Here is a 111,482-nt window from a genome sequence, read left to right as displayed (position 1 = left end):
AGGGGCGGACGCGAAGGTGATCGAGGAGTTCGTCCGGTTCGTTCGTGAGGGCGGGCCCACCGACACCTCGCCGGTGGACGCGCGGACGGCGGTGGCCGCCGGTGACCTGGCCACCCGGTCGCTGCGGGACGGCGGTGCCCTCCTGCGCGTGCCCGAACTGGAGGAATCACTGCGGGCCTACTTCGACAACGGGCAGGTGGAGCCGGCATGAGCGGCCGTCAGGACGAGTTCGACCCGAGCGGCGTGAGCGGGCGCCAGGACCGGTTCGACCTGAGGGGAAGGGTGGCGCTGGTGACCGGCGCAGCCGGGGGCGTCGGCCGGGTGACGGCACGGCGGCTGGCGGCCTCGGGCGCGTCGGTGGCCGTCACCGACATCGACGAGTGCGGCGCGGTCGGCCTCGCCAGGGAGATCACCGCGGATGGCGGCAGGGCGATCGGCCTGCGGCTGGACGTCACGCACACCGAAAGCGTGGCGGCGGGGTTCGCCACGGCCGGGCAGCAGTTGGGCGCCCCCGTGGACGTGCTGGTCAACAACGCCATCGTGGCCTGCCCAGTGCCGCCCCGCTTCCACGAGGCTCCGCAACTCCTCTGGGACACCGACCTCGACGTGATCGTCAAAGGCGCGGTGCGCTGCGCGCAGGCGGCACTGCCCGCCATGATGGCCCGCGGTGACGGCGTGATCGTGAACGTCGTCTCGGTGAACGCCTTCGCCTTCTTCGGTCACCCCTCCTACAGCGCTGCCAAGGCGGCGATCGTCTCGCTGACCCGCTCGCTGGCCGTGGAGTACGGCGGGCACGGCATCCGGGTGAACGCCGTCAGCCCCGGGACCATCCGCACCCCGGCGTGGGACGAGCAGATCGCCAAGAACCCGGCCACCTTCGAGGCGCTCAAGCAGTGGTACCCGCTGGGGCGGGTCGGGGAGCCGGACGACGTCGCGACGTCGATCTGCTTCCTGGCCTCCGACAGCGCCGGCTGGATCACCGGGTCGGTCCTGACCGTCGACGGCGGCCTCACCGCGGGCAACGCCGTGATGGCCCGTTCCGTCGAAGGCAGCTGACCACCAGGCATACCCACGCGCGCGCCGGTGAGAGGGCCACGCCGGCGCGCGCTTCGCGCCCTCAGCCCGAACGGCCCGTCAGGAAAGGACGCAACACATGCGCGTCATGCATCTGGTGCAGTGCGGCCCCACGACCGGTGGAACGGTCAGCCACGTCGCCACCCAGGTGACCCACCAGATCGCCCGCGGATTGAAGGTCGGCGTGGTAGCCGGAAGCGACGGCGTCCTGACCGAGCACTGCCGCAGGGCGGGCGCCGACGTCTTCGTCGACCCGACCCTGCTGCCGGTGCCGGGGGAGTCCGACGACCCCGCCGCCCTCTTCGAAACGGGCGCCGCCTGGCGGCCGAACCTGATCCACGCCCACTTGATGCACGCCGGCTTCCGCGGCAAGGAGCTCTCCACCACGATCGGGACGCCGCTGCTGTACACGCAGCACATGTACAACCCGGTCGACCCGTTCCTCCAGGCCGCCGTGGCCACGGGCGCGGAAGTCCCGGTCATCGCCGTCGCCGAGTTCGCCCAGAGAGCCATCGGCAAGTTCCTCGGGGACGCGGGCCGCGTCCACTACGTGCCGAACGGCGTCGACGTCCCCACCGCGTCGAGCTTCAGGCTGGAGCCGGCCTCCGGACCGCAGGTGCTGTACTGCGGCCGCCTGTCGCCCGAGAAGGGCGTGGACGTCGCGATCCTCGCGTTCGAGCTCATGCTCGGCCACCTGCCTGGCGCGAAGCTGCACCTCGTGGGGACGGGGCCCGACGAGACCCTCCTCCGCAGGCTGGTCTCCGCCCTCGGGATCGCCGAGCACGTGCGCTTCTACGGCAGCGTGTCGGGCGCCCTGACCGCGGAGATCGGCGCGGACGTGCTCCTGGCGCCGTCACGGGGCGACGCGGCCAGCCTCGTCGTCCTGGAGGCGATGGCTTCCGGGATCCCGATCGTGTCGGCGGCGGTGGGCGGAATCCCGGAGCTGGTCCGGCACGAGACGGACGGTCTGCTGGTCGCTCCTGACGACCCGCACGCCCTGGCGGGAGCCGCGCTCAGCGTCCTGGCACGGGAGGACCGTGGCGCGGGCATGGCCGGCCGCGCGCGCGACCGGTACCAGGAGCTGTACACGGCCGCGCGGATGGTGGAAGGCACCTGCGCCGTCTACGAGACCGTCGCGCGGTGAGCGGGCACGGTGGCAGAGGGCGGTTGATCTGGCAGTCCGTCGCGCTGGTCGTCCTGCTGGCCTCGACCTGGCTGATCGTCGAGGCTTCCCTGCGCGATGCGAGCACCGCGATCGTGTCAGCAGGCCGGACCGGCTTCACCGTCCTGGGCCTGCTCGCGCTCACCTGGTGGTCGCCCGCCGGCGCCGCACCGGTCACGAAGGACACCAAGGAGGCGAGGTACCGGTGGTGGCAGGTCGTGCTGCTCGCGCTGACGGGTGTGACCGCGTACACGGTGCTCTCGACCGTCGCGATCAGCCTCGCCGGACCGGCGCTGCCCGCGCTGGCCCTCTCGCTCACCCCGGCCGTGGTCCTGATCGCCGAGAGCGTCCTGCTGCGCACCTGGCCCCCGCCGCGCACCATCGCCGGAACGGCCATCGCGGTCGCCGGCGCCGTGCTCTACATGATCCCCCGGCTGGCGGGCACGGTCGGCGCCGACGTCGCGCTCGGGTCGCTCGTCGCGCTCGCGGCGATGTTCTCCATGGCCTTCTACGGCTTGTACTTCAGCCGGACGAGCCGCGGCTACCAGGGGCCGATGGCGCCGCGCATCCTGCCGATCTTCGCCGTGGGGACGATCCCGCTCGGCGCGTGGGCGGCGGCGGACATCGCGGCGGGCGAGCGGGTCAGCTGGGCGGCGCTGGGCATGCTCGTCGTTCTCGGCGTCGTGGTCTACGTGCCCGCCTACCTCCTGCAGCACCGCATCCTGCTGACCGGCGGGCCGTCCTACTCCGCCCTACTCGGCCTCGCCGTGCCACCACTGGTGGGCGTCAGCTCGGCGTTGCTGCAGCTCGCCGGTGCGCCCGCGCCGACACAGCTCGCCGGCATGGGGCTCACGCTGGCCGGGATGGCTCTCGTCGTCCGGAGCAAGCTCGCACAGCCGAAGGAGAGCAGGCCCGGCCGTGTCACGCTGTCGAGGCCTTCAGACGCCTGATCTGCGAACACTGACGCGTGTCTGTAGCCGAGCGGTTCAGTCCCGCTTCGTGGAGAGCACGCGTCGTCCGCCGGTCCAGCCGATCACCTGGTACGCAGGACCGGTAGGCCGTCGGCCGCCAGGTCATCAGCCCCCCGCCAGGGGAGGCGGCAGCGTCAACGATGGCCTGCAGACCGGTCCATGCGCGGCCCTACTGGCCGCCGTCCGGTTTGCCGTGGTCGACGGGAAGCGATTGCGGTGATGTGCCCCACCTCAGGTCAGGGGCTGAGGTCAGCTTGAAGGAGATCACGCCGCCGTCCCGGATCAGCGAGCCGTCGACCCAGCTGCGGTCGTAGGGCTGTGCGTTGACGCCGGCTCCGGCGATGTAGCGGTGGCTGGTCGAGGCCTCCGGGGCCGCGATGATGAGCGGGCGGCGGCTGCCCTGACGATGGACGATCGCCGATGGGAACAGCGGAGCGGACAGCAGCATCTCGGCGCGGCCGGGGGTCTGGGGGAACAGTCCGAGGGCGCCCAGGACGTACCAGGCCGACATCGTGCCGAGGTCGTCGTTACCGGGCAGCCCGCTCGGCCCGGTCGTATAGACGGTGTCCAGGATCTGCCGAACTGTCTGCTGGGTCTTCCACGGCTGTCCGAGGGCGTTGTAGAGCCACGGGGCGTGGAGGCCGGGCTCGTTGGTGGAATCGTAACGGAGCGGATCTCCACCCCTCAGCGACCAGCTGCCGTCGGGCTTGTGGAAGAAATCGTCCAGGCGCGCCGCCGCACGTTCCCTTCCGCCCATCGCCTCGGCGAGCCCGGAGACGTCCTGCGGCACCAGCCAGGTGTAGGTCGCGCTGGTCCCCTGGGCGAACCCGGTGCCGGTCGCGGGGCTGAACGGGGTGACCCAGCCGCCGTCCAAGCGCCTGGCCTGTGCGTACCCGCCGCCCGGTGTGGCGGCGGGGTTGAAGGTGTTCCTCCAGTAGGAGGCACGCGCCGCGAACTCCCGCTGCAGGTCCTCACGACCGAGCAACTCGGCCCAGGAGGCCAGGGAGGAGTCGGCGATCGACTGCTCCAGGGTTTCGGCGGCTCCGCCCCAGCAGTGACAGACGTCCTGGGCCGAATAGTGTGATCCGAGGTACTGGGCGAGATTCGGGCGGGCCCCGACACATTGGCCAGGGCATCCGGCGTCGGAGAGCCCGTCGGGATGCGGCACCGTGGCCTGGCGGATCAGAGAGTCGAAGGCGCCCACGGCGTCGAAGTTGCGCACGCCCATCGCGTAGAACGTGGCCAGCGTGATGGCCGAGGGGTCACCCGTCATGACGTGTGTGGCGCCGTTGACGTGCACCCAGCGATCCCAGACGCCGCCGTTCTGGCCGGCGTAGTTGTACAGCGACTGCGCGAAGTCGCCGGCCACGCCGGGTTCGAGCAGGGCGAGCAGTTGGATCTGCGCGTGGTACTGGTCCCACCCGGAGAAGTTGCTGTACTGCGCATTCTGCCCTGTCCTGACTTGGTGCACCTTGCGGTCCATGCCGAGGTAGCTGCCGTCCACGTCGCTCATCAGGTTGGGCTGCAGCAACGAGTGGTAGAGCGCGGTGTAGAAGACGCTGCGCTGTGCCTCGCTGCCGCCACTGATCCTGACCGCCTTGAGCGCTTTGTCCCAGGCGTGGAACCCGGCGGTGGCCACCTTCTCCACGGTGGAGGAGCGGCGCAACTCCGCGTCGAGGTTGGCCTGGGCTCCGGCGACGCCGACGTAGGAGATGCCGACACGCATCCGTACGGTGGGGCCGGTGGAGGTGTCGAACCCGATCCAGCCGCCCGAGCCCCGGCCCGCCCGCGCGGCCCCGGTGGCGTACCCCTCGCCGCCGGTCGCGTCGGTGCCGCCCGGCGTGACCGTCGCGTCGTGCCACGTGCCGGTCTCGGTGATGGGCTTGTCGAAGTCGGCGGCGAAGTAGAGACGGTAGTAACTCTTGCGATTGTTCTCGCCGCCGTTGGCGCGCCGCCCGCAGAAGGAGCCCGTCAGCACCGAACCGGTGACCCGGCGCTGCGCGGCGTCGATGTGGATCTCCGCGTCCTCGCTGCCGTTGAGCGAGTTGGACGTACGGAACAGCAGCTTGGCCGGCTTGTCCGAGGGGAAGGCGAACTCGGCGACCCCGGCCCTTCGGGTGACCGCCAGATCGGTGGTCACCCCCGAGGCGAGCGTGACGGTGTACCGGCCGGGGGTCGCCTTCTCCTGGTCGTGGGAGAAGTCGCTCGCGTAGATCAGATCGCGGGTGTCGGCCGTGGGAGAGGTGGTGATCTCGCCGGTGAAGGGCATGATCGGCACGTCACCCGCCGCGCCGGGATGACAGCCGGTGCCGTTGACGTGGGTGAGGCTGAAACCGCGTACCCGGGTGGTGTTGTAGCTGTAGCCGCCGGCGGCGCCGGTGTTGGTCTGGTCGCCGGTCGTGCTGGTGGGACTCCAGGCGATCATTCCGAAAGGCAGGACGGACCCTGGCCAGGTGGTGCCGCCGCCCGCCGTCCCGATGAACGGGTCGACGTAGGAGGCCGGGTGCTCGACGGGGACGCCGTCAGCCAAGGGGCCGGCCTGAGCGGGGACCGTTGTGGCGGCGAACACGAGCACGAGGGCGCCGATCGGCGCCATGACCTTGCGGAACGATAAGCGCAAGACAGTACCTCTTCCTTGGTTGCGCGTGCCGAGATCAGCGCGCGTTGTGACCACGATGAGGGCACACGAGTGCCCCTGGTGAAACGGCAGGCAACCGGTACTGGACGGCCGAGCGACATTCATCGGATGTGACATTTCGTGATCGGCGAAGCCCGTCACGGCTTCAGCGTGATGTGCCCGACATGAGCTCCCGCAGATCAATCAGAAAGCGTCCAGAAAGCGGCCTCCCACCGGCTGCTGGATCTCGGTGAGAAATCCCTTCCGAAAGCGATGCACGGACAGGCTGCCGTGTCGAGGTAGGCAGGCTCCACGCGGTCACGGCCATCGCCTCATCAGGGGCCTATTGCGGCTGGAGCATCACCGAACAACTGCACGGATTGTCCGCAGGAAAGTTGCGGCTGAAGAACCCAAGGCTACCTCGCCTGCCCAATCGCGAAAAGGTACATCGCCGCAGTCGACAGTGGCGTGGCCGGATACTGGCGCGTTTCATGCTGGTGTTGGAAGCCGGCCCGCGGTGGGTGAGTGGTTGACCGCGACAGACGGGATACGGGGGAGCTCGTGGTGAAAGAAAGCAGTTCCACCTGAGCGCCGCAAAGCGGACGGCGCCGGAACCGTGCGAGCGCGTCCTGGACACCGAGCACACCGATGATCTGACCGTCCTGGCCAACCTCGCTTTCCGGAACTGACCGAGATGTTCTGCGCCGAGGCCAGGCTGACCGGCCTACGATGGCGTTGTTCTCCCACTTCATCCCGTGCGGGGTGAGGGAGGCGGTTCACATCATCGAAGGGCTGTTGCGCACCCGAAGGCGGCGGCGCACCGCTTCCTGGAGAGGCGCCGCGAGCTGATCCAGATGCGGCGGCGTGGAGCGCAACGAGGTGAACCACGCGCCGACGTCGACGCGGAAGTCGCCCAGGACGTCCTGTTCGGCTTCATCATCCTCCGCCTCGTCAGCGGCCACACCATCCTCCCGAGCGCGCGCAGGCGTTGGGTGAGTCCGACCAGGCCGAGCAGCTGTACGGCGGTCCTCGGGGTGGGTGACCGCGCAGAGCGGTCGCGCGCCCGCGACGGACTGGATCAGGCGAGCAGCCGGTCGACCAGCCCGTCGAGGTAGTCAGGGGTGAGCGGGCCCGCGTCGAACAGGACGCGCATGTAGATCGGCGCCAGGAGATGGTCCAGCACCTCCAGCGCGTCGGGAGGGTTCTCGCCTCGGTCGCGGGCGCGGTCGAGCATGGCCTGCAACTGCCTGGTGCGGTCGGCGAGGAGCTCGTCGCGCGCCTGAATGCCCTGTTGACCCTCGCCCGACAGCGCGATGGCGAGCCGCACCAACGCCAGGCCGTCGGGTCCGGTGACCTCGCGGGCCACGATGCCTGCGTAGGTGCGCAGGTCGCCGGCCAGGCTGCCGGTGTCAGGCATCGGCGCCTGCGCGTTGAGCCGGGTCAGCAGCACGTCGCTGAGCAGGGCTTGGAGGTTGCCCCACCGGCGGTAGAGGCTGGTGTCGGCCACGCCCGCGCGGGCCGCGACCTCGCCGATGGTGAAGTTGCCGTAGCCGCGCTCGCTGACCAGGTCGGTAACGGCCTGGTGCACTGCGGCGCGGACCCGCGCGCTGCGCCCGCCGGGCCGCCTGGCCCGCCCCTGCTCATCCACACCCCCACCTTAACGCAGTCGGGACTTGCGTTAGAGTCTCCTTTTAACGCAGTCGCTGACTGCTTTTAGGGGGGATGTGTGTGAAAGCGTTGCTCACCCTGACCTGCGCAGGTCAGTTCATGGTGCTGCTCGACAACACGATCGTCGGCGCTGCCCTGCCCGACATGCAGGAGCGGCTCCACACCGGGCTGACCGGCCTGCAGTGGATCGTCGACGCCTACGTGCTGCTGGTGGCCATGCTGCTGCTGTCGGGCGGCGTCTTCGCCGACCGGTTCGGCCGCAGGCGGGTGTTCCTGGCCGGGGTGGTGGTGTTCACGGCCGCGTCGGTGGTGTGTTCGCTCGCACCCTCGATCGGCTGGCTGATCGCCGGGCGGGTGCTGCAGGGCGTCGGGGCCGCGGCGCTGAGTCCCGCCTCGCTGGCGCTGCTCGCCGCCGCGTATCCCGCTCCGAGGGAGCGCGTCAGAGCGATCGGGTTGTGGGCCGGGTTCAGCGGCCTCGGCCTGGCCGCCGGACCGCTCGCGGGCGGAATCCTGGTGGAGTCCTTCGGCTGGCCCGCCATCTTCCTCGTCAACGTGCCCATCGGGGTGGTCCTGCTGCTGGCCGGGCTGCGCGTGCTGGGGGAGTCACGTAACCCGAGCGCGCCGCCGATCGACGTCCCCGGCACGGTCCTGTCCGTCGCAGGCGTGGGCGCTGTGACCTACGGCCTGATCGAGGGCGGCTCCCGAGGCTGGACCTCGCCGGTGATCCTGGGCAGCTTCGCCGCAGGGCTGGTGCTCCTGGCCGCGTTCGTCGTGGTCGAGGGTCGTGTGTCGACGCCGATGCTGCCGCTGCGGCTGTTCCGTCAGCGGCTGTTCACGGTGTCCAACACGGCGATGGTCGTGGTCGGGTTCGCGCTGATGGGGTCGTCGTTCTTCTTCTCCCAGTTCTTCGTCTACGTCCAGGGCACGTCGATCCTGGTCGCCGGGCTGCGGACCCTGCCCACCTCGCTGGCCATGGTGATCGTCAGCCCGTACGCGGGCCGGTTCGCGGCCAGGTACGGCTTCCGCGTCGTCGTCGGCGTCGGCCTGGCGCTGGCCGGGGTGGGGCTGCTGGCGCTGGGCTTCGTCCAGGCCGATACCGGCTACGGGAACGTGTGGTGGCGGCTGGCGGTCGTCGGCGTCGGGTTCGCTCTCACCATGTCGCCGCTGACCGGGGCCGCCATCCAGGCGGTCAGCCCGCAGGAGGGCGGCCTCGCCTCGGGCGTCAGCAGCACCACCCGGCAGATCGGCGCCGTGCTCGGCGTGGCACTGCTCGGGGCGGTCGTCCACACGCGGGAGTCCGGCGGCGCCTCCTTCGAATCCGGCCTCAACAGCGCCTTCCTCGCAGCGGGCGCCGTGACGCTGGCCTGCGCCGTGTTCACCGGCCTGTGGCTGACCACGGCGCGGACGCCGAGGGAAGTCGGGCCGAACGGTCAGGAGGCCAAGCAGTCAGTGAGCCACCGCTGACCTCGCCGGGCATGTGCGGCGCCTCCTTGCTCCGCTCCCCGAAGGAGGCGGTCAGCTGCGACGGCTCGGGCGGGATCCCGGCCTGCTCACACAACCGGGCCACCATTGGTCCGTCCCGATACGGGCAGTCCGCTCACGCCGTTGCGTGCCGCTCGTCTACGGCGAGTGCTCCAGCGAGGTTCCCTCCGCCAGCCTGCGCGCCAGCTCGACCCGCGAACGCACGTCCAGTTTGACGAAGATGCGGGCCAGGTGGGCCTCGACCGTCTTGGGGCTCAGGTAGAGCCGCTGGGCGATCTCGCGGTTGGTGAGGCCGGAACCGGCCAGCTCGGCGATCTGCTGTTCACGGCTGCTGAGCCCCGCCGGCTCCTGGGTCCGCCTGGTGAGGGTCGCCGCCATGCGCAGTTCCGTTCTGGCGAGTTGCCTCTCCAGCCAGGCGGCCGAACACTCGGTGTAGCGGGCCTTGGCCCGTGCCAGCTCTTCCCGCATCGCCGTGGCGTCACCGTTTCGGGAGTGCAGGGTCGCGAGGAGCTGACGGGCTCGGCCTTCGTCGATCGGTGCCTTCGCGTCGGCGAAGTAGGCGGCCGCCGCCGAGGCGTGCGGCAGGGCCTCCTCCAGCTCGCCGTACTGGAGCAGGACCTCGGCCCGCGCTTCGTGCGCCGCGCCGAGCTGATGGTCCAGCCCCGCGCCCTTGGCGTCGGCGAGGCCGAGGTCGGACAGGAGCAGGGCGCTGTGCAGGTCGTTGAACCGGGCCGCGGAGATCGCGTGCAGTGCCTGCCGGTAGATTCCCGCGCCGACCGCCGTCATCGGCGACCAGGGGCCGGCGGTGAGCTGGGCGAGGCAGGCGTCCACCCTGCCGGCGTGGAAGTTCACGGTGGCGAGGTTCAGCCGCGTCAGCTCCGACCACCATGCCGACCTGGGCAGCCCGTGAGCGATCAGCTCGTCGGCCGCGGCGAGGGCGGTTTGCGGGCCGTGCAGCCACAGCAGCGCGGGCAGCGCGGCGGCCCGCAGGGTCACGGTCAGTTCCTGGCTGTTGGGGAAGGCGGCGAGTTCGGCCGCTTCCTCGGCGGCGGCGACGGCCGCGCAAAGCCGTCCCTCGCGGGTGAGCAGCACGACCTCCACAATGCGCAGGAAGGGGAAGCCGTGATTGAGCCCCTGGTAGCCGACGAGCTCCAGCCCCTTGGCGAGGTGCCGGGCGGCTCGATCCCGTAGGTTGAGCTGTGCCTCGACCAGCGCCAGCGGCGCGAGCAGCCCGGCGTGCGGGCGCAGCTCCGAGTCGGTGGCGCTGTCCACGAGCCGAGCGGCCTGCTCGGCGTGGGTGTGGGCGTCGCCGGCTCGCGCCTGCTGTGCCGCGTTGAGCGCGAGCAGGCTGTGCGCCGCCGCGACCAGCACCTGATCGTCCAGCTCGCCGGCCTGGTCCAGGGCCGCCAGGCCGTACCGCCACGCCTCGGCGCTGTCGAGCCGCAGCGAGTCGATCGCAGCCAGCTCGGCCAGGATGGCCGCAGCCTGGGAGGACCGGCTCAGCGCCCTGGTCAGCAGATGCTTGGCCGCGTCCAGGTCGCCCATCAGGCGGGACAGGACGGAGGCGAATCCCGCGGCCTCCACGGATGTGGGGTCCGGGCCCAGCAGCACCTCCTCCAGGATCTCCCGGCTCTCGGCCAGCTCGCCCAGCGAGGCGACCGCCCGGGCGAGCGCCAGGAGCATGTCCATCCTCCGGGAGGTCAGGTCCTCCCGGGCGGGGAGGACGCGCAGCGCGGTGCGCAGCAGGCGGGACGCTGTGGCCGGCGCGAAGTCGAGCAGTCCCGCCGCGGCGTCGTGCAGGATGTCGGCTGCTCGCTCGTCGCCCTGCCGGGCCGACCGCTGGACGTGATGCGCGAGCAGGGTGACGGGCCCGCGGTGGGCGTCGAGGTAGGCGGCGGCGCGCTCGTGCGCCCGCGTGCGCCAGCCCATGCCCGCCTCGCGGTAGACGGCCGCGCGCAGCAGCGGGTGCCGGAAGGCGAAGAACGCGTCGGTGGGGATCACGGCGCCGTGGGCGCAGAGCCGGTCCAGGGCGTCGGCGGCGTCCTCCTCGCCGGTCTCGGCTATCCAGGCCACCAGGTCGAGGGAGGCCTGATCACCGGCGACGGCCAGTGCCTGAGCGACCTGCCGTAGCTCGCCGGGCAGGACGTTGAGCTCGGCCAGCAACAGCGCCTGCAGCGCCCGCGGCCCGCCGGCGGGGTATTCGCCGCCGGTCAGCCCGGCCAGGACGGGTTCGCTGGCGTCGGCGAGCGCGTTCAGGTAGAGCGGGTTGCCGGCGCTGGCCCGGTGCAGCAGCCGCCGCCGATGCGGGGCGGCGCCGGGGAAGAACTCCGCGAGGTCCTTCTCCTCCAACGGTTGCAGGTCCAGGAAAATGGCCTGGTCGTCCGCCTGCGGCAGGGCGGCGACCACGCCGATGGGCAGCGGCGCCGGCCGATGCGCCACCGCGACCAGCAGGCCGCCGCGCGGCGGCTTGCGCAGCAGGTACTCGGTGAGCTCCAAAGAGGGTTGGTCGGCCCAGTGCAGGTCGTCCAGGAGCAGGGCGATCGAGCCGGGCGCCGTTTCGAGTAAGCGGCTGATGCCGCGATACAGCCGGTAGCGGTCGATGCGCGCCTCGGACTCGCGGTCTCCTCGGGAGATCGACACGAGCGCCTCCAGCGCCGCCCTCGCCTCCGCGTCGCCCGGATCGGGCTGAGACCACGGGGTCAGCGCCTCGACGTAGACGGCGAACGGGAAGCACCTCTCGAACTCCGTGGCCCTGCCGGTCATGACGGTGAAGCCGCGTTCACCGGCGTGCCGCCCCAGCTCGGCCAGGAGCCGTGTCTTGCCGATGCCGGGGCTCCCGGTGATCGATACGGCGCGGAACCGCCCAGCTGCCACATCACCGACGGCGGCGGCGAGACGCCCCAGTTCGGCAGCGCGCCCGATCAGCTTGAGCGAAGGATCGTGCATGGTCACCATCCGAGATTCGGGATCTTGTCCCAACCTAGACGTGTCATGACGATCAAACTAGGCACGCATGCCGCGACGTTCCTCCGTGGTGGGGTCCGCCGGGCGGCCCGGCCCCCTCGCGGGGCCGAGCAATGGCGGTGGCCCGCCCGGTGCCAGGACCGGGCGGGCCACGAGACGGCTACTCAGCAGGGACGTTGGGGTGCTCGGTCCCGACCGGGCCGCAGAACCACCAGGAGAGGATCCTGGTGAGGTTGAACGAGTTCCCGTCCGCGGCGCTGATCGACCTGAGGTCGACCTGTCCGGACGGGTGGATCAGATCGGGAAAGATCTCCCGATAGTCCTCATCCTTCCAGGCGCGGATCTCGTTCATCGGCGTCACAGCTGGGCAGCCTGGGGCTGCCCGGGGAAGCAGCGCAGGAGCAGCGACAGCGCCACGAGGCACGGGAAGCTCGTGGTCTGCCCCTCGCCGCCGGAGGCGGAGCTGAGGTCGATGTCGCCCGCGGGGTGGGCCACCCCGGCCAGGCTCTCGCGGTGGTCCTCGTCCTTCCAGGCGCGGATCAGGTCGTGGTTCATGTGGGGGGGTTCCTTCCTGTGGGAGGGGAGTGTTACTCGGCCTTCTTGAACGTGCCGAAGATGACGGTGACGAAGGTGCAGGCGGGGGTGCTGGTGATCCACCAGGTGTTGCTCGCACCGGCGGCCGTGCTCAGGTCGATGTCGCCCGCCGGGTGGCTGATCCCGAGCAGGTCCTCGCGGTGATCCTCGTCCTTCCAGGCGCGGATCAGGTCGCGGTCCATGTTGGATTTCACTTCCTTTCGATGGGTCGTGCGGTTATGGGGGGTGCCGCGCCGTGGCGCGGCGTCACTTCCGGACGAGGCCGGGCAGCCGCTCGGCGGCGGTCGCGGTCTCTCCGGAGGTCAGGGGGCCGAACATGGCGGCGTAGTGGCCGCCGAGTTCGAGCAGCTCAGCGTGGGTGCCGCGCTCGGCGATGCGCCCGGCGTCGAGCACCACGATCTCGTCGGCGTTCTCGATGGCGGACAGGCGGTGGGAGATGACCAGCCGGGTCACCTGCAGCCGGTTGAGCGCCGCGTCCACCCTGCGCTCGGTGGCCGGATCCAGATGGCTGGTCGCCTCGTCGAGGATGAGCAGCCGGGGGCGGTGAACCAGGGCCCGGGCGAGCGCCACCCGCTGGCGCTGCCCGGCCGACAGGGCCATGCCGCCCTCGCCGACCCGTGTCGCGTAGCGCATGGGCATCCGCTGGACGTCGTCGTGCAGTCCGGCCACCTCGGCCGCGTACTCCACGTCGGCCTGCGAGGCGTCCCGGCTGCCCATGGTGATGTTGTCGGAGATGGACCCGTCGAACAGCGACAGGTGCTGGAGCACCGCGCCGCAGCTCGCCCGGAGCTCGTGCAGGTCGAGCTCGTCCAGGGGGACCCCGGACAGGCGGATCTCGCCGCTGTCGGGGCGCAGCAGGCCCAGGACCATCAGCGCCAGGGTGCTCTTGCCCGATCCGGTACGGCCGGCCACGCCGATCTTGCACCCCGGCCGCATCCTGAGCGAGATGTCCTGGAGCACGCGGGTGCTCTCCGGGTCGTAGCCGAACGTGACCTGGGACAGTTCCACGCCGATCGGCCCGCTGCCGGGGAGGCTCGTCCGGCCGACCGGCTCCTGCTCGGAGTCGAGCACGTCGTGCATGCGCTCCACCTGCGCCCTCACCGACTGCAGGGACTGGCCCGCCGTGGCGAGGGAGCCGAGCGGGGTCAGGACCGCCACCGCGACGGCGTTGGCGGCCAGCATCGCGCCCGCGGTCATCGTGCCGTCCAGCACGAGGCTCACGCCGAGCACCAGCATGGCCAGCGGCGACAGGACCCGCATCATGCTCAGCGCCGCCTCGACCACGGCCGAGGAGCGGCCCCGCCTGAGGCTGGCGACCTGGTGCCGTTCGAACAGGGTGCCCCAGTGACGCAGCGCCCGGGTCTCCGCGCCGTTCGCCTTCAGCGGCAGCACCGCGTCCAGCGTCTCGACCAGGTAGCCCTGCTCCTCCGACATGGCGTACAGCTCGCGCTTGGCCAGCCTGCCCTGCCCGCCGTACGTGACGACGATCAGGCCGACCTGGACCAGGCCGAGCAGGAGGGTCAGCGCCAGGTACGCGGGGGCCATCACGGCCAGGCCGACCAGGTAGAAGGTGAGCATCGAGGCGTCGAGCACGATCATGAAGAGCTGACCGGTCAGCACCTCGCGCGCGCTCATCACGCTGGCCAGCCGCATCAGGAGGTCGCCCCGGGACCGCTGGAGGAAGAACAGCAGGGGCAGCCGCAGGAGATGCGCCATGAAGCCGCGGGTGAGCGTGGCGTTGGCCCGGGTGCGCAGGGTGACCGCCACCCAGCCCCGCATCAGCGCCGCGCCGGCGTGCGTCACGGCGGTCACCGCGACCCCGAGGGCCAGCAGCGGCACGAGGCTCGCCTGGCGTTGCGGCAGCAGCGTGTCGACGACGTACGCGGTGGCGAGGGGCAGGGCGAGCCCGACGCCCTGCAGCGCGGCCGACGCCAGCAGGATGCCGGCCATCGGCACCCGGGTCCCCGGCACGGCCAGCACCTCACGCAGGTAGCGGGGGATCGGCCAGTCGCGGGCGCGGCCCGGCCGAGGCCGGAAGCCCGGCTCGGGGCGCAGGGTCAGGCAGATCCCGCTGTACTCCTCGGCGAACTCGGCGTGGGTCAGCCGCCGGCGTCCGCCGCTGGGATCGGCGATCCGGACCCACCGGCGGGTGCGCCGCTCCAGCACCACGAAGTGGCGACCCCGCCAGAACAGCATCAGCGGGCCGTCGGGGAGGTCCGCCGGTGCCACCTGCTCGACGTCCGCGGCCAGGCCGAGCCGGGCCGCCGCGTCCATGAGGCGGCCGACCGACAGGCCGTCCCGTCCCGCGGAGAGGAAGGTGCGGCACTCGGCCATCATGGTGTGACGTCCGAAGTAGCTGGCGATCATGGCCAGGCAGGCGATCCCGCACTCCGTCGCCGTGAGCTGCTGGCGCAGGGGGACACGCCGGGTGCGGCGGCGCACCATCGCGAGCATCGCCATGACGGCCAAGCGGATCCGGTTCACGTCGTCACCCGCTTCGGCGGCTCGAAGAGGAGCACGGAGGGGACGGTCTCGGGCGAGGCCAGCCGCAGCAGGCCGTAGCCGATCCCGGCCAGGCCCGTCATGAGCGACGGCGTCTCGATCTCTCCCGGCGTGCCGCACACCGGGCCGTCACGGTCGAGGGAGTCCACGGCACGCAGCAGCGCGCTCCGGGCTTGCGGGGCGAGGCGGGCCCCGCGCTCCTCGGCCAGCAGCAACAGGTCGGCGTTGCCGAAGACGCCGTGGCAGAGGCTGTGGCCGCGCAGCGACAGCCCGCCCCGTACGGTCGCCGCCAGCGCCAGGTCCAGGTCGGCGCGGAGGGCGGGGTCGTCGTGGAGGTCCAGCACGCCGGCCCTGGCCAGACCGATGCCGGGCGCGCCGTGGCACCAGGCGTACATGTGCGGGACGAACGTGTCGGCGCCGTCGCTCCGTTCCACCCGGTGGTCGGGCCAGTTGCGCAGTTGGGGGCTGTAGTCGGCGCGTTCGTAGGCGAACGCGCCGAGCCCCGCCTCGGTGAACCGGTCCTGGCCCGTCACCGCGCCGAGCCTGATCAGCGCCCAGCCGACCCCCGCGGCCCCGTGCGAGAAGCCCGACAGCGGCCGGCTCGCCCCGACGGCGGGCCAGGCCACGCCGTGTTCCTGGGACGCGGCGCGGTCCACCAGCCGCCGGCCGCACGCGATGGCGACGTCCAGCGCCCGGTCCGAACCGGTGTGGGCGTGGACGGCGAGCAGGGCGCCGATCGTGCCCGCGCTGCCGCCGAGGATGTCCAGCGGGTCCGGGACGTCCTCGTCCAGGAGCCCGCCGACGTGCTCGACGGCCTTCACCACGGACGGGACGGCGTCCGCGCCGGCGCAGGAGGCGACGTGGAGCAACCCGTAGGCCAGCCCCGGCATCCCGCTGAACCCGCCCAGGCCGAACAGTTGCCCGCGCTGCTCGGCCGGCATGAGCGGGTAGCGGTCGAGCAGCGGAGGGATCATCCAGAACGCCCGCCGCGCCAGGTCGACGAAGCGGCGCTCGCCGGTGACCGCGCCCAGCCTGGCAAGGAAGACCGCGATGCCGGTGTGGCCGCCGTAGAGGTCGGTCTTGAGCGGCGAGACCCGCCAGCCCGCCTCCCCGACCGGCTGCAGCCCCAGCCACGACACCCGCTCGCCGTCGCGGATCGCCAGCTCGGTCAGCCGGTCACCGATCCGTACGGCCTGCTCCAGGCAGCGTTCCGCAGTCTCCTGCGGGACCAGCCGGTAGGCGGGTTCCGCGCGGGAGGCCGTGCCTGTGACGGCGGGTCTCGTCGCCAGGGTCGCGCGGATGATCCATTCCTGCCGCGCCCGATCGGCCGCGCCCATGCCGGCGAGCTTGGCGTGGACCCGGTCGAGGGGGCTGGCCGGGAAGAAGCCGGGGATCCGCTCGCCGCGGCTGTCCCACAGGTCGCGGGAGCCCGGACGGCCGGTGAACAGCGGGATGTCGCCCGCCCACAGATCGGCCTGCTCGTAGGGCACCACCCGCAGCAGCGAGTCCTCGGCCGACGACGCCGACCAGAGGAAGTCCAGGTGCCGGTCCCGGTTCAGGGCGTCGCGCATCAGGTCGGGATGGGAGCCCTCGTCGAGGAGCGTGCCGTACACGTGGGTGGCGCGCAGCACGGCGCGCACCTCCACCTCGGCGAAGGCGGTGAGCGGGCCACCCGCCGCCGCGAACTCCTCGCGGTGGCGCAGGATCACGTCGTATCCGGTACGGAAGCCGAGCACGAGCTGGTCGACGTGGCGCGCCGGCTCGGCGGGGACACCGTCGAGCGTCGGCTTGTTGCTGCCGCCGCCGAGCGCCGTCCGCCGCCGCACCATCCGCATCGTGTCGGTACCGCCGTCCTCCAGCGTCGGCAGGGCGAAGGGGTACATCGCCCCCGCGTCGCCGCCCAGCCCGCCGAGGTCCAGCTCGCCGCCCTCGCCCGACAGGAGCATGGGAAGCACCCCCACCCGGGTGACCGACGAGTTCAGCGCGGTCAGCGCGGGGTCCTCGCCCTCCTCCAGCACGACGGGACGGGCGGGCTGCGGGTGGAACAGCGCCTCCAGGTCGATGAGGACCGGCTGGTCGCCGTGGGCGATGAGGTTCTCGAAGTGGAAGTCCGCCGCCTCGATGGTGTGCAACAGCGCCAGAAGCGCGCCGAGCCGCCGGTAGTAACCGTCCACCTCCTCCAGGGAGTGGCATGGGGCGGCGTCCACGAACGCGATCCAGCCGTACCCCTCGCGCTCCACGACCTCGGGGACGCGCAGGCCCATCCGCCCCGCCCGCTCGTCGAACCAGCGCAGCAGCGTTGCGAACCGGGCGTGCACGATGACGGAACGCGGCTTGTACACCAGCCGCGCGCCTGAGGCGAAGCCGAGGATCGCCACCGCCCGGCCGCCCTGATGGGTGTCGCCGTCGTTGAGTGTCAGCCCGGTGAGCGGGCCGGGATCGGCCGCGCCGAAGAGGGCGGCGACGACGGCCTCCCGGTCCGCGGCCCAGCGCCGCAGCAGCTCCCTCACCGCGGTCACGGTCTGGTCGGCCCGCTGCGAGAGCAGCCGTCCGAGCACCTGGTACTCGGTGAGCAGCGCGCGCCGCCCCTCGGGAGCGGTGAAGTACGCGACGAAGGACGCGAACCGCGCTTCGGGCGTGTCCCCGGTGAGCCGTCCCTCCACGCGCAGCACGTTGAGCTCCAGCACCAGCGTCCGCGTGGCCAGGCCGAGCAGCGCGACGTTCAGCGCGGCGGCGATGTCGGAGCGCAGCGCGTCGAAGTGCTCCCGGGGGATGTCCGGCTCCAGGCGCCGGAGCGCGTCCTCGGCGAACGGCTCGACGATCGCCGCCATGCCCTGCCGCCAGTCGGCCTCCGGCGCGGTCGGGCCACGGCGTTCGCTGGACAGCACGCGGTCGAGAGTCCTGCTCCAGTCAGGGACGGTGCCCACCCTGGCGCTCAACCGCTCGGGAGGCTCGGCCAGCAGCGCCAGCAGCGAGGCCTCGCTCCCGCAGCCGTCGGGTAACGCCGCCAGGCGAGCCGCGAACGCCGGTCCGTCGGCCAGGCCGTGGGCCCGCTTCCAGCGCTGCAGCCGCCTGTGCGCCAGGTCGCCGGCCTCGCTCGCCGCCTCGGGTGCTCCCGCCGCGGCGCGCTCCGTCAGGGTCAGCGCCCTGACCCACGCTGGCGGGCCCGCCGCGGGCGTCGCGGTGTCGATCGCCGCGACCGTGGTGTCCGACATGAACTACTCCCAAGCGCAGATCGAACGGATGCCGTCAGGTTCGTCCAGGCGGCGGCCCGGGAGCTTCAGGGAAATCCCTCAGGGGTACCCCACTCTTGATCCCTTAGTCCCCACCCGCTGTGTCTTGGAGAGTTCAGCGTGAGCATCGAGATCCGCAGCCTGACGAAGGTGTTCCAGGGGCAGGTACAGGCGCTGGCCGGAGTGGAGCTCAGTGCTTCCGGCGGCGTGTTCGGCCTCTTCGGCGCCGCCGGAGCCGGGAAGAGCACACTCCTGCGCATCCTCGCCGGGCTCGTCTGCCCGACCAGCGGGAAGGTCGAGCTCGACGGCAGGGAACTCGTGGGCCCCGCCGGCCGGGACCCGGGACAGCAGATGGTCGGGTACGTGCCGGAGGTTCCGGGGCAGTACCCCGACCTGACCGTGCCCGAGTACCTGAACTACGTCGGCATGTCCAGAGGCCTGACCGACCGGGCCCTCCGGCGGCGGCGCATCTCCGAGGTGTCGGAGCTCGTAGGACTGACCGAGGTCGCGCACAGGAGCATGGCGGACTTCACCGGCGAACTGCTCAGGCGGGTCGCCATCGCCACGGCACTGATCACCGACCCCCGCCTGCTGGTGATCGACGAACTGCCCGGCGGGCTGTCCCCGGAGGAACGGGCGAACCTGTGGGAGCTGACAGCCGCCCTGGGCGAGGAGCGGATGGTGATGGCCAGCTCCCGCACGATGGACGACGGTCTGCTGCGCGTCTGCGGCGGAATGGCGGTGCTGGCCGACGGCCGCGTCGCCCGCTACGGCATCGCCGACGACCGCCCGCTCTGACCTGTTCGCCGCTCGCCCCCACGACCACCAGGAGAGCTCTGCCGGGCGGACTTCGTCTTCTCTGCACGCGGGCCGGGGAGTTCGCGGGTCTGGTGGCGGGGTCGGCGAGGCGCTTGAGGGCGACGGCCTGTCCGGATTCGAGGGCGGCTTCGGTGGCGCCGTAGATGCCGCTGCCCAGGCCGGAGGGCAGCGGCGCCGCTGCCGATGTTGTTGATGGCGCCGTGTCCGCGCGCGGAACCCCTCGATGCGCTTTTCCCGCGCGCTCGCCTCGCCCGCCGCATGCCTCCGTACCAGCCGCTGAACGGATCGCTGCCCGCAACGCAAGGGAGATTCGAGTCGGGTGCCGTACGCAAGAGGGTGTTGCTCGGGTCAAGCTGAAAGAAGGGCCTGCATGTACGAGCTGAGAGTATCGGCGCCTGCCGGCGTCCAGGCCGGCGGCGTCCCCTCGGGCGGCGGGGCGCGATGAGGACCTCTGACACAGCCATCACGCTGCGCGCCATGCCTCGCTGGTACCTGACCTTGTTCACCAGCGACGCACTTGAGCGTTTCGGTTTCTACGGCCTGCAGGCGATCCTGGTGCTGTACGCGTCCGCACCCGTCTCGCGCGGCGGCCTCGGCCTGCCGGTCACCGACGCCGCGACGTTGTTCGGCGCCTGGATCGGGTTCATGTTCATGTTGTCGATCTTCGGCGGCTGGCTCGGTGACCGGTTGCTGGGCAACCGGCGGGCGCTGGTCGTCGGCTGTCTGGTCGGCGTGGCCGGCTACCTGTGCCTGGCCGTGCCCGCGGGCTGGGCCGCCGCGGTCGGCCTGCCGCTGGTGGCCGTCGGCAGCGCCGTGTACAAGCCGAACCACCAGGCCATGATCAACCTGATGTTCGGGGGGAGCCGCGGCCGCGAGGCGGGAATCTCGCTCATGTACATCGCGACGCAGGTCTCCGCGCTGGCGGCGCCGCTGCTGGTCGGCTACCTGGGAGAGCGCGTCAGCTGGAGTCTGGCGTTCCTGGTGGCCGCGCTGGTCATGCTGACCACCGCGATCCAGCTCAGGTTGGGCGCCGGCCAGTTCGGCGAGGTGGGGCACCGGCCGGTGCGGTCGCTGACGGCCGGTGAGCGCACCACCGTCGCGCGGCGGATCGGGCTGGCGGTTGCCGTGGTCGTGGCGGCGGTGCTCGCCCTGGGGCTGGCCGGCCTGCTCAGCGTGTCCATGGCGATCGGGCTGGTCGGCGTGTTCAGCGTGATCCTGCCGATCGTGTGCTACATCGTGGTCTACCGCAACCCGGGCCTCGGCGCGCTGGACCGGCGTCGGCTGCGCGCCTTCCTCGCCGTCTTCCTGGGTTCCACGCTCTTCTGGATGATCATCGCACACGCCGCGTCGCTGCTGAACCTCTTCGCCCGGGACCACGTGGACCGCCTGGTGCTCGGCATGGAGATCCCGGCGAGCTGGCTGCAGGCGGCGACGCCACTGTTCATCCTGCTGCTCGCGCCACTGATCGCCGTCGTGTTGCCGGCGCTCGGCGGCCGGAACCACGTCCCGGTGAAGCTCGCCATCGGGCTCATCCTCGTCGGCGCGGGCTTCCTGATCATGTCGCTGGCGACGGTGCTCGCCTCGTCGGGCGAAAAGGTGTCGCCCCTCTGGCTGGTCATCGTCTACCTCACCCACGCCTGCGGCGAGGTCATCGTCGCCGCGGTGATCATCTCGGCGGCCGCCGAGGTGCTCCCGCCGGGCTTCATGGGACGCACGCTCGGCCTGATGTGGCTGTTCGCCGGGCTCGGCGGCGGGCTGGGCAGCGGCGTGGTCCGGCTGGCCGAAGTGATCCCCGAGCCGCTGTACTACCTCGGCCTCGGCGGCGTGGCGGCGGTCTGCGGGCTCGCCTTCGCGCTCGGCCGCCGCCCCCTCGCCAACGGGCTGACGGCCGGTCTTCACACTCCCGCCCCGCACGCCTCGGGCGACGCCGTCAAGGAGGGCAGCCGATGAACGTGGCCGACATGGCGGACAGCCCGGTGGTGACCGGCATCGGGGTCGTGGCGCCGACCGGGATCGGGACCGAGACGCACTGGCAGGCCACGCTGGCCGGCAAGTCGGGGATCGGCAGGATCACCCGGTTCGACGCGACCGGCTACCCGGTGCGGCTGGCCGGGCAGGTGCCCGGCTTCGTCGCGGCGGAGCAACTCCCCGGCCGGCTGATCCCGCAGACCGACCACTGGACGCACATGGGTCTGGTGGCCGCCGAGGCGGCGCTGGCCGACGCCGGCGTGGTCCCCTCCGAGCTGCCCGAGTACGAGATGGCGGTGGTGACCGCGAGTTCGTCGGGCGGCACCGAGTTCGGCCAGCACGAGATGGAGCGGCTCTACCGCAAGGGCCCCTCCTGGGTGGGCGCCTACCAGTCGATCGCCTGGTTCTACGCCGCCACCACCGGTCAGGTGTCGATCCGGCACGGCATGCGCGGCCCCTGCGGAGTGCTGTGCTGCGAGCAGGCCGGCGGCCTGGACGCGCTCGGGCAGGCACGCAGGCTGGTCCGGCGGGGGTCCCGCATCGTGGTGACCGGCGGCACCGACGCCTCGTTGTGCCCCTACGGCCTGGTCGCGCAGCTGTCCAGCGGCAGGCTGTCCACTGTCGACGACCCGGGGCGCGCGTACCTGCCGTTCGACGAGGCGGCCTCCGGCTACCTGCCTGGCGAGGGCGGCGCCATGCTCATCGTGGAGAACGCCGAGAGCGCCAGGCGACGCGGCGCCGGCACGGTCTACGGCGCGATCGCCGGCTACGCGGCGGGCTTTGACCCGCCGCCGGGCTCCGACCGGCCGCCGGCCATGCGCCGCACGATCGAGCGCGCGCTGGCCGACGCGGGTACGGCGCCGTCCGAGGTGGACGTCGTGTTCGCGGACGCCTGCGGCACGCCGGGCGACGACCTCGCCGAGGCGCGGGCCATCACCGCGGTGTTCGGCCCGCGGGGCGTCCCGGTCACCGCGCCCAAGACGCTGACCGGCCGGCTTTACGGCGGCGGCGCCGCCCTCGACGTGGCGACGTCGCTACTGGCGCTGCGCGACGGCATCATCCCGGCCACCGTCGGCCCCTCCCGGCTCGCGCCGGGATGCGACATCGACCTCGTCCTCGGTCAGCCCCGCGACGGCGTGCTGCGTACCGCGCTCGTGCTGGCCCACGGGCATGGCGGGTTCACCGCCGCCCTCGTGCTCAAAAGGTGAAGGAAAGGAACATCATGGATCTCGGCTTGAGCGGTAAGCGGGCTCTCGTCACTGGAGGCACGCGCGGAGTGGGCCGCGGCATCGTACTGGCGCTCGCGAGGGCGGGCGTGGATGTGATCACCTGTTACCGGCAGGAGGGCGAGAACGCCGTCTCACTCGAGCACGAACTGAAGCGGATCGGCGGCCGCCACGGGGTCCTGCGCGCCGACCTCACCGATCCCACGCAGATCGCCGGTCTGCTCGAGCAGTGCGGCGAGCGGTTCGACGGCCGGCTGGACCTGGTGGTGAACAACGCCGCCGCGATCACCCACGTCCCCTACGCGAAGCTCGACCTCGCCGAGTGGCAGCGCATCGTCGACACCAACCTCACCGCTGTGCACCTGACGATCCAGCACGCGCTCCCCATGCTGGCCGAGGGCTCCTCGGTCATCGGCATCAGCTCGAAGTCGATCGAGGTCGGCATCCCGCTGCGGGCGCACTACACCGCCACCAAGGCCGCGCTGCACGGCCTGTTCCGGACCCTGGCGAGGGAACTGGGCCCGCAGGGCATCCGGTTCAACGTGCTGGCTCTCGGCATGATCCGCACTGAGGCGTTCGACACGATGCCGGAGGAACAGCGTACACAGATGATCGAGCGGTACTCCGGCAAGACCTGCCTGGGCCGCCTGGGCACTCCGGAAGAGGTCGCGGGTGCCGTGTTGTGGCTGGCCGGCGACCTTTCGCGGTACGTCACCGGCTCCGTCGTGGCGGTGGACGGGGGGATCTCATGAGCGAGACCTTGTTCCGCGTCATGCTCCGCCTGCAGATCAAACCGGGCATGGAGCAGGAGTTCGAGCGGGTGTGGCTGGAGGTCGGTGACTCCGTCACCACCCACCCGGCCAACCTCGGCCAGTGGCTCGCCCGCGATGGCGACGAGAAGGGGGTCTACCACATCATGAGCGACTGGGTGGACGAGCCGCGCTTCCGCGAGTTCGAGACCAGCGAACGGCACCTGGAGCACCGCAAGAAGCTCCACCCCTACCGCTCGGGTGGGTCCATGAGCACGATGCACATCGTCGCGCACCTGCCGGGGACGGCCGGTTGCGCGCCCGCGGAAGCGGCCACGCACGAGGCGTGGGAGGCGGCGCGATGACGGACCGCGGCGTGCGGGTGCTTCTCTATCACGCGACGACCGACGTCGCCGGCATCGAGGCGGCCTATCACGAGGCGAGCACCCGGCTGGCCGGGGTGCCCGGCCTGCTGTCCAACGAGTTGCTGCAGTCGGTCACCGACCGCGGCGCCTTCGTGGTGGTGAGCACCTGGCGCAGCCTGGCGGACTTCGAGGAATGGGAGAAGGGGCCGGACCACAAGCGGCAGACGGCGCCGCTGCGCCCCTTCAGGGACGGCACAATGCGCCGGCCGTTCGCCGTCTATCAGGTAACAGCGTCGTACTAGCCGGGAGACCGACTCGTGAAACCTGTTCCGAATGGGACCACGAAGACCGCGATGGATCTGTCGGACTGGCTGTCCTGCGCAGGCTGCGGGATGCTCGTCTACCGCAAGCGGTTCGATCGCCTGTCCAGGGTGTGCCCCGACTGCGGCCGCCACGCGCAACTGACCGCGGAGCAGCGGCTGGTGGGGCTGCTCGACGCGGGCTCCGGCACGCGGGTCGAGCCCGCTCCGTCGGTGCACGACCCGCTCGGCTTCGAGGATCTCCTCCCTTACACCGACCGGCTGGACTCGGCCCGCGCACGTACGGAGATGGACTGCGCGGTCCGCGTGGTGCGCGGCGCCGTGCGTGGCCGCGGAGTGGTGGTGGCCGTCATGGACTTCCGCTTCCTCGGCGGCAGCATGGGCGCCGCCGAGGGCGAGGCGATCGTGGCCGCGGCCGAGGAGGCGCTGAAGCACCGGCTGCCGCTGCTGATCGTCACCGCGTCGGGCGGCGCGCGCATGCAGGAGGGCGTCTTCTCCCTCCTGCAGATGGCCAGGACGAGCAACGCGATGGCGGCCCTCGACGAGGCGGGCCTGCTGACGATGACCCTGGTGACCGACCCCACCTACGGGGGGGTGGCCGCGTCCTACGCGACGCTCTCGGACGTGATCCTCGCCGAACCCGGCGCCAGGATGGGGTTCGCAGGGCCGCGGGTGATCGAGCAGACCATCCGGCAGCGGCTGCCGGAGGGCTTCCAGACCGCCGAGTTCCTGCTCGAGCACGGCTTGCTCGACGGAGTCGTGCCGCGCGGGGAACTGCCGCAGGTCCTGCAGTCGCTGCTCGCCCTGGGGGCACCGCCGGGCCCGGGCTGGGACCCGGCGGTGACCGATCCGGTGATCCGCTACCCAGAGCTGCTGCCCGAGCGGCCGGTCGCGCAGGTGGTCGGGCTGGCCCGCGAGCTGGGCCGGCCGACCACGCTCGACCACGTCGCCGCCTGGGGTGGGGAGTTCGTCGAGCTGCGTGGTGACCGGGCCGGCGCCGACTGCCCCGCCGTAGTGGGCGGGCTGGCCGACCTGGACGGCCTGCCGGTGATGCTGATCGGCCATCAGAAGGGCCACACCACCCAGGAGCTGGTACGGCGCGACTTCGGCATGCCGTCGCCCGCGGGCTACCGCAAGGCGGTGCGCCTGATGCGGCTGGCCGGGAAACTACGGGTGCCGGTGGTCACGCTCATCGACACCCCTGGAGCCCATCCCGGCCTGGAGGCCGAGCGGCACGGCCAGGCGCACGCGATCGCCGATTGCCTGCGGGTCATGGGCTCCCTCGACGTCCCCGTGGTCAGCGTGATCACGGGGGAGGGCGGCAGCGGCGGGGCGCTGGCCCTCGCGGTGGCCGACCGGCTGCTGCTGTGCGAGAACGCGATCTTCTCGGTGATCAGTCCGGAGGGCTGCGCGGCGATCCTCTGGCGCAGCGGGGAGGCCGCTCCGGAGGCGGCCGCGGCTCTCGGCGTCGACGCGGTGACGCTGCTCTCCAACGGCATCGTGGACGGGGTGGTGCCGGAGCCCGCGGGCGGTGCCCACCAGGCCCCTGCGGCGGCGAGCAAGCTCGTACGCGACGCGGTGGTGTGCGCGCTCAGGGAGCTGCGCGAGCAGGACGGTGCCGCGCTGCGGGAGGCTCGCCGGCGTCGGCTTCGCTGGTTCGGTACCTACAGGGAGAAGGTGGCCATATGACGGACGCGCAGCAGTCGAGCGCGTGGGACGGGGCACTGGCCGAACTAGGCGCCCGGGACGCGGTGGCGATCCTCTGCCGGGGGCTCGCCGACGCCGTCCAGGCGGCGCCGCGGCCGCCGAGCAGGGCATGCCTGCGGCTGGGCGGCGCGAGCATCGAGGTCGAATGGCCGCAGCTCGCGGACCCGGCCACGATGCCGGCCACGATGCCGGGCATGATGCCGCCGCCCGCCGAGGAGGCGGCCCAGGAGCCGACGGGCCACGTGGTGCGGGCCGAGCTGGTGGGCACCTTCTACCGGCAGCCCGAGCCGGGCGCGAAGCCGTTCGTGGAGGTCGGCGACATCGTCGAGCCGGACCAGCAGGTGGCCATCGTCGAGGCGATGAAGCTGATGAACCCGGTCGTCGTGGACGTCGGCGGCCGGGTGACGAAGATCCTCGTCGACGACGCCGAGGGCGTCGAGTACGACCAGCCGCTGATCGTGATCGACCAGGAAGCCGACGAATGACCGGGAACGCGCGTCGGCCGTCACGGCCGTTCGACACCGTGCTGGTCGCCAACCGCGGCGAGATCGCGCTGCGGATCGTGCGGACCTGCCGTGAGATGGGCATCCGGACCGTCGTGGTCCATTCGTCGGTGGACCGCGACTCGGCCGCCGTGCGGGCCGCGGACGTCGCGACGCAGATCGGTCCCGGTCCGGCGAAACGCAGCTACCTCTACCCGCCGGCGATCATCGAGGCCGCGCTGCGCACCGGCGCGCAGGCCGTGCACCCCGGGTACGGGTTCCTGTCCGAGGACCCCGACTTCGCGGAGATCTGCGCGGGTAACGGCCTGGTCTTCGTCGGCGCCCGGCCCGAGGTCATGGCCAAGCTCGGGGACAAGGCGCTGGCCAGGAGCATGATGGCGGACGCCGGCCTGCCGGTGCTGCCCGGCACGCCGGAGCCGGTGAGCACCACGGCCGACGTGCTCGACACCGGGCGGCGGATCGGCTTCCCGCTGATCATCAAGGCGGTGGCGGGTGGCGGCGGGCGCGGCATGGCGGTGGTGCGCCGGATGGAGGACCTGGCGGCTACTTTCCGCGCCACCAGCGCGGCTGCCCGGGCGGTGTTCGGCGACGGCCGGGTCTACCTCGAACGGTTGATGGAGCGGGCCAAGCACGTCGAGGTCCAGGTGCTCGCCGACGAGCACGGCACGGTCGTGGCGCTCGGCAACCGGGACTGCTCCGTGCAGCGGCGGCACCAGAAGCTGATCGAGGAGACGCCCGCTCCCGGCGTGTCCCCGGCGCTTGCCGACCGGCTCGCCGAGGCGGCGGTCGCCGGGGCGAAGGCGGCGGGCTTCACCGGTGCGGGGACGTTCGAGTTCCTGGTGGCGGGCGAGGAGTTCGCGTTCATCGAGGTGAACTCGCGTATCCAGGTGGAACACCCGGTGACGGAAGCGGTGACGGGCATCGACATCGTGCGCGAGCAGCTCTGCGTCGCAGCCGGCTGGCCACTGTCCTTCACGCAGGAGGAGGTCCGCCCGCGCGGCGTGGCGCTGGAATGCCGGATCAACGCCGAGGATCCGGCTCGCGACTTCGCGCCGAGCGCGGGCGGGCTGACGGAGTTCGTGCCGCCGGGCGGGCCGTTCCTGCGCGTGGACACCCATGCCTACGCGGGCTACCTGGTGCCGCCCGACTACGACTCGCTGCTGGCCAAGGTGATCGCCTGGGCGCCGGACCGTGACCAGGCCATCGCCAGAATGGAGCGGGCACTGGCGGAGTTCCGCATCGAGGGGCGCGGCATCCGCACGACCAAGGGGCTGCTCCTGGCCGTGCTGGCCGACCCCGCCTTCCGCGAGGGCACGCACACCACGTCGTTGCTGGCCGAGGGGATTTCTCCTGACGGGGTGCCGCATGGCGGCCGCGGTGCGCTCAGCGGCACCCCGTGAGGTGTGAGCCGGCGGACGCCGGAGCGGCGTGCGCTGGATCAGGACGTCACCGGTGCGGCTCCGGCTCCGGCTCCGACGGCCTGGTGGACCGAGCCATGGATCACGCCGCAGGGGCCGGCGGGCAGCCGCCGGCCGGCTGCCCGTACGCTGGGCAGGAAACGGTACTGAAGCAGGTCCGTTTCCCCTCCGGGCTCGGTCACCATGAGCTGGGCCTCCACGAGTTCGTCCAGTAGCGACTCCGTTTGGAGTTCGGAGAGCTGCAGCAGGCGCGCGGCCAGGCGCGGCGTGAACGCAGAGACGTCGAACCGGACGAGCCTGCGGAAGGCGCGCTGCACGTGCGGCGGCGCGAGCCGGTAACTCAGCTCCACGCTGGCGTAGAGGAACAGCTCGTGATGGTTGAGGGTGCCGTGCCTGTCGGTCGCGCCGTTCCCCCTGACCAGCTTGCTGAGCGGCCAGTGCTGCCTGAGCTGGAGCAGTGCGGCGGCCGCCTCCAGCGCGGCGGGCAGCCCGTCGCACAGGCGGACGATCTCGCGGGCGGCCGCCTCCTCCCGGGCGACGCGGTGCTTGCCGAGCACGTTGGTCAGCAGCCGCAGCCCCTGCTCGGCGTCGAGCTGGCCCACCTCGACGACCGCCGTGACCACAGGCGCGGAGAGCTGCCTGCGGGCGGTGACCAGGACGCCGCAGTCCGGGCTCGCGGGCACCAGCGGGAGGAGCTGGTCCGCCTGGACCACGTCGTCGAGGATCACCAGCAGGTGCCGGTCCGCGGTCCAGGTGCGAAAGAGCCGGGAGCGCTCGCTCAGCGTGGCCGGGATGCGGTCCTCGGGCACGTCCAGGGCGCGCAGGAACTCGGCGAGGACGTCGTGGGGGTCGGCCGGGTGGCCTTGGGCGTCCAGCAGGCGCACGTAGAGCTGGCCGTCGGGATAGGGGTCGTTGGCCCGGTGGCCGACGTGGGCGCACAGCGCGGACTTGCCTGAACCGGGCGGACCGGTGATGACGACCACGGGCGGTGCGTGGACCTGCCGCGCTGCCATGGCCGCGAGCACGGCGCGGACCTGGGGCTGCCGGCCCACGAGCGCTGTCCGCTGCGGCGGGAGCTGGCGTGGCGGCCGGCTGTGGCTCAGCCGGATCGGTGACCGGGGCCGCGGCAGAGCAAGGCTCTCGTCGGCTGCCAGCACGGCGCGGTGCAGTTGCTCCAGTTCGTTGGACGGGTCGAGGCCCAGTTCCTTGGCCAGGGTGCTCCGGGTGCGCTGGTAGATCTGGAGCGCCTCGGAGCGCCGGCCCGCGCGGTGCAGGGCCAGCATCAGCTTGGCCTGGAGCCCTTCATGAGTGGGCTGTTCGGCCGCCAGTCCCGTGAGCTCGCCGAGCAGCTCATGATGTCGGCCCAGGTGGAGGTCCGCCTCGATGCGGCGCTCGAGCGTGTTCCTGTTGATCTCCTCAAGCCGCAGGGCCTCCGCTCGCAGCACCGGCCCGTGGCCGACGTCGACCAGCGCGGGCCCGCGCCAGAGCCGCAGGGCGCGGGAGAGTGTCTCGGAGGCGGCGTTCATGTCGCCCGCCTCCAACTCCCGCCTGCCCTGGTCGGACAGCCGCTCGAAGCGCGTGGCGTCGAGCATGTCCGGGTCAAGGAACAGCGCGTACCCATAGGGGGACGTGCGTAACGCGGCCTCGGCCGGAGTGTCGCCTGCCCTGTCCATATCCGGTGGCGTGCCCAGCCGCAGCAGCTTTCTCAACTGGTAGATGTAGGTCTGGAGGGTGGTGGTGACGCTCGTCGGCGGGCTGTCCTCCCAGAGCTCCTCAATGATCTTGTCAGTTCGGACGACAATGCTGGTTTGCACGGCCAGCAAGCTGAGCACGGTGCGCAGCTTGGGGGCCGACGGCGTCAAGATAGCGCCCTGTCTGAGTACCTCCATGGGTCCAAGGAGGTTGATCTCCACCACGCGCACCGTCCCCTGCGTCCATTGGTTCACGTACGTGCAGGCTTTTCCTGACGTCGTTCCCCAACCGTCTGCTTGCCCGAGAATGTGGGCCGACGGCGACGTCTCAACTCACCCCGGCGTCGCCTTCGGCCGCACAATGGACGATCTCTCTCAAAAGGAAGCTAGCAGACGCGTGTTACGCGATCTCGAAAACCACTCGAAGATCGCTGGGATGCAGGCTATGGCGGTTCCTGACCATGATATTGCTGAATCCTGACAGCGGACATCAGGGTAAACCCTGAACTCTTCCCTGCCCGGCCATGCGCTTCAGTGTTGCAGCAGCGGGCATGCGTGCGCGCTGACATCCGTTACGACCTGCGAAGACTCTCGCACTCGCTGGAGATCCTTCCGTCGTGGGCGGGTGGGGGACACCCCTGGTCTTATGAGCCTAACCTTCGGCGATATTGACAGACTCGAAACTCGACTGGTCATGGATGCCGATTCCTGAGTGCGGAGTCAGTGCGATGCCCCTTATGCGGGACGGGCCAGCACCATGGCGCTCTGGAACCCGCCGAAACCGCTGCCGACGCTGAGTACGACGTCCATTGCATGGTCACGGGCGGTGATCGGCACATAGTCGAGATCGCATTCCGGATCGCGTTGCCGCAGATTGGCCGTCGGCGGTACGACCTGCCGTTCCAGCGCCAGCGCGCACGCCGCGATCTCGATGGAGCCGATCGCGCCGAGTGAGTGGCCGACCATCGACTTGATCGAGCTCACCGGGACCTCGTAGGCGCGCCGGCCCAGACTGCGCTTGAACGCCGCCGTCTCGTGCCGGTCGTTCTGCCGTGTGCCCGAGCCGTGCGCGTTGATGTAGTCGACGTCGGCCGGGTCGATCCTGGCCTGATCCATCGCCACCCGGATCGCTTCGGCCATCTCGCGCCCGTCGGGCTTGAGCCCGGTCATGTGGAAGGCGTTGCTGCGGCTGGCGAAGCCGGCGATGCGGGCGTACACCCGCGCGCCGCGGCGTCGCGCCGCCTCCGCCTCCTCCAGCACCATCACGGCGGAGCCCTCGCCGAGCACGAAGCCGTCCCTGGTCGCGTCGAACGGCCGCGAGGCGTGCTCGGGATCGTCGTTGTTCGGCGAGGTGGCCCGGATCGCGTCGAAGCACGCGGAGGTGATGGGGGACAGGGGCGCGTCCGTCGCCCCCGCGATCACGACGTCCGCCGCGTTCTCCTGGATGAGCACGGCCCCATGACCGACCGCGTCGAGCCCCGACGTGCACCCGGTCGAGATCAGCGCGGCCGGGCCCTCCGCACCCGCCTCCCACGCCACCTCGACGGCCAGCGTGCTGGGCACCATGTATCCGTACAGGTGCGGCACCCCGTAGCTGTGGTCCGCCAGCCAATGGCGGCCCTCGTCGGTCAGGACCTTGTACTCCTCCTCCAGGCCCATCGTGCAGCCCACGGCGCTGCCGATCGCGACGCCGATCCGGTCCGGCTCGAAGCCCCCCAGGTCGAGGCCGCTGTCGGCGACCGCCTCCCTCGTGCTGACCAAGGCGAACTGGGCGGCCCGGTCCATGCGCCGGATCTGCTGCGCCGACAGCCCCGCGGCCCTGGGGTCGAAGTCCACCTCGGCCGCGATCTGCGAGCGGAACCCGCTCGGGTCGAACAGCGAGATCCGCCGGGTGGCGGTGCGCCCGTCGGCCAGCAGGCGCCAGAACGCCTCCCGCCCGATGCCGCCGGGCGCGACCGCACCGACACCGGTGATCACCACCTCCCGGCTCAACTCGGCCCCCCGACCTGCGGGCCGGCCTCCTGGGGCGCCGGCAGCCGCTCGGTGTCCACGTGCCCGAGGTCGGGACGCGGAGCCAGCGGCGACAGGTGGAAGACCACGTGCGCCTCGCCCTCCCCGACGTTCACGAGGCGGTGACGCACGTTGATCGGCACGAGCAGGGAATCACCCGGCGAGAGCCGGACCGGCTCCCCGTCCAGGCTCATCTCCAGCTCGCCGGCGATCACGTGCAGGAACTCCTCCGAGTACGGGTGGTAGTGCTCGGCGACGAACTCGCCGCTCTTGAGATACAGCACGCCGCCGAACCCGGAGGTGCAGCTCGCCGTCTTCGGGCTGAGCGTGACCCGGATGTCCCCGCCACGGCGGCGATTGGGCGCCACGTCCGAAGCCTTCACCACGGCGGACTTCCCGGTCTTGGCGGCGCTCGCACCGGTCGTCTCGGCGGTCACTGGATCCTCCCCTCGTCAGAGGTCCACACGTAGAACGGGGTGGCCATCGCGTCCTTCGGCTCCTTCCAGTTCGGGTCGTACGGCGCCACCAGCTTGGCCAGCCGCGCGTTGATGTCCTCGTAGAGCGGGTGGCTGCGCGCCTTGTACAGGTTGGGAGAGATGTCCTCGTCCGCCTCGACGAGATGGAAGTAGAGGTCGTGGAAGTGGAAGAGGGTCCGCCGGCTCACACCCACCATGCGGGGCAGCTCCGAGGCGTCCGACTCGCCGAAGGTCTCGGCGATCGGCCGGGTGTTGTCGCCGCTCCTGAGCTTGGCGACGATGAGAGTCCTGTGCACGTTCTCGCCTCCTGCGAATGAGTTCGAAAGGCTGCCCCGATGGTGGCAGCGGGCAGTGGAACGATGCTCAAAGTCAGCTCCAGCCGTCACCAGCCGATCTGCTGATCGCCGCGGAGGAACACGCCCGTCGGCCCATCGTCGGGGAGGGTGGCCGCGTCGGCGACGTCCACGGCGGCCTCCTCCGGGGTCCGGTCGGCCGTGGGCACCATCCTGGTCCTCGTCTGTCCGGGATTGACGGCGTTGACCAGGACGCCGGTCCCCTTGGTGCAGGCGGCCAGCATGGCGGTCAGCCCGTTGACGGCGGTCTTCGACACCGAGTACGAGGGCGCCCCCGTCCACAGCCCGACGCTGAACGACCCGGTGCCGCTGGAGACGAAGACCACCCGTCCCCAGCCCCGGGAGACCATCCCCGGCACGAACGCCTGGGCCACCCGCCACCCGCCCAGGAGGTTGACCGCCAGCGTGCGTTCCACCCGTTCCAGCGGCACCGTCAACGGGTCGTCACCGGCGTCGAGCAGCACCCCCGCGTTGCACACGAGCACGTCCACGGGCCCGAGCCTGGCCGCCGCCCGTTCGACGGCCCTGTCATCGGTGACGTCGAGCGGATGGGAGCGGACGTCCGGACCGATCCGCGCGGCCGCCTCCGCGGCGGCGTCCTCGTCTCTCGCGGTCACGATGACACGGAGACCCCGGCGATGCAGCTCGGCGGCGGTCGCGTGCCCCAGCCCTCGGTTGGCCCCGGTGATCAGGGCGGTACGTGGTTCGCTCACCCACCCACCATGGCCGCCCCCGCTCGACGCGCGACGGTGCCGCGCTCCAGCGGCTCTCCAGGCCGCGGTGCCATCGTCGAGGCGGGAGGGCACGCCGGCGAACGGCCGCGGGCGCGCCCGCGAACAGCCAAGGAGGAGATGCCCCATGCGGGTGGTGTTCACGACCTGGGCCTGGCCCTCGCACCTGTACGCGCTGGTCCCGCTGGCCCGGGCCTGCCGTGCCGCCGGGCACGAGGTGCTCTTCGCCAGCCAGCCCGGCCTGACCCGCGACGTCCTGCGAGCCGACCTGCCGGCGGCGGTCGTGGGGACGGACGTCGACACGGCCGGCATGGTGCAGGAGTACCTGCTGCCGCTGCCCGGTGCCGCCGGGCCCGCGCCCAGGCGGGAGGGGAAGGGGCCCCGGGCCCTTCGGATGCTGATGGCGCACGCGGAGTCCATGACCGCCGACCTGATCCGCCTGATCACGGACTGGCGGGCCGATCTCGTGGTGTACGACCAGGTGACGCTGGCCGGCCCGGTCGCCGCCGCGGTCACCGGGGTTCCGGCCCTGCGCCAGCTCTACGGCTTCGACCTGCTGCAGCGGGCCTCCGGCGTGCTGCCGGACGCGCTGGCGCCGCTGGCGGACCGATTCGGCGCCGGGCCGGTGGACCCCTTCGGCGCGGTGACCCTGGACCCGGTGCCGGCGAGCGTGCAGGTGCCCGGCGCCCACAGGGTGCTGCCGATGCGGTACGTCCCATACAACGGCCCGGAGACCTCTCCCTGGCGACCACCCCGCCCGCGCAGCCGCCCCCGCGTGTGCGTGAGCTGGGGCCACACCATCGCCAAGGTGGACCCGTCCCGCTTCATCGCCGGCGGGATCGCCGCCGCCTTCGCCGGGACGGGCGTGGACGTGGTCCTCGCCGTCTCCGCCGCGCAGCGCGACCTGCTCGCCGGCCTGCCGGAGAACGTGCGCGTCGTGGTCGACATCCCGCTGCGGGACGTGCTGCGCGACTGCGACGCCTTCATCGGGCACGGCGGCGCCGGCGGCATCCTCACCGCGCTCGCCCACGGCCTGCCCATGTTGCTGGTGCCGCAGTTGCCGGACCACGCCGGCCACACCGGGCGGGCCGCGGCCGGCGGCGCGGCGTCGGTGCTCAGCCTGGCCGAGCTGACGCCGGCGGCGGTGCGGGAGGAGGCGGTGAGGCTGCTGGACGCCCCCGAGCCCCGCCGGGCCGCCGGCGAGCTGCGGGAGGAGATGCTCGGCCGGCCGGCGCCGGCCGAGGTGGCCGGGGCGCTGGCCGGGCTGCGTCCCTCCCTCGTCCGTCACTGATGCCGCCGGGTCGCCGGATCGCTCACGCGCCGGTGATCTGGCGGACGGCGCCCAGCTCCAGGTTCAGCAGCGCGTCCGGACCGAACGCGGTGAACCGGTGTTCCGCGCGGCGCATACTGCGCTCGGCGGCCTGCCGCAGCGAGGGATCGGTGCGCAGCCGGCTGTCCACCGCCTCGAACGCCTCCGCCGCGCCTTCCTCCGTACGCAGGTCGAACTTCCCGCTGAGGGCGAGGTCGAGGTACAGCACGTGCAGGTACAGCTCGGGCAGGCCGTACGGGTTCAGCTCGGCCTGCACGGCCTTGGCCCGGGTGTCCGGGATCGCGGTGAAGGGCTGGCGCGTGCGCGGGTAGGGCCCCTTCGCCGGGTAGGAGTCGAAGTTGCGGAAGGCCACCCTGCGGCCGTTGACGTACGCGATGCCGATTCTCCTGCGCAGGCAGAAATTGATCGTCTCCCGGATGGTGTCGATGATCGGCTCGCCCTTGTCGTTCAGCGAGGTGTTGCAGAGCATCGGCACGCCGGTGTGCCGGTGGAAGGCGGTCAGCAGCGCGTGCAGCGCCGGGTTCTGCTCGGCGTTGAGCGACTGCACCCGGGCGGAGTAGTCGAGGTGCGCGACCGCCGGGATCTGGCCACGGCGCTCCTCCCGGATCGTGAAGGTCTCCAGCATGTACGGCGAGGGCCTGCTGTCCTCGAACCACGACTCGAGGTGCTCCTCCAGCACCACGGGCGCGACCGGCCGCCACCACTCGCGCAGCTTGAACCCGTTGAGCGCGTCCTTGGCCGCCCGCGACGTCGGGTCGCCGAGCAGGCTGCGGTTGCCGAGCGCCCGCGGCCCGATCTCCGAGCGGCCGTGGAACCAGGCGATGGGCTCGGCGAGGATGTCCCGCACCGCCTGGTCGGGGTCCAGGTCGGAGACGTCGGCCACGTACTCGCCGAATTCCGCCAGGGCGCCGTCGAGGTCGTCGTCCTGGCGCCCGAGATAGGCGCCGGGGAAACGGAAGGTGAACCGCTCGCCGCCGGTCTTCTTGTGGAAGGCGGCCAGGCCGATGCCGACAGCCTGCCCGCCGTCGTCCACGCACGGCGGGGCGAGGAGACCGCGGAAGCCGTACTTGGCCATGAGGTGACTGTTGGTCGGGCAGTTCAGCGCGTAACCCCCGGCGAGCGCGAGGTGCGTCTCGGCCGGATCGAGGTCGTAGCGCTCCAGCGCGGCCTCGATGCTGCGCTCCATGACCATCACCGAGATCGCCTGGATCTCCTTCATGGCGGCACTGACGAAGCTCTCCTCCTCGGTGAAGTCGGGGTCGGTGCTCGCCGTCGCCCGTACCTGGGCCACGATCTCCTCGAACGCCCGCGGCGCCCCCTCCAGCGCGGCCAGGCCGGTGAAGTCGAACGTGTCGAGGATGCTCTCGCGGTCGCACCGCCCGGCCGCCGTGGTGGCCGTCGCGAGCGCCATCAGCGTGCCCTCGCGCATCTTGAACCGGTTCTTGGCGGTGCTGTAGAGCAGTCCGGGCGAGGCGACGGGGAAGGTCTCGACGACGCCGCGGCGGCTGACCGCGCCGCTGAACCAGTAGCGCTTGTACTGCTGGTCGAGCATGCGGTCGGGCCCGCCGTCCACGGCGAGCCCGAGGATGTCGCCGTCGAAGAACGTCTCGCTGTCCAGCAGCATCGCGCTGTAGAGGTGCGCGATGCTGTGGAAGGAGAGCTCCGGGTACTCCTCGACGAAGTGGTAGTCGTTCGTGGTGGCCAGCCCTGGAGTGCCCCACACCTCGGTCATGTCGTCGAGCGACAGTCCGAAGGCGCTGAGCAGGCCGTTCACGAACGAGTGCAGGTCCTCCATGGTCAGGAACGGCGTGCGATGGTGCTTCAGGCCGCTCATCCGCTCGAACTCCCAGTGACCGAGGAGCTGGATCTGCGATCCCTGCTTGTGCCACAGCGAGATGTTGTTGTCGTGCCGGTAGGACACCATCGCCAGCCGGTGCAGTCCCGGGGTGGTCAGGTAGCTCGAAAGGTAATAGCCGTCTCGCATCTTTTTCCTCCGGTGGTCACCAGGTGACGGGGACTTCGACGAAGCCGAGTTCGAACGGATTGTCGTGGTGCCTGAGCTCGCTGACGTCGACCGCGAGCCGCAGGGCGGGGAACCGCTCGATCAGCGCGGCGAACGCGGTTCGCAGCTCCAGCCTGGCCAGCGCCGCGCCCAGGCAGTAGTGCGGGCCGGAGCTGAAGGCGATCTGGTCCCTCGCGTCCCTGGTGATGTCGAGGCGCAGCGGGCCGGGGAAGACCGATTCGTCGACGTTGGCGGACTCCAGCACGGGCACCACGCCGGAGCCGGCCGGTATGGTGACCCCGCCGACCTCGATGTCCTCCGTGACGTACCGCAGCATCGACAGCGAGTGGCCGGCCACCTGGAAGCGGAGCAGTTCCTCCACCGCGTCGGGGATCCGCTCCGGTTCGGAGCGCAGCAGGGCGAGTTGGTCGGGGTGCTCCATGAGGAGCACCGCGCCGCTGCCGATCTGCGCCGCGGTCGTCTCGTGCCCGGCTATCAGCAACACGGTGCACCACACGTGCAGCTCGTGCGTGCTCAGCCGCCCGTCCTGGTCGTCGTGCACGCCGATCAGCTCGCTGATCAGGTCGTCGCCCGGGTTCGCCCGCTTGACCTCGATCAGCTCGCCGATGTACTGCCACGCCTCGCCCAGCCCGGTGCGGAAGCGCTCCTGGTCGGCCACCGGGACACCGAGCAGGCGGCAGATGACGCGCAAGGTCAGCGGCAAGGCGAACTCGGAGACGAGGTCCACCGGCGGCTCGCGCCACCGGTCCAGCAACTCCGTCACCACCTCCTTGACGTAGGGCCCGAGCCGCTCGATCCGCGCCGGGGTGAACGCCTTGGTCATCAGCCGCCGCATGCGGGTGTGCTCAGGTGGATCCCGGTCGATCTTCGGGTTCTGGAACATCTTGGTCGGCGCCGCCGCGGTCATGCGCGGCGCGCCGGGGCGCTCCCTGTTGCGGCTCAGGCGCCGGTCCGACAGCACCGCCCGGACGTCCGCGTAGCGCGTCACCAGCCAGACCGGATCGCCGCTCGGCATGACAGCCCGCACCACCGGCTCGTCCCGGAGCGTGGCGAGTTCCTCCGGCAGTTGTGCCCCGGGCGGCCAGTCGAACGGGAACTTGAGCGTCATCGGTGGTCTCCTGCTCTCCGAGGTGTCGTCATCCACGACGATGGGCGCGGCGGCTCAAGGCGTCCGCAAGCGGCGCTTGACTCTCGTCCTGGTTTCGCTCGGTGTTCGAGCGGCCGAGCACACGATGAGGCCGGCACATCGTCCACCAGGTGGTGAGAGGAAACGGAAATGACCAGCACAGCGGAACCGTCTCCCGCGGACAGGGTGCGCCGCCTGTCCAACTCGGTGCACGACGCCGCGATCGTGCGGGCAGCGGCGGAGCTCGGCCTGGCCGATGCGGTCGGCGACGGGCCCACACCGGTGGCCGAGATCGCCGCGCAGGTCGCGGCCGAGCCGAAGGCGCTGGCCCGCCTGCTGCGCGCGCTCGCCGCGTACGGCATCTTCGAGCAGGTGACCCCGGGCGTGTACCGGCACACGGACATGTCCCGCACGATGCGGAGGGACGCCCCTGGCGGCCTGATCCACACCCTGCTCACCCCGTCCGACTGGGGCTGGGTCATGTGGGGCAAGCTCGCCGAGGCGGTCCGCGCCGGAAAGTGTCTGTTCCCCGACGTCTTCGGCACCGACTTCTTCGGCTACCTCAAGGACCACCCCGAGGCGCAGGCGCGGATGTTCCGCGGGATGACGTCCTGGTCGGACCGGATGAACCCGAGTCTGGTGCGGGCGCTGCCCCTGGAGGAGGCCGGCACCGTCGCCGACATGGGCGCGGGGGAGGGGACGCTGCTGCGCACGATCCTGGAGCACGCCCCGCACCTGTCCGGAGTCTGGTTCGACACCGAGGCCACGCTGGCCGTGGTCGACGACGACCTGCTGTCCGGCCGGTTCTCCGACCGTTGTGCGCTGGTGACCGGCGACTACTTCCGCGAGGTACCCTTCAGCGCCGACCTGTACGTGTTCAAGCTGACGCTGCACATGTACGAAGACGACGACTGCGAGCAGATCCTGCGCAACGTGGCGGCCTCGGCGAAGCCGGGGGCGCGGATCGTCATCGCCGACCCGTTGCTGCAGGACCCGCCGCAGGGCAAGTTCGTGCCGTCGATGGACCTGCACATGCTGCTGGTCATGGGGGGTCGGGAGCGCACCGAGCAGGACTACGCCGCCCTGTTCGAGCGGGCCGGCCTGGAGTTCGCCGGGATCACGCCGACGGGGACCGACTTGTATCTGGCTGTGGGACGGGTTCCGGGCTGACCACCCTGGCCCGCTCGTTCAGGTAGGAGCCCAGCGCCGCGAGCACCACGCTCGCGGCGCACACCAGCAACGTGAACCTCACCGCCGAGCCGAACGCGGCCCCGTACGCCGCCTCGCCCAGCACCCGCATCCGCTCGGCCGTCTCGGCGGGCACGCCGGGCGGCACCACGATCGCGGCTCCCTCGCCGCGGGCGGCCGCCCCGGCCACCGCCTCGGCGAACGGGCCGCGGTACTCGGCGGGCAACGGCCCGGCCGCCTGACCCGCCGCCTCCCCGACGCCGCCGTCCAGCCGGGCCTGTAGCACCGTGCCCAGCACGGAGACCCCGATCAGCGTCCCGGTCTGGCGGATCGTGTTGAACACCCCGGAGGCGGCCCCCGCCAGGTCGGCGCCGACGTCCCGCATCGCCAGCGAGGTGATCGGCCCGAACGCCGCGGACTGTGACAGCCCGGCGACCGCCAGCGGCACCACGAGCAGGTGCCCGCCCACGCCCGGCCTGCAGAGCAGCGCGACGGTGACGAGGGCGGCAGCGTACACGGTGAGCCCGCCCAGCAGCACCCGCTCGCCGCCGAACCGTTCGACGAGGCGGCTCGTGACCGGGAACCCGAAAGTCATGCCCAGCGCCCACGGCGCCAACGTGAGCCCGGCCTGCCCGGCCGGCATGCCGAGAACCGTCTGCAGGTAGAGCGTCATGGTCAGGGAAAGCGTGATCACGCACATGGAGACGGTCGCCATGGAGGCGGTCATCAGCGTGAACGTCCGGTCGGCGAACAGCCTCGTCGGCACCAGCGGCTCCGACGCCCGGTGCTGGTGGATCACGAACCCGGCCAGGAACAGGCAGCCCACCCCGATGATCATCGGCACGGTCACGAACGACGCAACGGTGCCCCAGCCGTAGTGCCTGCCCTCCAGCAGGCCGAAGGTGATCGCGCCCAGCCCGGCGCCGGCCAGGGCCGCGCCCATCGCGTTCAGCCGCCTGGCCTGCCGGTTGTGTCCGGGCGGCACCAGCAGCAGGGTGAGCACCACGATCAACACGCCGATCGGCAGGTTCACGGCGAAGACCGAACGCCAGCCGGCGGTGGAGACCAGCAGGCCGCCGAGCGTCGGGCCCGCCACGCCGGCGAGTCCGGCGGTCACGCCCCACACCATGGCGGCCCGCCCCCGCCGCTCCGGCGGGAAGACGAGGGTCATCATCGTGAGCGTCTGCGGGATGATCAGGGCCGCGCCGACGCCCTGGAGCAGGCGGGCGGCGATGAGCTGCCACGGCGACTGGACGAACCCGCACAGCGCCGAGGCGACGGTGAACACCACCATCCCCGCCAGGAAGACGTTCCGCGGGCCCGCGATGTCCCCGAGCCGGCCGGCGGTGACGGTCAGCACGGCGAGGGCCAGCACGTAGCCGCCGACCACCCACAGCACCTCGCTGAGACTCGCGCCGAGGCCGGCCTGGATCTCCGGTACGGCGATGCTGACCGAGGTGGAGTTCAGGATCGTGATGAAGTATCCGAGGCAGGTGGTCGTCATCACCGCCCAGGGGTTGCCGCGCAGCCCGCGCAGCGCGGCCCCCCAACGGCTCGATCCGCGGGTGCCCATGGCGGTCAGGCCGCGAGGCCGGCTCGGCGGAGCGCCGTCGCGGCGGTCCGCAGGATCTGGACCCGCTCGGCCGTCGTGCCGCCGAAGGGTGAGATCACCAGCGTGGTGATGCCCTGCTCCGCGTACGCCCGCATCCGGGCGGCGATCCGGTCCGGGGTGCCGAGGAGCGAGATGCGGTCCACCAGGCCGGCCGGCACCGCCGCGGCGGCGGCGTGCGGGTCGCCCGCGGCCATGCGCTCGTGCACGGTGCCGGTCTCGCTGCCGTACCCCATACGCTCGAACAGCGAGAGGTAGACGTTGCGGCTGCGGCCGCCCATGCCGAGGAAGTGCGACAGGTAGCCGCGAATCGGCATGGCGGCCGCCTCGACGTCGGCGCCCAGCGCCATGGGGATTCCGCAGAGCACCTCGAACCCGTCGAGCGGCAGCCCGGCGCGCAGCCTGCCGGCGCGCAGCGACTCGATGGTCTTCGGCAGCTCGTCCGGCGGGGAGAACGCCCCCAGCCAGCCGTCGGCGATCTCACCGGCCAGCTCCAGCGCGCCGGGCGCGACGGCGGCGAGATAGATCGGGATGGGCTCGGCCACGGGCTCGCTGTACAGCCGCAACGGTGCCGCCGTGCACCCCTCGGGCGGCAGCCGGTAGTGCGCGCCGTTGTGGGTGACCGGCTCGCGGGCGAGTGTGCGGCGCACGACGTCGACGTACTCCCTGGTACGGCCGAGCGGCCGCCGGAAGGGGACGCCGTGCCAGCCCTCCGAGATGTCCGGGTTCGACACCCCGAGCCCCAGCCGGAATCGGCCTTTGGACACGAGGTCGAGCGTTGAGGCGGTCAGGGCGGTCATCGCCGGCGTGCGGCCGGGGATCTGGAAGACGCCGGAGGCCAGGCCGATTCGCGTGGTCGCGGCGGCCACGGCGCCGAGCACGGTCGCGCCGTCCGCGCGAAACCCCTCCGGGACCACCGCGACGTCGTACCCGAACCGTTCGGCCTCCCGCGCGACCTCGACCGCGTCGAGGTAGGAGAGATTGACACCGAGCTTCATGCCAAGGCCGTCCCTTCTGTGAGGCCCCCATCAGTGCGGCGGGCTGCGCCCGCACGCTCAGGTTCACAGGTTCGCCTCGAGGACCGAGCAGGCAGCGGCCGAGTGGTGGCCGATCGCGGTTGGACCGCCGCTCGAGCACCCTGCCGGATAAAGGAGAGCCTCAAAGTCCGGAAGGGGTTCACATGAGGACAGAGCTGAATCGCCGTAGCCTGCTCAGCCGCGGCGGGGCCCTCGCCCCGCTGGCCGGTCTCGGCCTGCTCGCGGGGACGACGGCCGCCGCCGCCGACAGCGGCACGAAGGAGAGCCGGCTCATCCCGCTGCTCGGCACCTGGGCGGTGCGGGTGACCTTCCAGTCCCCGAACATCCCCTCGGAGGCGGGCCTGTTCGCCTTCGTCGCCGACGGCATCTTCTTCGGATCGACGACCGGGGCGGGTCATCTCAGCCTCGGCTCGTGGCGCCCCACCTCCGAGGGTTTCGAGTACACCTTCCGCCATTTCATGTACGCCGACGACGACGGAAGCTGGATCGGCGAGGTGCGCGTGCAGCAGAGCGGCAGGTTCACCTCCGCCGGCTCGTGGCAGGCGTCGGGTACCGGCACCGCCTTCGACACGCAGGGCAACCAGCTCCAGGTGGTGCAGAGCGCGACCGCCGGGACCCGTTACTGACGCTGTTCGAGAACGGCCTGTTTCAGTCGGATTCGAGCCGACGTCGACGCCCGGCCGCGACGCTACACACTGAAGGGAGCCAACATGGAACTCGGACTCGCCGGCAAGGTCGTCCTGGTCACCGGCGGCAGCGGATCCATCGGAGCCGCCATGGCCGAGGCGTTCGCGGCAGAAGGTGCCCGCGTCGCGCTGACCTTCCGGAACAATGCCGGACGCGCGGAGGAGCTGGCGCGCGCCATCGGCGATCGAGGCGGCCAGGCATCGGTGGTGAAGTACGACCTCACCGACCCGGCTGCCATCCGCTCCGCGGTGGGCGCCGTGATTGACGAGTGGGGACGACTCGACGTCCTCGTGCTCAGCGCCTCCGCGCAGGACGGGACCCGTACGACCCCTGTGCCCTTCGAGGACGTTCCGCCCGAGGAGTGGTCGCCGCTGCTGCGAGCGGACGTCGAGGGCGCCTTCCACACCGTGCAGGCCGTCCTGCCGGCCATGCGGGGCCAGGGATGGGGCCGCATCATCCTCATCTCGGCGAACATCGTCACCCGCGGGGCCACCGGCGACGAGGCGTTCGTGTCGAGCAAGATGGCGTTGCACGGTCTCGGCCGCACGCTGGCCACCGAACTGGCCGCCGACGGGATCCTCGTCAACGTGGTGGCTCCCGGGGCCACGGTGAGCAGGGGTTTCCTGCGCCGCTTCCCGAAGGAGACGCAGGCGAGGTTCGCCGGCCTCGACGACACGCAGATCAAGCGGATGCTCAACCAGGACCGCCCTGTCGGCAAGGTGTCGACACCCGCGGACGTCGCCAACACCGTGCTGTTCCTGGGATCGGAGGCCAACGGGAACGTCAGCGGCCAGGTGATCTACGTGGCCGGGGGGCATTGATGCGCTCGCCGGCCGGTCGTTCAGGACACGAGCAGGAGAAGCGATGACAACAGCACCGCCGGCCTTCCCCCAGGCCCGCGTCTGTCCCCACCTCCCGCCCCCGGCGTATGCGGAGCTGCGGCAGGGCCCGGCGCTACGCCGGGTGACGACCCATGCCGGGCAGCTTGCCTGGCTGGTGACCAGATACGACCAGGCCCGGACGCTGCTGAAGGACCCGAGGCTGTCCTCCGACCGCAGGCGTCCGGGCTTCCCGGTCATCTCGGTGCAGGTGAAGCTGCTGACCGAGCGCAAGCGCCAGGCGCTGATCGGGATGGACCCGCCGGAGCACGACGTCCAGCGGCGGATGTTCCTGCCGGACTTCACGCTGAAGAAGGTGAGCGAGCGACGGGCCGACATCGAGCGCATCGTGCAGGAGTCCCTGGACGACATGATGGAGCACGGCCCGCCGGCCGACCTGTACCGGGACTTCGCCCTGCCCGTGCCCTTCCGGGTCATCTGCCGGCTGCTCGGCGCTCCCTGGGAGGACCGCGACTTCTTCCAGGACGCCATCCGCCGGCTGGTGCGGACCTTCGACACCGCGGAGGGCCGCCAGGCGGGCGCCGAACTGCTGGTCTACTTCGAGCACCTGGTCACCGAGTACAAGACGAGACCGGACGCCGCCGGCCTCATCGGACGGCTGGCCGGCAGCGGCCGGATCTCCGACGACGACCTCGCGCTGGCGGCCATGTCGCTGCTCATCGCCGGACACGAGACCACCGCGGCCATGATCGCCCTCGGCGCGGTCACCCTGATGGAGAACCCCGACCAGCTCGCCGCGATCCGGACCGACCCCGAGGCGATCAAGCCCGCCGTGGAGGAGCTGCTGCGCTTCCAGTCGATCGCCGACAGCGCGAACCTCCGGGTCGCCACCGCCGACATCGAGATCGACGGGGTGGTGATCAAGGCGGGGGAGGGCATCCTGGTTCCCGGCTCGCTCGCCAACCGGGACGCGGAGGTCTTCGAGGACCCGGACACGTTCGACGCCCGCCGCGACGCCGGCGGCCACATCGCCTTCGGCTACGGCCGCCACCAGTGCCTCGGCCAGAACCTCGCGCGGCTGGAGCTGCAGATCGCGCTGACGGCGTTGTGGCAGCGGATCCCGACGCTGCGCATGACCGTGCCCGCGGAGGAGCTGACCGCCCGCCCGCCGGGCGCGATCCAGGGCATCGACGCACTGCCGGTCACCTGGTGAGCACGGGGGAGGTGCCACGCGCGGAGGCGCTCCGCGCGGAGCGCCTCTGCCCGTCCGGAGCGGTGCGGGCCGGCCGCGCTTGCGGATGAACCAGTTCGATTGCCTGGAGTTAGGAATCAGATGCGCATTCTCCTGCTTGGCGGCACGGAATTCGTAGGCCGCGCCGTGACCGAGGCGGCGGTGGCCAGAGGCTGGGAGGTGACGGTGTTCCACCGGGGGCGGCACGCGCCGCCGCCCGGCGTACGGGTGCTCAACGGCGACCGGAACCTGCCCGACGGTATGACGTCCCTCACGGAAGGCGAGTGGGACCTGGCGGTGGACACCTGGTCCGGCCCGCCACGGGTTGTCCGCGACACGTTGCGGCTGCTGGAGGGCCGCATCGGCCACTACACCTACATCTCCAGCCGCGGGATCTACGACTTCCCCGTCCCCGCGCCGCTCACCGAGGAGCGGCCGGTGGTGGCCGGCTCGCCGGACGACGGCGCCACCGACTACCGGGACGCCAAGGCGGGCGGGGAGGTGGCCGCGGAGCGGGCGCTCGGCGACCGGGCCCTGCGCGTGCGGCCCGGGCTGATCTTCGGTCCCCGGGAGAACACCGGGCGGGTGCCGTGGTGGCTTCGCCGCGCCGCCCGCGGCGGCCTCCAGCTCGCGCCGGGGCCGCGGACCGCCTCCCTGCAGTACATCGACGTCCGCGACCTGGCCACCTGGATCCTGGACGCCGCCGGGCGTGGACTGCACGGCGCCTACAACCTGGTGTGCCCGCCGGACCACGCGACGATGGAGAGCTTCCTCACCGCCTGCGCCGAGGTCACCGGCGCCGGCGCCGAGCTGCGCTGGATCGACCCGGAGCCGATCCTGGCCGCGGGAGTGCGGCCGTGGGTCGGCCTGCCGGCGTGGCTTCCACCCGGCGAGATGTACGAGTTGCTACACCGGACCGACGTGTCCAAGGCGTTGGCCGCCGGGCTGCGCTGCCGCCCCGTCGAGGAGACGGTGGCAGACACCTGGGCCTGGCTGCGCGAGGTGGAGGGCGAGGTGTCCAGGGGCTCCCAGGGGGGCCACCGCGCGGGCCACGAGCTGGTCGGACTGGATCCGGACGTGGAGGCGAAACTCCTGGCCGGCTGAGCACGCCCGACCCGAAGAAGCTGCCGGCGGTCGATCCGCCGGCAGCTTCTTCGCGTCGGGCGTCGGCTCACTCGTCGTCGAGCAGCCGGATCGTCCCTGTCGGGCAGCGCCGGGCCGCCTCGCGGACGAGGTCCGCGAGCGCGGCCGGAGGCTCCGGCTCGTTCACCACGACGACGGTCTCGTCGTCGTGGCCGAACACCTGCGGCACCGCGACCACGCACAGGCCGCTGCCGCAGCAGGTGTCGCGGTCCACCGTCACGCGCATGCCGACCACTCCACGGGGATCCGGAGCAGCCCGCCGATGAGCGTGCCCTCGCTGCGTCCCAGCTCGTCCGCGGGGACGGCCAGCCGCAGGCCGTGGAACCGGCGCAGCAGTGTCTCCAGGACGATCTGCATCTCCAGGCGGGCCAGCGAGGCGCCGATGCAGAAGTGCGGCCCCACGCTGAAGGTCAGGTGGTAGTTGAAGGCCCGTCCGATGTCGAACTCGTGCGGACAGGAGAACACGTTCTCGTCCCAGTTGGCCGACTCGACGGCCGGGATGATGCTGGTCCCCTTCGGCACCGTGACCCCGCCGACCTCGATGTCCTCGGTGACGTAGCGCAGCATCGACAGTGAGCCGTTCAGCAGCTTCCAGCGCAGCACCTCCTCCACGGCGGACGGCACCAGGGACAGGTCCGCGCGCAGCCGGGCGAGCTGGTCGGGATGGGCCAGCACCTTCGCCACCATGTAGCCGATCTGGCTGGCCGTGGTCTCGTAACCGACCAGCAGCAGCAGGCGGCACCACCAGTGCAGCTCGTACTCGCTCAGGCGGGTGTCGTCGTCCTCGTGGACCTGCGTCAGCGCGCTGATCAGGTCGTCACCGGGACGTGCCCGCCTGGTCTCGATCAGCTGCCCCATGTAGGCACTGATCTCGGCCATCGCCGCGCCGATCTCCGGCCCGGAGTACTTGCCGGTGGACAGGAACCGGTCGGTCCAGCCGCGGAAGCGGTCCTGGTCCTCCGCCGGCACCCCCAGCAGGTCGCAGATGACGCGGATGGAGAGCGGGAACGCGACAGCCTCCGACACGTCCGCCGGGCACGGCCCCTTCTGCATCTTCGTCACGAGCTCGTCCACGAGCTCCTGCACCTTGGGGCGCAGGTTCTCCACCATCGTGGCCGTGAACGCCTTCATCACCAGCCGCCGGACCCGGGTGTGCTCGGGCGGGTCCGGATCCATCCTCTCGTCCTGGAACATCTTGTTGTTCGAGGTCATGCGGGCCGCGTCCGGGCGGTTGAGGTTGCGGCTGACCTTCAGGTTCGTCAGTACGGACCGCACGTCCTCGTACCGCGTCACCAGCATCGCCCGGTCGCCGCTCGGCAGCACCACGGGGATCACCGGCCGATCGCGCAGGTCCCGCAGCTCGGCGGGCACGTCGAGGGCCGACGGGCGCGGGAACGGATACGGGACGGGCTCATCGCTGCTCATCATGTCGCCTTCCACTTCCGTTCCGCTCATACCGGGCGGGCCTCGACGATGCTGTGGGGCGGCTCGGTCGGGTGGATCGCGACGACCTCGAAGCCCGACTCCCTCACGAGGCCCGTCCAGTCGGCGACGGTCCGCTCGCGGCCCCCGTTGGTCACCGCCATCGAGATGTCCATCAGCTTGATGTAGTGGGGGTCGTTGCCCTCGGGGACCACCCCGTCGACGATCAGTACGCGGGCGTCGGCGTCGGCGCCGATCGCCTGCCGGATCCGGCCGAGCACCTTGCGGCACTCGGCATCCGCCCAGTCGTGCATGACGGCCTTGAGCGTGTACGCGTTCGCGCCGGCCGGCACCTCGTCGAAGAAGCTGCCGCTGACCAGTTCGACCCGGTCGGCGACACCCTGCGCGGCCAGGACGGGCGGCGCCGACGCGATGGCGGTCTCCAGGTCGAACAGGATGCCGCGCGAAGCGGGGTAGCGCCGCAGGATCGCCGACAGGAACCGGCCCTGGCCGCCGCCGATGTCGGCGATTGTGGCGAACCGCCCGAAGTCGAAGGAGTCGGCGATCTTCGGCGCGCGGCTCTCGTTCAGCTCGGACATGGCCTTGTGGAAGGCCGCGGCGAACTCCGGGGCCTCCTGCTCCAGGTACTCGAAGAAGTTCTTGCCGGCCCGCAGCCTGCGGCCGTTCGGCTCGCCCGTGCGTACGGTGTCGATGGCGTAGCCCCAGCAGTTCCAGACGGTGGTCTCGCCGTAGAAGTAGGCAAGGTGCCTGAGCGAGCCCGGTACGTCGCTGCGCAGGTACTGAGCCTTCGGTGTGAGCTCGAAGTGCTTGTCCTCGCGTTCGGCGAAGACGCCGACGGACGCGGCGGCGCGCAGGAACCGGTACAGCGTCGGCGCGTGGGTGTCCGTCTCGGCGGCGAGGTCGTCGACGCCGCGGGGCCCGTCGGCGAGCAGGTCGGCGACGCCGAGGCGGGCGAGCACGTTCAACGTGCCCGCCACCCACTTGCCGGCCAGCATCATGAGCAGCTCCTGCTGCTCCTCACCAGGACCCTGCTCCAGGACACGGTCGGTCGAGGTCGTGGTCATCCCGAATCCTCCTTTGGGTGACAGGTCGCTTCGGCCGCCCCTGAGCCGGTCAGGGTCCTGCCGTTCCCGGCAGGCTCCCACCGGCGGTTCAAGGGCGGATGGAACCGGTATGGGGCGAGGACCGCGTCACGGCCGAGCGGTCCCCGAGGTCTTCTCGAGCCCCGGTGCGCATCCTGGGACGACGTTCACGATCCCGAGGAGTTGCCATGCCGTACACGGCGATCACTTACGACATCAAGAGCGGATACGAGGACGAGGTCGCCGAGGTGTTCAACAACTTCCGCCGGCCTGCGGGGAACGTGGTCCCTGGGGCCGACGGCGCCCAGGCGGGCCGCATCCTCGCCACGGCGGTGTTCATCCGGGACAGCACGCTGGTGCGGTTCATCGAGTACGAGGGCGACCTCGACGCGGTGATCCGGTTCATGGCCGTCCAGCCGGGGGTGGCGGAGGTGGAACGCAAGCTCGCCCCCTACCTGAACAAGCCACGCGACACCGGCACGGTCGAGGGTTTCCTGCGGACCTTCAACGCCAGCCGGCTGCGCTGCATCACCCAGTTCGCGGTACCCCGACACCAGGACGCCTCAGCCTCTGCGGCAGATCAGTAGGGTGTCGAAGTCTCCGAGCCGCTTCTCCTCCTGCGCGGTGAAGCCGGCCAGCGCGGCGTGCTGCCGAAGCTCCTCGACCGGGTACTCCGAGCCGCCCTCGGTGACCAGCAGCATGTCCAGGCTGATCACCAGGTTCTCCACCTGGGCCGGGCCCTCGTCCAGCATCCGGTCGTAGATCAGCAACGCGCCGCCGGGGCGGACCGCCGCGCCGGCCTTCTGCACCAGCAAACGGCGACTGTCGGCGTCGTAGTCGTGCAGTACGTGCCCCAGGACCACGACGTCGGCCTGCGGCAGCAGGTCCTGGAAGAAGTCGCCGCCGGTGAAGCGCACCCTGCCGGTCAGGCCGAGGCCGGCCATGTGATCGGTGAAGAACGGCTCCATCTGCGGGAGGTCGAACACGTTGCCGGTCAGCTCGGGGTGCGCCTTGACGATCTGGCCGGCGAGGTTGCCCCGGCAGCCGCCCACGTCGAGCAGCGTCGAGTGGCCGGAGAAGTCGAACGCCTCGATGAGCTGAGGCCCCAGGACCTGGGTCAGCGCGTCCATCATCTGGATGAAGCGGCCCAGCACCTGCGGGTCGCGCAGGACGTCCTGGAAGTTGCCGCGCGCCTGCGGCAGGCCGGTGCGCAGGGCGTCGGACAGCTTGCCCCACGCCGGATAGAGGTTGTCGTTGGCCCGGCGCATGAACCCGCCGATGTAGGTCGGCTGCTCGCGCACCAGGTACTGGTCGGCGCCGGGGGCGTTGCGGTAGCCGTCGCCCTGCCGTTCGAGCAGGCCGAGGGCGGTCAGGAGGAGCAGGAAGTCACGCAGGCCGCGGCCGTGCAGCCCGAGCCGCTCGCGGATCTCCTCCTCGGTCGCCGGGTTGTCGTGCAGCTCGGTGAACAGGTCGAGTTCCACCGCGGTGAGCAGGGCCTTGGACTCGCAGAAGGCGTTGCACAGCCGGATGAGCCCGGTAGGGGTGGTGACGTCCGGAGCGATGCCCGTCATTCGTGACTTCCTTTCTCGCACCCGTGGCCGACGGTCGTGCCGGGTCGCTGGCGACGCTTCCACCGGAGGGTGGAGACAGGCTCGAAGCCGGTTGGAGGCGTGGGCCGGGGCCGCCGGTTCTCGACCGGGGCTCGAGGGGCGGACCAGCCGGTGTCCGCACGATGAGCGGAGCCGTACGTCGCAGCGAGAGGAATGGTCTGGTGGATCAAGGGCTACGCGGCAAGCGTGTGCTGGTGACCGGGGGGACCAGGGGCATCGGCCGTGCCACTGTCCTCGCTTTCGCGCGGGCCGGCGCACATGTCCTGGCATGTCATCACACCGAGGGAGAGGAAGCCGACAGCCTCGTCAGGGAGTTGAAGGAGCTCGGCGACCGCAACCAGGTGGTGCGGGCGGACGTGACCGACTCCGCGGACACCCGGCGGCTGGCCGGCACCGTGGAGGCCGCGTTCGGCGGGCTCGATGCCCTGGTCAACAACGTCGGCGTGGACGGCGCCGCACCCTTCGCGGAGATCTCGGGCGAGGAGTGGCGGCGGCTGCTCGACCACAACGTGACCTCCGCCTACCTGGTCACACAGGCGATGCTCGGCCTGCTGGCCGAAGGCGCCTCGGTGATCAACATCGGGGCGTCGGCCGCGCTACGCGGGCGGGTCAACGGCGTGCACTACTCCGCCTCGAAGGCGGCGCTGATCGGGTTCACGCGCGGGCTGTGCAAGGAACTGGGCTCGCGCGGGATCAGGGTCAACCTCGTCGCGCCCGGTCTCACGGAGACAGAGCCGGGGGCGGGACTGCCGCCGCAGGTGGTGGAGCGCGTCGTCGCGATCACGGCACTGGGACGGCTCTGCCGGCCCAACGACGTGGCCGGCGCGGTGCTGTTCCTGGCCGGGGACACCTCCCGGTACATCAGCGGCGTGGCGCTGAACGTGGACGGCGGGATCTGAGCCGTCGCCGGCATGGGAGCGGCCGCGGGCGGCTGCGGGCTGTCGCAGGAGCGGACTGGAGGCTACATGGACATCGGAGTCGGTTTGCCGAGCACCGTTCCCGGGACGGACGGCCGCGAGCTGGTCGAGTTCGCCCGGCGGGCCGACCGGCTCGGCTTCAGCACGCTGGCCGTGCTGGATCGGCTGGTCTACGACAGCTACGACACCGTGGTGGCGCTGGCGGCCGCCGCGGCCGTGACCGAGCGCATCACGCTGGCTCCCACGATTCTGCTGGCCGCCTACCGGCCGAGCGCGGTGCTCCTGGCCAAGCAACTGGCCAGCGTGGACCGGCTGGCCGGCGGCCGGCTGGTGGTGGGCGTCGCCGCGGGCGGGCGGGAGGACGACTTCGTCGCGACCGGCGTGCCCTACGACGGGCGCGGGCGCCGGCTCGACGACCTGTTGGAGGAGATGGAGCGCGTGTGGTCGGGGGAGGGCGCGGTCCCCGGCGTCGGTCCGCACCCGGTCCGCGGGCGGATCCCGCTGTGGATCGGGGGTAATTCGGCCGCTTCCATGAGAAGGGCGGCCAGGTGCGGCATCGGCTGGATCTCTGGAAGCACCCCCCTGCACCGGTACGCGGAAGTGGCCGCCGAGGTACGGCAGGCCTGGGCGGACGCGGGCCGGACCAGCCCGCCGAAGCTGGGCGCCCTCGCCTACGTCGCCCCCGGAGCGGACCGTAACCGGGCCGGTGCCCGCTACCTGCTCGACTACTACGCCTACACCGGCGGCAAGGCCCGCTTCCTGGCCGACAGCCTGATCGCCGATGACGCCCGGCTGCGCGAGACGATCGACGGTTACGCCGCAGCGGGTTGCGACGAGCTCATGTTGATTCCCTGCACGTCCGATGCCGACCAGCTCGACCTGATCGCCAAAGTGGCCTTCGGTTGAGTCCCTTCGACTGAGTCCCTTCGACTGAGTCCTTTCGACGAGCCAAGGAGGATGCCATGCCGTACGCGGCCATCACCTACCGAGTCAAGCCCGGGCACGAGGAGGAGATAGCCGAGATCTTCGCCGGCTTCCAGCGGGTCGACAGCCCGGTGTTCACCGGCGACGACGGCGCCGCGGCCGGCCGGCTGCTCGGCACGGCCGTCTTCCTCAAGGACGACGTGCTGGTGCGGGTCATCCACTACGAGGGCGAGTTCGCCGCCATCGCCCGCCACATGGCCGGCCAGCGTGGGGTGCACCTGATCGAGCAGAGGCTCGCCCCCTACCTGCAGGAGCAGCGGGACACCAGTGACGAGGCCGGATTCAGCCGGTACTTCCGCGACGCCGTGATGCGCTGCATCTCGCAACTGTCCGTGCAGACCCATCCCGCGGCGAGGTGAACGTGCAGCCCACGTCGATCGCCGTGCTCGGGCTGGGCGGCATGGGGGCAGGGATGGCGCGTGCCCTGCTTGCCGCGGGTGCCGCCGTCACCGCGTACAACCGCACGCCGGACAAGGCCGTGCCGGTGGGCGAGGCGGGCGCCACGATCGCCGCCTCGGCGGCCGAGGCGGTAACCGGCGCCGAGGTCGTGCTGCTCAGCCTCGCCGACGAGGCAGCCGTGGAGCAGGTGCTGTTCGGCGAGCTCGACGGGCGGCTGCCGCCGGGCACGATCGTCGTGGACACCTCGACGGTCACGCCCACCTTCGCCGTGGCCGCCGCCAAGCGGCTGGCCGAGGCGGGGGTGCGGCGGGTCGAGGCCTGCGTGCTGGGCAACCCCGCCATGGCCGCCAAAGGGGAGTTGCGCGTCTTCGCCGCCGGTGAGGAGTCGGCCGTGGAGGACGCCCGCGAGGTGCTCCACGCGATCGGCCAGGACGTCCGCCGCCTCGGCCCGACGGGCAACGCGAGCGCGTTGAAGCTCGCGTTCAACCTGATGCTGGGCGTGCAGATCCTCGGGCTGGCGGAGGCGGTGCGGTTCGTCGAGACCATGGGCATCGATCGCGGCCTGCTGCTGGACGTCTTCGAAAGCAGCGGCTGGCGGTCGCCGGTGCTGTCGTTCCGCGCGCAGTTCATGCGGGCGCGGGCGTACCGGCCGGCGGCCTTCCGGTCCGCGCTCATGCACAAGGATCTCGCCCTGGCGAACCAGGAGGCGCTGGCACGCGGGACGGAGCTGCCGGTGACCGGTTGCGCCCTCGGCAGGTATGCCGATGTGCTGGCGAGCGGCCGCGGCGACGACGACGCGGCCACCGTGGCGGAGCCGCTCCCGGGCGGAGACGGATCGGCGCGATGATCACGGATCTGCTGTCCATAGCGGCGCTGGTGGGCAGCGGCATCGTGGCCGGGGTGCTGTTCGCGGTCGCGCTGAGCGTGCTGCCCGCGCTCTTCGCCATGCCGGCCGACCGCTACGTCTACACCCACCAGCTCGTCGGCCGCCGGTGGGATCCCACCATGCCGATCCTCGTGCTCTCGTCAATGATCATCGACGTCGTCCTCGCGGTGCTGACGAGAGCCGAGCCCGCCCTGCTCTTCGCCACGGCCGCCGTCCTGCTGCTCGGGGTCTCGGTGGTCTCGCACTTCTGCAACGTCCCGATCAACCGGGTGGTCAAGGCCCTCGATCCGGACGAGGTGCCGCCCGACTGGCGCGACCCCCGGCCGCTGTGGCGCCGATGGCATCTGCTGCGCACCGCGCTCGCCCTGCTGGGGGTGACGGTGAACGCCGTCGCCGTGGTGCTCGGCTGAGGCGTCGAGCACGAATCGAGAAGCTCTCCAGCCGGAGAGGTGAACCTGAAACTGTCCGAAGTGCCGTATTACGGCGCTGTTGACGGAATGGAGAGATCTGGAATGAACACCTTCGACCTGGACGAGCTGCGGGGCATCCTGCGCGGCATGGGAGGTGCCGACGAGGCGGCCCTCGACGGCGACATCGCGGAGACGGAGTTCGGCTACCTCGGCTACGACTCGCTGGCCCTGCTGGAGCTGTGCAACCAGTTGGAACGCCGCTACAGCATCCAGATCAGCGACGACGCGGTACTGAACATGCCGACGCCGGCCAAGGCGGTCGAGTACGTCAACTCGCTGCTGATGGCGGAGGAGAGGGCGTGACATGGCCGGGCACACCGACAACGAGATCGTCATTGCCGCGCCGATGCAACTCGTCTGGGACATGACGAACGACATCGAGTCGTGGACGGAGCTGTTCAGCGAGTACTCCGAGGCCAAGATCCTCTCGGATCGGGACGGCACGATCCTCTTCCGGCTCGCGCTGCACCCCGACGAGAACGGCAAGGTGTGGAGCTGGGTGTCGGCGCGGCGCCCGGACGAGGCCACCCGGACCGTCCGCTCGCAGCGGGTGGAGACCGGACCGTTCAAGTACATGTGGATCTACTGGGAGTACCTGCAGGAGGACGACGGCGTGCGCATGCGCTGGGTGCAGGACTTCGAGATGAAGGCGGAGGCGCCGATCGACGACGCGACGATGCAGGCGCGCCTCAACCGCAACACGCCCACCCAGATGCGCCTGATCAAGCAGAAGGTGGAAGCCGTCGCCGCGCGTCGCTAGGCGATGGTGCAGGAACGCGGCTCGGTGGCAGGCTGCCTGACTGGAGGGCTCATGCTGGAGATCGTCGTCTCGCTCGTCCTGCTGGCCAACGGCTTGGCCGCCGGGGTGCTGCTGGGCACCCAGATGGGCGGCTGGCCGCTGCTGGACAGCCTGCCACCGGACCGGTACGTGCACGCGCACGCGTTCTTCTCCACCCGTTTCGACCCGTTCATGCCCATCTGCCTGCTCATCACCACGCTCGGCGACCTCGCTCTCGGCCTGCTCGCCGGGAGTGCCACGGCTCGTGTGCTCTATCTGGCGGCGGCCTCGCTCTGCCTGGGCACGATCACGATCTCGCTGACCAGGAACGTGCCGGTGAACCGGTGGGTGCGAGCCCTGGACCCGGACAACCTGCCCGAGGACTTCGCCGAACGGGATCCGCGGCGGCGCTGGGGCACCTGGAACCGCGTCCGCACCGCCCTGACCGTTCTCGCCCTGCTCATCAACTGCGGCCTCGTCGGCCTGACCCTGTGAGCGCACGATCCAGGCGCCCGCGTCCGCGGTGACTCACTCCGCCTTGGCGGCCTCCAGGACGGGCACGCTTGCCGCCCGGCGCGCGGGCAGCGCCGAGGTCGCCAGCGTCGCCACCGCGGCACCCGCCGCGAGCGCCAGGTACAGCCACCACGGCGGGTCCGGGCGCAGGAACGAACTGCCGCTCGTCACGTGCAGCAGCGCCAGCGTGCCGATCCCGATCACGAGGCCGAGGATCGTGCCGAGGACCACCACGGTGGCCGCCTCCCAGCGGACGATCGAGCGGATCTGCCTCATGGTCGCGCCCACGGCGCCCAGCAGCCCGAACTCGCGGGTGCGTTCTACGACGCTCATCGTCACAGTGGTCGCCATCCCGAACAGCGCCAGCAGCAGCGCCATGCCGACGAAGCTGTACGTCGAGCGCAGGGCCCGGGTGAGCGACTGCGACGCCGCGGCCACGTAGGCGTCACGGTCGAGGACCCGCACCCCGGGCACCCCGGCCACGGCGCGCGCCAGAGCCTCCGGCGAGCCGCCCCGCACGAGCACCGCCAGGGCGGCGGCGTTGACGTCGAGCCGGTCCATCGTCGCCGGAGCCACCAGCGCCTGATCGGCGAACAGGTGGGACGGGTCGTGGTACGAGCCCGCGATGGTGAGCACGGTGCGGCCCTGCGCGCCGCGCACGATGATGTCCTCGCCGCGCCGGAGCCCCCGTTCCTTCATGACGGCCGACGACAGCGCGATCTCCCCTTCCCGCAGCGCGGGTGGCCGGCCGCCCAGTCGCAGCACGTCACGCAGCCCCGCCTGCTCGGCACCACTGACCAGGAAGCGGAACGGCTCGGCCGCCGCTCGCGTCGGCTTGGCCGGCACCAGCGTGACCTCGGTCCGTGTCAGGACGGCCGTTCTGGACACCCCCGGCGCGCCCGTGACCTTCGCCGCGACGTCGCGGCCCAGGGGCGCGGGCGCACCCTCGGCGGTCCTGGCGGTCGAGGTGATCGCGTGCTCGGCCGCCATCACCTCCCGTCCCGCCTCGCGGAACCGGTCGTTCACCGACATCGTGACCAGCGCCAAAGAGGCGACCAGCGCGACACCCAGCATCAGCGACGACGCGGCCGAGGAGACCCGGCGCGGGCTGCGCGTGATGGTGGCGTGCGCCAGCCGTCCGGTCTCCCCGCTGACCAGCGTCCCGATGCGGCCCACCAGCCCGCCCAGCGGCCCGACGAAGAACGGGGTGAGCACGGCCAGCCCGGTCACCGCCAGCATCGACGCGAAAAGGATCATCAGCGTGATGGCGAACGTACGATCCGAGCCGGGCGGATCGCTGACGCGGACCGTCACCGCCACCGCGCACAGGAAGCAGGCGCCGACGAAGATCACGGATGCGGACAGCAGGCGTGGCCAGCGCCGTTCCCGGGGTTCGGCGACCGTGCTGCGCAACGCCTCGATGGGCGAGACGCTCCCGGCGCGGTACGCCGCCCGCCACGCGGCGGCCTGGGTGACCAGGAGACCGACCACGACCGGGACGGCCAGCGCGACCAAGCCGACCTGGGGGGCGGAGGCGGACACGTCGAAGCCGTCCCGGGCGAACAGCCAGATGATCATCTCGGCGAGCGGGAAGCCCGCGGCCACGCCGCCCACCGCGGCGACCGCGCCCAGTACCAGCGCCTCCAGCCGGATCAGGCGGCCGATCTGCCGCGGTGTGGCGCCGATAGCGCTCAGCAGCGCCAGCCGGCGGGTGCGCTGCCGGACGAGGGTACCGAAGGTGTTGGCCACCACGAACAGCCCGACAAAGATCGCGACGGAGGCGAGCATGCCGACGACACCGGCGATCGAGGCGCCCTCACCGGAAGCGGCGGCGGTCTGCGCGTTCCGTACGGACTCCGCAGTGCGCACCGTGACGGCCTCGCCCAGGTCGCGGGCCAGCTCGCCACGCAGCCGATCGGCGGAGACGCCAGGTGCGGTTTTCAGCCAGACGCTCTGCCAACTGCCCGCGGGCAGCATCGCGGCGCGCTGCACGGTCTCGGGCGGGGCCAGCACCAGGTCACCGGCGGCCACCGCGCCGCGGCCCTGAACACTGACGATCCCGGCGATCCGCACCTGGCGCGTCTGGCGGGGCAGTGTCAGCGTCATGGTGTCGCCGACGCGCAGATCCCCGGCGAGAGACATGTGCCGGACGATCGCCACCTCGCCGTCCGCGGTGGGGGCGCGTCCCGCCTCCAAGCGGTAGGGGTTCAACTCCGGATCGGAGACCCAGGGACGCAGCAGCGTACGGCCCTCGGCCGCCGCCGTGATCGCCTGCCCGTCGGTCCGGGAGGCCGTCACCGCAGTCGTGGCGTCCCCGACTGCCGCCGCCACCCCGGGCCGGGAGGCGACCTGATCGAGCCGGATCCGGCCGTCGGGCGGCGCGAACGGGTCGCCCGGATCGACTGTGCCGCCCTGCACCAGCACGTCCGCGTGGACGTACTCGCTGGCGTCGCTGCCGGCCACCGCCTCCTGCGCGCGCAGTGCGAACTGCAGCGAGCCCGCAATGAGCGCGATCGATCCCAGCGCCGCCAGCAGGGTGGCGGTCAGCCGCAACCAGCCCTCGGCGAACGTCCGGCGCGCGATGAGCCACAGGGGGTTTCCCATGGCCTCAGCCCTCGATCTTGCGCATGCGGGCATGCACGGCGTCGATGGTGGGTCCGGCCAACTCGTCCACGATCGCCCCGTCGGCCAGGAACAGCACCCGGTCGGCGTACGCGGCGGCCACCGGATCGTGCGTCACCATGACCACTGTCTGCTGGTAGTCGTCGACCGCCGCACGCAGGAAGCCCAGTACCTCCGCGCCGGAACGGGAGTCCAGGTTTCCGGTGGGCTCGTCGGCGAACAGCACTTCCGGCCTGGTCAGCAGCGCCCGCGCCACGGCGACCCGCTGCTGCTGGCCGCCGGACATCTCCGTGGGACGATGGGCCAGCCGCCCGCGTAGCCCCAGCGTGTCCACGACCGTGTCGAACCACCCCTGATCCAGGTCACGGCCCGCCAGCCGTCCGGTGAGCCGGATGTTCTCCTCCGCGGTCAACATCGGCAGGAGGTTGAACGACTGGAAGACGAACCCCATCCGGTCGCGGCGCAACTCGGTGAGCCGGGTGCGCGACAGTCCGGTGATGTCGACCTCACCGACGACGATGCTGCCGGACGTCACGGTGTCCAGACCGGCCAGGCAGTGCATGAACGTCGACTTCCCCGACCCCGACGGCCCCATGATCGCGGTGAACTGGCCGCGGACGAAGGACACGGAGACTCCGCGCAACGCGCTCACCGCGCCATCGCCGGCACCGTAGGTCTTGACCACATCCGCCGCCGTCATGACCAGCTCGGAGACACGCTCGCCGGGCGGAGCCCCGATCATCGATGCCCTCCCGCGCGGGGGGAGAGCGCGTGCCGTGCGTTCATCCTGCGCGTGCGCCGGCGGGTCAGCCCGGGCATGAGGATCTCTCCTGGTCGACGACATATAGGTGCGTTCCGAGATAGTCTCACTCTGAGATTTTATCAGGCGGTAGTAGAATGGGCGCATGCTCCAAGACCTGCTCGAGCGCTTCCTGGCCGGCGACGGCGGCCCGGCCGCCGACCAGGTGGGGCTCGGCATGCTGCTGGCCGAGGTGCACAACCAGAGCCGGGAGCGGCTGAACCAGGCGCTGCGCCCGCTCGGCCTCAACGTCCGCGGATTCGCCATGCTGCTCGCGCTGCCGATGTACGGCCCGGTCAGCCAGCGGGAGCTGATGGACCGTACAGGCATCGAGAAATCCGCGATGGTCCGGCTCATCGACGAGCTTGAGGAGGGTGGGCTGGTCTCCCGCCAGCGGGCACCACAGGACCGGCGCGCGTACTGCATCGTGTTGACACCTCACGGCGAGCAAACCCTGGCGGAGGCGCGGCAGGCCACCGAACAGGTGGGGGGGCACCTCTTCGGCTGGCTCGCCGACCCCGAGCGCCGACAACTGGTCGATCTGCTGCGTGGCGTGGCCGAACGCGCCGCCCCATCCGGCCCGAGGCTCCTGGGCCGTGTTTCATGAGCCTTGAGCCGCACGCTGATCGCAACGACGGCTTCACCGGGTACGGCGGTCAAGTGTCCGAGAACACGAAGATCATGGTGTTGCGGCATGAGGTGGCGGTGCCGCGGCGCGACGCTCTGGCTGGCCGTACTCGACCATGGCCGCGCTGGAGACCGGCCGCGCCTCTCGGACCTGGTGCTGAATGCCCAACGGCCACGCCCCGACGACGATGAAGCCGCCGTCACCGCGACACAGGTCCTGGTCGCCCGTCTGATCGAAGCCGGCCGGTGGCGAGATGGTGACCCGGACATCCTCATCGCGCCCGACGTCGGCTACGACACCGCGCGCCTGACCGTCCTGCTGGACGGCCTGCCGGTGGAGGCGCCGGCCCGCCTACGCTCCGGACCACGGCCACCGCCACAACCGGTACGGCAAGGCCGCCGATCCTCCGGCGGGCCTGCATCTTCGTCCGGGGCGGCTATCGACGGATGACAGGCAGCCGATCGGCCACGGTGAGAAGCAGCGGATGTTTCGTCTGCTCGGTCAGGAACGCCTGGCAAGCACAGCAAGGCGGCTTGTACGGTCCGTACGCGAGAGCGGCCGCCGAGCAACCAGCCATGATCAACGACGAGGTCAGAGGCCGGCGAGGACCGAGAAAACCCCAGGTCGAACGCGGTGTTGAAGAGTAGGGCGGGCGGGACTTGAACCCACGACCCACGGATCATGAGTGGAATTGATCTTGTCGCCTGGTAGGTCGCCTGACCTGCGCCTCACGACAGATTCTCTCGTGTTGGGTCCCAGCCATTCCGCGTATATGCCGGATCTTGATCCCGTACTTGTACTGGTCGCTTCGTGGGTCTTGAGGTATCCGCCGGCCGTAACTGGCTTCGTTCGCTACGGATCAGGGTGCGCGGAACCTTCTATTTACAAGGTGCCCAAAGGGACTTCGTGGGTGTTCATAGGTGTCCGCCACCTCGCCTGACGGCATCCTCGTCGTTCGTCTCCGTACACCACAGTTTAAGATCGTCCGTTCGGGCGGCTCCCATACCTGGGCACAGGTCAGGTGGGGCGGGTGGCATCCTCCTGCCTTTCCGCCGCTGAGCGGTGCTTGACTGCTCGGTGGACCGGGGCTGAGGAACGAAGTCCCGGACCGTCGATCGCCCCCAGCCAGGAACGGCGGCCCCGCCACAGTCAGGCGATCGTGAGGGCGGTACTGTCCCTGCACCTCCCGACCGTACGCTGGCGTTCCCCTGGCTTGAGGTTCTTCCCGATCATCAGGGATGAGGAAGTCGGCAGGGAGCTGGTGAATCGGGTCCTGATAGTGGGCGCCGACGCGATATCCGGGACTACGACCCCTTGGCCAGGCGCCTCACCAGGAAGAACGCTAGGCCGTGGACACGCGCTCGGACGACGTCATCTCAGGCCGCATGGACCCAGCAGAGAAAGTGGCTTCCTACCAGTCGGTGAGGTCGACCAGGCGGACGCAGCAAGGATCGGGTTCAGCGTAGCGGTAGGTTTCGGTGATGAGGGATGGAAGCGCGGGCAAGAGAGCTGTGAGGGCTCCTGACGGGCGCGTGTCCACCGCGACAACGCCTTCCGGGACTTTGCTGGAGGCCAGGTAGAGCCGGAGTCTGTCTGCGGAGCGGAACAGGAATCCGAGCAGGAGCGGATCAAGCCGCTCCTCTCTCCAGGGCCATACGAGGGTACGCAGGATCGTGTAGACGTTGTCCTCGGGTGTGGGCGCGGAGAGATCGACCGACAGGGGATGATGCACCGTGATGAGGGGGATTCCCATCAAGTCGCTGACGTGGCGGCCTGGGTAGCGGTCGTTGTCTGTGCAGATCGTGCGGAGGATCCCGGCGATGTCCCGGCCGGTCAGGTAGTAGTCGTCGACGTTCAAGGGGATTTCGTAGCCGACCATCTGGTCTGGTTCGTCGACTGATCCGTTCGGGGGGCCGAGAACCACGCACACCGATGGTGCGGATGCCGGCGCCGGAAGGATTCCGCGGATGTGCACGGAGCCGGTGAGTGGGGTCTGCGTATGGTGAAGCAGCAGGGCGACAATGTCGGCCTGCTGCTCTGTGATGTCCTCGTCCAACACCCTTGTCTCCACTGGTTCATCAAGCTGGGGCATCTGTTGCCCTTCACGCCCTAGCAGTAGGCGATGATCACACCCCTCATCTCTTACCACCTTCTCCGACACCCGCGCGGCGTTGGCACTAGGGGGTGTCCCGTGGATCTTCGGCCTGCTCTACGGCGATGGAGGCGATTCGGCTCCGCTCGCTCAGGGGCAGGCCGTGGGCTTTGGCCCACTGGCGGATCTCGGCACTTTTGTCGCGGCTCATCGCACGCCGACCGCCACTCTGGACAGCGCTGACGAAATGCAACGTGCTCAGAGTGGACAAAGTGAGCGCTACACCGGTCATCTTGGCCGCCAACGCGAAAGCCCGAGCGACAGAGTCCTCGGCCATGCGGGCTGACCAGGAATCAAGCATTCCCTCGTCCTGCGGGGGCTCGAGGACCATGCCGACCTGACGCATTAAGCCGTTCAGCCGATCAGGATCACTGCCCCATCGCCTGTCCGGCTCCCGTGAGAGGAATCTCGTGATGATGGTGCCATCAACGGCATATTCGAATCTGTGCTCGGCGTAGTCGTTGCGACCGACGCTGACAACCTCGCCAGCCCGAGACAGCTGGTTCATCATCAGCACGGCTTGCCCGCCCCACGGCTCGATGGCCACGCTCCACTCGCCGACCTGTGCGACGCCGACGTACCTGACGTCCGCAGCGTCCTCGAAGTAGGCTCTGGCACGACCGCACAGCTCTTTGAAGCTCATCGTTTCCGCTGGCGTGACAGGTTCGAAGCAGCTCAGCACCTCGGCTGGGTCGAGCCGGTGGAGAAATGACACGCAGAAGGTGTCTCCGAGCAGGTCGTGCTCATCTCCTTGGTGCTCTTCCAGCCAGCGGAACTGGCTGAGGAGATCGGTCACCGTACCTCCCTTGATCGGCTGGCGACATGCTGGCAGTCTGCACCGACAAACCGCGGCCATATGTCCCACGCCCAAGGGGTTGCCACTTCGATCACGAGACGGGGTAACGAAGCCAGATCCTGATCGAGGCAACGTCGATGGTGCCCTGATAGATCCTCTCGCGTTTGTCGGTGCGTAAGGCCACCGCACGGTAATCCTTCAGCTTGTTGACGCACCGCTCGGCGGTGTTGCGCTCCTTGTACCACTCAGCATCGAAGCCGGGCGGTCGTCCACCCCTGCGACCTTGCCTGAGACGGTTGGCTCGCTGATCCTTCTTGATCGGGATGACGGCCTTGATGCCGCGCCGACGCAGGTAGGCGCGATTACCCCGGGACGAGTACGCCTTATCGGCCAACACCCGCCCAGGACGCGTACGGGGACGGCCCAGGCCGCGAGGCGCGATCCGCACCCGCTCCAACACCCGCCGGAAGTATGGACTGTCCCCATGCTGGCCAGGGCTGATGAGCGTCGCGATCGGACGGCAACGCCGGTCGGCGACCAGGTGAATCTTGGTGCTGAACCCGCCCCGCGAGCGGCCCAGCGCCTCTCGTCCCTTCACCGGTTTGTGATCTACAGCACCCCCTTTACCGGAAGTCGGCCGGCGGCGCCTGACGAGCTCCGGCGGCATGCTGGTGGAGCCAGGTGCCGTCCATCGACCAGCGACGATGGCGGTTATAGACCGTCTTCCAGTTCCCGTAGCAGGACGGTAGATCACGCCATGTGATGTTGGTTCGTGTCCGGAGGAACACCCCATTGATCACCGTCCGGTGATCCGCCCATCGGCCGCCCTGCCGTGGGTTGACCGGCAGCAGCGGCGCCAGCCGTTCCCACTCCTCATCGGTGAGATCGTGGCGCTTCAGACGCTCATCATCCACACGGATGATCTACATCAAAGCATTATCAAAGATCCACGGGACACGCCCTAGCGAACCCGAAGAGTCCAGACGTGCTGCCGATGATCGTGAGCTTTCAAGAGCGATGTTGATGCCGGCGCGGTTCCCCGCGCGAGACCGGCCCCCAGGCCGCAGCTCGCGCGGGGAGGGCCGCGCGGGCTGCGGCGGCGCAGCCGCCGCCTCGACGAACTCGGCGGCGTTTCCCGCCGCACCTTCTACCGCTGGCGGGAGATCGGCAAGGCGCCGGAAGGCATCCGCCTCCCGAACGGCGAACTCCGCATCAACCGCAGCGACCTCGAAGCCTGGCTCGAATCCCTCAGGAGCGCGGCATGACCACTTCGTACAAGGTCAAGTTCTGGGACATCCGCACCAACACCCGATCCGACGGCACCGGCAAGAAGCCTCGGATCGTCTGGCACACCGTCCGTTGGACGGTCGGCGACCGTGAGAAGTCCTCGACCTTCAAGACGAAGGGCCTGGCCGAGAGCTTCCTGTCCGACCTCCGGCAGGCGGCCAAGAAGGGCGAGGCGTTCGACGTGGAGACCGGCCTCCCGCTGTCGATGGCCAAGGCCAAGGACACTCGGACCTGGTACGCCTTCGCCGTCGCCTATGTCCACACCTGGTGGCCTCACGCGGCGGCCAAGTCCCGCGAGGGCATGACCGACACCCTCGCCACCGTCACCCGCGTGCTGGTCAACGACGCGCCAGGCCGGCCGTCCGATGAGATCATCCGGCGGGCGCTGCGCGAGTACTCCTTCCTCCCGGAGGACCGCAGGTCGCAACCATCACCGGAGATCGCTCGGACCGTGCGCTGGCTGGAGGCGTCGTCGCTCCCGTCAAGCGCTCTGGAGGAGACCAAGCAGGTGCGGGGCGTCCTGGAAGCCCTGTCCTTGCGCATGGACGGGAACGCGGCCGCCACCTCCACCTATCGCCGCAAGCGGGCCATCATCCATCACGCTCTGGAGTACGCCGTCGAGCTGGAGGAGCTTTCGGCAAATCCGCTGCACAAGGTCAAGTTCCGCAAGGCCAAGGTGAGCGGCGAGGTCGATCGGCGCTCGGTCGTCAACCCCGGACAGGCGCGGGAACTGCTGACGGCGGTGACCTACGTCGGGCGCTCGCGCGGTCCGATGCTGCGGGCACTGTTCGCCTGCATGTACTTCGGCGGCCTTCGACCGGGAGAGGCGGCAGGTCTCCGGCACGACAACTGCTTGCTCCCAAAGGAGGGGTGGGGCTTGCTCACCCTTCAGAAGACCCGCTCGGAGAGCATCAAGCGATAGGCACGACGAGCGGCGCCTGAAGCATCGCGACGTGAAGACGACCCGCGTCGTGCCCATCCCACCGGAACTGGTGGCCATCCTTCGCGAGCACATCGAACGGCACGGCGTGGCCGAGGACGGCCGGCTGTTCCGCACGCGAACCGGTGCCGTCTTCTCGGGCTCGACCATCTCCAAGGTCTGGAAGGAAGCGCGGGCCTTCGCCCTCACCCCCGACCAGGTCACCTCCCCGCTCGCTGCCCGGCCGTACGACCTGCGGCACGCGGCCGTGTCGCTCTGGCTCAACGCCGGCGTCCATGCCCCGGAGGCCGCCGAGCGTGCCGGGCACGGGGTAGATGTGCTGCTCAAGGTGTACGCCAAGTGCATCGACGGACAGCGTGAGGTCGCCAACGGCCGGATCTTGGAAGCCCTGTCGCGGTGATCGCGCGGAACGCAATGGACCCCGGACTCCATCCGGGGTCTTTTGCTGTGCGCGACCTGGGGAAACCGCCCCGAGATCCATTCCGTGTATGTTCCGCGACGGGTGGCACACGACTGCTCCCGGCTGCCTCTGACTGCCTGCCCGCGAACCCCGCCATCCTGCGAAACCCCTGCTCAGAGAGTGAATGCGGTAGTGAGGTGAGTAGGGCGGGCGGGACTCGAACCCACGGCCCACGGATCATGAGTCCGATGCTGTCGGCGTCTCCGCTGAAACGCCGGCAGAGGCCTCCGTCTCGGGCTGAGCAGATGGGCGGCGGGATTGCTGCTCGCGCAGGAGCGCCTGCGCGACGGCGGCGGCCGTGACGGCCTCTTCGCGTTGCTGCTGGGCGGCCTTCAGCGCGCTGGTGAGGCCAGCGAGTTCGCCCCGCAGCCGTTCGGCCTCGTCGAGCGACGCGGCTCTGGCTTGGTCAGCGAGGGTGCGGGCCTGCTCGGCCACGGCGGCCGTGGTGACCGCCTGTTCGCGCCGCTGACGTTCGGTGGCCAGCGCCTGGCGTAGCCGGTCGGCCTCCTCGGCGTGCGCCTCGGCGGTGCCGCGGGCTTGGTCGCGTTCCTGTTCAGCCTTCCGGGTCTGGGCTTCCTGTTCCTGCAGCTTGTGACGGAGGCCGCCGAGTTCGCGCTGCCGGTCGGCGGCCTCGTGCTCCAGTGCGGCGATGCGGGCGGTCGCGGCGGCGTGCAACTCGGTGAGCTCGGCGGTTCGCCGGCGAGCGACATCATGGTCCTGCTCGGCCCGGCGCTGCCGGTCGGCGGCTTCGGCGGCGAGCCGCTCGGCCTGAGCACGTGCGTTCTGGTGCTCGCCGACCTGGCGCCAAGCGTCCTGCTCGCGTTCCTCGGCACGGTCGCGGGCGGTCTCCGCCTGCTTCCGTGCCTGCTCGGCAGCGGCGATCCGCGTGGTGGCGGCGGTGGCCACGGTCGTCGCGCGCTGCTCGGCCGCCGCGGCGGCCGAGCGAGCCTCCTCAGCGGCCTGCTCGGCGGCCTCGATCTGGGCGAGTGCGCCGTTGTTCAGCTCGGCGAGCTGGGCGCGCAGCGCGTTCTGAGCGGCCTGCCATTGCTCGCCGGCGGTGAGCAGCGGGGCAAGGAGGTCCTGGACGCGGAGCAGGGCGTTGGCGACGGGGGCGGCGTGCGCGGTGGTACGTGCCCGGTAGGCCGCGGCGCGGCAGGCGTCGCTGCAGTACTTGGCCCGGCTGCTGCGTCCGGGCAGGGCCTTGGCGCAGCCGGGGCCGGCGCACCGCGGTTCCGGTTCCTCGCCGTTCATCCCGTTATCGCCAGTCTGTCCGGTCTCTGCCGGAATGCTCTCCACTGCAGTTTCCTGATCGTCGGCCACGGTCCGAAGACTAGCGTTCTCAGCGTTCGAACGCATCTGTTTCGTGCGTACGCGAACGGTTGAGTGTCGGAAGCCTGACCCGTGATAACCTTCCTTATCAGAGGTCAGGATGGGATTGGTGGGAAAGGGGAGAAAACGGACATGGGGTACGGCGGGCTGATCCAGCCGGCGGGGGAGCGGCCCCCGATTTCCGGGACACCGGAAAACCACGCCGCGCACACCGCGGCCGACTACGCGCTCAGCGACGAGACCCGGAAGTTGATCGCCGACGGCGTGCCGGCCAACACCCGCCGCGCCTACACCCGCCAGTGGGCCGCCTTCGCCGCCTGGTGCGCCGCCCACGAACGCCTCGCCCTGCCCGCCACCGAGCAGACCCTGGCCGAGTACACCGCCCAACTGTGCGCGGCCGGGCAGGCCCCGGCCAGCATCGAGCAGGCTCTGGCCGCCGTCCGCACCATGCACCGCCTGTCCGGCCACCCCGGCCGGCCCGGCACCGAGGCGGCCCGGCTGGCGCTGCGCGCCTACAAGCGCAGGCGCGCCGACGACGGCGGGCGGGCACAGCGCGAGGCGCCGCCCATCACCATCGACGCGCTGCGTGCGATGGTGAGCGCCTGCGACCTCACCACCGCCCGCGGGCTGCGCGACCGGGTGCTGCTCGTGCTCGGCCTGGCCCTGATGGGGCGGCGCAGCGAGCTCGTCGCCCTGACCCGCGACGACGTGCGCGAGGTCGCCGACGGCCTGGAGGTCACCATCCGCACGTCCAAGACCGACAAGGATTCCCGCGGCGAGACCATCGCCATCCCGCGCGGCTCTCACCCGCTCACCGACCCCGTCGCCGCATGGCGCGACTGGCTACAGGTACTGGACCAGGCCGGGCACACCTCCGGACGGCTGCTGCGCCGCCTCACCCGCCACGGCACCGTCGGCCCCTCGCTCGGCGCGGACGCGGTCAACGTCATCGTCCGCGACCTGGCCGTCCGCGCCGGGGTCCCGTCCGCCGACCGGGTCACCGCGCACAGCCTGCGTGCCGGCGGCGCCACGGTCGCCTATGCCGCCGGGGTCCCGGTCTCGGTCATCGCCAAGCACGGCCGCTGGGCCCCAGCCTCGCCCGTGGTGCTGCGCTACATCCGCGCCGTCGACCGCTGGCGCGACAACGCGATGCGCAACGTGGGCCTCTGACCAGCCAAAACAGCACGGCATCGGCAAGGCGCCGGGTGGAGGAGAGCACGTGCCGCAACCCTGTCGACCGCGGCAAGCCTCAGGAGATCCGTGCTCGTGGACGGCAGCGGTCTTCCGATCGGCTGGGTCTCGGCTGCGGCTGACCAAAACGATGCAACTGGCATGACCTGATCTTCTATCGGCCTCAGGAGAACACCCGCTACACCCACATCGACGCGTTGTTCGGTGAGGAGGCGGTCGACTGGCAGCTGATCGAGACGCATTGGAGTGACCTGCTGCGTACCGCGATCTCGATCCGGGAGAACCGGCTGTCGTCGTTGACGCTGCTGCGCCGGCTCGGCAACCACTTTCGTAAGAACCGCCTGTATCGCGCCTTCCGCGAACTCGGGCGCGCGATCCGCACCGTCACGCTTTTGCGCTGTTTGTCCGAACCGGGGTTGCGCGAGCAGATCACCCAGGTCACCAACCGCAACGAGGCCTTCCACGCCTTCGCCGACTGGCTGATGTTCGGCGGCAAGTTGATCGGCCACAACGATCCTGACCACGAGGAGAAGGTGGTGAAGTTCAATGAGCTGATCGCCGACTGCGTCATCTACTCCACCGCCTGCGACATCACCGACGCCGCCAACGACATCGCCGCCGAAGGTCGGCCGGTCGACCTGGACGATCTGAGCCACCGTCTCGCCCTACATCACGAACACCGTGCGCCGGTTCGGCAACTGGACGCTCGATCTGACCCCGCCGGATCAGAACCCGACCACCCGACTCGACCTCGAACCCCGTGTGCTGTTCGCGACCTGATCGCAGGAAGACATCGTTGGCAGGGTTGCAACGGCACTCTTTGTCCGCCACTGGAGCGTCGGTCCGGTGTCTCTCCGACCGGCGCCGTGATCATGAAATGTCGCACCAGGCACAATGAATGCACTGTTCTGTCAACAGTGATGAGACGGTTTGCGACCGCCGGCGGAAAGCGGGGTCAGGAAGGGCGGCCCAGCGGGTGGTGGACCCAGATGTTGGGTTCGACGTAGACGGCGTGCTGGTGGGTGAGGCTGGCCTGTACGGGCACCAGGGCGCCGGGCACGATCACCGGTCCGTCGGCGTCGAAGGGCAGGCCGGTCCATTCCCGCCATTGGGTCAGGGATCCGGCCACCGTCATGGAGGCGGGTGCGAGGCCGATGATGGTGCCGCCGGCGCGGACGTGGGTGCGCAGCCACGGGTCGGCGGGCAGCCCGTCCTCGGGGCGGGTGCGCGTTGCGTAGTCGGCCATCGGGGTGTGGGGTTCGTGGTGTTTGCGGGTGGGCCTGACTGGGGCGACGACGTGGGTGAGCCCGGCGGTGCGGGCGGCGTCCTTCAGGGCGGCCAAGACCCGGGCGGGCAGGCCGGTGCCGCGGTGGGTGGGTTGGACGGTGATGGCGAGCAGGCCGAGGGTGTCGGGTGGGGTGCCGGTCTGGGTGTCGGCGAAGGCCCAGGTGAGGATGTCGTCCCAGCCGCCATCGGGCAGCCGTCCGCGGCCGGGGAGCGCCAGTGCGAACGGCACGCCATGGCCACGGGCGATGACCTGGCCGTCGGCGCTGGTGGCCACGACCGAGAACTGCGGGAAGCGGTCCTGCAGGCGTGCGTGCAGACTCCAGCGGCCGGCCAGGTCGCCGGCCAGGAAGGCGGGCATCTGCGGCCCCTGGCCGGCGGCGCCCTCTCCGTACGTTCCTTCCCCGTGCGCGCCCTCCCCGTGGTCCTCCTTCCTCGGGGTTCCCTCTCCCGCGGCGGGGGCCAGATGCGGGCGTTCGGCCACGGTGGTGATCCGCACGTCGCGGCGGGACGAGACCGGGAGGTGCGCAGGGCCGCTCTGGCTCACCAGCCCGGACGAGGTCGCGATGATCGACGTGGGGAGGGCGGCGGTCGCGCTGGTCGGTGCGGCCTGCGGGGGCGGGGCGTCGCCGAACAGGTGGCGGGTGGCGGCGGGCAGGTCGATGATCCCGTTGAGGCAGCGTTCGGGCTTGCCGTGGGCCTGCTCGGTGGTGCAGGGGCGGGCGGCGGCCAGCAGCGCGTCGCGGACCGCGAGGGGATCGGCCGGGCGGCCGAGATGGCGCTGCAGGCTGACCAGCAGCGCGGCGGCGCCGGTGACCAGGGCGACCGAGATGCAGGTGCCCTTCTGGGCCTTGATGCCCCCATCGCCGGGGGTGGCGCCGTAGACGGCTTCGCCGAGCGCGACCAGGCCGTGCCCGGCGTAGGCGGGGCCGTGGTTGCTGAAGAAGAACATGGCGCCGTCGGCGCGGTGCGCGCCGACGGCGAGCACGCCAGGCAGGTTGGCCACGGCGATGCTGTGCTTGCCGTAGTCGTTGCCGGCCGGGGCGGTGACCAGCACCCCCGCCTCGATCGCGGCGGCTACGGCGCGTTTGAGCATCGGGTCTGCGTCGTGGGAGGCGGTGTGGTGGGCCAGGGTGTACTGGATGATGCTCGCCCCGGCCTGGACGAGTTCTTCGATGGCGCGGGCGGCTGAGTGCGGGTCGGGCACGTGCTCTTCGCCGGCGGGGTGGTTCAGCATGATGAGCCGGCAGCCGGGGGTGAGGCCGGGCAGGACGCTGCCGGGACGGCCGGCCAGCACGCTGGCGGTCCAGGTGCCGTGCTCGCGGGCCTGGTCATCGGCCGCGATGGAGGGCAGCCACCACGGCTCACGCGCCTCGACCTGAGCGCCTGCCAGGCAGGGGTGGGACAGATCAGGCGGGCCATCGACAACGCCGATGATCACTTCCGGGTGGCCGTGGGTGTGCCGGTGCAGGGCGGTGATGCCGGGCACGGCCTGGACGGGGTAGCGAGGCGGAGCCGGCGGGGCCGCCTCCTTGGCCGCCGGTGGGGTGGAGCCGCCCGCCCGCTCCCGTCCCCGCTCTCGTTCCTGCTCCTGTTCCGGGGGGCGGGGCTGGTCCCGGCGTGCCGGCGGGGCGGAGAGCGAGGCCTGCGCTGGGGCGGGTGCGGGGTGAGGCATCGGGCGGGCGCTCCTTACATGCGGGTGGCAGGGGTTACCAGGTCGCCGACAGCATCGCTTCGTGGTAGCTGGGCATGCGGAAGGCGGCCGGGGCGCCGGTGTTGGCGTTGAACAGCAGCCACGCCTGAACCCGCCGCTGCTGGGCGGGTGTGGACTGTTGCAGGTCGATGGTGGTGTAGGGGTCGATGAGCTGCTCGCGGCGCACCGGCGGCGCCTGCGGCGGGAACGACGACGACATGAGCTCCTGTCCTTCCGGGCGAGGGCGGGTCAGGCTTCGGGCCAGGAGCGGACCGGGCCGAGGGTGACCGGCAGCACGTCCTTGACGTCGATGGTGAAGCGGTAGACGCGCTTGGCCCGCTTGCCGTTCTCGGGGTCGAAGAAGCGCAGCTTGACGTCCCAGCAGTCGGAGTCGGGGCGGCCGTAGGGGCTTTTCTCGGTGTCGATGTTCTGCAGCGCCATGCCGCGGCCGAGCGCTTCCGCGAGGGTCTCGCGCACCTGGACGGCGTTGGTGGCGGCGTAGTTGAGCGCCCGGTCCCGTGACGTGGCGCCGAAGTTGCGCAGGTCGTAGTAGATGCGCTGGAGGAAGTCGGCGACCGCGTCGTTGAGGGTGGCGCCGCTGGGGGCGGGGGTGCCGGCCTGGCCACGCTGGTTGTGCTCGGGAACGCCGCAGTCCACCACCGCCTGGGCGAGGGAGGCGACCGACCAGCCGTACAGGCCGCGGTTCAGGTTGACCTCGATCACCGGGACGTGCTGGCCGTTGAACAGCCGCACGGTGCGGCCGGGCAGCGTGCCGGGCACCGAGACGCGATCGACGAAGGCGGTGTTGTCCTCGGCGAGCTGCTGGCGTTCCAGGAAGTCGACCAGGCGCTCGTAGACACCGGGGCTGTAGCCGCCGACCGGCTCGATGGCGTAGATCGGGGTCAGGTCGAGGTTCAGCGTCCAGATCAGCGGCTTGGCCTCGGAGGGGTTCTCGCGCAGGTAGGCGACCATCTGACGCGGATCGTACGGGTTGCCCGGCACGCTGTGCCCGCCGGCGTCGACGTGCGGCATGAGCTGCTTGAAGGTGTCACGGCGGGCCTCGCTGCCGAAGTCGTAGCCGAGCGAGCCGAGCGCGTACACCAGCCGCCGCGCTCCGCTGGGGGCCTGTTCGGCGGAGGTGACCACGCCGGTGCTGATCGGGGAGGCTGCCACGACCGGCGCGGGCGCAGGCGTCGCGAACGTCGGTGCCGTCGGTGCCGTCGGTGCGGAGGCAGCCGCAGCCGGGGCAGGCAGGGACGCCTCACCGGCGCTGCAGCCGCACCCGCCGGCAGCGCCGGGTTGCGGGCCGCTCTGGCATGACAGGGTCAAGACGGCCTCGGCGCTTTGGCCCAGCAGGGTCAGAGCATCCGGCGCGCCCGCGGGCGATGGGGCCGCCGTGTCGGCCGAGGGGGTTGCTGAAGAGGTCGCAGAAGAGGTCGTCACAGCAGTCACCGCTTTCGTGATGTTGAGTGTTCCGTTCAAGTACCGCGCGCACGCCTCCGAGCCCGTTCCTTGATCGGCTGGTTCGGCGCCGTCCGGCCCAGTGGTGGGGATGCAGGGGTCGGCGGTGGCGCGCAGCAGCTCGCCGACCGCGAGTGGGTCGGGCTTGCCGCCGCGCTGCAGGTGCAGGCAGGCCAGCAGCGCCGCGACCCCGGCGACGATCGGCGCAGCCAGGCTGGTGCCCGACATCCGGCCGACCCCGCCGCCGGGCAGGGCGACCGGAATGTCATTGCCGGGCGCGAGCAGGCCCTGAAGTTGGCTGCCGGGCCCGAAGTTGCTGGACGGCAGCGGCCTGCCGGACTCGTCGCAGGCGCCCACGGCCAGCACGCCGTCCAGGGCGGCGGGCACGTGATCGCACAGGCAGCCGTCGTTGCCCGCCGCGGCCACGATCAGTACGCCCTGCTCGCGGCAGCGGCGCACCGCCCGGGCCAGGACGTCCTCGGCCTCGCTCGGGTCGGCGAGCTGGCCGCCGCTGATGTTGACGACGTGCGCGCCGGCGTCGCACGCCAGATCGATCGCCCGCGCGAGATCCAGCTGAGAGGTACGCAGCCCTTCGGCGAACACCGGCACGCTGACCAGCCGACAGCCCGGCGCCACCCCGGGGACGGGGCCGTCGTGCCTGCCAGCCAGCACACCGGCCACCGCCGTGCCGTGCGCGGCTTTGCGGCCGGAGGCCGCGCCGCCCGGCCACAGGTCGAGGATTGGGGTCAGCTTCGCGCCGGCCAGGGCCGGATGCTTGGCGTCGATCAGGCCGTCGATGACGGCGATCGTGATCCGGTCATCACCCACGGTGTGGTGCCACAGCTGGGCCATACCGGGGATGGCGGGCAGCTCGCCCATGTCGCTCCCGATGCGTGGTGAGTCACTCATTGGCCGGCCGGTCGGCGCGGTGAGCGCCCGGCAACCCCTGACAGGAGCCAGGGCGGGATGTTCGGGCGCTCACCGCCTCACCGGCTGCTACTCGTCGCCCTCACCAGCGAACGGGACCCGGAAGTTCCCCGCCACGGACTGCTCGACACCCGCGAACGGACGGGAGCCGTCCCAGGCCAAGGACTGCTCGACGCCGGCGAACGGGAACCGGAAGCTCCCCCACTCGGACTGCTCGACGCCGGCCTGCTCGGTGGAGGGGACTCCGGTGATCGAGCGGTGCACGGGGGCGGATTGGATGGGCAGGGTCATGACGTTCCTTTCCGTTGGGCATTGGCTTGCCGTCCACCATCATGCTCTTACTTGGTGTGACTTATTGGTTACATAGAGCTACTGTCGCCTGTGCGACTCGGCAGCATCCGATCCCCGCCGCTTCACGGCGAGGTGAGCGCCCGGCCTCCGCAGAAAGAGTGCAGAGCGGTCGAGCACTCACCCGCTCACCTGCTGCTACTCGTCGCCCTCACCAGCAAACGGCTTGCGACAAGGATGTTGAAGGACTGCTCGACCCCGGCGAACGGGAACATGGGGCGCCTGCTGTATGAGACCGCGGCCCGGGCCGAGGAGATCTTGTCCCTCGACGTCCAAGACCTCGATCTGGAGTTCCGCCGCGCCCGCGTCCGCTCCAAGGGCGGCGCCATCGAGTACGTGCACTGGGCCACCGCCACCGCCCGCCTGCTGCCCCGCCTGCTCTCCGGCCGCACCGCCTGGCCGGTGTTCCTGGCCGACCGGCGCGCCCCCGCCTCCGGCCGCCGCGCGCCCGCGGCCGCCGACATCTGCCCCACCACCGGCCGCGGACGGCTGTCCTACCCGCGCGCGGAGTACATGTTCAAGACCGCGTCCGCCGCGCTCGACCCGCACGGCGACGGCTGGACGCTGCACCAGCTTCGCCACTCGGCGCTGACGCACCTGGCCGCCGCCGGCCGTACCGCGCCGGAACTGCAGGCCAAGTCCCGCCATCAGCACCTGGCCAGCCTCGGCCGCTACGTGCGCCTAGGCGAGGAGGCCTCCGCCCGCATCACCGCCGAACACGGCCCCGCAGCCCGTCGGCGCAAGCGCTGAACCCGGACGCCGCAAGCACGCGGTGTGTTTCTGGCGTACTCCGGCCGTACCCGCACAAGGGATCGGTGATGAAGGTGGGAAGTACGGACACGTGAGCTTCTGCTGGTCGATGGCGGAGCGAGGAGGCGGGGACGCGCCGCCACGCCGCTGCCGGAGGGCAGAGCGTGGCGGCGCAGTCTCCTACTCGGTCTGCGGCCGCATCTCCGTGGTGGCCGGGGAGCGGCTGACGACCACGGCACCGACGGCCAGCCCGGCGATGGCGAGGACCGCGGCGATCAGGAACGGGTCTCCGGCGTGCACGGCGGGGGCGAACCCGATGCCCATGTAGACCGCTACGCCGCCGGCCCCGCCGAGCTGGTCGGCTGCTCGCTGGACGCCGGAGGCGATCCCGGCGTCCTCGTCGGTCGTTCCGCTGACCGCGATGTACTGCAGCCCCACCAGTCCGAAGCCCATCCCTGCGGCGATCAGCAGCATCGCCGGAAGCAGCCACGCCGCCCCAGCCCCCAGGGCTGCCACGAGCGCGATCACCGTCATCGCGCCCGCAGCGGCTCCGAGACCTGCCAGCACGCACGCGCGTGCTCCCCAACGGCCCAGCTGCCGCGGCACGAGAACCGAGGCCGCGATCAGCGCAACAGCCAACGGCAGCATCGTGAGCCCGGCTCCCAGCGGACCGATCCCGAGACGGTCCTGCAGGTAGAACGTGAACAGCAGGAATGAGGTCGACAACGCCCCGCTGAGCAGCATCGTTGTCAGGTTCGCCCGCACCCGGGCACGGTCGGCGAAGAAGGCCAGCGGCACCAGCGGGTTCGAGGACCGCGACTCGACCCGCACGAACCCGGCGGCGGCCAGTACCGCACCGGCCAGCGCCGCCAGGCTCACCCACGGGCTCGTCTCGGGTTCGCCTGCTTCGACCGCGGCGTAGGTGAACAGCAGCGGACACGCCGTCAGCAGGAGCGCGCCCGGCAGGTCCAGCCGGTCCCGTTCACGGGAAGCGGGACGGCCGCCCGGGACGAGCGCGAGCGCGGCCACGATCGCGAGCAGGATGAACGGCACCGAGATCAGGAAGGTCCAGCGCCAGCCCAGATGGGCGGTGATGACTCCGGAGAGGGCGAATCCCAGCACCAGCCCACAGCTGGCGACCGCGGCCCACACGCTCAGGGCCCGCGACCGGCGTGGCCCCTCGGGGAACATCAGCACGACGGTGGCCATCGCCGCCGGCAGTGCGATGGCCTCGCCGGCTCCCTGGAAGAGGCGCGCCGCCACCAGGACCGCGAACGAGGGGGCCAGTCCTGCCAGCAGCGATGCCGCACCGAACAGGGTCGTGCCGACCAGTAGCGTGCGGCGGCGGCCCAGCAGGTCGCCGAGGCGACCGCCGAGCATCAGCAGCCCGCCGCCGGTGATGGTGTAGCCGACCACTACCCAGGTCAGCGAGTGGCCGTCGACGCCGAGATCCGCGCCGATCGTGGGCAGCGCGATGTTGACCACGGTCACGTCGACCGCGATGAAGAACTGCAGCATGGACATCGCGCACAGTACGAGCCATGCGCGTGTGGGAGACGGGCTTCGCCCGCGGGAAGAAGCAATGCCTGAAAGCATCGAGTGCTCCGTCGCTCTGAAGAGTTTCCGAGCAGCACAGAGGGCCGCTCCGGACTGATCACGAAGCGGCTGGACGTTCCAGGATGGGTGGTGTTGAGAGTCGGACGTCCCGCCGCTAGCGGGACGTCCTGGTCACTGCCGCACAAGCGGCCGAGCACGATGCGCCTGACATGCCGATCAGACTAGCAGCGGCGCTCATCACCCCGGGGCGCGTCAGGAGCACCTATCCGCGCAACCTCTTAAAGCTCTCTAAGGGCACAGCGCAGAGGTCAGCAGGGCCATGGCCGCCTGATGAGGGTCGCCGGAGAACGGGGTGATCGACAATGCGACCTGTCGCGAACCATCCGCTGAGTTGAACGCCACCGTGAGGTAGCCCGGGGCGCCGCCGCCGTGGCCGAACGCAGTGCCGCAGGGAAGAGGCGCCAGCTCCAGCCCCAGCCCATACCCCCCGGTGGTGCCGGGATCCTTCATCTCCTTCAGCAGATCAGGGCGGAGCAGCTTGCCCTGGAACAGGGCGCGGTAGAACCGGTTGATGTCCCCGGTGGTGGAGATGATCTCGCCCGCCGCACCGGCCATCGTGGGATTGAACCGTGTGACGTCAACGGGGACGACCTTGCCACCCCTGGTGACCGGCACATATGCGTGGGCGTGCGGGCCGTACACCTCCGGCGAGGCTCCCGGCAGGCGGGTGTGCCGCAGGCCGAGCGGCCGCAGGATCCGCTCCCTGATCTCTGTCGCGTACGGCCTACCGGTGACCCTCTCGATCAGCATGCCGAGCACGATGTAGTTGGTGTTGGAGTACTTGTACGCGGACCCGGGTGGGAAGTCGCGCGGCAGCTTTTCCGCTCTTTCCACCAGTTCGCGTGCCGACCAGGTGCGGTAGCGCTCCTTGGGGATGCCCGCCTCGTCCATCATGCCCGTCGAGTACTCGGGAAGGCCGCTGGTGTTCTGGAGGAGGTGCCTGATCGTGATGTCGGCGCCCCCGTCCACGAGCTCCGGCAGCCACTGCTCCACACTGTCGGACAGGTGCAGCTTTCCCTCTCCCACCAGTTGAAGCACCACGGTCGCCGTGAACGACTTCGTCACGCTCCCGGCCCGGAAGCGCCCGTCCACCGGGGCCGGCTGGGCATTGTTCATCTTCGCCTTGCCGCTGGCGGCTCGCCAGGTCTTGTCCCCGTCGCGAACCTCGGCGATCGCGGCGACCGCACCGCCTGCGACGATCTTGTCCAGCAGCGCCTGCAAACCCGGCCGACCGCTCGGGCTCGCGTCTGCCGCCGCGGTGGCGGTCACGGCAGGCGTTGCCAGCAGCGACACGGTCAAGCACGCCACGACGGCCGCGCTGGTGCGTCTTCCCTTCACGTTGCTCCTCCGATTCACGGAGTCCGGCTCTCGGCCTCCGCCGTATCAAGATCCGGTACGAGAGGTCGGTGCGGCATCGGAGTCGTCCCCTAGGGAAACCCTGATTCCACACCGACGATCTCCGACTTGGGAAGGACGCCTGGCTGGCCTTCTGGCCAACCTCGGCCTTTTGGGCACTCGACGACTTCCACAACCCGCTGATGGCCCTGGGTCTCACGATGTGAGAACTCCTTCAGCCCTGGGTGATCTCGGGGTCGTCGCCGCAGAGCTCGCAGGCGCGGATGTGGCCGGCCATCGCGGCGACCTCGGGGCCGAGGAACAGCGGCGCGGTCGTTGGCGGTACGGACTGTTCAAGCGGGTCAGGGCGGTGCACGACCAACAGTGTCGAGTCAGCTTTTCGGCCCGGACATTGGCGGACAGTCCGGCGCGATAACACGATCTTCAGTGTTTCCACACAGGTCGTGGTGACCATCCGCACCACGATCCAGCTCACCGTCAATGGCTGTCCCCGCGTTCCTCGCCCCCGGATGCCCAAGCGCGACATCACCTCCAGTCGGAGCCGAAAGGGCAGAAAGCACATCAGGGAACGAAGCGGTATCTAATGATCGCCGCACCGGGCCGCTCACCGCCCCAGCGACTCCGACGAGTCCTCAGCAGGCCGCTGACCAGCCCGGAAGACGCTTAACGATCACGTATTGCGGCTTTTGGGCTCACCTTGGCTGGACCCCTTCCACAGCAACCACAGCCCCGCCTGCCACGGGCACGGCATCACCGCCCTCGGTGAGCCGTCCTCGGCGCCGCCTCGCTGCTGATCAGCCTGCAACGCCACCTCGGCCACGCCCCGGACCCGGATCGCGGCCCTCCTGCCACCGGGTCAGGGCCTCAGGAGAGACGCGGGGCGTAGCGCGCCAGAGAGGTGATCGAGGTGTGGCCGGAGTAGGCCGGCAGCGTGGAGGTTCGCGCCGTCTTCGGCGGCGTGGGTGAGCACGCTGCTGGTGCGGCGTCCACGGCCCGCCGGGCAGGCGGTGCGCCAGACGATGAGGTCGACGGTGCCGCCCCTGCGCCGGACCCGGGCGCGGCGGTTGCGCAGGTCCAGGTCGGTGACGTCGAGGGCCAGGACCTCCTGGGCGCGGGCGGCGCTCTCGTACGGCGGCCGGTACAGGGTGCGCTCGCGCAGGGCAGGGCGCGGCAGGGTGAGCAGTTGCTCGACCTCGGCGGGGGACAGGGCGGGGGTGCGGTCGGGGGAGCGGGCACGGCGGATGCGGCGCAGCGGATCGCCGAGCTCGGCCAGCGGGGCCTGCTCGCCGAACTCGGCGGTCAGGGCGCGCAGCGCGATGTGATCATCGCTACCGCCGATTTCTGCACTCGGGCTCCTCGCAGGCCGATCTGACCTCGCAGCCGGCGGGACACCTGCTGACGGCGAAGGCGACGCTGCGGGTCCAGGGCAGGGCCGGTTCATCGAGCGGCGTCAGTCACCCGCCAGTCCTTTGACGATCAAGTTGAGGCCGTGGGTGAAGTGGCCGACGAAGTCGGTGCTGGTCAGCGTGGCCTCGGCGGCTGCCAGGTGGGGGTAGACATCCGGGTCGAGGGCCGCGTGCAGGAGCGTCAGCGTGGCGGGCAAGTCGGACTCGGCGAGAGCCTGGGCGGCCTGTTCCTCCAGCGTGTGGCCGATGACGAAGTGGACGATGGTGAGTGCCGTACGGGTGGCCGCCTCAGGGCTCAGGCATGTCTCACGCAGCACGCCCACGAGGGTGTCGGTGTAGCTCAGCGTGTTGGGGCCGACGGAGTGGGTGCCCGCGTAGACGCGTGCGCCGTCGCGGTGACGCAGCAACGCCGTACGCAGCCGCCCGGCCAGTTCGGTGATCTGTTCGCGCCAGGTGAGCCCGTCGGGCAGCGGGCCGGCGCAGCCCGCGAGCATCTCCTCGGCCATGGCGGCGAGCAGCGTCTGCTTGGTGGCGAAGTGCCGGTAGAGCGTGCCCACCTGGACGTCGAGGGCCGCGGCCAGGCGGCGCATGGTCAGCGAGTCGAGCCCGTCCTCGTCCACCAGGCGCAGGGCGGTGGCGACCGCCTCCGGCACGGCCATCTTGCGGGGGCGGCCTCGGGAGCGCTGGGCGGACGGGGAGGTTGACGTGGGTCCCATGCCCAGTGATACTAGTCACCTCGATTTTATGAACGATGTTCATTTAATAGGAGGGACACGAACCGTGCACACCGACGTGATCGTGGTGGGAGCCGGCCCCACCGGGCTGCTGCTGGCCGCGGAGCTGGCACTGGCGGGCGTGGGGGTCCGCGTGCTCGAACGAAACGAGGCGCCCACCAGCCAGTCGCGGGCGCTGACGCTGCACCCGCGCAGCATCGAGGTGATGGACCTGCGCGGCATCGCCGACCGTTTCCTGGCGCGCGGCCGCACCCTGCCCGGGTGGCACTTCGCGGGCCTGAACACCCGCCTCGACTTCACCGCCCTGGACACCCGGCACGGCTACACCCTGTTCCTGGAGCAGGCCCGTACCGAGGAACTACTCGACGCCCGCGCCCGCGAGCTGGGCGCCGAGATCGTCCGCGGCTGTCAGGTCACCGCCGTGCGGCAGGAGCCGGACGGCGTCGTCGTCGAGACGGCCCGGGGAGAGACGCTACGCGCCTCGTACGTCGTGGGCTGCGACGGTGGACGCAGTATCGTCCGGCAGGCGGCGGGCATCCCCTTCGACGGCACCGACGAGACGCTGTCCGGCATGCTCGGCGACTTCGCCGTCACCGGTCCGGACGCCGCGCACTCGGCTGCGGCCCACGGCGTGCTGGCCGTGCCGCTGGAGGGCGGGCTGACCCGGTTCGTGGTCATCGATCCCGAACGCATGCGGGTGCCCTCCAACCGGCCCCTGACGTACGAGGAGTTCCGGCAAGCCCTGACGAACATCGCCGGCACGGACTTCGACGTCGCCGAGCCGCACTGGTTGTCGCGGTTCGGGAACGCGACCCGCCTGGCCGGGCGGTACCGGCAGGGCCGGCTGCTGGTGGCGGGCGACGCGGCCCACATCCACTTCCCGGCGGCGGGACAGGGCCTCAACACCGGTCTGCAGGACGCCATGAACCTGGGCTGGAAGCTCGCCGCCCAGGTCAAAGGCTGGGCCCCGGAAGGGCTGCTGGACTCCTACGACGCCGAGCGCCGGCCGGTCGGCGCGGCCGTCACCGCCAACACCGAGGTGCAGACGCTGCTGATGGAACTGACGCTGGTGCCGCGGTACCGCCGGCCGGTCATGGCGCTGCGCGGCATGCTCGACGGCCTCCTGGGCATCGGGGAGGTCAACCGCAACCTGGCCGCGTCGGTCTCGGCGATCGGCACCCACTACGGCGACGGCTCCCCGGCCGGGGCCCGGGTACCCGACCTGCCGATCAGCGTCGCGGAGCGGCCCGGGGTCGAGCGCCTGTACCAATTGCTGCACGGCGGACGATTCCTGCTCGTCCATACGGGGAGGCAGGCTGGCGCGTCCGGCCGGGACGACCGCGTGGAGACGGTCACCGCCACGGCCTGGCAGCCCTCGCCCGACCTGGAGGAGGCCGAGGCGCTACTCGTCCGGCCGGACGGGCACCTCGCCTGGGCGGGGCCGATCGAGGCCGAGCAGCAGGCGCTGCTGAACTGGACTGGAGCGGCGACGGCAGCCCCGTGACGCCTTCCACCTGGGTGTCGCCGATGAACGGAGGGGCATGAGTCGCCGCTTCTAAGATTTCGGTGTGCCAGGCGGTGGGACGGAATGCCTGCCCGCCCGGTGCCACCCGCATCAGAACGGCCAGTGGCGGTAACCCCAGGTGCCGACGACTCGCTACCGCCACTGGCCGTTCGGTTGCTGCTCGCCCCCGGTTCTCCACTGGCGTGTCCCGGAAGAACGACGACGCGAGAGACGCCGACCTCCGGCGGCACGACTGCCCTGGGGCTCAAGACCGTGACAGGTCCGCGGCTACACCCCCCTGGCCCGCATCGATGTCCTCGTCCCGCGCCGATACGGCGGACGAAACTTGCAGGAATCCCGCCTTCTCGCACGTTCGCCGGTTTCGCCCGATGCGCAACGGATCTTATTTTCTGGTTTTGTATTTCCGGAAAATCGAAAATGCTAGGCTGCCGCCGTGACGACGGAGATCAACATCGTGACGGTTTGTAAGCACTGCGGCGCCGCGATCGAGCAGCGGCGTGGGCGGGGGCGGCCCAAGGAGTACTGCCCGGAGAAGAACTGTCAGGCGGCGGCGAAGCGGGAGCGGGAGCTGCGCCGTGCCACCCCGGGGCTGGAAGGGGCGCTCACGAGGGCCGAGCAGCTGTACGAGCGGATGGAGGCCGGCCTGTCGGCCGCGATCGAGCCGCTGGCCAAGGCGCTCGCCGAGGAGCTGAGCCCGGCGGGGGTGGAGGCGAAGCTGAGTGCCGTCCAGGCGGAGGCGCACACCCGCATCGCCATCGCGCGTACGGAACGGGAGCAGGCGTTCGAGCAGGTACGGCTCGCCAGGGAGGCGACCGAGCACGCCCGGAGGCAGGCCGCCGAGATGCGGGAGCGCAAGGAGGAGGCCGAGGCCGAACGCGACACGGCGCTGAGCGACGCCGAGCGGGCACGCGAGCAGGCACTTGCCGCGTTGCGCGAGGCGGCCAGCACCGAACGCCAGGCGTTGCAGGCGGCGGAGGAGGCCGCGCGGCGTGCCGAGCTGGCGGAACGCAGGGCCGAGGAGGCCGCCCAGCAGGCGCGGACGGCCGCGGAGGCACGGGACCAGGCGGTCAGGGAGCTGGCAGAACGGGTCGAACTCGCCGAGGCGCAGATCGCCGCAGCCCGGGAGGAGGCGGAGCGGCGCGTCGCGGAGGCCCGGGCGAAGGCCGAGGAAGAGGTCACCGGGGCGCGGACGGAGGCCGAACGGCAGGTCGCGGAGGCCGGGGCGCGGGCCGACCGGCGGGTGACGGAGGCGGAGGAACGCGCGGCCAGGCAGGTCGCCGAGGCTCAGGACCTGGCGGGGAGGCGCGTGGACGAGGCGAGGAAGGAGGCCGTACAGGCGAGGAAGGAGGCCGAACGGGCGCAGGCGGACAGCGACGCCGCTCGCGAGGAGGCCGCGGGCGCCGTCCGGGAGCGGGAGCGGGCCGAGCGGGAACTCGCGGCGGCACGGGCCCGGGAGGAGGCCGCCGGCCAGGAGCGGGACCGTGCTGTGGAACGCGCCGTGCGGGCGGAGCGGGCCGCCGCGGACGCCGAACGCGACCGGGCGGTCGCCCTCAACGACGCGACCCAGGCCAGAGCGCAGGCCGAGGAACTGGCGGGGAAGCTGGTGGCGGCCCAGGAGGAGGCGTCGGCGGCGCTGGGACGGGAGCGGAAGACGTCCGCGCGCGAGAAGTTACGGGCCGACGCGGCGGTCAAGGAACGCGACCGGCTGCTGGGGGAGCTGCGGCTGGAGCGGATGCGGCTGGAGGACGTCCGCGCGGAGCTGGAGGCGGCCCGGGCTGAAGCCGCGCAGCTGCGGGAACGCGCGGTGGCCGCGGAGCTGCGCGCCTCCAGGGACGGTTGACGCAGGGGGTCCTCACACCATCTGCCTGGCCGGCCTCGGGGGAGATCCGGGGAGGTGGACCGGCCACTCGCCCGAGAACGGAGCCCCTCGATCCCCGGCCGCCGCTGCTCAGCGCGTAGTGCGACAGGTCATGGGCGCAAGGGGGTCTTGAGCGCGCGGGCACGGATGGCCGAGAGCATGACCCGCCGGACGAAACCGCTGCCGAGCCGGATCAGCAGCCAGTACCGCAGGAACGCCTGCCGCGCCTCCGGGCTGGTCGCCTGGATGCGGGTCTCGGTGATGAGGCGGATGCCGCCGTCGCCGGCGTCGTCCAGGAGGAAGCTGAACGTGGCCTTGGCGAAGCCGGGACGGTCGAAGGCGAGGAAGCCGTCGAGGTCGGTGACCGAAGAGACGTTCTCGGCCCGGCCCAGCCGCCACCACTGGCCGATCACGCCGTCCACCACCTCACGGCCCGGGTCCTCGGCGAGCGTGGTGAAGCTCGGCAGATCGAGCTGCGCGTGGCCGTTGCGCAGGCGGGAGGCCAGGTCGCGGATGGCGAACAGCGGCTTGGCGAGGCGGACGTCCGTGGGGTTCGGGTGCTTGATCGCGTGCCAGACCTGATCGCGGGAGGCGGGGATCAGGATCGAGTGGCGTTCGGTGGCGTCGGGGAACGGCATGAGCCGGTCGGTGAGAGGGGGATTGCCCGGCATAGGAAGCCTCCATACGGTTGCGTATGGTCCGACTATACGGTGGCGTATGGAAGGTGGTCGGGTGGGGTGGTCGAATGCGGACGGCTGGGCGGCGCCGGCGCGCCGGCGGCCGTCGCCGGGGGAGCGGGCGACCGGGTGTGCAAGGGGGAGTTTCTGCTGGCAGCTCGCCGAACGGCGGGCCCTGGTCGAGGCCGCATTGAAGCGGTGGGAGGCCGAGACCGAGCCGATCATCGCCGGGCTTGACGCCGTGGCAGGCCCGCCAAGGGAGAGCTCCCAGGCGTGAACGGGTCCTCACGCCCGGCCGCTCACGCCGGCACGGCCAGGCGTCCCGTCCTTCTCAGGACTGGTGGGGGTCCTTGAGGATGATGTCGCTGGCGCGGGCGCGAACCTGGGCGGGAGTGCGGCCGTCATGCTCGGCGGCCAGGAAGTGGTGGCCGATGCTCAGGCAGAAGGCGAGCAGGCTGCGGGCTTCGACCTCGTCGGGGTCGGTACAGAAAGTGCTGATCTGTTCGCGCAGCAGGTCCATGCGCCGGTTGTCCACGCGCCGCAGCCGTTCGGCGACGGCCTCATCGCGGCGGGCCCAGTCCCGCACCGCCAGATCGATCGGCAGCAGCCGCTCGGAGAGCGTGAGCCGGCCGGCCAGCCTGACCTTGGTGCGGGGGTCGCCTCCCTGGCGTTCGACCTGGTCGAGGACCTCGTCGGTGCTTTCGCGCTCCCAGGTGTCGAGCATCGCCTCCAGGAGTGCGGCGCGGTCGGTGAAGTAGCCGTAGAACCCACCCTTGGTCACCCCCAGCGTCTTGGCCAACGCTTCGACTCGGACCGCGTCCACGCCGGCCGCGCCCAGCGTCCGCAACCCCTCCTCGATCCACTTCTCACGCGGGGTGCGCATGGTGCCCATGTGTGGCCTACCTCACCTCTCAGCAGGTTGTACGCCGCCGTATAACAGGTCTAACGTCAGTTATACGATACCGTACAACCAGCAGAGGACACCGTCATGCCATTCGGCTTCGTCGCCTTCCACTACCCCGCGCCCGAGCACGTCGAGGAATTCCTCGGCCGCTGCCACCAGGTCGCCGAGGCGTCGCGGACCCAGCCGGGCTTCCTGTCCGTCGACGTCTGGGCCACCGCAGACGGAGACGCCGTCGTGACCACTGGCGCGTTCGAATCCGAGGAGGCTTTCCGGGCGGCGGCCGGCATCGCCCGCGAACTGGGCGCGACGCCTGACGGCTTGAGCGACCTGGAAGTCAGGCCCCGCCAGGTCCACTTCCTGGTGTCGCGGTGACGGGGCGGCCGGCATGTCACTGAGGATCCCCGTCGCCGAGCACACCGCGCGGCCGTGGCGGATCCACGAGATCGCATCGGACTTCCGCACAGAGGATGTGTGGGCCTTCCGCACGCCCGGCGCCGGCCCGGATGACTTCCCGCTGATGCTGGCCGCGCTACGTTCCCGCACCGCACCGCAGTACCAGACCCGGTCGGTCCGGTTCCTGTTCGCGGTTCGCTGGAGACTGGGCGCGCTGCTCGGCTGGGACGAGCCCGACACCGGCCTCGGCGGGCGAGTCCGTTCCCTGCGCGACCGCCTACCGGATGATCTGCGGCGGACCCCCGGTGTGAAGGATCCCAACATCCCGTTCACACCGGTCTATGAAGTCGCCGATGAATGCGCCCAGGAACTGGCCAACAAGACCGTCCACACCATCTGCCACCTGGGGTGGGTGCCGGTCGGCAACGGCGAGTACGAGCTGCGCATGGCGGCCCTGGTCAAGCCCAACGGCCTGTTCGGCAAGGCCTACATGGCCTTCATCAAGCCGTTCCGCCACCTCATCGTCTACCCGGCCATGACCCGCAGATGGGAGCAGGCCTGGCGCGACCGGCAGGTCCGTCGGGAGTCCTGGGAGGTTCCCGCCGGACACCCCGGCCACCCAGAACGGCGCCGCCAGCGCGAAGACGAGTCAGGAACTCTCTCGGAAGGGGCATGGTTGTGACTTCCTCGTCCGCGCTCGTCGTCGGCGGCGGCATCGGCGGTCTCGCGACCGCTGTCGGGCTGCGCCGTAACGGCTGGCAGGTGACGCTGCTGGAACGTGCGCCGTCGTTCCGGCCACTGGGCTCCGGCATCACCCTGGCGCCCAACGCGGTGCGCGCACTGGACGCGCTCGGGCTGGGCGCGGAGCTCCGTGCCAGGGGAATGGCTCAGGGAGCGGCTGGGCTGCGAGTACCGTCGGGACGCTGGCTCATGCGAGCGAAGGTCGAGGAACTGGAGCACCGCATGGGCGTTCCGGCCTTCGCCCTGCACCGAGCCGATCTCCATGACCTGCTGATCGGCGCGCTCGAAGGCGTCGACGTCCGGCTGGGTCACACGGTCACCGGCCTGCCGGAGACGAACACGCTGGCCTTCGACGGGCCGGAGGGCCCCGGGCGGCTGACCGCCGACCTGGTCGTGGGGGCGGACGGCATCCGCAGCAAGCTGCGCCGGCTGCTGTTCCCCGCTCATCCGGGGCCCGTCTACGCCGGCTACGTCACCTGGCGCGGCATCGTCCCCGCCGACCGCACTCCCGCCCAGATGTCCCAGTCCGTCACCGAGAGCTGGGGGCGCGGACGGCGCTTCGGTGTGATTCCACTCGCTGATGGACGTGTCTATTGGTACGCGACCCAGTCCTGCCCCGAAGGCACCGGCGCGGGCTACACCCTGGCCCAACTGGCGTCCCGGTACGCGAGCTGGCACCGGCCCATCCCCGAACTCCTCGCAGCCACCCCTCACGACGCCCTGATCAGGAATGATGTCCACTTCCTGGTCAACCCTCTGGACTCCTACGTCTCGGGCCGGGTGGCCCTGCTGGGCGACGCGGCGCACGCCCTGACACCCGACCTCGGACAGGGCGCGGCGCAGGCGCTGGAGGACGCCGTCACCTTGGCGGCGTTCCTGAGGCCCTCGGGTGACGTCGAGGAGGGGCTCACGCGGTACGACCGGGCAAGACGGCCACGGGCGCAGCAGGTGGTGCGGGCCTCGGCTCAGGTCGGACGCATCATCCAACTACGCAACCCCGTCGCAGCGGCCGTACGCGACACGCTGGCTTCCCTGCTACCAGCGAGCACCTATCTGAACGCGACCGTCCGAACCCTTGACTGGCGCCCGCCCTGCCCCGCGTGATCAGGCCCACCAAGAGAGCATCCGCTCAGCAGTCAGATCTCGGTCCTGGCACGCGCTGGTGAACATGCCGCAACTCCCCGCTGTCGCTCCACGATGCCGAGGTTCTCCGCGATGTCGTCGAACCGGTGCAGGCCGAGGTGGATGTCCCGCACGATCAGCGGCGTCCACCACTCGCGGACGCGTTCCAAGGACTGCCTTCAATGAAAGGACTCACTTATGCCGTTCGTAGAGCTGTTCGTCCCCAAGGGCTCGCTCGACCAGGAGCACCGCGAGAAGATCGGCGAGCAACTGGTGTCGGAGGTGATGATCGCCGAGGGCGCCCCGGACACCGAGGCGGCGAGGTCCATCTCATGGCTGGTGGTGAACGAGGTCGACGCCTGGTTCGTGGGCGGCCGACGGCTTCCCGCCGGAGAGAAGCCGAAATACGTGGTGCGCGTGGGGGTCCCGGCCGGTTCGATGAACGACGACAAACGCCACGACATCGTACGGCGCGTCACGCGGGTGCTGGCGGACGCCGACGCGGACCCGGGACGGTTCACCCAGGCCACCGCCGCGTGGATCCACATCAACGAGGTCCCGGAGGGCAACTGGGGAGCGGGCGGGAAGATCGTGCGCATTGAGGACATCGTGGCCATGGTGACCACCGGTTAGGCCCCCGGCTCGGACCGCGTGCCGTGCACCGCCGGGCCGGAGGCCGTCAGCGGGGGGAGGCGGAGCGCAGCGCCAGGGCGTAGACGCCGCGCAGGTCCTCGGCCGGCACGGGCGGGACGACCTGCTGCGCGCCGACGAGGATCAGGTAGAGGAGCATGGCCATGGCCTCGGCCTCGTCCGGCCTGCCGCCGAGTTCCAGCCACAGGGCGCGCAGGTAGTCGATGCGCGTGCGGTCGACGCGTTCCTGGAACGCGCGGACGTCGTCGTCCTGGCGGGCCCAGGCGCGGACGGCCGCCTCCAGGTCTCGGCTGGCCGTGTGGGCCTCCAGCACCAGGTCGAGGAGGCGCTGGATCTTGTCGTGTCCGTCCGCGCCGGCGGCCTCGGCGCCGTCGATGAGGCGGCCGGTGTGCTCGGCCTCGATGTGCGCGAGCAGGTCGGACTTGTAGCCGCGGATGCCCTTGAAGTGGTGGTAGAAGGAGCCCTTGGTGAGGCCGAGGCCGGCGCACAGCCGCTCGATCGTCAGTGCTCGGATGCCGTCCCGGGTCGCGATGGCGAGCCCGGCCTCCAGCCATTCACGCTTGGACGCCATTCCCATACCGTACCAGACGGTATGCCCCTCCTCCGGGACATACCATAAGGTACGGTATGGTCGGCGGCATGAGAACACGACCATCGGCCGGCAAGGCTGGGGGCACGCTGACCCGCTGGGTTCCCCGACTGATCATCGCCATCGCCCTGGTGCACTTCGTGTGGGCGTTCGCCCAGCCCAACGCCTGGGCCGCCATCGCGAGCGACGGCTTCGTCCGCGCCCTCGTCGACATCGAGCCCGACGACTACTTCGCCCGCGAGGCCAGCGTCTGGTTCCTCGCCGCAGGCGTCGCCCTCCTCGCCCTGGGCACCCTCTCCCGGCATCTCGTCCGTACGACCGGCCGGCTGCCCGCCCAGCTCGGCTGGTACCTGGTGGGCATCGGCGCGCCGCTGTGCGTCCTCTACTTCCCCGTCACGGGCGGCTGGCCGGTCCTGGCCATCGGCGTGCTGGCCCTTCTGGCCGCCCGCGAGCCCGTCAAGGCCGACGAGAGCGCCGGGGCCTGACATGAACCACCTCATCAGGACCGTCCTCGTGCTGACCGCGGCGTCGATGCTGGTCACCGGCGGGTGGGCGCGAATCGACCCGGCCGGGTTCGCCGCCTGGGCCGGCTGGCCGAACCATGTGCACTTCCTGCACGACGCCGGGGTGTTCCAGATCGGCATCGGGCTGATGCTGGTGTGCGCGCTGCGCTGGCGCGACGTCGTCACCCTGGTGCTGGCGGGGTTCGTGTTCACGAACACCTTCCACGCGGTCAACCACGCGACCGACCTCGACCTCGGCGGTCGCGCCTCCGACCCCTGGCTGCTGCTGGCGTTCTCCCTGGTGGGGGCGGCCGGGCTCGCGGCCAGGCTGCGCGTGCTGTCCGCCCGCCGGGCCCGTCAGGAGGTGGAGCCGTGAACGTGCTGCTCGCCGGCGCGACCGGCACCCTCGGCTCGATCCTGGTCCGCCGGCTGCTCGCCGCCGGACACCAGGTGTGCGGCATCACGAGATCCGCCGCCGGCGCCCGGCGGCTCGCCGACGCGGGCGCCGCCCCCGTGGTCGCGGACGTGATGGACCGCGACGCGCTCCTGACCGCGATCGACGGCCTGCGGGCGGACGCGGTCGTGCACCAGGCCACCGCGATCACCGGCCTGCCGCTCTTCCACCGCGCCCTGTACGCCACCGACGCCCTGCGCGAGCGCGGCACCGCGCACCTCGTCGAGGCCGCCGGGCTCGTCGGGGCCCGCAGGTTCCTCACCCAGTCGTTCTTCCTCGGGTACGGCTACCGCGACCACGGCGAGACCCCGGTGACCGAGGACCGTCCCTTCGCGGAACCCGGCCAGGGCGCCTTCGACCCGCACATGCGCTCCATGCGCGCCAACGAGGAGCAGGTCTTCGCGATCGGCGGCATCTCCCTGCGCTACGGCATGTTCTACGGCCCGGAACCGACCACGGCGCACCTGATGGAGATGGCCAGGAAGCGCATGCTTCCCGTCCCCCGCCCGGCGGGCACCGTCTCGCTGATCCACATCGAGGACGCGGCCGCCGCCACCGTCGCGGCGCTGGAACGCGGCACGCCAGGCCGGGCCTACAACATCGCCGACGACCATCCGGTGCGGTTCGACCAGTACGTCAAGGCGCTGGCGAGAGCGGCCGGCGGTCCCGTCCCGCTGACGGTGCCCGGCGGGCTGCTGCGCGTCACGCCGTACCTGCACGCCCTCATGGTGGGCACCCGGCTACGGCTGAGCACCGACCTGGCCAGGAACGAGCTCGGCTGGACGCCCGCCTACCCCTCCTACCGGGAAGGGCTGGCCTGCCCAGGAGGAGATCCCCTGGACAGGCCCGATGGACGTCAGACGCCGAACGGCGCCGGATAGACGATGGTGCCCGAGGGCACCGGGACGCTCTCGTCGAAGACGAGCGCCATCATCGCCTCGTCCGGCACCTCGAAGCCGGGACGGATCCCGTAGGCCGAGGCCCGGGTGAAGCCGAAACGCGGGTAGTAGTCGGCGTGGCCGAGCACGAGGACGAGGTTCTCGCCCTTGTCGCGGGCGGCCCGGAGGCCGGCGCGGATGGCGGCCGAGCCGGCCCCCGTCCTCTGGTGGCGCGGCAGGACGGCGCACGGGCCGAGGGCCAGGGCCGGAGCGTCGCCGACGTGACAGCGCGTGAGCAGCGCGTACCCGGCCACGGTGCCGTCCGCCGTCTGGGCGACGATGGACAGGTCGGGCGACCAGGCCGGATCGACGCGGAGCGCCTCGATGAGGTCGGCCTCCAGCGGCGTGGGGAACGCGCCGAGCGCGACTTCGCGGATCAGCGGGATGTCCTGCGGCGTCTCGGGCCGGGTGATCCAGGTGGACGACATGATGGGTCGCCTTTCGTCAGTGTGGTGGTGTGAAGCTTCGTGGACGGTGCGCGGGCCGGGAGGCATGGTGGCCCCACGGCCCGCGCCGGGGGTCACGACCGGCGCTGCCGGTCCCGGAAGGCGTACGTCTCGCGGAGCGAGCGCGTGATCGTCTTCTTGCGGTCGTCGTGCTGGGCACGCAGGCGCGCGTCGTTGCGTGAGGTCGCCCAGTCGTTCTCGCGCTGGAGTTTGCGATAGCTGGCGAGACGGCGTTCGCTGAGCTCGCCCGAGGCGAGGGCGGCCTGGACGGCGCAGCCTGGCTCTGAGTGGTGGCCGCAGTCGCGGAAACGGCACTGTCCGGCCAGCTCCTCGACGTCGGCGAAGACCTGCCGCAGGCCCTCGTCGGCGTCCAGGAGCCCGATGCCGCGCAACCCGGGGGTGTCGATCAGCACGCCGCCGCCGGGGAGCGGGACCAACTGACGGCGGACCGTCGTGTGGCGGCCCTTGCCGTCCTGCGCGCGGACGTCGCCCGTACGCAGGGTCTCGGTTCCCAGCAGCGCGTTGCCCAGCGTGGACTTGCCCGCCCCGGAGGGGCCGAGCAGGACGACGGTGCCGGTGAGCGCCGCTCTGAGCACGTCGATGCCCTCGCCGGTGGCGGCGCTGGTGGGGACGATCTCCACGCCCGGGGCGAGCTCCGCGACGTCGGTCACCGCCTGCCCGGGATCGGCCGAGCGGTCGGCCTTGGTCAGCGCTATCACCGGCACGGCGCCGCTCTCCCATGCCAGCGCGAGCAGCCGCTCGATCCGGCCGGGATTCAGCTCACCCGCGAGCGGGACGGCGAGGACCGCCGTGTCGACGTTCGCGGCCAGCGCCTGGCCGTGCGAGGAGCGCGACGCCGCCGACCGGACGATGACGCCGCGTCGTGGCAGCACCGCGACCAGCGCGGGGGAGTGGCCGGGGGCCAGGGCCGCCCAGTCGCCGGTGCAGGGAGACGAGATCGGGTCCGCCGCTTCCGGGAGCGACAGGCGGGCCCGGAGCGGGCCGGTTTCGGTGATGACGTCGCAGGCGCCGCGGTCGACGCCGGCCACCCGGGCGGGGATCAGCCCCGCGGAGCGGTGGGAGGCGAAGGACTCTTCGAGCCCTGCGTCCCAGCCGTACGCGGACAGGCCGTCACCGACGGAATGATGGAAGGACAACGGATTGGAACCCTTTGCAGAAAAGAGGCCCTGGCGAATGCGACATGCCGCACCCGCACCGGGGAGGCTCCTGTCGGAAGGTCAGCCAAGGCCCGGGGACGTGAGGATGGACCGAGTGCCGCAGATGGCGGCCATCACCACGACGGTCATTCAACCTCACCTCCCTCTTCGAGTTCCTGTCACCACGAACGTGTCTCCGATCGGAACGTAGCAGCAGAACCCGTTCCCCGCAAGCAGCCGCCCGCCCTCCCTCGGGAGAGGGAGGTGACGGCGGCCGCGCGTTCCTAGCGTGAGCCACATGACCAGAAACATCCGGATATTGGGTGCGCTCCTGTCGATCGCCGTGACCGCCGTGGGGATCTTGTGGTGGACGAGTCCCGCGAGTTACCCGTTCGGCGCGGCCGACCGCGTCAAAGTGTCACTCACACACCTGCTCGAGCACGACGTGACCGGCCCCGTGACCGTGGCCGCGGGAGTCGTGGGCCTGGCGGTGATCTTCGGGCCGGGGCCGCTCGTGCGTGCCGGCGCGGTCGCCGAGCTGCTGTTCTTCGGCGTGGTGCTCTCCGACGCCGGCATCATGTCCCTCTTCGCCTACGGCCTGGCGATCCTGGGACCCGTGGCCATGCTCGGCGTCGTGGTCATGGCGGCCGCGCGAGGGAGAGCGTTCGGCCTGGTGGGCATCGCCGCGCTGGCCGTTCTGGGGGTGGCGGACGCGATCACCGGGTTCGGCGCGCTGAGCCTGGTGGGACGCTACCTGGGCAACATCGCGAGGGACTTCGCCTCCTTCGGTGGACGGCTCGGCTGGACGCTGGCCAACGCCACGGCCTGCGCGGTGTGGGCGGTGATCGCGATGAGGGCGTTCAGGACGGGCGAGCCGCCGCGCTGGATCAGGCCCGAGTCCGCCGGCAGGTGGGGGCGTGTCGCCACGATCGGGGCGGCGCTGTGCCCGCTTCCGTACGCGCTGTACCGGCTGACCTGGCTGACCCCGTGGCCCACCGACTCCGACGCCACCGGGCCGCTCAGGGCCGACACGCGGCTCCAGGGGCTGCTTCTCGCGTTCGCCGCGCTGGCGGGCGCCGTGCTGACCCTCGGGCTGATCAGCAGGTGGGGCGAGGTGTTCCCGCGCTGGGTGCCGATCGTCCACGGGCGTCCCGTCCCGGTACGGCTGCCGGTCATCGCCGGAGGGGCGGTCGCGGGGATCTGCTGCCTGGCCTCGCCGGGGCTCGTGGTCGACTCCGTCCTGCGCGGCCGGCCCGGCGCGCTGCTGCTCTGGCCGTACCCGCTGTGGGGTGCGCTGCTCGCCACGGCCGTCCTGGCCTACTGGCTGCGCCGCCGGGCCGCGTCGGAAGGATCCCGAGGTCCATGTCCTGTGGGAGACGACGTCCGGCCCTGACACGCCTTGGCGGCCCTGGCCGGGGCGCGTGCCGTCGCGTCAGGTGGCGGCGTCGCCCGGCGGGCGTCCCTGGTCCAGCAACGCGTTGACCATCTCCTGCAGCCGGTCGCGCCCGACGGCGCCGAGCGCGCCGGTCAGGGCCTGGGCGAGCTTGTCGAACGGATCGGCCGTCGGCAGCTCCCGCACCTGCTCGGCCAGTTCCGCCACGCTCCACAGCCCGTCCTTCCGGATGTGGCCGCCCAGGGACCAGCCGTGGTTGACGGCGACCGTCCCGCCCCGGACCGAGAGCACCTGGCCGGTGAGCGGGCAGGCCGCGCCGGCCAGGTAGGCGGCCACGGGCGCGCAGGCGGCCGGGTGCAGCGGGTCGAACCGGCCCGCCGGCGGTTCCTCGGTCATGCCGGGGACGGCGAGGGTGAGGCGGGTACGGGCCATCGAGGGCGAGAGGCAGTTGACCCGCACGCCGTACCGGCCGAGTTCGAGGGCGGCCACGATGGTCAGCGCCGCGACCCCGGCGTTGCCCGCCGCGTAGGACGCCTGCGCGGGCAGCGGGTTGAGCAGGCCGGAGCCGGAGGAGGTGTTGACCACGGCACGGTCGGTGCGGGCCCCCGCCTCGTACCGGTCGCGCCAGTGGCGGGCCGCCCAGCGCGTCACCGCGAAGGTGCCCTTGAGCTTGACGGCCACGACGTCGTCGAAGTCCTCCTCCGGCAGGTCGATCAGGCCCCTGTTCCGTTCGATGGTCGCGTTGTTGACCACGACGTGCAGGTCGCCGAAGGACTCCAGGGCCGTCTCCACCATCCTGCGGGCGCCGTCCCAGTCGGCGACGCTGTCGGTGTTGGCCACCGCCTGTCCGCCGCGCGCAGTGATCTCCTCGACGACCTTCGCGGCTACGCCGGCGTCGCCGCCCGTGCCGTCGACGGCGACGCCGGGGTCGTTGACGACGACCTTGGCGCCCTCGGCGGCGAAGAACAACGCCTCCTCACGTCCGATGCCGCGACCTGCTCCGGTGATGAGGACGACGCGCCCGTCCAGACTTCCCATAGATGACCTCCAACTCGCTGCAGTCCGTGTAGCGATTCACAGTATGCATCAATTCAGAAGATGCAATAAGATCTCCCATGTGGCGGAGAAGCAAGGACTGCGCGAGCGCAAGAAGCAGCGCACCCGGCAGGCGCTGATCGAGGCGGCGGTGCGGCTGTTCGAGGACAAGGGCTACGACCAGGTGACCGTGGCCGAGATCGCCGACGCCGCCGAGGTCTCCCCGCGCACCTTCTTCCTCCACTTCCAGACCAAGGAGGACGTGCTGCTGGCCAACGCCGACGTGCGCGTCGACCTGGCGCTGCAGACGATCGCCGAGCGCGGCCCCGGGGAACGGCTGCCCGAGCTGTTGACGCGGGCGATGGAGCAGATGATCGCCGACACCTGGGACCACGACCTGGCCGACGGGCTCGCGGTGCTTCGGGCGCGGCTGGCCGCCTCGGTGCCCGCGCTGCAGGCTCGGCTGCTGCAGCGCTACCTCACCGCGCAGGCCGAGCTGGCCCGGGCCCTGCAGCGGGCGTTCCCCGACAGGCTCGACACGATCACCGCCTCCGCCCTGGTCGGCGCGATGGTGGGCGCGGTCAGCGCGTCCGCGCTGACCGCGCTGCAACGCGGCGACGGCCCCGACGAGGTACGCGACGCCATGCGCCGGGCCCTGGCCCTGGTGGCGCGAGGCGTCGGCTGACCACGCGCCGGCCAGAGATCCCCCGGACGGGGGAAGAACGCCGGCGACGCCCCGGCCACAATGGCAGATGACCGAGGAGCAGCACAGATGCCAGCACAGGGAACGCCGTCGTCCAAGGGCCAGGAGATCCAGCGGACGTTCGACAGGATCACCGGCTACTACGACCTGATGAACCGCCTCATGACGTTGGGACGGCATGCCGCCTGGTGCCGGGAGGTCGCGGCGGGCGCGGAGGTGCCGCCAGGTGGCAGCATGCTCGACATCGCCACCGGCACCGGCGTCATCGCCCTCGCCGCGCGGGAGAGATATCCCAACTCGACCGTCCACGCCGTCGACTTCTCCGAGCGGATGCTGGCTGCGGCGGCGGGCAAACCGGGGGCCTCCGCCATCAGGTGGCAGCAGGCGGACGCCAACGACCTGCCCTTCGGCGACGAGTCCTTCGACGCCGTCACCCACGGCTATCTCCTGCGGAACGTGGAGAACGTCGAGCACGTGCTCGAAGAGCAGTACCGGGTGCTCAGACCAGGAGGCCGGGTCGTCATGCTGGAGACCTGCCCGCCGCGCGGACCGCTCCGCCACCCGGTGGAGCTGGGGGTCCGGGTCGTGATCCCCCTCCTCGGCCAGGTGGTCGCCCGCGACCGGCAGTCGTACGCCTACCTGCAGGAATCGACGCTCGGCTTCATGACTCCGCAGGAGGTCTCCGAGATCCTCCGCCGGGTCGGCTTCAGCTCCGTCGCGTGGAGGAAGAGGTTCCTCGGCACCCACATGATCATCTCCGCGGAGAAGCGGTAGGTCGTCGGACGACCCGGATCACAGCGGCAGGCTCGCCCGGACCCGCCACGTCCCGCCCGCCTCCTCCCAGGCGCACGTCCCGCCTGCGAGCCGGGCCCGCATGCGCATGCCGGTCAGGCCGCGCCCCGGCTCCCCGGGCCTGCCCAGGGTCGCGTTCTCCACGGTCAGGGTCAGGTCGGTGCCGACGGCGACGCCGAGCGTGACCGCGCCGTGCCCGTGGCGCAGGGCGTTGGTGAGCGCCTCCCTGGCGATCGCGAAGGCGGCCTGCGAGGTCGCGGGAGGTACCTTGCCGAGGGGGTCGACGCTCACCCGGACGTCGAGACCCTGGGTGAGCGCGCCGAGCGCCTCCAAGGTGGGCGCCTCGCCCGCCATGCCGTCGTCGAGCACGCCGAGCAGCACGTCGAGCTCCTGCTGGGCGTTGCGGGCGGTGGTGGTCAGGTGGCCGAGCGACTGCGCGGCGAGCGCGGGGGCGGCGCGCCGCAGCGCCGCCTCGGCCGCCATGGCCTGCACCAGGACGACGCTGAGGGCGTGGCCGACGGAGTCGTGCAGTTCCAGGGCGAGTGACTGGCGGCGGCCGAGCTCGTCGATCAGGCGGGACGGCTCGGAGCGCAGCAGCCGGCGCGCGACCCAGCGCTGGCCGAAACCCGTGGCGACCATCGCGGCCAGCGTGACGGCGGCGAGCAGCAGCACCTCGGCCACCTCGCCGGGCGCCGCGCGCCACGCCCGCGGGAGCAGCCCGGGAGACAGCGCCAGCACCACCGCGCTGAGCGTCGCGCCGACGTACAGGTGCAGGCTGGTCAGGACCACCAGGTAGAGGCGGTCACCGCGCTCGGGCACGTCGACGTCGAGCAGCTCCGACAGCGCGGTCACCTCCAGGCGGCGCGTCAGCGGCATCATCGCGAGCAGCACCGAGGCGGGCAGGCACGCGGCCCACAGCACCAGCACGCGTCCCGGTGTCAGCTCCGCGAGGATCAGCAGGCCGAGCCCGGCAGCGACCGGAGCCAGCAGCGCGGCGCCCAGCAGCTGGTAGACCCCGGCCCGCACGGCCTGGGCGAGACGGCGTTTCACGTGGACCGACGTTAGCCGACGCCTCCAGAAGTGCCCTCCCCCGGCGGGGGGAGATGGATCGATTCCAGCTCCCGTCGCATCCTGGGCAAGCAGCCGAGCGTGCAGGAGTCTCGGCACCGCCTGGTGCGCGAGATCTGCCACGGCGACACCGGGAAGGCCAGGAAGATCAGCTTGCGGCGTCGGGGCTGCTGCTCGATGCGCCGGGGTCATTGCCCAGGCGAAGGAGCGCGATCCGGTGCCGGCGAGGGGGCGCGCTCGGGTGCCTGGCCGTCGGATGACGCCACCGTGCCCCTGCCGGCCACCATCGCGACGATCACCTGGCCGGCGGCGGCGACGCACATCAGGATGATGGGTACCTGCCAGCCGGAACCGACGGTGTGCAGCAGCCCGAAGATCACCGGCCCTGCGGCGGCCAGGAGGTAACCGATCGATTGCGCCATCGCTGACAACGCGCCCGCCACGGTCGCGTCCTGGGCGCGCAGGCTGAGGAAGGCCAGAGCGAGGACCAGGCACGCTCCGCCGCCCAGCCCGAGGACAACGCTCCACAGCAACGCCCATCCCGGCGCCGCCAGAAGCCCAAGGTAGCCGGCGAGCAGAACGACGGAGCTCACCGTCGCCACCGCGCGCTGGTCACGCGCCCACCGCAGCGCGGCGGGCACTGCCAGGCTGGTCAGCACCGCGACCGCCTGGAACAGAAACAGCAGCCATCCCGCCGCGGCCGCGCTCACTCCGCTGTCCTGAAGCACCTGAGGCAACCATGTGACGACGACGTAGAAGCCCAGCGACTGCAGTCCCATGAACGCCGTGACCGCCCACGCCAGCGCTGATCCCCACGGCAACCGGTGCCTGCGGATCGCCTCCGAGGCGGGCCGCGACGTCCGCAGTTGCGGGAGCCACAGCACGACAGCCACCAGCGCGAGCACGATCCAGCACCCCAGCGCGGTGTGCCAACCGCCGGGGGCGACCTGGCTGATCGGCACCGCCACCCCGGAAGCCACCGCGGCGACAGCCCCCATCACCGTGGCGTACGCGCTGGTCAGCAGTCCCACTCTGGTAGGGAAGTCGCGCTTGATCAGGCTCGGCAGCAGGACGTTGCCCACGGCGATTCCCGCCCCGATCAGCACGGTGCCCGAGAACAGACCGATTGCTGCCGGTGCCCACCGGACCGCGATCCCGAGCGTCAGCACCACGAGCGCGGCCCAGAGGAGCCGCTCGGGTCCCCACTGCGCCGCCAGCCGCGGAACCACCGGAGACATCACCGCGAACGCCAGCAGGGGCAGCGTGCTCAGCAGACCGGCCACGGCCGGGGCCAACTCCAGTTCGGCCTGCACGCGATCCAGCAGCGGCCCCACGCCGGTCAGACTCGGCCGGAGGTTCGCCGCCACCACCAGCAACCCCCACACCAGTAGCGCCCGGTGGGAACGCCCCGTCGGCCGCTTTGGAGGGAGTGAGAACAGGATGAAACGCTCCTTCGACATGGTGCCGACCTCTCATGCATAATACGGAATGTGGAATCCGGATTCCGCAATCGAAGTCTAGGCAGAGGATCGTTTGGGATGTCAACTCCGCAGACCCGCCGCAAGACGCGTACCGACGCCGAGCGCAATCGAGATCGTGTCCTGGAGGCGGCTCGCGCGCTGTTCGCCGAGTTCGGTCACGACGTGCAGATGTCGGAGGTCGCCCGGGCGGCGGACGTCGGCATCGGCACCCTCTACCGCAAGTTCCCGACCCGGGAGGCCCTGATCGAGGCCATCGCCGAGCACCGGGCCGCCGAGATCGTCGCCACCGCCCGCCGGCTCGCCGACACCGACGATCCGGCTCAGGGCTTGGCCGGGTTCCTGCACCACGTGGGGGAGGTGCTGACGGGTGATCGTGGCATGTCCGAGGTGATCGAGAAGGTCATGGGCTCGGCCGAGCCGCGGGGAGAGACCCGCGAGGCGCTGCTCGCCGTCGTCGCAGAGCTGATCGACCGGGCGCGGGTGCGCGGCACGGTCGGGCAGGACGTGACGGCCGGCGACGTCAACATGGTCATCTGCGGCCTGGCGGCGGTCATCCGCAACGCTGCGGGCGATTGGAGGCGGTACATCGAGGTCGCCCTCGACGGTCTCCGTCCCCGCTGATCGGGCACCTTCCCAGTCCGGGCCTCTGCCCCAGGAAGCGCCCGCGCACGCGGTGATCGTGCCGCGCGGCAACGGGCCCGAGCCGGCGGCCTACGGCATCGACGGCGCCACCGCGGCCGTGACGCCGGCGATCAGTGCCCTCCTGCTCCTCCCTCGTGCGTCGGCCGGGGTCCGGCACGGGGACGCGAGGAGCTGAAGGCGTTCGGCGTCCACGCTGCCTGGCTCGGCGGTGTAGACCTGGAGGACAGGGCCCGGGTCGCCGGGCAGGGGATGGGTCTCCCAGCCGAGGGTGATCCCGCCGACCTCGGGGGCTGGAACAGTTTGGTCCCGGAGACCGCCACGCGAACGTCGTGCCGTGCCCACATGCGCCGGAAGTCGGCGCTGTGGCTGCCCAGTTCGCCGACGAGCGGGGTGGCGCGCGGGTGGTCGGGGTCGTCCGCGACGGCGGCGCGCAGCATGCCGATGGGGCTACCTGATCTCCGGCGGGCCGTTGGCGTGGCGTTCCTGGGCCGTGGCGGGGATTCGGCTCGAGCCCCGCTCTCGATGACCCTCGGAAAGGCCGACTGCGGCCGGCCCTTCCGAGGGTCATCACTTTGTGGTGAAGTCCTGGCCTCGCTGGTCCTTCGTGAGGTCGTCGGTGGGATCAGGGGTTCTGGAAGGTGACCTCCGGGTTGGCCGGCGACGGTCCGGTCAGCACCGGCTGGGGACTGCCTTTGAGGTTCAGGTCGAAGAAGGCACCGACGTAGGTGCGGGTGATCTGTTCCGCGCGCTGCGGGGAGAGCCCAGGGCCGGGCTTACCCGCCCATGCGGAGAGGACGGGCATGTCGGTGAACGTGCTGTGGTCGGAGTCGGCGACGGTCAGCCAGCGTTTCCAGCCGTTCAGGTTCTTCCATGCATGTTCCCAGGTGGGGTCCATGCCTGGGCTCTCGTGCTGGGCGCCGAGCATCAGGAAGGGGTGGTGGTCCAGGCCGGTGGCGGGGACCGGCGCGTAGAAGGTGCCGTCCATGTTCACCCCGGCCCGTACCCGGTGGTCGGTGGCCATGGTCGTGGCAGCGGCGTTTCCGCCGATGGAGTGCCCGGCCATGCCGATGCGCTTGGGGTCGATCATGCGGGCGTACTGCCAGGCCGGACGGTGAGCGGTCAGTTGGTCGATCACGAAGGAGATGTCCTTGGCCCGGCTCTTGGCGATGGCCGCAGGGCCGCCCTTGGGGGGCTTGTCGCAGATGGCGCAGGCGAGGGTGCGTCCGTCGGGGAAGGTCGTGCCGGAGGTCTCGTAGGTGTGGTCGACCAGGGCGACGACGTACCCGTGACTGGCCAGGTCCTCGGTGAGGCCGGTGAGTGTGGCCCGCGGGAACCCGAGGCCAGGTGAGAGCACCACCAGCGGAAACCTGCCAAGTGCCGGGCGTGCGTCGGTATGCGCCCAGGTGCGGATTCCGCTGAGCTTCTCGGGCGGGATGGCGGCGCCCGGAGCCTTCGCCTGTAGGAACAGCCGGGCCTCCTCGGTGGTCATGTACGGGGCCGGTCCGCCAGTCCCGGGCCGGGCGGGGTAGTACATCGACGCCATCAGCTGCCGTGGGCCCGCCGACGGTTCCCAGGGATCTGGACGGCGGGCGTCGACCAGGCGCATCGTGGCGCGGCCCACCGCGTGCGAGCCGGTCGGGCGAGGCAGCGCCGCGGTCCCGGAGGCGTACGAGACCGTGAAGGGAGTGGCGCGTGCCGCCGCCACTATCTGGGCCGGTGAGGCGGCGCAGGCCGTCGCGGCGGTGAAGCCCAGCAGGACAGCGGCTACCCGGCCGAGCGGCCGGGTCATATCAGTGTTCATCGGGTTTCCTTGAACTGTTCGCGGAAGGATGAGGGCGTGCGTCATCGGCGGCACCGGGCGAGCCGGTGCCACTGAACGAGTGCGGGAGAGTCAGCCGATCCGGCGGCGCAGCAGCCAGATGGTGGCGATGCCCAGCAGCAGGATGAGCAGGCCCATCCAGCCGGCCTCGATGAACTGGAACGGCCAGAACCGGCCGGCGGGATGGTAACTCGTGACGACGGTGTAGTGCTGGGCCCGGAGCCAGTTGCCGAAGGTGACTGCGGGAAGCCCGTCGCCGGACGACGAGAGCAGCGCCCATTTCGAGTGCAGGCTTTGGCTCTGGGCGTGGCTGAGCAGGTGACCGGCGGGGTCCACGTATGCCGTGTCGACCGCCCAGTCACGTGGGCCGATGCTGCCGGCGGTGGTGAAGGGTGTCATGTAGTGCTGGCGAAGTTTGAAGACGGTCGCCGCGACGAGGCCGAACGAGGCGAGGAAGACCGTGCCGACCGTGATCATGGTGCGGCGGATCAGCAGGCCCGCGAACACCGCGGCCGTGAAGGCCAACAGCGTCTGGACCGGGAAGGCGATGCCCTGGAACTCGAAGCCGAGGTAGTTACCGAAGGCCCTGGATATGACGTGGTCCAGAGGAGCGTTGTACCAGGTGTACAGGACGCCGTAGGCGGCCGTTACCACGACCAGCACGGCGGCGATCAGCACCAGCTTGGTCACCAGCCAGCGGGTACGCCCGGCCCCCTGAGTCCAGGCGAACCGGTAGGTGCCCATCTCCAGCTCACGCGCGATCAGCGGCCCCCCGATAAAGGCGCCGAACGCCCCGGGGAGCAGCAGCAGGAACATCAACGGCCAGCTCGGCGGATAGGCGCTGAACAGCTCCTGGGCGAGCTGCTTGCAGGTGCCGCTGGTGAAGGAGGCGCACCGCGCGAGCCCGAGCTGGTCGTAGGTCGAACGGGCCCGCAGGCCCTCGACCACCATCAGCATGGCGAAGCCGGCCAGCATCCCCAGCAGGCCGTAGAAGGCGAACCGGTGCTGGCGCCAGGTGATCCAGGCGAGGCCGAGCCGGGGCAGTGAGCCGCCATGGGCGCTGCGCGGTGAATAGGTCGTCATCAGCATGCCACCGCTTCACTGCGAGCTCGTGCCGGGCCGGGCAGCGCCGAGGCCGAGGGCTCGCGCATGTAGGCCAGTACCAATTCCTCCAGGCCGATCGGGTGCCGTTGCCAGCCCGGCGGCGCGGCGGAGGGGTTGGAGGTGCGGATCAGCAGGTGCGCCTGCGCGGAAGTGCGCCGGTCCCGGACCACCGGGAAGCGCTGGGCAACGGTGTCGGCCTGCTCGGCTGGGCCGGTCAGAACGTGATGCCCGGCCGCCAGGTCCTCGACCTCGCCGGCGACCTGCACCTGCCCGCCCTGGACGACGACGAGGTAGTCGCAGACCCGCTCCAACTCGGCGACGACATGGGAGGAAAACACCACAGAGACGTCTTCCTCGGCCACCGCCGCCATCAGGGCCGCCATGAAGTCGTGCCGGGCCACCGGATCGAGGGCGGCCAGCGGCTCGTCCAGGATCAGCAGCTTCGGACGTTTGGCGAGAGCGAGCGTGAGCGCGACCTGAGAGCGCTGGCCGCCCGACAGTGCGCCGACCTTCTTGTTCAGTGGGATGCCCAGCTCCGCCAGCCGGCCCTGAGCGCGTGCGGTGTCCCACTGCCGGTTCAGGTTGCGCCCCACCCGAAGCATGTCGGCGACGGACAGGTTGCGGTAGAGGGCGGCGTCCTGGGCCATGAAGGCGACCCCGTCCAGCGCGGCCGGCGATCCCGCCGGCAGGTCACCCAGCACCCGCACGTCGCCGGCCGTGGGCGTGGCCAGGCCGACGGCGAGACTCAGCAACGTGGTCTTGCCCGCGCCGTTCGGGCCGACCAGCCCGACCACATGCCCGGCGGGGATCGCCAGCGAACAGTCCCGCAACGCCCAGGTCCGCCCATAACGCTTGCCAAGCCCGGACGTCTCGATCGCGATGCCCGCGCTCACGCGACCACCCCAGCCCGGCTGCCGCCGTCTTCCTCGTCCACCCGGCCCTCACGGCTCTGGCGCAGGTCGTGCAACGCGGCGGTGAACAGCGCGGCCATGCCGTCCTCATCCAGCCCGGCTGTGCTCGCCGTACGCATCCAGGCCAGCATGCTCTTCTGCAGAACGGCCTGCTCGCGCAACCCCACCTTGCCCAGCGTGCCCTCGACGAAGGTGCCGACGCCGCGCCGCCCGACCACCAAGCCACGGTGCTCCAGCTCTCGGTAGGCCTTCAGCACCGTGTTCGGGTTGATGGCCAGCCCGGCGACGATGTCCTTGACCCTCGGCAGCTGATCACCCTGCCGCAGATACCCCAGCCGCAGCGCCTGCTCCACCTGATGGACCAGCTGGAGATAGGTCGGCACCCCCGAGCCGGGATCGAGTCGGAACTCGATCGGCGACGGCGAACCATCTTTATCTACATCCATAGTTATTGAGTTAAACGGATTTGATCGCCATCGTCAACTTCAAACACTGGCGCCCCATGAGTCGCTACTCTCATGTACGCGACGGTGACCTCTTATCCCGTACATGAGCGATCATGACGGCGCCACGACCAGGACAACCCCTCGCCGGGACGGTGCCCGACTCCGGCACGTTATCCGGTACATCACCGAAGACATCGCGCGGCGGCAGGCATGAGCGCCGCGTCTAAGATCACCACCCTTCGCCGGCAAGGCGTCAGCCTCCCCGCAGCCGCCGACGCCTTCCTCGCCACCCCGTGCAACGCCAACCCCAACACGCACCGCGCCTACGTCTCGGCCATCGACCGCGTCGCCGCGCTGCTCGGCCGCGACCGGCCACTCGCCGACGTCACCGACATCGAGATCGGCACCGCGCTCACCGAACTCTGGGGAGCGAGCGCGCCGGCCACCTGGAACCGCAACCGCGCCGCCATCACCTCCTGGCTCACCTGGTGCCAGACCAAGAAGCACTGGGCCGCCCCCTCGGTGCCGGCCGACGCCGAACGCCGCAAGGAGAGCGCCGATGAGACCCGCGCGGTCGCCAAGACCACCATCCACCGGCTGCTGTCCCGCCGCGACATCCCGCTGCGCGAGAAGACCCTGTGGCGGATCCTCTATGAAACGGCGGCCAGAGCCGCGGAGATTCTGGCGCTGAACGTCGAAGACCTCGACCTGGAGCACCGCCGCGCCCCCGTCCGTTCCAAAGGCGGCGCCATCGAGTGGGTGTACTGGGACAGCGGCACCGCCCACCTGCTGCCTCGGCTCCTCCGGCTCCCGGACGGCAGCACCCGCACGCACGGCCCGCTGTTCCTGTCCGCACGCCGACCGGTCCCCGCCCGCCGTCCGGCCGCCGCCGACATCTGCCCGCACACCGGCCGCGCCCGCCTCGGCTACGACCGCGCCCGCGTCCTGCTGGACAAGTACGCCGGGCTCGATCTGCACCAGCTGCGCCACTCCGCCACCACCCACCTCGGCGAGGCCGAAGTCCCGCTGCAGCTCATCATGGGCAAGACCCGGCACCAGAACCCCCGCACCGCCATGCGCTACGTCAAACCCGGCGCTGAGGCCATCGCCAAGGTCACCGAGGTCCTGGCATCCCGCCGCCGAACCCATTGGGGCCGGGCCCTACGCCTCGCCCAGGCCCAGGGCCGATCGCCGGGTCACAGTCCTGTGCCGTCGCGTCCGACGCCGCCGACGATCAGGCAGGGGACGTCGTGAGGGTTGTGCCACTCGTGCGCCTTCTGGGACGGCACATGGACTGTGTCGCCCACGGCGACGGCGTGTTGCACACCGTCGATCGTCACCATCGCGGCCCCCTCGACGCAGTGGTGGAACTCCTCGGTGGCGTGCGAGAGCCCTCGCATCGTTCCCCCGGGCCGCAGCAGCAGGCGGAACGGCTGCAGCCCCCTCATCGGGACGGGCAGGTAGGAGATGGTGACGCGCCCGTCGTCGTCGTCGACCACACGCGCCTCGGAGAGTGGGACGCAGTGTCGGCTGCGCAGCTCCTGCAGGTCACCGAGCAGGTCACCGACGGTCACGGCGTAGACGTCGGCGAGCCTCATGAGACGGGTGACCGCGATCTCCGACTCGCCCCGTTCGACGAGCCCGATGAAGGAGGCGGACAGCTGGCTGCGGCGGGCGGCGTCGCGGACCGACCAGCCGCGCTGCTCGCGCAGCCGCCGCAGTCGGTCGCCGATCGTGCGGATCGTGCCGTCGCCGGAGGTCGCGGTGGGGCCTGCCATCATGATGGTCAGGGTACGGCCCGTCGCGCGCCCTTGGCGCCCCCGGCCAGGGCACACCGCAGGACGGTGTCGAAGCGGGGCGGGGCCTGCATGTCGAGGCATCCGCCGACGCCAGAGGTCACGCATCGCGCCGTACGCGTCGGCGGGCGCCGGGCGGCCGAGGCCGCGGGCGGGTCCCGGAGACGCCCGGAACGCGGTGCGAGAGCGGCGTCAGCCATCACCATGATGCTCACTATATTGCGCACAATCACGAATCTTCCATCTTCCTGCCGCCATCCGCCGCATGTATGCTGCGGCGACTGACCGATATATCGGTCACGCGGCGAAAGGGAGCGTGTGTGGTGAGAAGAGGGGCGCGATGCGTACGCTGACGGGAACCCCGGCGGACGACGGCTTCCGCATGCCGGCCGAGTGGGAGCCCCACGAGGGCTGCTGGATGCTGTGGCCCGAGCGGCCCGACAACTGGCGGGCGGGAGCCAAACCCGCGCAGGCGGCCTTCGCCGCGGTCGCCCACGCGGTCGCCGACGCCGGCGATCCGGTTACCGTCGGGGTCTCGGCGGCGCAGTTCCGCCACGCGCGCGCGTCGCTCTCGGCGGCGATTCGCGTCGTCGAGCTCAGCTTCGACGACGCCTGGATCCGCGACACCGGCCCCACCTTCGTCCTCGACGACGAAGGCGGCCGTCGCGGCGTCGACTGGGTCTTCAACGCCTGGGGTGGCCTGGAGGGCGGCCTCTACTTCCCGTGGGACGCCGACGATCAGGTCGCCGGCAAGGTGCTGGAGATCGAGCGCGGCGATCGCTACCGCGCGCCGTTCGTGCTTGAGGGCGGGTCGATCCACGTCGACGGGGAGGGCACCTGCCTGACGACCGAACAGTGCCTGCTCAACCCCAACCGCAACCCCGGACGCTCCCGCGAGCAGCTTGAGCGGCTGCTGTCGGACTACCTCGGGATCGAGCGCGTGATCTGGCTCGGCGCCGGGGTCCATGCGGACGAGACCGACGGCCACATCGACAACCTCGCCTGTTTCGTACGGCCCGGCGTCGTCTGTCTCACCTGGACCGACGACGAGCAGGACCCGCAGCACGCGGTCAGCCGCGACGCGCTCGAGCGGCTGGAACGCGCGACCGACGCGCGCGGCCGCCCGCTCGAAGTGCACAAGGTCCCGCTGCCCGGCCCGTTGCATTACAGCGAGGAAGAGGCGCGCGGGATCGACCGGCGCGGCGAAGGCGAGCCCTGGCGGCTCGGGCTGCGGATGCCCGGCTCCTACGTGAACTTCTATGTCGCCAACCGCGGCGTCGTCGTGCCGCTGCTCGACCCTCGCCGCGATGAGCAGGTGGTCGCCCAGCTCGGCGACCTGTTCCCCGGACGCGAGGTGATCGGCGTCCCCGCGCGCGAGGTGCTGCTGGGCGGCGGCAACGTGCACTGCATCACCCAGCAGGTTCCCGCGCCTCGCCCGTGGGGGAACTGATGCGTGCTCGCGTGCCCGTCCTCCTGCTGGCCTGCGCCGTGACCTTCGCCGCCGCGGGCTGCGGCGGCTCCGGCTCGGACGACGCCGGCAGGGGGAGAGGAGCCGGCCCCGTCGCCCCGGGCGGCACGTTCCGTTACGCGGTCGCGGGCGATCCCGGTGATCTCGATCCGGCCAGAACGGTCACCGACAACGCGTATCGGATCTTCACGTTCGCCTACGACAGCCTGCTCGACAGCTCCCCCGACGGCGAAGTCGTGTCCAACCTCGCCACCAGCTGGAAGATCACACCGACGGTCGCGACGTTCACCTTACGCAGAGACGTCACCTGCTCCGACGGGAGCCCTGTCACCGCGACGACGGTCGCGCAGAACCTGAACGCCCTGAAGGATCCGAAGACGCAGTCGCCGCGGCTGCCGATAGCGATGTCGACCGGCGACTACACCGTCGTCGCGGACGACGCCCGCGCGACGGTGACGGTCCACTTCAAAGCACCCGTCAGCTTCCTCTCCTATACGATCCAGGCGCTTCCGATCGTCTGCGGCGAGGGCCTGCGCGACCGCGGCCTCCTCGCACGGGGCACGAGCGGAACCGGCCCCTACGTGCTGAAGGAAGCGGTCCCCGGCGACCACTACACCCTGACCCGCCGCGAGGGCTACAGGTGGGGTCCCGACGGTGCCACCAACGACGAGCCCGGCCAGCCGGAGACGGTCGTGATCGAAGTGGTGCCGAACCCGACCACGGTCGCCAACCTGCTGCTCGCCGGTGAGCTGTCCGGCGCGCGCGTCAACACCGCCGACGCCAAGCGGCTGGAGCAGCGCGGGCTCGCCGAGCAGAAGCACGCATCGGGCCTGACGCAGATGCTGTTCAACCAGGCGAAGGGGCGGCCGGCGGCCGACCCGGCCGTCCGGCGCGCGCTGACGATGGCGGTCGACCGCGAGCAGCTGGCGAAGATCGTCTCCGGGCCGGACGGGCGCGTCGGCCAGAGCGTCGTGCCCGAGGCCTCGACGCCCTGCCCGGTGCCGGGCGTCAACGCCGCGATCCCGGCCTTCGACACCGCCGCCGCGGCGGCCCTGCTCGACAAGGCCGGCTGGGCCAAGGGGCCCGACGGCGTACGCGAGAAGGACGGGACACGACTGCGGCTCAGCGTGATCAGCAACTCCGACTCAGGCCCGGCGTTCGTCTCGGCGACCGAGCTGGTCGTGAGGGCGTGGCGTGAGCTCGGCGCCGACGTCGGAATCGTCGGCGGAAATGCCCAGGTCACGATACAGGCGCTCGCGAGCGGCAACTGGGATGTCGTCCCGCTGCTCGGCATCAGCGTCGCGGTGCCCTCCCAGTTCGTCTCGCTGGCGAGTGGCCCGGTGCCGCCGCAGGGGATCAACTATGGCGCGATCGACAATCCGGAGTACCTGGCGCTCGCCGGCAGAGCGGCCGCGACGGCCGACGAACGGGCGGCGTGCGAGAACTGGAACGCGGCCGAGGCCGCGCTGTTCGAGGCGGCCGACGTCGTCCCGATGGTCGCACTGTACGAGCGCTGGTGGGCGGCGAAGACCGCGACGTTCACGACGACGGCGTTCGACATCATCCCGACGAGCATCCGCATGCGTCAGGGCTGAGCCGTGACGCGCTCTCCCGCCACCGCCTGGGCCGTCGCGCCGCACGCCCGACTGGCGTCGGCCGCGCCGCGCGGCCGGCTCGTCGTCGTGGACGACGCCTCACACATGGTCCACCTCGACGCGCCCGGCGCGATCGTCGAGGCGGCTGCCGACATTCTCGAGGAGATCGCATGAATTCCCAGGGCGCAGTCCGCATCGAGCGCGACGAATGGGGCGTCGCGTACGTCACCGCGAGGGAGGAGCGTGACATCTTCTTCGGTCTCGGTTACGCACAGGCCTCCGATCTGCTGCACGAGCTGCTCGGCCAGTACAAGCTGGTGCGCGGGGAGCTGTCGAGCGTGCTCGGCGAGGCGGCGCTGGAGCGTGACACCGAGGCGCTTCGCTGGGGCTACCTCGCGCAGGCGCGTGCCGACTACGCGCGGGCCGCACCGGCCATGCGGGCGCGTTACGCCGCCTTCGTCGCCGGCATCGACCGCTATCTGCGGGATCACCCCGGAGAGGTTCCGGCGTGGGCGCCGCCGTTGGAGCCGGCGCTGCCGATCGCCGCGATGCGGGCGCTCGTGCAGCACTGGGCGACCGCGGACGGCCGCGCCGTCCTCGCCGCGGCCGGGATCGGGTCCGCCCCCGCGGTGGAGCGCGGCTCCAACGCCTGGGCGCTGCTTCCGCAGCGGACCGCCGACGGCGCGACCTACCTGCTGAGCGACCCGCACCTGCCGCTCGGCGGGCTGTTCGGGGAGTTCGTGCCCCCGCCGGCGTGGATCGCGGCGGCCATGCCGCGCGGAGGGTTCGCCGGCCACGAGGTCGTCGCACGCGCCGGCGAGCTGTCGATCACGGGGGTCGTCGCGGCCGGCACCCTGCTGCCGCTCATCGGCCACGGCGCGCACTGCGCGTGGGGGCTGACGACCGGAGGGCCGGCCGTCTCGGACGCCTACCGCATCCGCGTCGAGCCCCACGACGAGCTGGCGTGGCGGTGCGACGGCGAGCTGCGCCAGATCGACCGGCGCAGCGAGTGGATCGCGGTGGCAGGACGGGCCGAGCCGCTTGAGGTCGTCGTCGAGACGGTCGAGCTGAACGGCGCCCGCACGCCGGTGATCGCCCGCGCGGACGGCTGCGCCTATGCCGTCAGCACCGCCTACGCCGAGGATCTCTGGCGACTCGACGAGCAGCTTCTGGCGATGTACCGGGCGCGTGACATCGACGAGCTGAAGGCGGCGTTCGAGCCGTGCGTGTTCCTGCCCCAGAACGTCGTCGCCGCCGACGTCCACGGCGACGCCTGGTACGTGCGCGCCGGCCACGCGCCGCGAAGGCCCGCGCAGCCCGACAGGAACGTGCCGCTCGACGCCGACGACGCCGCCGGCGTCTGGCAGGGCTGGTACGAGCTCGACGAGCTGGTCCAGCACCGCGGCTCGAAGACCGGCTTCCTGCAGAACTGCAACACCGCCCCCGACACCCTGACGGGCCCGCACCCCTACCCCGCGATCGACCTCACCGCCTATCCTCCTGTGCTCGTCAACGACCGCCCCGGCCGTTCCAACACCCGTGGTGACCGCGCCGTCGAGCTGCTGGCGAGCACGTTCGGGGCGGACCTCGACGACGCCGTCGCGATCGCGCTCGACGACCTGTGGCCGGAGACGGCCGCATGGCAGCGGGCACTCTCGCAGGCGCTGCGCGTGACCCCGCCCGACGCGGCCGACCGCCCCTTCGCGCGGCTGCTGCTGGCGTTCGACGGCCGCGCTCACGCGACCTCGCCGGGTGCGCTGGGGTGGCTGCTGTGGCGTGAGCAGGTGTGCGACCTGCCGGCCGAGCCGGGGGAGGGAGCGGAGCTGACCGCCACCGTCCTCGCCGGCAGGGCGCTCACACCGGCGCAGGAGGGGCTGCTGCGCCGCGCGCTCGCCGCGGCGGCCGAGCGGATGCGCGGCACGCCGCACGGGTTGGGCACCGCGCTCGGAGAGGTGCTGCGCTTCGGTGCGGCGGCCGGCGGCGGCGCCGCCTTCCTCGCGCACCGGCCCGTCGCCGGGGAGGACCTGCCGCTGGTCGCGCCGCTGCGCGTCGCGATGTACTCCGACGTCGATCCAGGCAGCGGCCGCGCCCGTGCCTACTTCGGCGGCCCGTCGTTACGGCTGACGAGGCTCGGGCCCGACGGTGTCCGCTCATGGTCGGCGGTCGAGCCCGGCCGGCGGGAGGGCCGCGGCGGCGGGCACTCCGCCGGCCAGGACCTGTCCGCCGGCGGCAGGCTCCGCGCGCTCGCACCCGCGGACGCGCCGCCGGGGACGCTGACGCTCGAGGCCGAGCTGACCCCGACCGCGGCGCCGGACGCGGGCTGACATGCGGCATCCCTGGCTTCGCTTCGCGCTGCGCCGTGCCGCCGGGTTCGCCGTCTCGCTCGCGGTGCTGGTGACCGTCACGTTCCTGATCACCCAGCTCGTTCCAGGCGACCCGGTGCGCGCCTCGCTCGGCCCGACCGCGCCGGCCTCGCTCGTGCAGGAGCGCCGCGCCGCGCTGCACCTCGACGAGCCGGTGCCGCGGCAGTTCCTGTACTACGTCGAGGGGCTTCTGAGTGGCGACTTCGGCCGCTCGTTCACCAGCGGCCGGCCCGTCGCCGAGGTGATCGCCGACCGTTTCCCGATGACGTTACGGCTCGCGCTGGCCGCCTTCGTCCTGACGCTGCTGGTCGCCGTGCCGCTCGGGACGGCGATCGCCGTGCTGACGCGCGGCGGGCGCCGGCCGGGCGCCGAGAAGTCGTTCTCGCTGGCGACGGGATTCGTCCTGTCGGTGCCGGAGTACCTGATGGCGACCGCGCTCGTCGCGCTGTTCGCCGTGACGCTCGACTGGCTGCCGATCACGGGGTCCAGCGGCTGGACGGCGTACGTGCTGCCGCTGGCGGCCGTCAGCGCGGCGCCGATCGCGGTTCTCGCCCGGATCACGAGGGTCGAGACGCTGAAGGTGCTCGACCAGGAGTACATGCGCGTCGCCCGCGGCAAACGGCTGCCGCGGCGGCTGCTGTACGTCCGCCACGCGCTCCCCAACACGCTGACCGCGACGCTGACCGTCGGGGGCATGCTGCTCGCCGGCCTCGTCGCGGGCACGGTGATCGTCGAGAACGTCTTCTCCTGGCCGGGGCTGGGCACGGCGATCGTCGAGGCGATCCCGCAGAAGAACTACCCGCTGGTTCAGGCGATCGCGCTGCTGCTCGGCACGATCGTGCTGCTGGTCAACTTCGTCGTCGACATGCTGCTGGCACGGCTGGACCCGCGCTCGCTGATCGGGGAGAGCTGAGATGGGACGCAAGCGGCTCTCGCCGGCCCGCGTGGCGATGCTCGCCGTCTTCGGGGTACTGCTGGCGCTCGCGCTCGTGGGGCCGATGCTCTGGGGCGACCGCGCAGCAGCGGTGGACCTCGAAAGGCTCGGCGAAGGGGCGTCGTGGGCGCACCCGTTCGGGACCGACGACCTCGGCCGCGACATGCTCGCGCGTGTGCTGGTCGCGACCCGCCTTTCCCTCGTGCTCGCGTTGCTGACGGCCGGGCTCGGCTGCGGCCTCGGGCTGCTGCTGGGGCTCCTGCCCACCGTGCTCGGCCCGCGTCTGGGCAAGCTCGCCGGCAGTGCGATCGGCCTGCTGCTGGCGTTGCCGGGCCTGCTGCTCGCGCTGCTGGTCGCGACGATCACCGGCGTCGGCGCGACGGGTGCGGTCGTCGGGCTGGCGGTCGCGATCGCGCCCGCCTTCGCGCGCCTGACGCAGACGCTCGCGGCGCAGGTCGCCGGTTCCGAGTACGTCGCCGCCGCCCGCATGACGGGGATCTCGCTGCCGCGGCTGATGCTCCGCCACGTCCTGCCCAACATCGCGCCCGCGCTGGTGCTGCAGGTGGCGATGGCGATCGGCGGGGCGCTGCTGGCGCTGTCGGCGCTGAGCTTTCTCGGCCTCGGCGTGCAGGAGCCGCAGTACGACTGGGGCGCGCTGCTCAACGCCGGACTGGATCGCATCTACGTGACGCCGGCGGCGGCGCTCGGGCCCGGAATCGCGATCATCGTCGCCGGGGTCGCCTTCAACGTCACCGGCGACGCTCTCGCCGGCGCGCTGGCGGGTGAGACGATCCGACCGGCCCGGCGGTCCGGGCGCGGTCGTTCCCGATCGGCGGCCGCCTCCTCTGCCGTCCCCGCGAGCGGCCCGTCTGCGGCCGGTTCCGACGCCGTCCTCCAGGTCGACGGTCTCTCGGTCACCTTCGAGGGGGAAGGCGGCACGCTCACGCCCGTCCGCGACGTCAGCTTCTCCGTCGCGGCCGGCGAGCGCGTCGGGATCGTCGGCGAGTCGGGATCGGGCAAGAGCCTCACGGCACTCGCGATCGCTGATCTCATCGAACCGCCTGGAACCGTACAGGCCGAACGGCTGGCGCTCCATGGACGGGATCCGCGCGAGCTGCCCGAGCGCGAACGCCGGCGGCTGCTGGTGACGTCGCTGGCGATGGTCTTCCAGGATCCGCTCAGCTCGCTTAACCCGGTCCTGCGCATCGAGCGGCAGGTGGGCGAAGCCGCGCAGGCGCACCTCGGGGCGACGCGCGGGCAGGCGCGCGTGCGTGCCGTCGAGCAGCTGCGCGAGCTGCGGATCCCGGGCGCCGCCCGACGGATGAGGCAGCACCCGCACGAGTTGTCCGGCGGAATGCGGCAGCGCGTCACGATCGCGATGGGGCTGACGACACGCCCGAGCCTGATCGTCGCCGACGAGCCGACGACGGCGCTCGACGTCACCGTCCAGCGTCAGGTGCTGCGCGTGCTGCGCCGCGTCAATGCCGAGCACGGCACGGCCGTGGTCCTGATCTCGCACGACATCTCGGTGATCTCGGCTTTCTGCGAGCGCGTGCTCGTGATGTACGCGGGCCGCGTCGTCGAGGAACTCGCCGCCGACCGCATGCGCGTGGATGCGGCGCATCCCTACACGAGGGCGCTGCTGGCCGCGACGCCTACGCTCGACGCCGACCTGGACCGCCCGCTGGCGACGATCCCCGGACGCCAGCCGGCGCTCGACGCCGTCCCCGGCGGCTGTGCGTTCGCGCCCCGCTGCGCGCATGCGAGCGACCGCTGCCGCGAGCGGCTGCCGCTGCTGGAGACGCTGGGAGAGGGACGGCGCGTCGCCTGCTGGCACCCCCAGGGCGCCGCGCTGCCGGTGCGGGAACAGGAGATGAAGCGGTGAACACACTGTCGGTGCGTGACCTCCGCGTGCGGGTCGGCGACGGCCGTGCGGCGATGACGGCCGTCGACGGCGTCACGCTCGACCTCCCGGCAGGGGGCGCGCTCGGGCTGGTCGGCGAGTCGGGCTCCGGCAAGTCGACCTGCGCGCGGGCGATCGTCGGCCTCACGCCGGCCGCCGGCGGCCAGGTACTGCTCGACGGCCGCGACTACGCCGGGGCTCGCGGCCGTCGCCTGAGGGAGCTGCGGCGGCGCGTGCAGCTCGTCTTCCAGGATCCTCGCGCGTCGCTGAACCCGCGCATGACCGTCGGAGAGGCGATCGGAGAGGCGGCGGCGGCAGGGCGCCGGCTCAGCCGCCAGGCACGCGCCGCGGAGGTCGCGCGCCTGCTGGAGCAGGTCGCGCTCGACCCCGCCC

108 protein-coding genes and 2 pseudogenes (2 of these 110 cut by a window edge) are annotated in these 111,482 nt (G+C 71.3%); 59 read left to right on the top strand and 51 right to left on the bottom strand.

What is annotated here, in order from left to right; translation table 11 throughout:
• From BMX74_RS05815 to BMX74_RS05800, 4 genes are all read left to right on the top strand, one after another.
• Positions 1 to 211: the final stretch of a Gfo/Idh/MocA family protein gene (locus BMX74_RS05815; RefSeq protein WP_091098785.1), read on the top strand. The gene continues 971 nt to the left of window position 1, outside the view; 211 of the gene's 1,182 nt are visible here — the last part of the coding sequence; the start codon falls outside the window, past its left edge; it ends in the stop codon at positions 209 to 211.
• Positions 208 to 1,056, top strand: a complete 849-nt coding sequence (locus BMX74_RS05810) for an SDR family NAD(P)-dependent oxidoreductase (RefSeq protein ID WP_091098783.1) — start codon at positions 208 to 210, stop codon at positions 1,054 to 1,056. The genes BMX74_RS05815 and BMX74_RS05810 overlap by 4 nt, the downstream gene beginning before the upstream one ends.
• Positions 1,057 to 1,153: 97 nt before the next feature.
• Positions 1,154 to 2,218, top strand: a complete 1,065-nt coding sequence (locus tag BMX74_RS05805) for a glycosyltransferase family 4 protein (RefSeq protein ID WP_091098781.1) — start codon at positions 1,154 to 1,156, stop codon at positions 2,216 to 2,218.
• On the top strand, positions 2,215 to 3,186 hold the full coding sequence (locus BMX74_RS05800; RefSeq protein ID WP_177227246.1) for a DMT family transporter: 972 nt from the start codon (positions 2,215 to 2,217) through the stop codon (positions 3,184 to 3,186). The genes BMX74_RS05805 and BMX74_RS05800 overlap by 4 nt, the downstream gene beginning before the upstream one ends.
• Before the next feature lie 190 nt (positions 3,187 to 3,376).
• Here BMX74_RS05800 and BMX74_RS05795 read toward each other — a convergent pair whose 3' ends face one another.
• A complete protein-coding gene (locus tag BMX74_RS05795; protein WP_256256788.1) occupies positions 3,377 to 5,827 on the bottom strand; it encodes a GH92 family glycosyl hydrolase in 2,451 nt (816 codons plus the stop codon).
• Between the two features lie 851 nt (positions 5,828 to 6,678).
• Between BMX74_RS05795 and BMX74_RS46590 the strand changes: the two genes are divergently transcribed.
• Positions 6,679 to 6,939 (top strand): TetR family transcriptional regulator C-terminal domain-containing protein, encoded by a 261-nt coding sequence (locus BMX74_RS46590; protein ID WP_082534708.1) that lies wholly within the window; start codon positions 6,679 to 6,681, stop codon positions 6,937 to 6,939.
• On the opposite strand, the gene BMX74_RS05785 is transcribed toward BMX74_RS46590, so the two are convergent.
• Entirely contained in the window at positions 6,903 to 7,472 is a 570-nt protein-coding gene (locus BMX74_RS05785; protein ID WP_055501953.1) for a TetR/AcrR family transcriptional regulator, read from the bottom strand. The genes BMX74_RS46590 and BMX74_RS05785 overlap by 37 nt on opposite strands.
• A gap of 80 nt (positions 7,473 to 7,552) precedes the next feature.
• Here BMX74_RS05785 and BMX74_RS05780 point away from each other — a divergent pair, with 80 nt between their 5' ends.
• Positions 7,553 to 8,956: an MFS transporter gene (locus BMX74_RS05780; RefSeq protein WP_201784451.1), complete on the top strand. Its 1,404-nt coding sequence runs from the start codon at positions 7,553 to 7,555 to the stop codon at positions 8,954 to 8,956.
• A gap of 156 nt (positions 8,957 to 9,112) precedes the next feature.
• Here the strand turns inward: BMX74_RS05780 and BMX74_RS05775 are convergent, their stop codons facing one another.
• From BMX74_RS05775 to BMX74_RS05750, 6 genes are all read right to left on the bottom strand, one after another.
• Positions 9,113 to 11,920, bottom strand: a complete 2,808-nt coding sequence (locus tag BMX74_RS05775; protein WP_177227243.1) for an ATP-binding protein — start codon at positions 11,918 to 11,920, stop codon at positions 9,113 to 9,115.
• Positions 11,921 to 12,098: 178 nt separating this feature from the next.
• Positions 12,099 to 12,299, bottom strand: coding sequence for a hypothetical protein (locus BMX74_RS05770; RefSeq protein WP_218153887.1), 201 nt, complete (start codon positions 12,297 to 12,299; stop codon positions 12,099 to 12,101).
• Complete coding sequence (locus tag BMX74_RS05765) at positions 12,296 to 12,493, bottom strand: mersacidin/lichenicidin family type 2 lantibiotic (protein WP_055501949.1); 198 nt, start codon at positions 12,491 to 12,493, stop codon at positions 12,296 to 12,298. The genes BMX74_RS05770 and BMX74_RS05765 overlap by 4 nt, the downstream gene beginning before the upstream one ends.
• Before the next feature lie 32 nt (positions 12,494 to 12,525).
• Positions 12,526 to 12,726, bottom strand: a complete 201-nt coding sequence (locus BMX74_RS05760) for a hypothetical protein (RefSeq protein WP_143078564.1) — start codon at positions 12,724 to 12,726, stop codon at positions 12,526 to 12,528.
• Between the two features lie 52 nt (positions 12,727 to 12,778).
• Positions 12,779 to 15,016, bottom strand: a complete 2,238-nt coding sequence (locus tag BMX74_RS05755) for a peptidase domain-containing ABC transporter (protein ID WP_091098772.1) — start codon at positions 15,014 to 15,016, stop codon at positions 12,779 to 12,781.
• Positions 15,013 to 18,249 carry a type 2 lanthipeptide synthetase LanM family protein gene (locus BMX74_RS05750; RefSeq protein ID WP_091098770.1) on the bottom strand — a complete coding sequence of 1,079 codons (3,237 nt, stop codon included), beginning with the start codon at positions 18,247 to 18,249 and terminating at the stop codon, positions 15,013 to 15,015. Before BMX74_RS05750 ends, BMX74_RS05755 begins: the two co-directional genes overlap by 4 nt.
• A gap of 138 nt (positions 18,250 to 18,387) precedes the next feature.
• Between BMX74_RS05750 and BMX74_RS05745 the strand changes: the two genes are divergently transcribed.
• From BMX74_RS05745 to BMX74_RS05705, 9 genes are all read left to right on the top strand, one after another.
• Complete coding sequence (locus BMX74_RS05745) at positions 18,388 to 19,065, top strand: ATP-binding cassette domain-containing protein (protein ID WP_055501945.1); 678 nt, start codon at positions 18,388 to 18,390, stop codon at positions 19,063 to 19,065.
• Positions 19,066 to 19,563: 498 nt separating this feature from the next.
• Positions 19,564 to 21,036, top strand: coding sequence for a peptide MFS transporter (locus BMX74_RS05740; RefSeq protein ID WP_256256786.1), 1,473 nt, complete (start codon positions 19,564 to 19,566; stop codon positions 21,034 to 21,036).
• Positions 21,033 to 22,262: a ketosynthase chain-length factor gene (locus tag BMX74_RS05735; protein ID WP_256256785.1), complete on the top strand. Its 1,230-nt coding sequence runs from the start codon at positions 21,033 to 21,035 to the stop codon at positions 22,260 to 22,262. The genes BMX74_RS05740 and BMX74_RS05735 overlap by 4 nt, the downstream gene beginning before the upstream one ends.
• A gap of 26 nt (positions 22,263 to 22,288) precedes the next feature.
• Positions 22,289 to 23,032 carry an SDR family NAD(P)-dependent oxidoreductase gene (locus tag BMX74_RS05730; RefSeq protein ID WP_256256784.1) on the top strand — a complete coding sequence of 248 codons (744 nt, stop codon included), beginning with the start codon at positions 22,289 to 22,291 and terminating at the stop codon, positions 23,030 to 23,032.
• Positions 23,029 to 23,394: an antibiotic biosynthesis monooxygenase family protein gene (locus BMX74_RS05725; protein ID WP_055501942.1), complete on the top strand. Its 366-nt coding sequence runs from the start codon at positions 23,029 to 23,031 to the stop codon at positions 23,392 to 23,394. Before BMX74_RS05730 ends, BMX74_RS05725 begins: the two co-directional genes overlap by 4 nt.
• Positions 23,391 to 23,696 (top strand): antibiotic biosynthesis monooxygenase family protein, encoded by a 306-nt coding sequence (locus tag BMX74_RS05720; protein WP_055503852.1) that lies wholly within the window; start codon positions 23,391 to 23,393, stop codon positions 23,694 to 23,696. Before BMX74_RS05725 ends, BMX74_RS05720 begins: the two co-directional genes overlap by 4 nt.
• 51 nt (positions 23,697 to 23,747) lie before the next feature.
• Positions 23,748 to 25,403 (top strand): acetyl-CoA carboxylase carboxyltransferase subunit alpha/beta, encoded by a 1,656-nt coding sequence (accA, locus tag BMX74_RS05715; RefSeq protein ID WP_091098766.1) that lies wholly within the window; start codon positions 23,748 to 23,750, stop codon positions 25,401 to 25,403.
• A complete protein-coding gene (locus tag BMX74_RS05710; RefSeq protein ID WP_091098764.1) occupies positions 25,400 to 25,906 on the top strand; it encodes an acetyl-CoA carboxylase biotin carboxyl carrier protein in 507 nt (168 codons plus the stop codon). The genes accA and BMX74_RS05710 overlap by 4 nt, the downstream gene beginning before the upstream one ends.
• Positions 25,903 to 27,324, top strand: a complete 1,422-nt coding sequence (locus BMX74_RS05705; RefSeq protein ID WP_055501939.1) for an acetyl-CoA carboxylase biotin carboxylase subunit — start codon at positions 25,903 to 25,905, stop codon at positions 27,322 to 27,324. The genes BMX74_RS05710 and BMX74_RS05705 overlap by 4 nt, the downstream gene beginning before the upstream one ends.
• 38 nt (positions 27,325 to 27,362) lie before the next feature.
• Here BMX74_RS05705 and BMX74_RS05700 read toward each other — a convergent pair whose 3' ends face one another.
• The 5 genes from BMX74_RS05700 to BMX74_RS05680 form a co-directional block, all read right to left on the bottom strand.
• Positions 27,363 to 29,231, bottom strand: coding sequence for an AfsR/SARP family transcriptional regulator (locus BMX74_RS05700; protein ID WP_091098762.1), 1,869 nt, complete (start codon positions 29,229 to 29,231; stop codon positions 27,363 to 27,365).
• Positions 29,232 to 29,768: 537 nt separating this feature from the next.
• Positions 29,769 to 31,025 (bottom strand): beta-ketoacyl-[acyl-carrier-protein] synthase family protein, encoded by a 1,257-nt coding sequence (locus BMX74_RS05695; RefSeq protein WP_091098760.1) that lies wholly within the window; start codon positions 31,023 to 31,025, stop codon positions 29,769 to 29,771.
• Positions 31,022 to 31,480 (bottom strand): cupin domain-containing protein, encoded by a 459-nt coding sequence (locus BMX74_RS05690; protein ID WP_055501935.1) that lies wholly within the window; start codon positions 31,478 to 31,480, stop codon positions 31,022 to 31,024. Before BMX74_RS05690 ends, BMX74_RS05695 begins: the two co-directional genes overlap by 4 nt.
• Positions 31,477 to 31,815, bottom strand: a complete 339-nt coding sequence (locus BMX74_RS05685; protein WP_055501934.1) for a TcmI family type II polyketide cyclase — start codon at positions 31,813 to 31,815, stop codon at positions 31,477 to 31,479. Before BMX74_RS05685 ends, BMX74_RS05690 begins: the two co-directional genes overlap by 4 nt.
• 86 nt (positions 31,816 to 31,901) lie before the next feature.
• Positions 31,902 to 32,585: an SDR family NAD(P)-dependent oxidoreductase gene (locus tag BMX74_RS05680; RefSeq protein WP_218153886.1), complete on the bottom strand. Its 684-nt coding sequence runs from the start codon at positions 32,583 to 32,585 to the stop codon at positions 31,902 to 31,904.
• A 145-nt stretch (positions 32,586 to 32,730) separates the two neighbouring features.
• Between BMX74_RS05680 and BMX74_RS05675 the strand changes: the two genes are divergently transcribed.
• Positions 32,731 to 33,894 (top strand): nucleotide disphospho-sugar-binding domain-containing protein, encoded by a 1,164-nt coding sequence (locus BMX74_RS05675; protein ID WP_055501932.1) that lies wholly within the window; start codon positions 32,731 to 32,733, stop codon positions 33,892 to 33,894.
• A gap of 22 nt (positions 33,895 to 33,916) precedes the next feature.
• On the opposite strand, the gene BMX74_RS05670 is transcribed toward BMX74_RS05675, so the two are convergent.
• Positions 33,917 to 35,917 carry a carbamoyltransferase C-terminal domain-containing protein gene (locus BMX74_RS05670; protein ID WP_091098756.1) on the bottom strand — a complete coding sequence of 667 codons (2,001 nt, stop codon included), beginning with the start codon at positions 35,915 to 35,917 and terminating at the stop codon, positions 33,917 to 33,919.
• 16 nt (positions 35,918 to 35,933) lie between these two features.
• Positions 35,934 to 37,064 carry a cytochrome P450 gene (locus BMX74_RS05665; protein ID WP_055501930.1) on the bottom strand — a complete coding sequence of 377 codons (1,131 nt, stop codon included), beginning with the start codon at positions 37,062 to 37,064 and terminating at the stop codon, positions 35,934 to 35,936.
• Between the two features lie 168 nt (positions 37,065 to 37,232).
• Between BMX74_RS05665 and BMX74_RS05660 the strand changes: the two genes are divergently transcribed.
• Positions 37,233 to 38,252 carry a methyltransferase gene (locus BMX74_RS05660; RefSeq protein WP_055501929.1) on the top strand — a complete coding sequence of 340 codons (1,020 nt, stop codon included), beginning with the start codon at positions 37,233 to 37,235 and terminating at the stop codon, positions 38,250 to 38,252.
• Here BMX74_RS05660 and BMX74_RS05655 read toward each other — a convergent pair.
• Complete coding sequence (locus BMX74_RS05655; protein WP_055501928.1) at positions 38,200 to 39,843, bottom strand: MFS transporter; 1,644 nt, start codon at positions 39,841 to 39,843, stop codon at positions 38,200 to 38,202. The two genes, BMX74_RS05660 and BMX74_RS05655, sit on opposite strands and share 53 nt — an antisense overlap.
• Positions 39,844 to 39,848: 5 nt before the next feature.
• Entirely contained in the window at positions 39,849 to 40,877 is a 1,029-nt protein-coding gene (locus BMX74_RS05650) for an LLM class flavin-dependent oxidoreductase (RefSeq protein WP_055501927.1), read from the bottom strand.
• Between the two features lie 182 nt (positions 40,878 to 41,059).
• Between BMX74_RS05650 and BMX74_RS05645 the strand changes: the two genes are divergently transcribed.
• From BMX74_RS05645 to BMX74_RS05630, 4 genes are all read left to right on the top strand, one after another.
• On the top strand, positions 41,060 to 41,542 hold the full coding sequence (locus BMX74_RS05645; protein WP_091098754.1) for a hypothetical protein: 483 nt from the start codon (positions 41,060 to 41,062) through the stop codon (positions 41,540 to 41,542).
• An 84-nt stretch (positions 41,543 to 41,626) separates the two neighbouring features.
• Entirely contained in the window at positions 41,627 to 42,424 is a 798-nt protein-coding gene (locus tag BMX74_RS05640) for an SDR family NAD(P)-dependent oxidoreductase (protein ID WP_055501925.1), read from the top strand.
• A 43-nt stretch (positions 42,425 to 42,467) separates the two neighbouring features.
• Complete coding sequence (locus BMX74_RS05635; RefSeq protein WP_055501924.1) at positions 42,468 to 43,655, top strand: cytochrome P450; 1,188 nt, start codon at positions 42,468 to 42,470, stop codon at positions 43,653 to 43,655.
• Positions 43,656 to 43,775: 120 nt separating this feature from the next.
• The gene (locus BMX74_RS05630) at positions 43,776 to 44,777 is read left to right on the top strand and encodes an NAD-dependent epimerase/dehydratase family protein (protein WP_082534704.1); all 1,002 of its coding nucleotides are present in this window, start codon (positions 43,776 to 43,778) and stop codon (positions 44,775 to 44,777) included.
• 67 nt (positions 44,778 to 44,844) lie between these two features.
• Here BMX74_RS05630 and BMX74_RS05625 read toward each other — a convergent pair whose 3' ends face one another.
• From BMX74_RS05625 to BMX74_RS05615, 3 genes are read right to left on the bottom strand one after another with little or no spacing between them, the layout of a single operon-like run.
• A complete protein-coding gene (locus BMX74_RS05625; RefSeq protein ID WP_055503850.1) occupies positions 44,845 to 45,042 on the bottom strand; it encodes a ferredoxin in 198 nt (65 codons plus the stop codon).
• Positions 45,033 to 46,244, bottom strand: a complete 1,212-nt coding sequence (locus tag BMX74_RS05620) for a cytochrome P450 (protein WP_218153885.1) — start codon at positions 46,242 to 46,244, stop codon at positions 45,033 to 45,035. Before BMX74_RS05620 ends, BMX74_RS05625 begins: the two co-directional genes overlap by 10 nt.
• 23 nt (positions 46,245 to 46,267) lie before the next feature.
• On the bottom strand, positions 46,268 to 47,323 hold the full coding sequence (locus BMX74_RS05615) for a methyltransferase (RefSeq protein ID WP_055501923.1): 1,056 nt from the start codon (positions 47,321 to 47,323) through the stop codon (positions 46,268 to 46,270).
• Positions 47,324 to 47,529: 206 nt separating this feature from the next.
• On the opposite strand from BMX74_RS05615, the gene BMX74_RS05610 reads away from it, so the two are divergent.
• The gene (locus BMX74_RS05610; protein WP_055501922.1) at positions 47,530 to 47,928 is read left to right on the top strand and encodes a SchA/CurD-like domain-containing protein; all 399 of its coding nucleotides are present in this window, start codon (positions 47,530 to 47,532) and stop codon (positions 47,926 to 47,928) included.
• Here the strand turns inward: BMX74_RS05610 and BMX74_RS05605 are convergent.
• Positions 47,905 to 48,912 (bottom strand): methyltransferase, encoded by a 1,008-nt coding sequence (locus BMX74_RS05605; protein ID WP_055501921.1) that lies wholly within the window; start codon positions 48,910 to 48,912, stop codon positions 47,905 to 47,907. The genes BMX74_RS05610 and BMX74_RS05605 overlap by 24 nt on opposite strands.
• 200 nt (positions 48,913 to 49,112) lie before the next feature.
• Here BMX74_RS05605 and BMX74_RS05600 point away from each other — a divergent pair, with 200 nt between their 5' ends.
• From BMX74_RS05600 to BMX74_RS05565, 8 genes are all read left to right on the top strand, one after another.
• A complete protein-coding gene (locus BMX74_RS05600; RefSeq protein ID WP_055501920.1) occupies positions 49,113 to 49,850 on the top strand; it encodes an SDR family NAD(P)-dependent oxidoreductase in 738 nt (245 codons plus the stop codon).
• 66 nt (positions 49,851 to 49,916) lie between these two features.
• Positions 49,917 to 50,774 carry an LLM class flavin-dependent oxidoreductase gene (locus BMX74_RS05595; RefSeq protein WP_091098752.1) on the top strand — a complete coding sequence of 286 codons (858 nt, stop codon included), beginning with the start codon at positions 49,917 to 49,919 and terminating at the stop codon, positions 50,772 to 50,774.
• Positions 50,775 to 50,830: 56 nt separating this feature from the next.
• On the top strand, positions 50,831 to 51,211 hold the full coding sequence (locus tag BMX74_RS05590; RefSeq protein WP_091098750.1) for a SchA/CurD-like domain-containing protein: 381 nt from the start codon (positions 50,831 to 50,833) through the stop codon (positions 51,209 to 51,211).
• Positions 51,208 to 52,098 carry an NAD(P)-dependent oxidoreductase gene (locus tag BMX74_RS05585; protein ID WP_256256783.1) on the top strand — a complete coding sequence of 297 codons (891 nt, stop codon included), beginning with the start codon at positions 51,208 to 51,210 and terminating at the stop codon, positions 52,096 to 52,098. Before BMX74_RS05590 ends, BMX74_RS05585 begins: the two co-directional genes overlap by 4 nt.
• A complete protein-coding gene (locus BMX74_RS05580; RefSeq protein ID WP_055501917.1) occupies positions 52,095 to 52,547 on the top strand; it encodes an anthrone oxygenase family protein in 453 nt (150 codons plus the stop codon). Before BMX74_RS05585 ends, BMX74_RS05580 begins: the two co-directional genes overlap by 4 nt.
• A gap of 102 nt (positions 52,548 to 52,649) precedes the next feature.
• Positions 52,650 to 52,910 carry an acyl carrier protein gene (locus BMX74_RS05575; protein ID WP_055501916.1) on the top strand — a complete coding sequence of 87 codons (261 nt, stop codon included), beginning with the start codon at positions 52,650 to 52,652 and terminating at the stop codon, positions 52,908 to 52,910.
• 1 nt (position 52,911) lies between these two features.
• The gene (locus tag BMX74_RS05570; protein WP_091098748.1) at positions 52,912 to 53,367 is read left to right on the top strand and encodes an SRPBCC family protein; all 456 of its coding nucleotides are present in this window, start codon (positions 52,912 to 52,914) and stop codon (positions 53,365 to 53,367) included.
• A gap of 51 nt (positions 53,368 to 53,418) precedes the next feature.
• Positions 53,419 to 53,880, top strand: coding sequence for an anthrone oxygenase family protein (locus BMX74_RS05565; protein WP_091098746.1), 462 nt, complete (start codon positions 53,419 to 53,421; stop codon positions 53,878 to 53,880).
• Between the two features lie 33 nt (positions 53,881 to 53,913).
• Here the strand turns inward: BMX74_RS05565 and BMX74_RS05560 are convergent, their stop codons facing one another.
• The gene (locus BMX74_RS05560; protein WP_091098744.1) at positions 53,914 to 56,502 is read right to left on the bottom strand and encodes an FtsX-like permease family protein; all 2,589 of its coding nucleotides are present in this window, start codon (positions 56,500 to 56,502) and stop codon (positions 53,914 to 53,916) included.
• A 4-nt stretch (positions 56,503 to 56,506) separates the two neighbouring features.
• Entirely contained in the window at positions 56,507 to 57,262 is a 756-nt protein-coding gene (locus tag BMX74_RS05555) for an ABC transporter ATP-binding protein (protein ID WP_091098741.1), read from the bottom strand.
• 163 nt (positions 57,263 to 57,425) lie between these two features.
• Here BMX74_RS05555 and BMX74_RS05550 point away from each other — a divergent pair, with 163 nt between their 5' ends.
• Both BMX74_RS05550 and BMX74_RS42860 read left to right on the top strand, forming a co-directional pair.
• Positions 57,426 to 57,926 (top strand): MarR family winged helix-turn-helix transcriptional regulator, encoded by a 501-nt coding sequence (locus tag BMX74_RS05550; protein ID WP_091098739.1) that lies wholly within the window; start codon positions 57,426 to 57,428, stop codon positions 57,924 to 57,926.
• A gap of 87 nt (positions 57,927 to 58,013) precedes the next feature.
• A complete protein-coding gene (locus BMX74_RS42860; RefSeq protein WP_143078563.1) occupies positions 58,014 to 58,397 on the top strand; it encodes a hypothetical protein in 384 nt (127 codons plus the stop codon).
• A gap of 961 nt (positions 58,398 to 59,358) precedes the next feature.
• Here the strand turns inward: BMX74_RS42860 and BMX74_RS05545 are convergent.
• From BMX74_RS05545 to BMX74_RS05535, 3 genes are all read right to left on the bottom strand, one after another.
• On the bottom strand, positions 59,359 to 60,006 hold the full coding sequence (locus tag BMX74_RS05545; protein WP_091098737.1) for a hypothetical protein: 648 nt from the start codon (positions 60,004 to 60,006) through the stop codon (positions 59,359 to 59,361).
• A gap of 118 nt (positions 60,007 to 60,124) precedes the next feature.
• On the bottom strand, positions 60,125 to 60,895 hold the full coding sequence (locus BMX74_RS45420; protein ID WP_055501910.1) for a DUF6461 domain-containing protein: 771 nt from the start codon (positions 60,893 to 60,895) through the stop codon (positions 60,125 to 60,127).
• A 91-nt stretch (positions 60,896 to 60,986) separates the two neighbouring features.
• Positions 60,987 to 61,794 (bottom strand): IS5 family transposase gene (locus tag BMX74_RS05535; RefSeq protein ID WP_420538116.1). Its coding sequence is split into 2 segments (ribosomal slippage): positions 60,987 to 61,542 and positions 61,541 to 61,794, totalling 810 coding nucleotides; the frame shifts between segments, so codons are not numbered across the junction.
• Between the two features lie 192 nt (positions 61,795 to 61,986).
• Between BMX74_RS05535 and BMX74_RS05530 the strand changes: the two genes are divergently transcribed.
• From BMX74_RS05530 to BMX74_RS46260, 3 genes are read left to right on the top strand one after another with little or no spacing between them, the layout of a single operon-like run.
• Complete coding sequence (locus tag BMX74_RS05530; RefSeq protein WP_091098907.1) at positions 61,987 to 62,160, top strand: helix-turn-helix transcriptional regulator; 174 nt, start codon at positions 61,987 to 61,989, stop codon at positions 62,158 to 62,160.
• Complete coding sequence (locus tag BMX74_RS05525) at positions 62,157 to 63,104, top strand: site-specific integrase (RefSeq protein WP_305728620.1); 948 nt, start codon at positions 62,157 to 62,159, stop codon at positions 63,102 to 63,104. The genes BMX74_RS05530 and BMX74_RS05525 overlap by 4 nt, the downstream gene beginning before the upstream one ends.
• A gap of 31 nt (positions 63,105 to 63,135) precedes the next feature.
• Complete coding sequence (locus BMX74_RS46260; RefSeq protein WP_305728619.1) at positions 63,136 to 63,522, top strand: site-specific integrase; 387 nt, start codon at positions 63,136 to 63,138, stop codon at positions 63,520 to 63,522.
• 237 nt (positions 63,523 to 63,759) lie between these two features.
• Here the strand turns inward: BMX74_RS46260 and BMX74_RS05520 are convergent, their stop codons facing one another.
• Positions 63,760 to 64,902, bottom strand: a complete 1,143-nt coding sequence (locus tag BMX74_RS05520; RefSeq protein WP_143078562.1) for a coiled-coil domain-containing protein — start codon at positions 64,900 to 64,902, stop codon at positions 63,760 to 63,762.
• Positions 64,903 to 65,043: 141 nt separating this feature from the next.
• Here BMX74_RS05520 and BMX74_RS05515 point away from each other — a divergent pair, with 141 nt between their 5' ends.
• Positions 65,044 to 66,081 carry a site-specific integrase gene (locus BMX74_RS05515; protein WP_091098732.1) on the top strand — a complete coding sequence of 346 codons (1,038 nt, stop codon included), beginning with the start codon at positions 65,044 to 65,046 and terminating at the stop codon, positions 66,079 to 66,081.
• A 164-nt stretch (positions 66,082 to 66,245) separates the two neighbouring features.
• Positions 66,246 to 67,109 (top strand): annotated as a pseudogene (locus BMX74_RS05510) (Tn3 family transposase); the annotation flags it as partial.
• Here BMX74_RS05510 and BMX74_RS05505 read toward each other — a convergent pair.
• From BMX74_RS05505 to BMX74_RS05490, 4 genes are all read right to left on the bottom strand, one after another.
• The gene (locus BMX74_RS05505; RefSeq protein ID WP_091098730.1) at positions 67,058 to 69,061 is read right to left on the bottom strand and encodes a S8 family serine peptidase; all 2,004 of its coding nucleotides are present in this window, start codon (positions 69,059 to 69,061) and stop codon (positions 67,058 to 67,060) included. The pseudogene BMX74_RS05510 and the gene BMX74_RS05505 sit on opposite strands and share 52 nt — an antisense overlap.
• A 34-nt stretch (positions 69,062 to 69,095) precedes the next feature.
• Positions 69,096 to 69,299: a hypothetical protein gene (locus BMX74_RS05500; RefSeq protein ID WP_055501903.1), complete on the bottom strand. Its 204-nt coding sequence runs from the start codon at positions 69,297 to 69,299 to the stop codon at positions 69,096 to 69,098.
• A 29-nt stretch (positions 69,300 to 69,328) separates the two neighbouring features.
• Positions 69,329 to 71,449 (bottom strand): PatA/PatG family cyanobactin maturation protease, encoded by a 2,121-nt coding sequence (locus tag BMX74_RS05495; protein WP_218153884.1) that lies wholly within the window; start codon positions 71,447 to 71,449, stop codon positions 69,329 to 69,331.
• Between the two features lie 87 nt (positions 71,450 to 71,536).
• Entirely contained in the window at positions 71,537 to 71,758 is a 222-nt protein-coding gene (locus tag BMX74_RS05490) for a hypothetical protein (RefSeq protein ID WP_055501901.1), read from the bottom strand.
• Positions 71,759 to 71,992: 234 nt separating this feature from the next.
• Here BMX74_RS05490 and BMX74_RS05485 point away from each other — a divergent pair, with 234 nt between their 5' ends.
• The gene (locus BMX74_RS05485) at positions 71,993 to 72,565 is read left to right on the top strand and encodes a site-specific integrase (protein WP_177227240.1); all 573 of its coding nucleotides are present in this window, start codon (positions 71,993 to 71,995) and stop codon (positions 72,563 to 72,565) included.
• A gap of 180 nt (positions 72,566 to 72,745) precedes the next feature.
• On the opposite strand, the gene BMX74_RS05480 is transcribed toward BMX74_RS05485, so the two are convergent.
• The 5 genes from BMX74_RS05480 to BMX74_RS05465 all read right to left on the bottom strand — a co-directional run bounded on the left by BMX74_RS05480 (position 72,746) and on the right by BMX74_RS05465 (position 77,660).
• Entirely contained in the window at positions 72,746 to 74,089 is a 1,344-nt protein-coding gene (locus tag BMX74_RS05480) for an MFS transporter (RefSeq protein ID WP_091098723.1), read from the bottom strand.
• Between the two features lie 321 nt (positions 74,090 to 74,410).
• The gene (locus BMX74_RS05475) at positions 74,411 to 75,475 is read right to left on the bottom strand and encodes a serine hydrolase domain-containing protein (protein ID WP_082534986.1); all 1,065 of its coding nucleotides are present in this window, start codon (positions 75,473 to 75,475) and stop codon (positions 74,411 to 74,413) included.
• Positions 75,476 to 75,752: 277 nt separating this feature from the next.
• Complete coding sequence (locus BMX74_RS42855) at positions 75,753 to 76,013, bottom strand: hypothetical protein (protein WP_143078561.1); 261 nt, start codon at positions 76,011 to 76,013, stop codon at positions 75,753 to 75,755.
• A 381-nt stretch (positions 76,014 to 76,394) separates the two neighbouring features.
• Positions 76,395 to 76,979 (bottom strand): tyrosine-type recombinase/integrase, encoded by a 585-nt coding sequence (locus tag BMX74_RS42850; protein WP_177227239.1) that lies wholly within the window; start codon positions 76,977 to 76,979, stop codon positions 76,395 to 76,397.
• Between the two features lie 9 nt (positions 76,980 to 76,988).
• Complete coding sequence (locus tag BMX74_RS05465; protein WP_055501896.1) at positions 76,989 to 77,660, bottom strand: TetR/AcrR family transcriptional regulator; 672 nt, start codon at positions 77,658 to 77,660, stop codon at positions 76,989 to 76,991.
• A 64-nt stretch (positions 77,661 to 77,724) separates the two neighbouring features.
• On the opposite strand from BMX74_RS05465, the gene BMX74_RS05460 reads away from it, so the two are divergent.
• Positions 77,725 to 79,182 (top strand): FAD-dependent monooxygenase, encoded by a 1,458-nt coding sequence (locus BMX74_RS05460; protein ID WP_091098718.1) that lies wholly within the window; start codon positions 77,725 to 77,727, stop codon positions 79,180 to 79,182.
• Between the two features lie 454 nt (positions 79,183 to 79,636).
• Entirely contained in the window at positions 79,637 to 81,043 is a 1,407-nt protein-coding gene (locus tag BMX74_RS05455) for a coiled-coil domain-containing protein (RefSeq protein WP_177227237.1), read from the top strand.
• Between the two features lie 128 nt (positions 81,044 to 81,171).
• On the opposite strand, the gene BMX74_RS05450 is transcribed toward BMX74_RS05455, so the two are convergent.
• On the bottom strand, positions 81,172 to 81,732 hold the full coding sequence (locus BMX74_RS05450; protein ID WP_091098716.1) for a hypothetical protein: 561 nt from the start codon (positions 81,730 to 81,732) through the stop codon (positions 81,172 to 81,174).
• A gap of 337 nt (positions 81,733 to 82,069) precedes the next feature.
• Positions 82,070 to 82,630, bottom strand: coding sequence for a TetR/AcrR family transcriptional regulator (locus BMX74_RS05440; protein ID WP_091098712.1), 561 nt, complete (start codon positions 82,628 to 82,630; stop codon positions 82,070 to 82,072).
• A 96-nt stretch (positions 82,631 to 82,726) separates the two neighbouring features.
• Between BMX74_RS05440 and BMX74_RS05435 the strand changes: the two genes are divergently transcribed.
• The 3 genes from BMX74_RS05435 to BMX74_RS05425 are packed head-to-tail and all read left to right on the top strand — an operon-like array spanning position 82,727 to position 84,880.
• Positions 82,727 to 83,014, top strand: a complete 288-nt coding sequence (locus BMX74_RS05435) for an antibiotic biosynthesis monooxygenase family protein (protein ID WP_055501891.1) — start codon at positions 82,727 to 82,729, stop codon at positions 83,012 to 83,014.
• A gap of 13 nt (positions 83,015 to 83,027) precedes the next feature.
• The gene (locus BMX74_RS05430; RefSeq protein ID WP_176573290.1) at positions 83,028 to 83,717 is read left to right on the top strand and encodes a DUF2867 domain-containing protein; all 690 of its coding nucleotides are present in this window, start codon (positions 83,028 to 83,030) and stop codon (positions 83,715 to 83,717) included.
• Positions 83,714 to 84,880, top strand: coding sequence for an FAD-dependent monooxygenase (locus BMX74_RS05425; protein WP_055501890.1), 1,167 nt, complete (start codon positions 83,714 to 83,716; stop codon positions 84,878 to 84,880). Before BMX74_RS05430 ends, BMX74_RS05425 begins: the two co-directional genes overlap by 4 nt.
• A 32-nt stretch (positions 84,881 to 84,912) precedes the next feature.
• On the opposite strand, the gene BMX74_RS43860 is transcribed toward BMX74_RS05425, so the two are convergent.
• Positions 84,913 to 85,068, bottom strand: coding sequence for a hypothetical protein (locus BMX74_RS43860; RefSeq protein WP_176573289.1), 156 nt, complete (start codon positions 85,066 to 85,068; stop codon positions 84,913 to 84,915).
• Positions 85,069 to 85,096: 28 nt separating this feature from the next.
• On the opposite strand from BMX74_RS43860, the gene BMX74_RS05415 reads away from it, so the two are divergent.
• Complete coding sequence (locus BMX74_RS05415) at positions 85,097 to 85,531, top strand: tautomerase family protein (protein ID WP_055501889.1); 435 nt, start codon at positions 85,097 to 85,099, stop codon at positions 85,529 to 85,531.
• A gap of 46 nt (positions 85,532 to 85,577) precedes the next feature.
• Here the strand turns inward: BMX74_RS05415 and BMX74_RS05410 are convergent, their stop codons facing one another.
• Positions 85,578 to 86,120, bottom strand: a complete 543-nt coding sequence (locus BMX74_RS05410; RefSeq protein ID WP_201784446.1) for a TetR/AcrR family transcriptional regulator — start codon at positions 86,118 to 86,120, stop codon at positions 85,578 to 85,580.
• A 68-nt stretch (positions 86,121 to 86,188) separates the two neighbouring features.
• On the opposite strand from BMX74_RS05410, the gene BMX74_RS43855 reads away from it, so the two are divergent.
• The 3 genes from BMX74_RS43855 to BMX74_RS05395 are packed head-to-tail and all read left to right on the top strand — an operon-like array spanning position 86,189 to position 87,976.
• Complete coding sequence (locus BMX74_RS43855) at positions 86,189 to 86,623, top strand: DUF6463 family protein (RefSeq protein ID WP_176573288.1); 435 nt, start codon at positions 86,189 to 86,191, stop codon at positions 86,621 to 86,623.
• A gap of 1 nt (position 86,624) precedes the next feature.
• Positions 86,625 to 87,017, top strand: a complete 393-nt coding sequence (locus tag BMX74_RS05400; RefSeq protein WP_055501886.1) for a hypothetical protein — start codon at positions 86,625 to 86,627, stop codon at positions 87,015 to 87,017.
• Entirely contained in the window at positions 87,014 to 87,976 is a 963-nt protein-coding gene (locus BMX74_RS05395; protein WP_063791954.1) for an NAD-dependent epimerase/dehydratase family protein, read from the top strand. Before BMX74_RS05400 ends, BMX74_RS05395 begins: the two co-directional genes overlap by 4 nt.
• Here the strand turns inward: BMX74_RS05395 and BMX74_RS05390 are convergent.
• The gene (locus tag BMX74_RS05390) at positions 87,952 to 88,461 is read right to left on the bottom strand and encodes a GNAT family N-acetyltransferase (RefSeq protein WP_055501885.1); all 510 of its coding nucleotides are present in this window, start codon (positions 88,459 to 88,461) and stop codon (positions 87,952 to 87,954) included. The two genes, BMX74_RS05395 and BMX74_RS05390, sit on opposite strands and share 25 nt — an antisense overlap.
• Before the next feature lie 92 nt (positions 88,462 to 88,553).
• The gene (gene rsgA, locus BMX74_RS05385) at positions 88,554 to 89,636 is read right to left on the bottom strand and encodes a ribosome small subunit-dependent GTPase A (protein ID WP_218153882.1); all 1,083 of its coding nucleotides are present in this window, start codon (positions 89,634 to 89,636) and stop codon (positions 88,554 to 88,556) included.
• Positions 89,637 to 89,934: 298 nt separating this feature from the next.
• On the opposite strand from rsgA, the gene BMX74_RS05380 reads away from it, so the two are divergent.
• Positions 89,935 to 91,029 carry a hypothetical protein gene (locus BMX74_RS05380; RefSeq protein WP_143078560.1) on the top strand — a complete coding sequence of 365 codons (1,095 nt, stop codon included), beginning with the start codon at positions 89,935 to 89,937 and terminating at the stop codon, positions 91,027 to 91,029.
• 39 nt (positions 91,030 to 91,068) lie between these two features.
• Here BMX74_RS05380 and BMX74_RS05375 read toward each other — a convergent pair whose 3' ends face one another.
• Complete coding sequence (locus BMX74_RS05375) at positions 91,069 to 92,067, bottom strand: SDR family NAD(P)-dependent oxidoreductase (protein ID WP_091098708.1); 999 nt, start codon at positions 92,065 to 92,067, stop codon at positions 91,069 to 91,071.
• 79 nt (positions 92,068 to 92,146) lie between these two features.
• Here BMX74_RS05375 and BMX74_RS05370 point away from each other — a divergent pair, with 79 nt between their 5' ends.
• Entirely contained in the window at positions 92,147 to 92,749 is a 603-nt protein-coding gene (locus BMX74_RS05370) for a TetR/AcrR family transcriptional regulator (protein WP_091098706.1), read from the top strand.
• 87 nt (positions 92,750 to 92,836) lie between these two features.
• Positions 92,837 to 93,541 carry a ubiquinone/menaquinone biosynthesis methyltransferase gene (locus BMX74_RS05365; protein WP_055501880.1) on the top strand — a complete coding sequence of 235 codons (705 nt, stop codon included), beginning with the start codon at positions 92,837 to 92,839 and terminating at the stop codon, positions 93,539 to 93,541.
• A gap of 18 nt (positions 93,542 to 93,559) precedes the next feature.
• On the opposite strand, the gene BMX74_RS05360 is transcribed toward BMX74_RS05365, so the two are convergent.
• Positions 93,560 to 94,609, bottom strand: a complete 1,050-nt coding sequence (locus BMX74_RS05360) for a sensor histidine kinase (RefSeq protein WP_177227235.1) — start codon at positions 94,607 to 94,609, stop codon at positions 93,560 to 93,562.
• A 206-nt stretch (positions 94,610 to 94,815) separates the two neighbouring features.
• Positions 94,816 to 96,087: a CynX/NimT family MFS transporter gene (locus BMX74_RS05355; protein ID WP_091098699.1), complete on the bottom strand. Its 1,272-nt coding sequence runs from the start codon at positions 96,085 to 96,087 to the stop codon at positions 94,816 to 94,818.
• A 78-nt stretch (positions 96,088 to 96,165) separates the two neighbouring features.
• Here BMX74_RS05355 and BMX74_RS05350 point away from each other — a divergent pair, with 78 nt between their 5' ends.
• Positions 96,166 to 96,729 (top strand): TetR/AcrR family transcriptional regulator, encoded by a 564-nt coding sequence (locus tag BMX74_RS05350; RefSeq protein ID WP_091098697.1) that lies wholly within the window; start codon positions 96,166 to 96,168, stop codon positions 96,727 to 96,729.
• 90 nt (positions 96,730 to 96,819) lie between these two features.
• Here BMX74_RS05350 and BMX74_RS46465 read toward each other — a convergent pair.
• The 5 genes and pseudogenes from BMX74_RS46465 to BMX74_RS05325 form a co-directional block, all read right to left on the bottom strand.
• Positions 96,820 to 97,274, bottom strand: a pseudogene (locus BMX74_RS46465) (MmyB family transcriptional regulator).
• 98 nt (positions 97,275 to 97,372) lie between these two features.
• Positions 97,373 to 98,551 (bottom strand): alpha/beta hydrolase family protein, encoded by a 1,179-nt coding sequence (locus BMX74_RS05340; protein WP_091098694.1) that lies wholly within the window; start codon positions 98,549 to 98,551, stop codon positions 97,373 to 97,375.
• Between the two features lie 90 nt (positions 98,552 to 98,641).
• Positions 98,642 to 99,658 carry a hypothetical protein gene (locus BMX74_RS05335; protein ID WP_091098693.1) on the bottom strand — a complete coding sequence of 339 codons (1,017 nt, stop codon included), beginning with the start codon at positions 99,656 to 99,658 and terminating at the stop codon, positions 98,642 to 98,644.
• Complete coding sequence (locus BMX74_RS05330) at positions 99,652 to 100,566, bottom strand: ABC transporter ATP-binding protein (protein ID WP_091098691.1); 915 nt, start codon at positions 100,564 to 100,566, stop codon at positions 99,652 to 99,654. The genes BMX74_RS05335 and BMX74_RS05330 overlap by 7 nt, the downstream gene beginning before the upstream one ends.
• Positions 100,563 to 101,030: a GntR family transcriptional regulator gene (locus BMX74_RS05325; protein WP_091098690.1), complete on the bottom strand. Its 468-nt coding sequence runs from the start codon at positions 101,028 to 101,030 to the stop codon at positions 100,563 to 100,565. The genes BMX74_RS05330 and BMX74_RS05325 overlap by 4 nt, the downstream gene beginning before the upstream one ends.
• A gap of 210 nt (positions 101,031 to 101,240) precedes the next feature.
• On the opposite strand from BMX74_RS05325, the gene BMX74_RS05320 reads away from it, so the two are divergent.
• Positions 101,241 to 102,284 (top strand): tyrosine-type recombinase/integrase, encoded by a 1,044-nt coding sequence (locus BMX74_RS05320; protein WP_091098687.1) that lies wholly within the window; start codon positions 101,241 to 101,243, stop codon positions 102,282 to 102,284.
• On the opposite strand, the gene BMX74_RS05315 is transcribed toward BMX74_RS05320, so the two are convergent.
• Positions 102,227 to 102,811, bottom strand: coding sequence for a helix-turn-helix domain-containing protein (locus tag BMX74_RS05315; protein WP_177227233.1), 585 nt, complete (start codon positions 102,809 to 102,811; stop codon positions 102,227 to 102,229). The two genes, BMX74_RS05320 and BMX74_RS05315, sit on opposite strands and share 58 nt — an antisense overlap.
• 355 nt (positions 102,812 to 103,166) lie before the next feature.
• On the opposite strand from BMX74_RS05315, the gene aguA reads away from it, so the two are divergent.
• The 7 genes in view from aguA to BMX74_RS05285 are tightly spaced (at most 37 nt apart) and all read left to right on the top strand, a layout consistent with a single transcriptional unit that may run on beyond the window.
• Positions 103,167 to 104,276: an agmatine deiminase gene (aguA, locus tag BMX74_RS05310; RefSeq protein ID WP_055501870.1), complete on the top strand. Its 1,110-nt coding sequence runs from the start codon at positions 103,167 to 103,169 to the stop codon at positions 104,274 to 104,276.
• The gene (locus BMX74_RS05305) at positions 104,276 to 105,889 is read left to right on the top strand and encodes an ABC transporter substrate-binding protein (RefSeq protein ID WP_091098683.1); all 1,614 of its coding nucleotides are present in this window, start codon (positions 104,276 to 104,278) and stop codon (positions 105,887 to 105,889) included. Before aguA ends, BMX74_RS05305 begins: the two co-directional genes overlap by 1 nt.
• Positions 105,890 to 105,892: 3 nt before the next feature.
• A complete protein-coding gene (locus tag BMX74_RS43845; protein WP_176573287.1) occupies positions 105,893 to 106,063 on the top strand; it encodes an alpha/beta fold hydrolase in 171 nt (56 codons plus the stop codon).
• A complete protein-coding gene (locus BMX74_RS05300) occupies positions 106,060 to 108,213 on the top strand; it encodes a penicillin acylase family protein (RefSeq protein WP_091098680.1) in 2,154 nt (717 codons plus the stop codon). Before BMX74_RS43845 ends, BMX74_RS05300 begins: the two co-directional genes overlap by 4 nt.
• A 1-nt stretch (position 108,214) precedes the next feature.
• A complete protein-coding gene (locus BMX74_RS05295; RefSeq protein ID WP_091098678.1) occupies positions 108,215 to 109,165 on the top strand; it encodes an ABC transporter permease in 951 nt (316 codons plus the stop codon).
• Positions 109,166 to 109,202: 37 nt separating this feature from the next.
• The gene (locus tag BMX74_RS05290; RefSeq protein WP_256256797.1) at positions 109,203 to 111,071 is read left to right on the top strand and encodes a dipeptide/oligopeptide/nickel ABC transporter permease/ATP-binding protein; all 1,869 of its coding nucleotides are present in this window, start codon (positions 109,203 to 109,205) and stop codon (positions 111,069 to 111,071) included.
• On the top strand, positions 111,068 to 111,482 hold the start of the coding sequence (locus tag BMX74_RS05285) for an oligopeptide/dipeptide ABC transporter ATP-binding protein (RefSeq protein WP_218153881.1). 551 nt of this gene lie beyond the right edge of the window; the window shows 415 of its 966 coding nt (coding positions 1-415); the start codon lies at positions 111,068 to 111,070; its stop codon lies beyond the right edge, outside the window. Before BMX74_RS05290 ends, BMX74_RS05285 begins: the two co-directional genes overlap by 4 nt.

Origin of the sequence: Nonomuraea pusilla (assembly GCF_900109355.1) — a bacterium.
Classification (GTDB): Bacteria; Actinomycetota; Actinomycetes; order Streptosporangiales; family Streptosporangiaceae; genus Nonomuraea; species Nonomuraea pusilla.
This window is presented reverse-complemented; position numbering and strand designations above follow the sequence as displayed.

Bases quoted from the DNA above. Each gene is read 5' to 3' on its own strand.
- BMX74_RS05550 (WP_091098739.1), top strand. From the start codon at position 57,426: ATGCTCCAAGACCTGCTCGAGCGCTTCCTGGCCGGCGACGGCGGCCCG.
- BMX74_RS05655 (WP_055501928.1), bottom strand. From the start codon at position 39,843: ATGGGCACCCGCGGATCGAGCCGTTGGGGGGCCGCGCTGCGCGGGCTG.
- BMX74_RS05590 (WP_091098750.1), top strand. From the start codon at position 50,831: ATGCCGTACGCGGCCATCACCTACCGAGTCAAGCCCGGGCACGAGGAG.
- BMX74_RS05375 (WP_091098708.1), bottom strand. From the start codon at position 92,067: ATGGGAAGTCTGGACGGGCGCGTCGTCCTCATCACCGGAGCAGGTCGC.
- BMX74_RS05765 (WP_055501949.1), bottom strand. From the start codon at position 12,493: ATGAACCACGACCTGATCCGCGCCTGGAAGGACGAGGACCACCGCGAG.
- BMX74_RS05740 (WP_256256786.1), top strand. From the start codon at position 19,564: ATGCCTCGCTGGTACCTGACCTTGTTCACCAGCGACGCACTTGAGCGT.
- BMX74_RS46590 (WP_082534708.1), top strand. From the start codon at position 6,679: ATGCGGCGGCGTGGAGCGCAACGAGGTGAACCACGCGCCGACGTCGAC.
- BMX74_RS05350 (WP_091098697.1), top strand. From the start codon at position 96,166: ATGTCAACTCCGCAGACCCGCCGCAAGACGCGTACCGACGCCGAGCGC.
- BMX74_RS05575 (WP_055501916.1), top strand. From the start codon at position 52,650: ATGAACACCTTCGACCTGGACGAGCTGCGGGGCATCCTGCGCGGCATG.
- BMX74_RS05665 (WP_055501930.1), bottom strand. From the start codon at position 37,064: ATGACGCTCAAGTTCCCGTTCGACTGGCCGCCCGGGGCACAACTGCCG.
- BMX74_RS05440 (WP_091098712.1), bottom strand. From the start codon at position 82,630: ATGGGCACCATGCGCACCCCGCGTGAGAAGTGGATCGAGGAGGGGTTG.
- BMX74_RS05435 (WP_055501891.1), top strand. From the start codon at position 82,727: ATGCCATTCGGCTTCGTCGCCTTCCACTACCCCGCGCCCGAGCACGTC.
- BMX74_RS42850 (WP_177227239.1), bottom strand. From the start codon at position 76,979: ATGAACCGGCCCTGCCCTGGACCCGCAGCGTCGCCTTCGCCGTCAGCA.
- BMX74_RS05500 (WP_055501903.1), bottom strand. From the start codon at position 69,299: ATGTCGTCGTCGTTCCCGCCGCAGGCGCCGCCGGTGCGCCGCGAGCAG.
- BMX74_RS05605 (WP_055501921.1), bottom strand. From the start codon at position 48,912: ATGACGGGCATCGCTCCGGACGTCACCACCCCTACCGGGCTCATCCGG.
- BMX74_RS05485 (WP_177227240.1), top strand. From the start codon at position 71,993: ATGTTGAAGGACTGCTCGACCCCGGCGAACGGGAACATGGGGCGCCTG.
- BMX74_RS05595 (WP_091098752.1), top strand. From the start codon at position 49,917: ATGGACATCGGAGTCGGTTTGCCGAGCACCGTTCCCGGGACGGACGGC.
- BMX74_RS05750 (WP_091098770.1), bottom strand. From the start codon at position 18,249: ATGTCGGACACCACGGTCGCGGCGATCGACACCGCGACGCCCGCGGCG.
- BMX74_RS05725 (WP_055501942.1), top strand. From the start codon at position 23,029: ATGAGCGAGACCTTGTTCCGCGTCATGCTCCGCCTGCAGATCAAACCG.
- BMX74_RS05720 (WP_055503852.1), top strand. From the start codon at position 23,391: ATGACGGACCGCGGCGTGCGGGTGCTTCTCTATCACGCGACGACCGAC.
- BMX74_RS05410 (WP_201784446.1), bottom strand. From the start codon at position 86,120: ATGGCGTCCAAGCGTGAATGGCTGGAGGCCGGGCTCGCCATCGCGACC.
- BMX74_RS43855 (WP_176573288.1), top strand. From the start codon at position 86,189: ATGAGAACACGACCATCGGCCGGCAAGGCTGGGGGCACGCTGACCCGC.
- BMX74_RS05630 (WP_082534704.1), top strand. From the start codon at position 43,776: ATGCGCATTCTCCTGCTTGGCGGCACGGAATTCGTAGGCCGCGCCGTG.
- BMX74_RS05710 (WP_091098764.1), top strand. From the start codon at position 25,400: ATGACGGACGCGCAGCAGTCGAGCGCGTGGGACGGGGCACTGGCCGAA.
- BMX74_RS05775 (WP_177227243.1), bottom strand. From the start codon at position 11,920: ATGCACGATCCTTCGCTCAAGCTGATCGGGCGCGCTGCCGAACTGGGG.
- BMX74_RS05660 (WP_055501929.1), top strand. From the start codon at position 37,233: ATGACCAGCACAGCGGAACCGTCTCCCGCGGACAGGGTGCGCCGCCTG.
- BMX74_RS05805 (WP_091098781.1), top strand. From the start codon at position 1,154: ATGCGCGTCATGCATCTGGTGCAGTGCGGCCCCACGACCGGTGGAACG.
- BMX74_RS05430 (WP_176573290.1), top strand. From the start codon at position 83,028: ATGTCACTGAGGATCCCCGTCGCCGAGCACACCGCGCGGCCGTGGCGG.
- accA (WP_091098766.1), top strand. From the start codon at position 23,748: ATGGATCTGTCGGACTGGCTGTCCTGCGCAGGCTGCGGGATGCTCGTC.
- BMX74_RS05490 (WP_055501901.1), bottom strand. From the start codon at position 71,758: ATGACCCTGCCCATCCAATCCGCCCCCGTGCACCGCTCGATCACCGGA.
- BMX74_RS05635 (WP_055501924.1), top strand. From the start codon at position 42,468: ATGACAACAGCACCGCCGGCCTTCCCCCAGGCCCGCGTCTGTCCCCAC.
- BMX74_RS05320 (WP_091098687.1), top strand. From the start codon at position 101,241: ATGAGCGCCGCGTCTAAGATCACCACCCTTCGCCGGCAAGGCGTCAGC.
- BMX74_RS05565 (WP_091098746.1), top strand. From the start codon at position 53,419: ATGCTGGAGATCGTCGTCTCGCTCGTCCTGCTGGCCAACGGCTTGGCC.
- BMX74_RS05380 (WP_143078560.1), top strand. From the start codon at position 89,935: ATGACCAGAAACATCCGGATATTGGGTGCGCTCCTGTCGATCGCCGTG.
- BMX74_RS05640 (WP_055501925.1), top strand. From the start codon at position 41,627: ATGGAACTCGGACTCGCCGGCAAGGTCGTCCTGGTCACCGGCGGCAGC.
- BMX74_RS05705 (WP_055501939.1), top strand. From the start codon at position 25,903: ATGACCGGGAACGCGCGTCGGCCGTCACGGCCGTTCGACACCGTGCTG.
- aguA (WP_055501870.1), top strand. From the start codon at position 103,167: ATGCGTACGCTGACGGGAACCCCGGCGGACGACGGCTTCCGCATGCCG.
- BMX74_RS05300 (WP_091098680.1), top strand. From the start codon at position 106,060: ATGAATTCCCAGGGCGCAGTCCGCATCGAGCGCGACGAATGGGGCGTC.
- BMX74_RS05570 (WP_091098748.1), top strand. From the start codon at position 52,912: ATGGCCGGGCACACCGACAACGAGATCGTCATTGCCGCGCCGATGCAA.
- BMX74_RS05450 (WP_091098716.1), bottom strand. From the start codon at position 81,732: ATGCCGGGCAATCCCCCTCTCACCGACCGGCTCATGCCGTTCCCCGAC.
- BMX74_RS05365 (WP_055501880.1), top strand. From the start codon at position 92,837: ATGCCAGCACAGGGAACGCCGTCGTCCAAGGGCCAGGAGATCCAGCGG.
- BMX74_RS05670 (WP_091098756.1), bottom strand. From the start codon at position 35,917: ATGCGAGACGGCTATTACCTTTCGAGCTACCTGACCACCCCGGGACTG.
- BMX74_RS05305 (WP_091098683.1), top strand. From the start codon at position 104,276: ATGCGTGCTCGCGTGCCCGTCCTCCTGCTGGCCTGCGCCGTGACCTTC.
- BMX74_RS05290 (WP_256256797.1), top strand. From the start codon at position 109,203: ATGCTCGCCGTCTTCGGGGTACTGCTGGCGCTCGCGCTCGTGGGGCCG.
- BMX74_RS05625 (WP_055503850.1), bottom strand. From the start codon at position 45,042: ATGCGCGTGACGGTGGACCGCGACACCTGCTGCGGCAGCGGCCTGTGC.
- BMX74_RS05560 (WP_091098744.1), bottom strand. From the start codon at position 56,502: ATGGGAAACCCCCTGTGGCTCATCGCGCGCCGGACGTTCGCCGAGGGC.
- BMX74_RS05495 (WP_218153884.1), bottom strand. From the start codon at position 71,449: ATGAGTGACTCACCACGCATCGGGAGCGACATGGGCGAGCTGCCCGCC.
- BMX74_RS05400 (WP_055501886.1), top strand. From the start codon at position 86,625: ATGAACCACCTCATCAGGACCGTCCTCGTGCTGACCGCGGCGTCGATG.
- BMX74_RS05505 (WP_091098730.1), bottom strand. From the start codon at position 69,061: ATGCCTCACCCCGCACCCGCCCCAGCGCAGGCCTCGCTCTCCGCCCCG.
- BMX74_RS05525 (WP_305728620.1), top strand. From the start codon at position 62,157: ATGACCACTTCGTACAAGGTCAAGTTCTGGGACATCCGCACCAACACC.
- BMX74_RS05335 (WP_091098693.1), bottom strand. From the start codon at position 99,658: ATGCTGATGACGACCTATTCACCGCGCAGCGCCCATGGCGGCTCACTG.
- BMX74_RS05810 (WP_091098783.1), top strand. From the start codon at position 208: ATGAGCGGCCGTCAGGACGAGTTCGACCCGAGCGGCGTGAGCGGGCGC.
- BMX74_RS05390 (WP_055501885.1), bottom strand. From the start codon at position 88,461: ATGTCGTCCACCTGGATCACCCGGCCCGAGACGCCGCAGGACATCCCG.
- BMX74_RS05610 (WP_055501922.1), top strand. From the start codon at position 47,530: ATGCCGTACACGGCGATCACTTACGACATCAAGAGCGGATACGAGGAC.
- BMX74_RS05465 (WP_055501896.1), bottom strand. From the start codon at position 77,660: ATGGGACCCACGTCAACCTCCCCGTCCGCCCAGCGCTCCCGAGGCCGC.
- BMX74_RS05340 (WP_091098694.1), bottom strand. From the start codon at position 98,551: ATGAACACTGATATGACCCGGCCGCTCGGCCGGGTAGCCGCTGTCCTG.
- BMX74_RS05295 (WP_091098678.1), top strand. From the start codon at position 108,215: ATGCGGCATCCCTGGCTTCGCTTCGCGCTGCGCCGTGCCGCCGGGTTC.
- BMX74_RS05555 (WP_091098741.1), bottom strand. From the start codon at position 57,262: ATGATCGGGGCTCCGCCCGGCGAGCGTGTCTCCGAGCTGGTCATGACG.
- BMX74_RS05700 (WP_091098762.1), bottom strand. From the start codon at position 29,231: ATGGAGGTACTCAGACAGGGCGCTATCTTGACGCCGTCGGCCCCCAAG.
- BMX74_RS05645 (WP_091098754.1), top strand. From the start codon at position 41,060: ATGAGGACAGAGCTGAATCGCCGTAGCCTGCTCAGCCGCGGCGGGGCC.
- BMX74_RS05415 (WP_055501889.1), top strand. From the start codon at position 85,097: ATGCCGTTCGTAGAGCTGTTCGTCCCCAAGGGCTCGCTCGACCAGGAG.
- BMX74_RS05615 (WP_055501923.1), bottom strand. From the start codon at position 47,323: ATGACCACGACCTCGACCGACCGTGTCCTGGAGCAGGGTCCTGGTGAG.
- BMX74_RS05480 (WP_091098723.1), bottom strand. From the start codon at position 74,089: ATGTCCATGCTGCAGTTCTTCATCGCGGTCGACGTGACCGTGGTCAAC.
- BMX74_RS05355 (WP_091098699.1), bottom strand. From the start codon at position 96,087: ATGTCGAAGGAGCGTTTCATCCTGTTCTCACTCCCTCCAAAGCGGCCG.
- BMX74_RS05650 (WP_055501927.1), bottom strand. From the start codon at position 40,877: ATGAAGCTCGGTGTCAATCTCTCCTACCTCGACGCGGTCGAGGTCGCG.
- BMX74_RS05735 (WP_256256785.1), top strand. From the start codon at position 21,033: ATGAACGTGGCCGACATGGCGGACAGCCCGGTGGTGACCGGCATCGGG.
- BMX74_RS05315 (WP_177227233.1), bottom strand. From the start codon at position 102,811: ATGATGGCAGGCCCCACCGCGACCTCCGGCGACGGCACGATCCGCACG.
- BMX74_RS05675 (WP_055501932.1), top strand. From the start codon at position 32,731: ATGCGGGTGGTGTTCACGACCTGGGCCTGGCCCTCGCACCTGTACGCG.
- BMX74_RS05620 (WP_218153885.1), bottom strand. From the start codon at position 46,244: ATGATGAGCAGCGATGAGCCCGTCCCGTATCCGTTCCCGCGCCCGTCG.
- BMX74_RS05325 (WP_091098690.1), bottom strand. From the start codon at position 101,030: ATGGATGTAGATAAAGATGGTTCGCCGTCGCCGATCGAGTTCCGACTC.
- BMX74_RS05515 (WP_091098732.1), top strand. From the start codon at position 65,044: ATGGGGTACGGCGGGCTGATCCAGCCGGCGGGGGAGCGGCCCCCGATT.
- BMX74_RS05580 (WP_055501917.1), top strand. From the start codon at position 52,095: ATGATCACGGATCTGCTGTCCATAGCGGCGCTGGTGGGCAGCGGCATC.
- BMX74_RS42860 (WP_143078563.1), top strand. From the start codon at position 58,014: ATGAGGTGGCGGTGCCGCGGCGCGACGCTCTGGCTGGCCGTACTCGAC.